A 112761-nucleotide genomic window follows, 5' to 3' on the forward strand; every position below is an offset into this window, starting at 1 on the left:
TCCGCGAACGACCACCCCGCCCGCCACAACGTCTCGATCCGGACCCGTTCCTCCCGGGTCAACCGCGCACCAGCCATGATCCACACTTCCCCTGATCACCTGGTTGCAACCACCGGTTGAGCCCGCCATCATCTTCGGGAGCGACCATCTCCCCTTGATCGCCGCGGAAACCCCCCGGGGAAGCCACCGCCTGGCGGCGCCGCGCGCCGATCGGGGCAGGCCCCTGGCCTGCCCGCGAAGCCTGCCCGTAGGGGCTGCGAGGGGCGGCCCCGCAGAATGCGCGGCGTCGCCAAGACGCCGCCCAGCAGGGATGTCCGCCGGCCGAACCGCCGAGGAGACCCTGGTCACGCAGCGCGTCGCGGTGGCCGTCCGGTCGGCGGGCGCCGGTCCCGTGCTCCTAGAGTCGCAACCATGGCAACTCACGTCGATGTCGTGGTCCTCGGGGCGGGTCCGGGTGGGTACGTGGCGGCGATCCGCGCGGCCCAGCTCGGCCGCAGCGTCGCGGTGGTGGAGGAGAAGTACTGGGGCGGGGTGTGCCTGAACGTCGGCTGCATCCCGTCCAAGGCGCTCCTGCGCAACGCCGAGCTCGCCCACATCGTCACCTCGGAGGCGAAGACCTTCGGCATCTCGGGCGACGTCTCGTTCGACTTCGGCGCCGCCTTCGACCGCAGCCGCACCGTGGCCGAGGGCCGGGTCAAGGGCGTGCACTACCTCATGAAGAAGAACAAGATCACCGAGGTGGACGGCTGGGGCTCGTTCGTCGACGCCCACACGATCGAGGTGAAGCGCAGTGACGGCGGCACCGAGCAGATCACGTTCGACAACGCCATCATCGCCGCGGGCGCGGAGACGAAGCTGCTGCCGGGCACGTCGCTGTCCGAGCGCGTGGTGACCTACGAGGAGCAGATCCTCACCCGCGACCTGCCGCGCAGCATCATCATCGCCGGTGCGGGCGCCATCGGCGTCGAGTTCGCCTACGTCCTGCGCAACTACGGCGTCGAGGTCACGATCGTCGAGTTCCTGGACCGGCTGCTGCCGCTCGAGGACGCCGACGTGTCCAAGGAGCTGGCCAAGCGCTACCGCAAGCTGGGCGTGCAGGTACTCACGTCCACGCGGGTGGAGTCGATCGACGACTCCGGCGACCAGGTCACGGTCACCGTCACGGGCAAGGACGGGAAGACCACGCAGCTGCAGGCCGACAAGGTGATGCAGGCGATCGGCTTCACCCCGCGGGTGAAGGGCTACGGCCTGGAGAACACCGGTGTGGAGCTCACCGAACGCGGCGCGATCGCCGTCGACGACTTCATGCGCACCAACGTGCCGCACATCTACGCGATCGGCGACGTCACGGCCAAGCTGATGCTCGCCCACGTGGGCGAGGCGCAGGGCGTGGTGGCGGCCGAGACGATCGCGGACGCCGAGACCATGCCCCTGGACTACGTGATGATGCCGCGGGCCACCTTCTGCAACCCGCAGGTCGCGAGCTTCGGCTACACCGAGGCGCAGGCTCGCGAGCTGGCCGACGAGAAGGGCTGGAAGGTCACCGTCGCCCAGTTCCCGTTCACCGCCAACGGCAAGGCGCAGGGCCTGGGCGAGCCGGGCGGGTTCGTCAAGCTGATCGCCGACGAGACCTACGGCGAGCTCCTGGGCGGGCACCTCATCGGCCCGGAGGTCACCGAGCTGCTGCCCGAGCTCACCCTGGCGCAGAAGTGGGACCTCACCGCCCACGAGCTGGCCCGCAACGTGCACGCCCACCCCACCCTCTCCGAGGGGCTCCAGGAGGCGTTCCACGGGCTCACCGGGCACATGATCAACCTCTGAGGGTCCGTACGAACGGCACTCCCGTCCGATAGAGCGGGACGAGGGTGCCGTTCGTACGAGCTACGCGATGTCGTGCACGACCTGCACAGTGACCGTCAGCTCCTGGCTCCCGGGCTGGACGGGCACAGCGCGCTGGGCGAGGTCGGCCTCGGCGCGGTAGGGCACCGGCGGCTGGCCGCCGATCACCTCCTCGATGGAGCGCACCGCCCCCAGGTCGACGCCCGCGGCGTCGGCGAGCTGGCGCGCCTGGTCGAGCGCGCGGCGCACCGCGTCGGCGCGCGCCTCGGAGAGGGCGGCGCTCTCGTCGGCGATGGAGAACCGGATCGACTCCACGCGGATCGCGTCGCCCGCGGCCGCGGCGGCCTGGTCGATCAGCGTGCCGGCCGCGCCGACGTCGTGCAGGGTGGCCGTGACCTGGTTGTTCACCTCGTAGCCGGTGATCCGGCCGCTCTGCGGCTCGGTGGTGGGGGAGACGTCGAGGTTGCTGGTGCGGATGTCGGCCGGCGCGACGCCGGCCCCCTGCAGCACGCCGATCACGGCGTCGGCGCGTTCGGAGTTGGCGGAGAGCGCCGCGGTGGCGCTCTCGTCGCGGGTCTGCACCCCCAGCACGACGGTGGCGGTGTCGGGCGTGGCGACCACGCTGCCGGTGGCGCGGGCGGTGATCGCGGGCGGTGCGGTGCCCGCCGGGGCGGCCGCCGCCGACGAGCAGCCGGCGAGGGCGAGCGTGGCGAGGGCGAGCAGCGGGAGTGCGGCGCGGTGCATGTCCCCAGGACGGAACGGCGCCGGGATCGGTTGCACGGGCCAGTAGGTTCGCCGGAATGGGTGTTCCGTTCGCCTCCTACGGCGCCGAGATCTACCTGCAGGGACTCGCAGGCGAGCGTCCCGCGCTCCCGACCGACCCGTCCCGGCTCGAGGAGGCCGCGCGCGCCGTGCTGGCCGACGGGCCGTTCGGCTACGTCGCGGGCGGTGCGGGCTCGGGCGCCACGATGCGTGCCAACCGGGCCGCGTTCGACCGGTACGCGCTGGTGCCGCGGATGCTGCGCGACACCACCGAACGCGACTGGTCCACCACGCTGCTCGACACGCCGATGCCGGCCCCGCTGCTGGTGGCCCCGATCGGGGTGATGTCGATCGTGCACCCCGACGGCGAGCTCGCGGTGGCGCGGGCGGCCGCCGAGCTGGGCGTGCCGATGGTGCTGTCGACGGCGTCGTCGCACACGATCGAGGAGGTGGCGGCCGCATCGGGCGACGCGCCGCGCTGGTTCCAGCTGTACTGGCCCACCGAGGATGCGGTCAGCGTGAGCATCCTCGAGCGGGCGCGGGCCGCAGGCCACCGGGTGCTGGTGGTCACGCTGGACACGTGGACGTTGGGCTGGCGCCCGCACGACCTGGACCTGTCCTACCTGCCGTTCCTGCGCGGCGTCGGCACCGCGATCCCGTTCTCCGACCCGGCGTTCCGGGCCGGGCTCGCCGCGTCGCCGGAGGACGACCTGATGGCCGCGGTGGGCCGGTGGGTACCGATGTTCACCGGCACGGCGGTGCGCTGGGACCGGCTCGACCTGCTGCGCGAGCACTGGGACGGCCCGATCGTGCTCAAGGGCGTGCAGCACGTCGACGACGCCCTGCACGCGCTCGACGTGGGGATGGACGGGATCGTCGTGTCCAACCACGGCGGCCGCCAGGTCGACCGCGCCATCGGCTCGCTGGCCGCGCTGCCGGGCATCGTGGCCGCCGTCGACGGACGCGCGCCGGTGCTGTTCGACTCGGGGATCCGGACCGGCGCCGACGCCGCCGTCGCGCTCGCCCTCGGCGCCGACGCGGTGCTGCTCGGCCGCCCGTTCGTGTACGGGCTCGCGCTCGGCGGCCAGGACGGGGTCCGGCACGTGCTGCGCTCGGTGCTGGCCGAGCTCGACCTCACCCTCGCGTTGTCCGGCTTCGCCGACCTCGCCCAGTTCAGGGACGCGCCGGACGCCGTGCGCCCCGTCGCCTACACCGGCGCGTGACCCGGTGGTGCCATAGTGGGTGCCGAGATCCCCCGGCGGGCCGCCGCGGGGCCGAGGGGAAGGGGAGCACGGCGTGGACGCGCTCACCGCGCTCGTCGCCGGTCTGGTGGCCGGCCTGCGCACCGCGCTGGCCGCCGACGTCTGTCCAGGCGGGTGGCCGTGGGCGGTCACCGCGCTGGGCATCGGGGTGGGGTTGCTGCCCACGGCGGGCGCCGTGATGGTGGCCGTGCTCCGCAAGCGGATCGGGTCGCGGTACGGGGCCGGGGAGTCCGTGCTGTTCGCCCTCGCCGGGCTGGTCGGCGCGGGCCTGCTACCGCTCGCGCTCTTCACCGCCACCGGGCGGGTGTTCAGCGCCGCCGCGGCGGGCCGTGACGTCGACGGGCTCACCGCCGCTCAGCTGGACGACCTCGGCACCACGATGTGCTTCTTCCCGCAGTCGACCTACCTCGGTGGCTACACCGTGGGTTCCGCGTTCGACCCGGCCGATCCGGTGCGGTTCGGTCTCGCCGTCGTGCTGCTGCTCGGGTTCCCGCTGGTGGCCACGCTGTGCGTGGCAGCGCAGGCGCGCCTGGCGCTGCGGCGCGGGCCCCGCTGGCCCGCGAAGTTCTTCTGGGCGCCGTTGCTGGCGCTCACGCTGCTCACGGCGCGCACGCCGGCCGGGTCGTCGGGCCACCTGTGGATCGGCGTCACCATCGGCGCGTTCCTCGGCATCGCGGTGGTGCTCGCCGTCGGCGCTCCGCCGCGGGAGGTGGTGCGCCGCTCGCTCGCCCCGCCCGCCCCGGCGCCGCGCAGGCCCCCGCGTATGGAGTCGATCCGCCCGCAGCCCTCGCAGCGCCGCGCTCCGGTGCCCTCCCCGCAGGCACGCCCCTCGCTGGCCGACCGGATGGCCCAGCGGTTCGCGGCGCGGCGGCCCGAACCGCCGATCGTGCAGGCGCCGCGGCGCCTCGCCACGCTGCCGCAGCAGCGGCCCCCGCGCGGGCCGGGGGGCCCGCGGCCCACGCTCGTCGCCCCGGCGGGTGCGATCCCGCCCCCCACGCCGGCCCGGTTCCAGCTGATCCGCAGGCTGGGCTCCGGCGGCTTCGGCCGGGTGTGGCTCGCCCACGACGCCCGCCTCGGCCACCCGGTGGCCCTGAAGGCGGCGCACGCCCCCGACCCGGAGACCGAGGAGCGGATCCGCCGCGAGGCGCGCGCCCTGGTGGCCGTCCGCCATCCGCACTGCGTGCGCATCCACGACCTGCTGCCCGCCTCGAGCGACCCCGGCCTGCGCGAGCTCGACGGTCTCGTCATCGTCATGGAGTACGTGGAGGGCTCGTCGCTGGGCGACCTGGTGCGCGCCCGTGGCCCGCTCGACGACGTCACCGCCGCCCGGGTGTGGATCGGCCTCGCCGGTGCGCTCGACGCGGCACACCAGCGCGGCGTGATGCACCGCGACGTCAAGCCGGGCAACGTCGTGGTCGACCAGGCGGGGCTCGCGCACCTCATCGACTTCGGGATCGCCCGCAAGACCGGCGACTCCACGATGACGATGGCCGGCTTCGTGCTGGGCACGCCGGACTTCCTCGCCCCCGAGGTGGCCTGCGGCGAGCGCGCCACGCCGGCCTCGGACGCCTGGCAGCTCGCCGCCACCATCTCCTACGCGCTCACCGGGCACCCGCCGCGCGGCGGGCACCCCGATGCCGTGTCCGGGTTGCGAGCGGCCGCCTCGGGGGCGCGGCTCAGCCATCTCCCGGCCCGGTCGGCCCACCTCGCGCTGCTGCGCGCGGCGATGGACAACGACCCGCGCCGCAGGCCCCCGCTGCGCGTCGTGCAGAGCACGCTCGAGGAGTGGCTGCGCCGGGCCGACGGCCCGGTCGGAGCCGGGGTGCCGGCGCGGTGACCCACGCCCGGCCCGCTGGGCTCGGGCGGGGACGCATCGTCGGCGTCGACGCGGCACGCGCGGTGGCGCTGGTCGGGATGTTCGCCACGCACATCCTCCCGCTGCGGGCCGACCGCGAGCCCACGCTCACCGGGCTCGTCGCGTCCGGGCGGGCGTCGGCGCTGTTCGCGGTGCTGGCGGGGGTGGGGATCGCGCTCGCCACCGGTGGCCCGCGACCGCCCGAGGGGGCGCAGACCCACCTCGCCGCGGGCACCGCCCTCGTGGTGCGGGGCGCGCTGGTGGCGGCGGTCGGGCTCACCCTGGTGGCCACCGAGGCGCCGGTGGCGATCATCCTGACCTACTACGGCCTGCTGTTCGTGGTGGCGGCCTTCCTGCTGCGCGCGCCGCGCGTCCTGCTCGCGGCCGGCGCGGTGCTCGCGTGCGTCCTCACGCCGGTGCTGAGCCAGCTGCTGCGCTCCGGGCTCCCGGACGGCCCCGGCGAGCAGGTCGGGTGGCCGGCGCTGGCGACGCCCGGCGACGCGCTGCTCACCCTCGCGCTCACCGGCTACTACCCGGTGCTGACGTGGACGACCTACCTGCTCACCGGGATGGCGGTCGGCCGGCTGGACCTGCAGCGCCCCGGGGTGGCCACCGGCCTCCTCACGGGCGGGCTCGGCCTCGCGCTGGCCGCCCACACGGCGTCCGGGCTGCTGCTCGGGCCGGGCGACGGCGTGTGGGTGCTCGGCGCGCAGGCGTCGGTGCGCCGCTACGGCACCACCCCCACCGGGAGCTGGTGGTGGCTCGCGGCGGACAGCCCGCACTCGGGCAGCATCCTCGACCTGGCTGCCACCACCGGCTCCGCGCTCGCCGTGCTGGGCGCGATGCTGCTGCTGGCCCACTGGTCACGGCGGCTCGTGCTCGTGCCGGCCGCGCTCGGCTCGGCGCCGCTCACCCTCTACACGCTGCACGTCGTGGCGCTCGCCGTGTACGCCGGGCAGGGCTCCGACGACGTGGCCCTGTGGCTGGGACACGTGCTGGTGGCCACCCTGATCGGCGTGGGCCTGCTGCTCGCGGGGCTGCGCGGGCCGCTGGAGGCGGTGGTGGCCGCGGCCGGCCGGGCGACCCGACAAGGTGTGACCGCACTCACAGCCAGACCTGTCGATCCGAGCACGGCCGGGCCGCCGGGAGGGTAGGGCGCCGACCGGCGGCGCCCGCACCCCACGTGCGGAGGAGAACATGCGCACCCTGTTGGTCACGATGTTCGTGTCCCTGGACGGCGTCGTACAGGCCCCGGGCGGGCCCGACGAGGACCGCGACGGCGGGTTCGCCCACGGCGGCTGGGCGGCGCCGTACATCGACGACGACATCCTCTCCCGGGCGATCGGCGGCGCCGCGCAGGCCGACGCCCTCCTGCTCGGCCGCCGTACGTACGAGGAGTTCGCCGAGCACTGGCCGCTCGCCGGTCCCGACGACCCGATCGGCTCGCGGTGGGCGGCCGTGCCCAAGTACGTCGCCTCCCGCACCCTCACGTCCGTGAGCTGGCAGAACTCGACCCTGCTCACCGGGGACACCGTGGCGGCGGTGATCGAGCTGAAGAAGTCCGACGGCGGCGAGATCCAGGTGCACGGCAGCGGGCACCTCGTGCAGACGCTGCTCGAGCACGACCTGGTGGACGAGCTGCAGCTGATGGTGATCCCGGTGGTCCTCGGGTCCGGGAAGCGGCTGTTCGGAGGTGGCGCCGTGCCGGCCCGCTTCGCGCTGGTGGGGTCGGCGACCACCCGGTCGGGCGTCGTCGTCGTGCGGTACGTGCGCGCCGGCGCCGTCGAATACGGTGCGGTCGGACCCGAGACAGGAAACTGGTGACGTGGCGATGCCCCAGTACGCGGTGCTCATCTACGAGAAGGAGCTGCCCGGCGGGGTGGCCGACATCCCGCCGGAGGTCATGGAGGCGAACGTCGCCGCGAGCGACAAGATCGCAGCCATGGGCGTGCGGGTCGTCCACGAGCAGGGCCTCCAACCGGCCGCGGCGGCGCGCACGATCCACAAGGACGGCCTCGTGACCGACGGCCCGTTCCTGGAGACCAAGGAGGTCCTCGCCGGGTTCTTCGTGGTGGAGGCCCCCGACCTCGACACCGCGCTCGCGGTGGGCAAGCTCCTCCCGATCATGGACGGCGCGGTCGAGGTGCGGCCGCTGCTGTGACCGGCGAGGACGTCCGGCGCGCGGTCGCCGACGCGCACCACCACGAGTGGGCCGCCGTGCTCGCCGCGGCGGTGCGCGTCACCCGCGACCTGGACCTCGCCGAGGAGTGCGCCCAGGACGCCTACGCCGCCGCGCTCGAGGCGTGGGAGCGCGGCGGTGTCCCGGACCGGCCGGGCGCCTGGCTCACCACGGCGGCCCGGCACAACGCCCTCGACGTCGTACGCCGTGCAGGCACCCGGCGGGCGAAGCTGCACCTGCTGGTGGAACCGGCCGGCGAGCCCGCACCCGACGACCGGCTACGCCTGGTCTTCCTGTGCTGCCACCCCGCGCTGGCGCTCGCATCGCAGGTCGCGCTGACGCTGCGGCTGGTCTGCGGCGTGCCGACCCCGGACGTCGCCCAGGCCTTCCTGGTGCCGGAGGCCACGATGGCGGCCCGCATCACCCGGGCCAAGAAGAAGATCGCGGCGAGCGGCATCCCGTTCCGCATGCCGGGTCCGGCCGAGTTGCCCGGCCGGCTCGACGCCGTCCTCACCGTGATCCACCTGCTGTTCACCACGGGCCACACCGCGCCTGCCGGTCCCGCGCTCACCTGCGACGACCTCGCCGACCACGCCCTGCACCTGGCCCGCGTGCTGCACGCCCAGCTGCCCCGGGAGCGGGAGGTGAGCGGGCTGCTCGCGCTGCTCCTGGCCCACCACTCCCGCCGGGCCACCCGCACCGCCCCCGACGGCAGGCTCCTGCTGCTCGAGGAGCAGGACCGCACGGCGTGGGACCGCGAGACCATCGCCGAGGCCGACCGGCTGGTGGTGCGCGCGCTGCGCGGCGGCGACCCGGGCCGGTTCGCGCTGCAGGCCGCCATCGCCACGCTGCACGCCGTCGCCCCCTCCGCGGAGGAGACCGACTGGCCGCAGATCCTCGTGCTCTACGACGAGCTGCTGCGGCGCTGGCCGTCGCCGGTGGTGGCACTCAACCGGGCCGTGGCGGTCGCGATGGTGCACGGGCCCGCCGCCGGCCTCGCCGAGGTCGAGGCGCTGGAGCAGGACCCGCGGCTGCGCGACTACCGCTACCTGCCCGCCGCCGAAGCCGACCTGCTGCGCCGTCTCGGCCGGGCAGGCGACGCCGCGGCGGCCTACGAACGGGCGATCGCCCTCACCGCCAACGAGGCCGAGCGTGCCTTCCTCGCCGGCCGGCTGGCGGAGTCGCGCTAGCCCCGCGGCCACCCTGCCCCCAATGCCAGCAAGGTGGCTTTGCTGGCGTATTGCGCCAGTAAGGCCACCTTGCTGGCATCTCCTTGCGTCGGGTTCACCGCGCCTCGGCGAGCAGCGCCCGGGCCCGCGCAGCCGCCGCCGCCGCGAGCCGGGGCAGGGCGTCCGCGGGCACGCCGGGCGGCGCCGGGAGCACCGGGGGCGTGGCCCGGGGCAGGTCCGCGGGCGGCGCGGGCCGGGTGGCGGGGGCCACGGCGTACGCCTCCACGGCCGGCACCGGCCGGTCGACGGCCCGGCCCGCCCCGGCCCCCTCCGGTTCGGCGCCCGTGGCCTCGGCGGGTTCCCGGGCGAGCAGGTCGAGCAGCTCGTCGGCGCCCCGGCCGCGCAGCAGGAGCAGTACGAACGGGTCCTCGTCGAGCAGCCACGCCACCTGGTAGCAAAGGCCGGCGGCATGCGGGCACGGGTCGCCGATGTGCGGGCAGTCGCAGTCGGACTCCAGGTCGCCGATCGTGGGCAGCAGCGCGACGTCCGCGGCGTCGGCCGAGCGCACGAGCGAGCGCGGCACCTCCCGGTCGAGCAGCGCTGCCAGGTGTCCCGCCTCGGCGCGGACCTGGTCGAGGAACCGGTCCCACTCCGCGTCGGAGAGCTCGGCGAGGTGCACCACCACGTCGAAGATCCCGTCGGGGTCCTCCACGGTGGCCGCGATCCGGCCCGGCGACACCGTGATCGGCCCGATCCGGCCGCTGCCCGCGAAGCGGCGCCCGGTCTTGAGCAGCGTGGCGTCGAGTGCCGTGTCCTCCATCGCGGAGACGAACGCGCGCGCCCACCAGGAGCGGCCGCGCCGGCCCGGGCGCGGCGGGAACGCGGGGAACCCCCGCGCCGCGGTCATCGCTCACCCCGCAGCGCGACGAGGTCGGCGAGCTCGGCATCGGTGAGCTCGGTGAGGCCGGCCTCGCCGCCCGCGAGCACGGAGTCGGCGAGGGCGCGTTTGGTCTGCAGCAGTGCGGCGATGCGGTCCTCCACGGTTCCTTCGCTGATCAGCCGGTGCACCTGCACCGGGCGGGTCTGGCCGATCCGGTAGGCCCGGTCGGTGGCCTGGTCCTCGACGGCCGGGTTCCACCAGCGGTCGACGTGCACGACGTGGTCGGCGCGGGTGAGGTTGAGCCCGGTGCCCGCCGCGCGCAGCGACAGCAGGAACACCCCCACCTCGCCGCGCTGGAACCGCTCGACCATCGCCTCGCGCTCCGGCACCGGGGTGCCGCCGTGCAGGAACTGGACGGTCGCGCCGCGGGCCCGCAGGTGCCGTTCCAGCAGCCGTCCCATCGCGACGTACTGGGTGAAGACGAGCGCCGCGCCGTCCTCGGCGAGGATGGTGTCGAGCAGCTCGTCGAGCAGCTCCAGCTTGCCGGAGCGGCCCGCGAGCACCGGGTCGGGCTCCTTGGCGTACAGCGCGGGGTGGTCGCAGATCTGCTTGAGCGCGGTGAGCAGCCCGAGCACCAGGCCGCGGCGCTCCATGCCGTCGGCGCGGGCGATCCGCTCCATCGTCTCGGCCACCACCGCCTCGTACAGCCCGGCCTGCTCAGGGGTGAGGCCGACGGGGCGGTCGGTCTCGGTCTTGGGTGGCAGCTCGGGTGCGATGCCCGGGTCGGACTTGCGCCGCCGCAGCAGGAACGGCGCGATCAGCCGGGCGAACCGGTCGGCGAGGGCCGGGTCGCCCTCGGCGATCGGGTCGGCCCAGCGGGCCCGGAACTCGGCGAGGGTGCCCAGCAACCCCGGCGTGGTCCAGTCGAGGATCGACCACAGCTCGGTGAGGTCGTTCTCCACCGGGGTGCCGGTGAGTGCCACCCGCGCCGCCGAGGGAAGGCGGCGCAGCGCCTGCGCGGTGCCCGACGCCGGGTTCTTCACGTGCTGGGCCTCGTCGGCCACCACCAGGCCCCACCGGTGGGCGGCCAGCGCGTCGGCGTCGAGGCGCATCGTGGCGTAGGTGGTGAGGACGAACCCGTCGTGATCGGGCAGCGCGCGCCCGGCTCCGTGGTAGCGGTCGACCGGCACGCCGGGCGCGAACCGCCGCACCTCCCGCTCCCAGTTGCCCAGCAGCGACGCCGGGCAGACCACCAGCGTGGGGCCGGCGGCCCGCTCCCGGCGGCGCAGGTGCAGGGCGATCAGCGTGATCGTCTTGCCGAGCCCCATGTCGTCGGCGAGGCACGCGCCGAGCCCGAGCGAGGTCATCCGGTCCAGCCAGCCCAGGCCGCGCAGCTGGTAGTCGCGCAGCACGGCGGTGAGCCCGTCCGGCGGCGCGGGCGGGGCCGGTGGGGCGGCGATGCGGTCGCGCAGCTCCTGCAGCCACCCCGTGGCCACGACCGGCACCGCGGCGCCTGCGTCCTCCACCTGCCCGGTGAGCGCCGCGCCCAGGGCGGTGATCGCGCTGACCGGGCCGAGCGTGCGGGTCCGGGCCCGCTCCCGCGTGGCCGGGTCGACGAGCACCCACTCGTCGCGCAGCCGCACCACGGGCCGGTGGGCGGTGGCCAGCTCGGCCATCTCGCCTGCCGTGAGCGCCTCGCCGCGCAGGGCGAGCTCCCAGTCGAGGTGCAGCGGCTCTGCACCCGCGCCGAACCCCGACGGCGGGCTCCCGCGCCCCGCGACCACCCGCGCGGAGAGCTCGGGACGCAGGTCTCGCGGCCAGTGCACCGCGATCCCGGCGGCGGCGAGCCGCGCGACGCCCTCGCCGACGAGGTCGGCCACGTCGCCGTCGTCGAGGTCGAGGACGTCGGGCACGGCCTGCCCGAGAAGCTGTTGCAGCGGGTCCCAGAAGCGCGCGGCCCGGCGCACGGCGAGCAGCGCGTCCACCCGGGCGCGTGGCCCGAACCCGACCGCCGCCCCGCTCCACACGGCCGACAGATCGGCGACCCGGGTGGGGTCGTCGAGCGCGTGCAGCTGCACGACGGCGCGGAACCGGGTGGCGTCCGCGTCGGCCTCGACGCGCAGCGACAGCCGCACCCCGGCGTCGACGCCCGCGGCGACCTCGTCGGCCCAGTCCCGCAGGTGCACGGCCTCCTGGGCCGCGGCGGCGGCGAACAGCGGCGTGCCGGCCTCCTCGGCGGCGTCCTCCGTGCGGGGCAGCACGTCGGCCACCGCGTCGAGGAACGCCCGCAGCAGCGGGGCCGCCGCCGGCAGGACCGGTGGCTCCACGCCGGCCACGGGCACGGCGCGCGCCGTGGGCGGCATCGCGGCGGCCAGTGCGTGCTGCCGGTCGGCGTCCTCGGGGTCGAGCGGGCCCACCCGCCAGGCGTCGGCACCGGACGGCGAGACGCCCGGCAGCAACCTGCCCCGCCCCACCAGGTGCAGCGCGAACCGGGCCGCCGCGGCCCAGTACGCGTACGCGCCCGGCGCGTGCGGGTCGGCGGCCAGCAGCGCGGGCAGCGCGTCGGCCACCGGCACGGCGCGCACCGGCACGGCCTTGACGACCTCGCCGGGCGGGAGGACGGCCTCCACGGCGTCCGGTCCGTCGTCGGCGGGCAACAGCAACCTGCCGGCTCGGGGCGGATCGGCCGGGGTGAAGATCACCATTTCCCCGGTCGAGTCGGCGTCGGACGTCGGTGCGGTGCGGGTCTGGGTCATCGAGCTCCCGGGTCGGGGGTGGAACGCAGGACTACCGGCCGGCCACCGGCGATCGCAACTTGACGATCCATGCCTTGTGAGCGGGCTCACCCGGCCGCGGCGGAGGCGAGGTGCCGGGCGAGGTGCTCGCCGGTGAACGAGCCGGGTGCCCGGACCAGCTCGTGCGGCGTCCCGGTGAACGCGTCGGGGTGGCCGAGCTCGGGCAGGAAGCCTGTCCGCTTCGCGTCACGCGGCCTCGATGCGAAACACGGCGCAGCGGCCCGCCACCGCCTCGAAGGCCTCCGGGGTGACGGCCTCCACCACCCCCGCATCGGCCATGATCTTCGCCCCGTCGGCGATGCGGACCGGCCACAGCCGCAGCACCGGCAGCGCCTCCTGGGGGTCCAGCTCGACCAGGCGCACCTGCTCGGTGCGCCTGCCGGTGCTGAGGGTGGCGCGGCCGTCCGCGGCGCGGACGTTGCGCGCCCAGTCGGCGCCGGGGAAGCCCTCCAGGAGGTAGCGCCGCCCCTCGTGCTCCAGGATCGACAGCGGCGTGCTGCGCGGCTTGCCGCTCTTGCGGCCCGGCACGGTGAGCACGGGTAGCTCCTTCATCCCGATCCCGAGGCGGCGCAGGGCGAGGAAGACCTTGTTCATCGGCTTGAGCCAGCGGGGCGGGGTGGGGTTCTTCGTGGTCATCGGCTCATCTCCCGGTAGCGGTGGACGGACAGCGGCCCGAAGACCGCGATGATCAGCAGTGGCCAGACGACGGCCATCAGGACGGGGTGCTGGGCCACCCACGACTCGCCGCCCCACCCGGGGTTGCCGAACAGCTCCCGGGTGGCCGCCGCGGTGGAGGAGATGGGGTTCCACTCCGCCACCGCCGACACCACGGCCGGCATCGACGCGGGCGCGACGAACAGTCCGGACAGGAACGCGAACGGCCACTCGAACACCTGCACGGCGGTGACCGCGCCCGGCGTGCGCACCAACAGGCCGAGGTAGATCCCGACCCACAGCAGCGCCAACCGCAGCAGCAGGAGCAGCCCGATCGCGGCCACGACCGCGCCCGCCCCACCGTCGGCCCGCCAGCCCACCGCGAGGGCGACGAGCAGCAGCACGCCGAGGGCGATCGCCGAGACCACCAGGTCGGCGACGGCCCGCCCGATCAGGACCGCGCCGTGCGCCATCGGCATCGAGCGGAACCGGTCGGTGATGCCCCGCTGCGCGTCCGTGACCACCGCGATCATCGTGGTGGACAGGCCGAACAGCATCGTCAACGTGAACAGGCCGGGCAGCAGCGCCTGCCGGTAGTCACCCCCGCCGGGCACGGTCATCATCCCGCCGAGCAGGAAGGCGAACATCAGCACCATCAGGATCGGGAAGCCGATCGCGTTGGCGATCTCCGCAGGCTGGTGGCGCAGGTGGGTGAGGTAGCGGCGGGCGAGCGTGGCGCTGTCGGCCGCCAGCCAGCCCAGGCCCGACCCGGCGCCCGGCCGCGCGATGGAGCTGGTCATGCCGTCACCCCCGTTCCGGTGAGCTGCAGGAACACCTCGTCGAGCGTCGGACGGCGCACGGTGAGGTCCTCCGCGTCGATCCCCTCCTGCGCCAGCCCGTGCACGAGCGTGGTGAGCGCCTGCATCCGGTCCCGCACCGGCGCCCCGACCCGGCGCGTGGCCGCGTCGACCTCGGCGGTGGTGCCGGTGACCCGTTCCAGGAGCGCCGCCGCCCGGGGCAGGTCCGCGGTGTGGTGCACCACGAGGTCGATGCGGTCGCCGCCGACCAGCCCCCGCAGCTCGTCCGGCGTGCCCTCGGCGATCACCCGCCCGCCGCACCCGGGTGGCGCCGCGAGCACCGAGATCCGGTCGGCCAGCTGGTCGGCCTCGTCCAGGTACTGCGTGGTGAGCAGCACGGTGGTGCCCGCGGCGACCAGGCCGCGCACGGCGTCCCAGACCTCGGCGCGGGCGCGCGGGTCGAGCCCGGTGGTGGGTTCGTCGAGGAACAGGACCGCGGGGGCGAGGATCATGCCGACGGCGAGGTCGAGCCGCCTGCGCATGCCCCCGGAGTACGCCGACACGGGCCGGCGTCCGGTGTCGGCGAGGCCGAACCGCGCGAGCAGCTCGTCGGCCCGCCGGTGGGCGTCGGTGCGGGACAGGTGGAACAGCCTCCCGAACATCACGAGGTTGCTGCGGCCGTCGAGGATCTCGTCGACCGCCGCGTACTGGCCGACGAGACCGACCCGCCGACGCACGGCGGCCGCCTGGCTGGCCACGTCGTACCCGTCGATGGCGGCGCGCCCGCCGTCGGCGCGCAGCAGGGTGGTGAGGATGCGGACGGCGGTGGTCTTGCCCGCCCCGTTCGGACCGAGCAGGCCGTGCACCGTGCCGGGTGGCACGGTCAGGTCGAACCCGTCCAGCGCGGTGGCGCCGGATCCGGGGTAACGCTTGCCGAGCGCCTCGGCGCTCACCGCGGGAACCATGACCCTCCCGTTGCTCAAACTTGAACTCCGAGCCGCCGAGGATGCCCGACGGGAACGGGGTATGCAAACTTGAATCGCCAGGAACCCGGCAGGCGTTACACCGGAACTACCGCGGCGGGTACGGCGGGAACTTGAGCGACTCCCAGCTCCCGGGCTTGCCGGGCGACCCCGGCTCGCCCGCCATCGGGTACGCGCCGCCCTCGAGCCGGGCGATCAGCCCGCGCGTCCACTCGGCGCCACCGGCGGCCTGGCTCTCCCAGAGCCCGAACAGCTCCCGCACGTGCGGCGGGTCGACGAGCGCATCCACCTGCGCCTGCGCCTTCTCACGCTGCTCCTCGAGCGCCTCGAGCCGCTGCCGCAGCAGCGCGATCGCCTCCGCGCGGGGGAGCGAGGGCAGCATCGCCAACGCCGCCCCGAGGAAGTCGGGGCGCGGCTGCGGGCGCCGCAGGGCCTCGCGCAGCAGCTTCATGTACTCGGCCTCACCGCGCTCGGTGAGCTCGTACTCGGTGCGGCCCGCCACCTCGTTGTGATCGCGCAGGAGCCCGCGCTCGGTGAGCGTGTGCAGCGCGTGGTAGATCGAGCCCCACTTCACGTTCGCCCACTCGTCGGCACCCCACGACAGCAGGTCGTTGCCGATCCGGTAGCCGTGGGCACGCCCGTACCCGCGGACGATCCCCAGCACCAGCAAGCGCGTCGCCGACATCACGCAGAGCCTATGCCGTCCGCCCACCACCCGATCGGTGGTATCGCGCAACGCGCCCGCCCACCGCGCGTCTGACCGGGTGGAGCGGTGCAGGGGAGCGCCGCGGGAGTGGGGGAGTCGAGATGAGCGCTGTCTGGTACAGAATCGTGGTGATCGCCGCCGTGCTGGTCGGCCTGGCGGCCTGCGGGTCGGCACCGCCGCACCCGGCGACTACGCCCGCGTCCATGGGAGCGGTGCCTGCGGCGGCGCCACCCGGCACGACGCCGCGCACCGCCACCCCGGCGGCCGCGGCCACCCACGCGATCGAGCCCGGCGAACCGGCCGACGCGGCGGACCTGCCGCGCTGCACCTCCGGCGAGCTGGCTGCCACGCTCGGCGAGGGCGGCGCGGCAGCGGGATCGGTGTACCGGCCGCTCGTGTTCACCAACACCGGCAGCCGCACCTGCGAGCTGCGCGGTTTCCCCGGCGTCTCGTACGTGGCGGGCGACGACGGCCACCAGGTCGGGCCCGCGGCCGCGATGACGGGGGAGCGCGGCGGCCAGGTGCCCATCCCGCCGGGCGGCACCGCGCAGGCCCAGCTGCGGCTCGCGAACGTGCAGAACTTCGACCCGGCCGACTGTGCGCCCGTGCCGGTCCGCGGCCTGCGCGTCTACCCGCCCGGCGACACGGCGTCGCTGTTCGTGCCTGCCGAGGGCACGGGCTGCAGCGCGCCGCCCCCGGGCGACCAGCTGTCGATCGGGACGATCACGCCGTAGCGGAGGCGAGCTCACCGAAGAACTCGATCGTGCGGGCCCGCTCCGCCGCCGGACCCACCGCGCAGAGCTGCACCTCGGTCGCGCCCGCGTCGGCGAAGCGCCGCACGGCCTTCTCCAGCTCCGCCTCGGTGCCGGCGAGGATCGTGTCCTCCGGGCCGGCCAGACCCGCCTGGTCGAGCGAGCGGCGGTAGCTCGGCAGGTCGCCCGCTACGCCGAACGCCGACGCGACGTGGGCACGGGCCGCCTCGGGGTCGTGCGTGACCGTTGCGATCACGCCGACGACGACCTGGGGGTCGGGCCGGCCCGCAGCGGCCGCCCGCACGGCGGGCACCACGTGCGCGGCCACACCGCGGGCATCCGTCCACGTGGTGATCACGCCGTCGGCCTTCTCCCCGGCCAGCCGCAGCATGCGCGGACCGTGCGCGGCGAGCAACAGCGGCGGCGCCGGTGCGCCGGGCGCGGTCAGGCCGCCCACCGCTGTGACCGTCTCCCCGTGCACCTCGACGGGCTCCCCACCCAGGGCGGGCCGCAGCACGTCGACGTGCTCCTCGACGTGGCGCCCCGGCCGGTGCCAGGGCAGGCCGAACCGGCCCTCGACGATCGGCTGGTGGCTCGGCCCGATGCCGAGCGTGAGCCGGCCCCGCACCGCGGCCTGCGCGGTGAGCGCCTCAGCGGCCAGCGTGAGCGGGTGGCGCGACCAGGTCACCACCACCGCCGTCCCCAGCCCGATCCGCGGTGCGCGATCACCCACCGCGGCGATCGCCGTCAACGGCTCCCAGCCGGTCCGCTGCCCGAACCACGCGCGGGCGAACCCCCGGCGCTCCGCGTCCACGACCTCCTCGACCACCTCCGGCAGCGGCTTCTCGTCGTCGATCCACAACCCGATCTGCATGCACCCAGTCCAGCCGCCGCGCCGGGATGGATCAAGGAGCGATCCGCGCGCCCACCGATAAGAGCGCGTGATGGATCCGGGTGGTAGAGAAGGGGAGTGGAGGTACGCCAGCTGCGCTACTTCGTGGCCGTCGCCGAGGAGCTGCACTTCGGGCGCGCCGCCGAGCGCCTGCACGTCGCGCAGCCCGCCGTGAGCCAGCAGATCGGCCGGCTCGAACGCGAACTCGGCGTGCGGCTGCTCGCCCGCACCTCCCGGCGCGTCACCCTCACCGGCGACGGGCAGCGGCTGCTCGAGGAGGCGCGCGCCGCCCTCGCCGCCGTCGACCGCGTGCGCGCCGTTGCGGCCGCACTCGGCGCCGGACACTCGGCGGTGCTGCGCGTGGGCACCACGCCGGGGGTGGGGCCGCGCCTGTCGCGGGCCGCGGCGGCGTTGCGCGCGGACGTCCCGGACCTCTCCCTCGCCCTCGTGGACGGCACGGTCACCGCACACCTCGCGGCCCTGCGTTCCGGCGAGCTGGACATCGCGCTCGTCCGCGGCACCGTCGCGGCCCGCGACCTGCAGGTCACCCAGGTGTGGCACGAGCCGCTGCAGGTGCTCCTGCCCGCGTCGCACCCGGCCGCCGCCGGCCCCACTTTGCCGATCAGCGCGCTCGCCGACCTCACGCTCCGCCTCCCCGACCCGGCCACCGACCCCGCGCTGCACGACGCCGTGCGGGTGGCCTGCGCCGCCGCGGGCGTCGCCGTGCACACCGGCCGCGAGGTGCGCTCGCTCGAGGACGCGGCCGTCGAGATCGGCATGAGCAGCCAGGACGCCACGGTCGTCTGCGGGTGCACGGACGCCGCGCCGATCCCGGGGGTCACCCTGCGGACGCTGGAGCCGCGCGTGGAGGTGCCGGGCACGTTGCTCACGCCACCCACCGCCCCCGCCTGCCTGGACGCGCTCGTGACCGCGCTCCGGTGATCTCTGCGGTGATCGCTACGGTGGCGCGATGGTGATCACCCGGGACCTGCGGCTGCCGGACGGGCGCGACCTGCGCGTGCACGACACCGGCGACGGGGACACCACGATCGTCTGGCACCACGGCACGCCGCAGACCGGCGCGCTGTACGAGCCGCTGCTCGCGATGGCCCGGGAACGCCGGGTGCGCCTCGTGTCCTACGCCCGCCCGGGATACGGCGGGTCCACGCCGCAGCCGGGCCGCAGCGTGGGGTCCACCGCTGCCGACCTGGTGCAGGTGGCCGAGGCCCTCCTGCTCGACGGCTTCGCCGTGATGGGCAGCTCGAGCGGCGGGTCGCACGCCCTCGCCTGCGCCGCCCTCCTGCCCGAGAGGGTGACCGGCGTGGCGTGCCTCGCCGCGGTGGCCCCCTTCACCGGCGACGAGTCCTGGTTCGCCGGCATGGCCGACGACGCCGCGCTGCGGGCCGCCACGCGGGGGAGGACCGCCCGGATGCGGCACGCCGAGCGCCGCGAGTTCGACCGCGCCACGTTCACCACCGCCGACCACGCGGCGCTGGCGGGCACCTGGGCGGCGCTGGGCGACGACGCGGGCACGGCCGGGCGGGCCGGGCCCGACGGGCAGGTGGACGACGACGTCGCGCTCGTGACCCCGTGGCACGCCGACCTGGCCGTGGTGGAGGCCCCGGTGCTGCTCGTGCAGGGGGAGGGGGACCGGGTGGTGCCCCCGGCGCACGCACTGCAGCTCGCCCACGAGCTCCCGCAGTCGGAGCTGTGGTTCCGGCCCGACGACGGGCACATCTCGGTGCTCGACGCCTGCGCCGGCGCGATGGACTGGCTGCTGCGCGTGGCGGACTCGAGGGCTCCCAGCCCATGATCGGCGAACCGGCGCGTTTCCCGACGGGGTGCGTCGGGTTTCGCGCCGGAACGACGATCATGCTCCCGGGCGGGCGGCCGGTGCCGCGTGCGATCAGCGCGGGCCGCACACCGGGGCTGTCACAGCCGCCGTGAGGTCCTTCTCGGGCGGGTTGGTCGAACCGGGAAGCACGTCCCAGCGCGCACAGCGACAGCCTCTGGGATCGCTCGTCTAGACCTCGACCGGCTGCCCGTCGGCGTCGAGCTGCAGGGGCAGGCCCCACATCGGGAAGAGCGTGTCGACGTCGAGGAACGCCGTGTAGCCCGCGATGAGGCCATCCCTGATGGCGAGCACCTGCAGCGCCCAGGCGTAGTAGCCGTCGCCCTCCGGCTTGGGCCGCCACTGCGCGAAACCTGGCATCCCGTTGGCCGTGACCGGCTTCATCTTCGAGCCCCGGCACGGCGCACCCGGCCCGATCCACCACTTCAGGATCTCCTCGGGGCCCTGCAGCCAGATGTCGAACGGCGGCATGTTGAGGATGGCGTCCTGGTGCAGGAGGCTGACCAGCTCTCCCACGTCGTAGCGCTCGAACGCGTCGGCGTAGCGGGCGAGCAGCTCCTGGTGGTCGGCGTCGAGGTCGCCGTCGAGGGCGGCGTTGTTGGCCGGCTGGGCGAGCGCCTGCTCGGAGAGGGTGGCGCGGGCGCGCTGCAGCGCACTGTTGACCGAGGCGACGGTGGTGCCGAGCAGCTCGGCCACCTCGGACGCCTTCCACTGCAGCACCTCGCGCAGGATCAGCACCGCCCGCTGGCGCGCGGGCAGGTGCTGCAGCGCCGCGACGAACGCCAGCCGCACCGACTCCTTCGCCACGGCGAGCTCGGCCGGGTCGGCCGCCGCGGGCAGCACCCGCGCGTCGGGGATCGGCTCGAGCCAGGAGATCTCGGGCTTCGGCGTGGGCGCCGGGTCGTCGGTGTGGGCGGCGGGGCCGAAGTCCATCGGCGTGGCCCGCCGGTTGCGGCTGTCGAGCATCGTGAGGCAGACGTTCGTGGCGATCTTGTACAGCCACGAGCGCAGCGACGACCGGCCCTCGAACTTGTCGTAGGAGCGCCAGGCCCGCACCATCGTGTCCTGCACGGCGTCCTCGGCGTCGGCGCTCGAGCCGAGCATCCGGTAGCAGTAGGCCGTGAGCTCGACGCGGTGCTGCTCCCACGCACCGGATGGCGCATCGGCGGTGACGGTCATCGGTTCCCCTCTCTCGCGCGACGCAGCCTAGAACGGGCGACCGACAATACCGAGCGGGTGGCGCGAAACCGGCGGGAAAGGTGCGAATTTCAGGCTGCGGTCTCAGGCAGCGGCGCGACCCACGTGCCGGTCCCGCCCGGCGAGCACCCCCGCCACGCCCTGCGCCACGAGCAGCACCGAGAGCACGAGCAGCGGCACCGTCCAGCCCCCGGTCAGGTCGCGCAGCGCACCGACGGCGAACGGACCCGCGGCGGCGAGCACGTACCCGGCGCTCTGCGCCATGCCGGACAGCTGGGCGGCGTGGGCCGCGTCGGGCGCGCGCAACGCGACGAGGGTGAGCGCGAGGCCCAGCGCGGCGCTCTGGGCGAAGCCCAGCAGGACCATGGCCACCACCTCGACGCCGATCGGCACCAGCACCCCCAGCAGCCCGACCGCGGCGATGGCCGTGGTGACGGCCACGACGCCGCGCTGGCGCGGGCCGCGGGTGGCGAGGACCGGAGCGACCATCGCGCCCGCGACACCGGACACCGTGGCGAGCGAGAGCAGCCAGCCGGCCACCACCGGGTCGTACCCGCGCTCGATGAGCATCGCGGGCAGCCAGGCCGTCACCGCGAAGTAGGCCAGCGACTGCAGCCCCATGTAGAGCGTGACCTGCCAGGCCAGCGCGTCGCGCCACAGCCCCCCGACGCGCACCGCCCCCACCCGGGTCGGGCGGCCCGCGCGGCGCACGTGCGGCAGCCAGCACAGCAGGGCGGCCACCGCGAACAGCACCCACGACGCGAGCGCGCCCCGCCACCCGAGCCCCGCGACCTGCGCGATCGGCATCGTGAGGCCCGCGGCGACGGTGCCACCGCAGGCGATCGCCATCGTGTAGAGGCCGGTCATCATCCCGGTGCGGTGCGAGAAGTCGCGCTTGATCAGGCTCGGGAGCAGCACGTTGCACACGGCGATCGCCGCGCCGAGCAGCACCGTGCCCGCGTAGAGCGCCGGGAGCGGGCCGCTGGAGCGCACCAGGAACCCGACGATCAGCAGCACCAGCGCCACCAGCAGCGCCCGCTCGATCCCGAGCCGGCGGGCCAGCGGCGGGGCCACCGGGGCGAGCAGGCCGAAGCACAGCACGGGCAGGGCGCTGAGCACGCCGGCCGCGGTGGCGGACAGCTGCTCGGCAGCCTGGATGTCTGCCAGCAGCGGCGCCACCCCGACGACCCCGGTGCGCAGGTTCGCCGCGGCCAGCACGATCGCCGCGCCCATCCACACCGCCGACGAGGGCGCGAGCCGCGAGGCCCGCGTGGCGGTGGCCTCGACGCTCACGAGCCGCTCCGCTCGCTGCGGGCCATGATCGTGCGGGCGGCCTCGAGGTAACGGTCGGCCGCCGCGCGCGCCGCGTCCGGGTCGCCCGCGACGATCGCCTCGGCGAGCTCCTCGTGGCCGGGGAAGGCGGCGGGGTCGTCGTCGTGCTCGTCGATCTCGCTCACGGTGTGCTGCAGCGCCTCCGAGAGGCCCGCGTACAGGTCGATGAGGACCGGGTTGCCGGTGGCCGCGACCACCGCCCGGTGGAAGGCCACATCGGCCGCGGCGAACGCCGACCGGTCCGTCCCGGCGCAAGCGGCCCGCCGGGCCTCCAGGGCAGCACGGATCGCGACGACATCGGCGTCGGTGCGGTGCAGCGCCGCGGCGGCTGCGGCGTCGCGCTCCAGGCTGGTGCGCACCGCCAGGACGTGCTCCACCCGGGTGCGCCGAGCGCGGCGCAGGATCGCGGCGCCGAGATCGCTGGTGGCGCGCACGTACGTGCCGTCGCCGCGGCGCGGCTCGAGCAGACCGGCGTGCTCCAGGGCGCGCACGGCCTCGCGCACCGTGTTACGCCCGACGCCCAACGCGGCCACCAGCTCCGGCTCGGGCGGGATCTTGGTGCCCACCGCCCACTCGCCGGAGGCGATCAGCGCCTCGAACTGCGCCACCACCTCGTCGTACAGCCTGCCGGGCCGGACCGCCGTCAATCCCACCAAAACAACCTAACATCCCATGTTTCACGGCCGCGTAGCGTGACGCCGTGGCGATCATCCACCGAGCGTCCATCACGCCGACGAAGGCCGAGCTCATCGCGGCCTGGCTGCCCACGCGGGCCTGGTCGGGCGGCGCGGGCACCGTCGACCTGCTGGGCGCGTACCGCTTCGACGACCCGGCGGGGGAGGTGGGCATCGAGGCCCACCTGGCCCGCACCGAGCGGGGAGACGTCCTCCACATCCCGCTGACCTACCGGGCAGCCCCGCTCGACGGCGCCGACCGCCACCTCGTCGGCACCATGGTGCACAGCCACCTCGGCCGCCGCTGGGTGTACGACGGCTGCGCCGACCCGGTGTGCGTGGCGGCGCTCGTCACGGCCATCCGCACCGGTGGCCGCGAGGCCGAGGAGTGGGTCCACGCCGACGGTGCACCGGTGCGGCGCGAGTCCACGGCGTACGTGACCGGCTCGGGCGCTCCGGGCGCCGAGGTGCCCGACGTCGGCGTCGTGGCACCGATCGACGGCCCGGCGGCCACGGACGTCGGCGACCTCGTCGTGCTGCGCGTCATCGGGAAGGGTTCGGGCGCGGTCGACGGCGAGACGCTCACCGGCACGTGGGTGGGGCAGGACGAACCGGTGATCCTCGCGCACCTGGGTGGGGGCGCCGGACAGCGAGAGCGGTAACGGACACCTCTCGACGGACCCGAGTGGGGTTCGGCGCGCCGCACACACGGGGTGGAGTGGGCACACAGCGCCTGCGATGTGTGCTGTCCCGACTCGATGTGTGCGGTGCCCTTCCGACCTCAGGCCTTGCGGCGACGTGCGGAGGCGTGGTCGAACCCCGCGGCCTCAGTACCCCTGACCGGGGCGGACTGCCGCTGCAGCCGCGGGAGCAGGCGGGCGACGTCCTCCAGCAGGAGGTCGACCATCTCGCGGCCGGTGCCGTTGCGCACCACCACGCGCAAAGCGGCGAGGTCCTCGAGGCCAGGACCTCATCCCTGGCGGGCGAGGTGCACGTCCCGTCATCGCGCGACCGTGCAGCCACCGTTCACCGGCATTCGTCGGCGCGGCGGAGGTGTCCGAGATGTCCCACGTCCAGGGCCGAGAAGCGGCGGCCGGCGAGGCTCGGCCGACGCTGACCGTCGACGAGCGCGCCGAGCTCGAACGGCTGCGGCAGGAGAACCAAGCGTTGCGTGCGCGGCCGACGCCGCCCACGCGGCGGCGGGTCAGGTGGCGGTCGGTGGTGGCCGCCGTGCTGCTCGTCCTCGGTTGCGCGCTGGCGCCGGTGGCGCTCGTCGCGGTGTGGACCCGCAGCCAGCTCTCCGACACCGAGCGTTTCGTGGCGACCGTCGAACCGCTCGCCCATGACCCCGAGGTGCAGCAGGCCGTGACGAACCGCGTGACGGCGACGATCTTCGAGCACGTCGACGTGCAGAGCCTGGCGAACGAGGCGATCACCGCGCTCGGGGCGCAGGGCCTGCCGCCGCCACTGGTCGACCGGCTGCACGGCTTCGCCCCGACGATCTCGGCTGCGACCACGAACTTCGTCCGGGACAAGGTCGGTGAGCTGGTGGCGAGCCCGCAGTTCGCGGCGGCGTGGGACCAGGCCGTCCGGGTGGCCCACCAGCGGGCCGTGACCGTGCTGTCGGGCGAGGGGCAGGCCGTCGTTCGGGGCGACACGGTGTACCTGGACCTCGGTCCGATCATCGACGTGGCCAAGCAGCGGCTGAGCGCCGAGGGCCTGACCGTCGTCGACCGGATCCCCGAGGTGCACCCGACGATCCCGCTCTTCCCGGCCGACAACCTGGTGCGCGCGCAGACGGCCTACGCCGCACTGGGCACCTTCGCCACCGTGCTGCCGTGGATCGTCCTGCTGCTCCTCGCGGTCGGCGTGTACCTCGCGAAGGCGCGGATGCGGGCGGTGGTCGCGGCCGGGCTGGGCGTCGCGCTGGCGCTGCTGGTGTTGGCCGCAGGGCTCCTCGTAGCGCGCAGCCTGTTCGTGGGCGCCGTCCCCCCGGCCGGTGCGCCGGCCGCCGCATCCGCATTCGACATCATCGTGAGCTCCCTGCGCACCGCCGGGCGGTCGCTGCTCGTTCTCGCGCTGGTCGTGGCGCTGCTCGCGTTCCTGGCCGGCTCGTCGCCGACCGCGGTCGGCATCCGCCGGTGGGCCACCGGACTGTTGCACCGGATCCGGCTCGGCTCGTCGTCCGGCCCGGTCGGACCCTGGGTGGGCGCGCACCTGCGAGGCCTGCGCATCGCGGCGGTCGCTCTGGCCGCGCTGTGGTTCGTGCTCCTCGACCATCCGACGGGGGTCACGATCGTGATCATCGCCGCGGTGTTGCTCGTCGTTCTCGGGCTGATCGAGGTCTTGGGCCGTGCGGGCGCGGCGGGGGAGCCCGTCACCGGAGTCGACGCGAACGGGTGACCGCTGTCGAGGAGTGCCATCCGGCGCCACTCGGGGAGGGGCCGATCGATCGAGTCGCTACAGCTCGTCGTCCCAGTCGTCGTCCGTGTCGACCGGCGGGAACACCTGCTGGTCGCCGATGCTGATGTCCAGCGGCACCTGGTCGTCGATCAGCCGGGAGTCGGGGATCCCGTCGATGTCGACCCGGACGTGGAACCGGCCGTCATCGTCCCACCACGCCGACACGACACCCCCGCCGGTCTCGATCCTGGGTATCCGTCCCATCGCGCTCAACCCCGCTCCGCTCACCGCTCCAGCTCCTCGCTCCGCCGCCCATCGGGTTCGACGAGCATCGGGAGGCGATGCGCGGCGGTCGTCATGCGCGATGGGTGAATGCCGTCACTCGTCGCGGCCGTCCTGGTCGTCGGGCGACGACGCGAACAGGAGCAGATGCAGCTCACTCCCGTTCAACTGTCATAACTTCGATTATCGGCTCAACGAGGCGTTATGCGTCCTGCGCGGTCAGGCAGTCAGTTCGTGCCGCGCGCCCACACACCGACTCTGGTGCTCGCACACCGACTGCAACCGGTGTGTCAGCAACACAACCGGTGTGCGAACCCCGGACACCCGTGATCTGCGAACCTCAGCAGCCTCTGGGAACCGACATCGCGAGCACCCGGCGCCACCAGGCGGCGACGCCCTCCAGTCGTCCAGTCGTCCCGGCAGGTCCGGAACTGTCATAACGTCTTCCTCACAGGTCGAGCACGAGCCGCTCGGAGCTGGCCCGGGACACGCACGGCAGGATCCGGTCCCCCGCCGCGCGCTCCTCGTCGGTGAGCACGGAGTCGCGGTGGTCCGGGGTGCCTGCGAGGACGGCGAGCTCACAGGTGCCGCAGGTGCCTTCCTCGCAGGAGGTGAGGATGTCCGCCCCCGCCTCCACGAGCACGTCGACGATCGACCGGCCGGCGGGCACCACCAGCTCCTCGCCACTCGCGGCGAGCGCCACGACGAACGCGGTGTCGACGGCGTCGGCGATCTCCCTGGGGCTGAACCGCTCCGTGCGAAGTGCCAGTCCGCGGGCCGCGCACGCGACCTCCGCGGCGGCGATGAGCGGCTCGGGCCCGCAGCAGTAGATGGCCGTTTCGGGCGGTGCCGGGTCGAGCGCGGCGGAGAGGTCGATCAGGCCGTACTCGTCCTGGGGAACCAGGTTGACACAGTCCCCGCCGAGGTCGTCGACGTCGGTGAGCTCGGCGAGGTAGGCCATCGACGCGCGGGTGCGGCCGCCGTAGTGCAGCGTCCACGCCGCGCCGGAGGCCGCCACCCGGCGGACCATCGGCAACAGCGGGGTGATCCCGATGCCGCCTGCGAGGAACACGTAGCTCCCGGCGGGCTCGAGTGGGAAGTGGTTGCGCGGCCCGCGCAGCGCGATCTCCTCTCCCACCTCCAGGCGGTCGTGCAGCCACGCCGAACCGCCGCGGCCGTCGGCCTGCCGCAGCACCGCGATCCGGTAGGTGGTGCGGTCGGCCGGGTCGCCGCACAGCGAGTACTGGCGCACCATCCCGCTCCCCAGCACGACGTCGACGTGTGCCCCGGGCTCCCACGCGGGCAGCTCGCCCCCGGCGACCGGGTGCAGAGCGAACTCGACCACGTCCTCGGCGGGCGCCGAGCGCCGGCCGACGACGGCGCGCACCTCGGTGCCGGTCACGGGGCACGCTCGGGGGTGAACGCCACCGGCAGGGAGTGGTGGGTCATCAGCGAGCCGCCGACGAGGCCGCTCTCGACCGGGTCGCCGGCCGGCCGCAGGTCCGGAAGGCGGTCGAGGAGCCGGCCCAGCGCGATCCGCAGCTCGGCGCGGGCGAGGTGCTGGCCCTGGCAGACGTGCGTCCCGGCGCCGAAGGCGACGTGCCGGTTGCGGGTGCGGCCGCGGTCGAACGCCTCCGGGGCGGGGAACTCCCGCGGGTCGCGGTTGGCCGCGGCGAGGTCGAGCAGCACGCGTCCGCCCTCGGGGAGGTCCCGGTCGCCGACCCGCACGGGGCAACGCAGGGTCCGGGCGAACAGCTGCAGCGGGGTGGTGAGCCGCAGGCTCTCCTCGATCACCCGGGCCAGGCCGCGCCGGTCGGCGCGCAGCTCGTCCTGCAGGCCGGGCTCGGTGAGGACGTGCCGGATGAGCCCGCCCAGCGCGGACCCGGTGGAGTGGTGACCGCCCACGATGTAGGCGAGCAGCAGACCGGTGGCACCGGCCTCGTCGATCACCTTGCCCTGCACGACGCCGGTCGCCATCTCGGTGAGGAGGTCCGCGCGCGGGCGCTCCTGCCGGTCGGCCAGCCAGCGCTGGGTGGTGGTGTGGAACTCGGCGTACCGCGCGGGGAACTCGACGGAACCCATCGCGGCGTAGAGCGCGGCCGCGATCCCGCGCGCCCGGACGGCTTCGTACTGGTCGAGCCCGATCATCCGCCCGATCACGATCGCGGGCAGCGGTTCGGCCAGCTGACCGACGAGGTCTGCCTCGCCCGCGCAGGCGAACTCGTCGATCAGCAGGTCGACGACCTCGGTGATCACCGGCTCGAACGCCTTCACCGCGCGCGGCGTCAGCGGACCGTCGAGCACGCGGCGCCACTCCGCGTGCTCCGGATCGTCGAACTCCAGCGCCGGGACGGGTGGGAGCGTATTGGAGGGGATCTTCACGCCGTCGGCGGAGGAGAAGGACGCCGGGTCGGTCAGCGCGCCTCGGACGTCCGCGTAGCGGGTGAGGTAGTCGAACCCGCCGTGCCGGTCGCTGTGGACGATCGGGCAGGCCTCGCGCATCTCGGCGTGGGCCCGGCGGACCTCGGCGGCGGAGAGGGTGCCGTCGAGGTGGTCGAAGGCCTGGTCGGTGGTGGTCACGGGCGACTCCTTCGTCTGCGCTCGCGGGTCCACCCAGCGTCACGCCCGCCGCGTGGGGGATCTATCCACCTCGCGCAGCGCTGTCCGCGGCGCGCGACGCGCGCAGGGTGGTGGAGGGGCTGGTGCCGTAGCGGCGCCGGTAGTCGCGGGCGAACCGGCCCAAGTGGGGGAACCCGCACGCCAGGGCCACGTCGGCCACGGTGCCCGCGGCGTCCGCGGCGTCCGGGGCGGACAGGGCCCGGTGGGCACGCTCGAGCCGCAGGTCGCGCTGGTAGCCCGTGAGGGAGGTGCCGAACCGGCTGCGGAAGCCCTCCTGCAGCGTGCGCAGCGAGACCCCCGCGTGCCGGGCGAGCTCCTCGGGCCGCAGCGGCGGCACGGGATCGTCGGCCAGCGCGTCCGCGGCGACGCCGGCCGCCCGGTAGCCGCGGGCGCCGCCGCCGCGCACCATCGCCTCCGCGCGGTCGTGCGGCTGGGCCAGCAGCAGCGCCGTGACCAGCATCCGTTCGAGTTCGAACCCGGTGCCGGCGGGCAGGAACCCGCTGTCGAAGCGGTCCACCGCCGACACCGCCAGGCGCAGGGCGGCGATCCAGGCCGCGTCGTCCGGCGCGGTCAGCGCGAAGACCGGTCCGGGCGCGGGTTCGGCGCCGAGCCGGGTCCAGGCCCGTTCGACGACCGTGCGGGGCAGCTTCGCCGCCACCTGCGCCGTGCCGGGTGCGAAACGCAGCCGCAGCCGCTCCCCCGGCGAGATCACGCAGGCTCGCCCCGCCCGGACCCGCGCGGTGCCCGCCGCCTCGACGTCCATGCCGCCGCTGAGGACGAGCAGCAGCGTGTAGTACTCCATCGGGACGCGGGCGGTGACGTCGGCCGCGCCGTCGTAGAGCGCGGAGAGCAGCGTGGAATCGCCGATCCCGACGGCGTGCAGCCGGGAGCCGAACTCGTGGGGCCGGCCGGCCCGCAGGCGGTGGGCCGACATCACTTGCCCGGCCGCCTCCTGCGCCTCGTCGAGCGCGGTGGTCTGCAGGCGGACGTGCCGGCGCAACGGCAGCACCGTCATCGCGGTTCGGGGCCCAGCCCCTCGGCGAGTTCGCGCAGCCGGCGGCGGTCGATCTTGCCGACCTGGCTGACCCGCGGCATCTCCGCCAGCACGACGAGCCGTTCCGGCCACTTGTACTTGGCGACCTCGAGCCGTTCGAGGTGCACGCGGACAGCGGCGAGGTCCAGCGGCGCACCGTCCCTGGTGACGACGAACGCGCAGGCCCGCTCGCCCAGCCGCGGGTCCGGCATCGCGACGAGCGCCGCGTCCGCGACGACGGGGTGGGACGCCAGGAGCAGCTCCACCTCCTCGGTGTTGATCTTCTCGCCGCCTCGGCTGATCATGTGCTTGATCCGGCCCTCGACGGTGTAGCAGCGGGCACCGCCGATGACGCGCTCCGCCATCAGGTCGCCCGTCCGGTAGAACCCGTCGGCGGTGAAGGCGCGGCGGTTGTGCTCGGCGGCGTCGTAGTAGCCGCGCAGGGTGTAGGGGCCGCGGGTGCACAGCTCCCCCACCTCCCCCGGTGCGACCTCTTCCTCGGTGCCGGGCTCGTAGAGGCGGATCTCGTCGGCGTCCGAGATCGGCACCCCGACGCTCCCGGCGCGGGCGTCGAGGGGGTGGTCGAGCGGGGTGGTCAGGCACAGGCCCTCACTCATCCCGAAGATCTGGCCCGCCCAGACCCCACGCGACTCCAGCACGTCGACGTGGCGCCGTGGCACCTTCTTCCCGCTGAACAGCACCCGCCGCAGCGTCGGCGCGGCGGCGAGCCCGTCGTCGAGCGCGACGTCGTAGGCGAAGGGGCCGAGCAGGATGTCGGTCGCGCCGTGGCGCGCGACGAGCTCGATCGCGGCGTTCGCGTCCGGCGTGCCGAGGACGAGGGTGGCGCCGACGCTGTGCGGGCCCTGCAGGCCGATGATCACGCCCGCGTTGTGCACGATCGGCATCAGGAACGCGATGCGGTCACCCGGGCCCCAGCCCATGGCGCGGGCCAGGCTCACGCCGTAGAGCCAGTACGGCGCCTGCAGGCACGGGATCACCTTGGGCACGCCCGTGGTGCCGCCGGAGAGCTGGAACGCCACCGGTGACTGCATCTCGAGGCCGGCCTGGACGCCCTCGACGAGGCGGCGGGCCTCGGCGGGGTCGATGTCGTCGCCGAGCCGGTCGAGCTCGACGGCCCGGGGGTCGGTGGCGGGCCCGTCCGAAACCAGGACGGTGCGCTGCGTGCCCTCCGCCTGCTCGAAGGCGAAGGCGACCAGGTCGAAGCGGGGGTCGGCGGCCGCGACGAGGTGCGCGACCGGGTTCGTCTGCCGGGCGATCTCGGAGATCTCGTGGCCGCGGTGCAGCGGGAGCGTGCACACCGGGACGAGGCCGGCCTTGAGCAGCGCGTACCAGGCCACCACGGTGTGGAGGGTGTTGTGCACCTGCAGCAGCACTGCGCCGCCCGGCGCGAGGTCGAGCCGGTTGAGGCCCGCGGCGCGCAGGTCGGTGACGCGGTCCAGCTCGGCGAACGTGAGGCGGTCGGAGCCGCAGACCACGGCGTCGCGGTGCGGGTGGCGCTGTGCGATCGCGTGCAGGTGCTGGGCGATCGTCACGGGTTCCCACAGGCCCTCGCGGACGTACCGGGCCTCGACCTCGGGTGGATAGCGGACGACCTTCGTGTCGGAAGCGAGCGTCATCGCACGTCTCTCTCGTCGGGGGGTCAGCGCAGGTCGCGCTCGTAGCCGAGCACCACGTCGCGGTTGTGTCTGCGGAACTCCCGGTAGGAGACGCGGCCGGTGCGCATGAGGTACTCGATGGCGAACTTCGTGGGGTGGGTGATCGTGCGGCCGGGCAGGCCCTCGTACCAGTCGATGCTGCGCTTGGCCGCGGCCTGGAAGGCGTCCGCGACGGGCTTGCGGGTGCGTTCGAACTCCTTGAGCCCGACCTCGACGTCCCAGCCCGAGCCCGCCAGCGCCTCGGTCAGGTACACCGCGTCCCGCATGGCGAACCGGGTGCCGGAGCCGATGGAGGGGTGGACGGTGTGCAGCGCGTCGCCGATGAGGACGAGGTTGCGGTGGGTCCAGTGCGCGCACCTCAGGAACGTGGTGCGGAACCACGGCGAGTGGTTGCTCCTCAGCGGGGCACCGTCGAGGTCCTCCGCGAACAGCTCCTCGCACAGCGCGCGGGACTCGTCCTCGGTCATGCCGGCGAACCCGAGCCGGTCGAACGTCTCCTGGCCGACCTCGACGGTGAAGTTGCTCATCGCGTCGGAGAACTGCGAGGCGTGGCTCATCAGCAGGCCGTGGTCGCTGTTGCGCAGGATGATCGAGGGTGGGAACGGCTTCGGGGTGCCGTACCAGGCCAGCCAGTTGGTTCCCGGCTCCTCGTGGGGGGCGAGGTGCTCGGCGAAGCGCTTGCGGGTGCGGCTGTTCACCCCGTCGGCGCCGACCACCAGGTCCCACTCGTCCAGCTCTTCCTCGGTCGGCTCGGCGGCGGTGGCGTGCTCGACGTCCACGCCGGCCTCCCGGGCGATCCGCTCGAGCGAGGCCAGCAGGGACCACCGGGCGTTCAGGTGGCTGCGCCCGACGTTCACCGGCACGCCGGTGCCGTCGAGGCCCAGCACCATCTGTTCGTGGCTCATCCCCGCGGTGAGGGCGTCGACGACGTCGGGCGCGGCGGGGCGCAGCGCGGCGGCGGCGCTCTCGCTGAACGCCACCCCCCAGCCGTAGGTCACGCCCGGCGGGTTCTGCTCCCGGACGTGCACCGTGGCGGACGGCACGGCCCGCTGCGCGAGCAGGGAGAAGAACAGGCCGGCCGGTCCCCCGCCGACCACCAGGATCCGCATGCTCACCGTCCGCCTCCCCGCCAGAGCGCGGCCTGTCGCGCCACGCGCTCGCCGAGCGCGGCAGCGGTGCGCAGATCGCTGTCCTGCATGCCTTCCAGCCCCTGGTCGGAGTTGGACTGGGCCATCGCACCCGCGTACGCGCCGAGGCGGTTGAGCGCCGCGTCGGAACCGGTGCTGCGCCCGTTGCCGTCCAGCAGCCCGAGGCCGATCCAGGCCATCCCGTGCTGCATCGCGAACAACCAGAGCTGGGTCAGGGTGTTGAGCTTGTCGCCGGAGTGGCCGCTGGAGTTGGTGAAACCCGCGGCGATCTTGCCCTTCCAGCCCTGCTCCAGCCAGATCGTGGAGCTGGCCTCCATGAACGTCTTGAACACGGCCGACCCGCTACCCATGTACGTCGGCGTGCCGAAGATCAGCGCGTCGCAGTGGTCGAGTTGCCGGGGGTCGCCCGCGACCTCCTCGGCGAAGCGGAGGGCGACGTCGGCGCCGGGGACCGAGGCCGCGCCCTCCCCCACGGCCCGCGCCTGGGCCGCGGTGTGGCCGAAGCCGCTGTCGTAGACGATGGCGATGGTGGTCATGCGGGTCACCTCGTTCCGTGTGGTGGCGCGGTGTCGAACCGGTCGGCGATCCACGGGGCGACGTGCGCCGAGGCGGCGGCGTACCCGGTCGGCTCGCCCGCGGCCACGGGCTGGCCGAAGTGCTGGCCGCGCACGACGTGCCGGGTGGTGTCGGTGGTGGCGAGCGCGGCGGCCATCCGCTCGCCTGCCTGGGGCCGCGCGGCCTGGTCCCCGCTGAACTCGAGGTACAGGGTCGGGACGTGCACACCCGCCGCGCAGCGCACGAAGTCGGCGTTGGTGTGGTTCGCCGACCAGGTCGACAGCCACGAGTCCGGCGTGGTCAGCCTGCCGAAGCCGACCAGCCCGTAGTTGATCAGGTCGGGGCGGTGGCCGAACAGCGATCCGTAGTGCCGGTCGTTCGGGTCGATCGACGGGTCGACGTAGGCCGGATCGGCGTCGGTCCGGTACGTCGTGATGATCCGCGGGGCGAGCGCCGCGCGGCGGTCTGCCGGGTCGTGGCTGCGGCTGAACCGGGCCCTGGCCCGCGCGGCGTCCGCAGCCAGCTCGATCGCCCGCGCGTCGATGCGGGCGATCCGCTCGGCCTGCGCCGCCCGGTAGGTCGCGAGGAAGTCCGCGGAGTACCGGCTGGGCTCGGGCGGCGGCGCGAACCCGTTGCGCGCCGCGTACATGTCGAGGTCGGGGTCCACCGACATCGGGTCCAGCTCGTCGGTGACCGACGGGTCGATGCACTGCCGCAGCACCTGCCCCTGCCCCGGGTGCGGGGCCAGGAAGATCGCGCCGTCCGGGAGCGGCATCCGGGTGCCGGGCAGCGGCACCGGGCGGCCGGCCGGGGTGACGTCGATCCGGGTCTCCGGTTCGAGGGCGGCCTGTTCGATGTAGAACGCCGCCAGGGTGCCGCCGCCGGAGTGGCCGAAGACCAGTACGGAGGCGAACCCGCGCTCCCGCAGGAACACGTGGCCCGCCGCGGCGTCGAGCAACGCCTGCTCGTGGACGAGCGCGATGTCGTTGTTCGGAGATCGGGCGCCCTGCGTCCACACCGACACCCCGGCCGCCAGGAACAGCGGGATCATCGGGTGGTGGGTCATCGACTGCCGCGGGTGCATGACCGTGACCACGGTGTTGGCCCCGTCGAGGGCGTGCAGCACACCCTCGACCTTCGCGCCGTCCGCGGTGGTGAGCTGGTGGGTGCTGGTGGTGGCACCAGCGGGAACGGCGGCGGTGTCGACGTCGCGTCCCGCCCCCAGCCGGTCCACGGCGATCGGGCTCACGGCCGGTCCCCCGGGGTCGGCTCGACCACGAGCTCGGCCTTGTCCCAGCGCACGACCCGGCCGCCCTCGACCGCCGCCACCGAGCTGTACCAGACCGCGTTGCGGCACCCGGTGGCCCCGCGCTCGATCCGGATCTCGTCGGCGGCCTCGACCTCGAGGTACGGGCCGCGGCGGCGCACCGTGGTGTCGGGGTCCTTGCTCGCCACCTCGGCGAGCGGGCGGAAGTCCTCGACGTCGAGGACGTAGAGGGTGGTCACGCGAACGTCACCAGCTCGGCCTCGCCCGCGTACCGCTCCGCGATCAGCGCCGCCTTGCGGGCGAAGAACTTCTCCAGCGTCGGGTCCTCCTCCCCCGCCACGGCCATCAGCGCCTCGACGCTGACGTTGGCGTCGATGTCGTCCTCGGGCGTGATCGCCCGCAGCGGGCGGGTGATCTCCATCAGGTAGCCGTTGGGGTCGGTGACGTAGATCGACTCGACGGTCTCGTGGCGCACCTGCAGCTCACAGGGCCAGTCGCTGGCATCGAGCCGGCGCCGGTACTCCAGCAGGTGCTCCTCGGAGTCGACGTGGATCGCGAGGTGGCGGGCCCGGTGGAGCAGCTCCGGGATCGCGGTGTCCCGGTAGGGCTCGACGCCGAAGTAGTAGAAGAACGCGAGCCGATCACCGTTGCCGATGTCGAAGAAGAAGTGGATGAAGTCGGGGTGGTCGCCGGGCCCCCAGCCGAGCGCGCAGGTCGCGTGGACCACCGGGAACCCCAGCACGTCGCGGTAGAAGGTGATCGTGGCGCGCGGGTCGAACGTCGGGTACGCGGCGTGGTCGACCCCGCGGACCGTGTGCGCGAGCGGGTCCCGCTCCGGGGATGGCTGGGCGGACATCGGGCTGCTCCTCCTCGTGACGAACCGTGCCGGAACCGTATGCCGGTTCTGGCGCACTCGTCAAGTTTCTGACGGAGCAGTATCGGTTGGGGCGGTATCGCCTACGTCGCGTCCGCCTCGCCCCGCAGGAGCCGGACCAGGTAGTCGAGGTCCTGCTGCAACAGCGCGGCCGCGCCGAGCGGGGTGGGCGCGTCCGGGGTCCGCCCCTCGGGCCGGGCCACCATGGCGAGGGCGTTCTCCGCGATCTGGTCGGCCACCGGCTCGGCCGGGTGTGCGGGCGAAGGGTGGAACCACCACGCCACCCAGTTGCACATGCCGATCACCGACAGCGCGGTGACCCGGGTGTCGACCGGCCGGAACAGCCCGGCGGTGACCCCGTCGTCGAGCACGGCCGTGATTTCGGCCAGGACGGCGCGGCGGGCGTCCAGGTGACGTTCGGCGATCTCCGCGGGGAGCGACTGCTCGCTGCGGTCCAACGTGCGGAACCGGGCGGGATGTGCGGCGCGCTGCAGCACGAGGATCCGCACGAGCGTGCGCAGCTTCTCGGCGGGGTCCAGGTCGGTGCGCTCGCGCACCGCGCGCAACGTGGCCGCCGCCTCCTGGCTCGTCGCTTCGACCATGGCGACGAGCAGCTCCTCCTTGCTGCGGACGTAGTTGTAGAGATTGGGCCTGCTCAGCCCGACCGCGTCCGCCACGTCCTGCAGGGTGGTCCCGTCGTAGCCGCGCTCCGCGAACAGCTCCATCGCCTGCTCGAGGATCTCGCTCATCACCAGCTTGCGGCGCGGCCTGCCGTCTCGCCGGGCCGCCTTGGCCTGCTCCGTCACCCGGCCACCGTAGACAGCCGGGCGTTGCGCGTCCGGCGGCGTGCCGCGGACCGTCTTTGCGGAAACAGCAAGACTATGTGCGCAGGGTGCAACGCCACCATAGCGTCGCAGACATGACCCAGTCTCCCACTCCCGAGTTCGACGACCTCCCCACGTCGGCGCCGGATGCCCCGATCGACGCCGTGGTGATCGGCGGCGGGGCGGCCGGCCTGAACGGGGCCCTGATGCTCGCCCGCTCCCGCCGTTCGGTCGTGGTGGTCGACGCCGGCACCCCGCGCAACGCGCCCGCCGAGGGGGTGCACGGCCTGCTCGGCGCCGACGGCGTGCCGCCCGCGGAGCTGCTGCGCACCGGCCGGGCCGAGGTGCGCCGCTACGGCGGCCGCGTCGTGGCGGGCGTCGTCGCCTCCGCCGCGCCGGCCCCGGCGGTGGACGGCGACCTGCGCTTCACCGTCACGCTGGCCGACGGGCGCACCCTGCACGCGCGGCGGCTGCTGGTCGCCACCGGCCTGCGCGACGAGCTGCCCGACGTGCCCGGCCTGGCCGAGCACTGGGGCCACGCGGTGGTGCACTGCCCGTACTGCCACGGCTGGGAGGTGCGCGACGAGCCGATCGGGGTGCTGGCGACGGGTGCCGCGTCGGTGCACCACGCGCTGCTGTTCCGGCAGCTGACCGACGACCTGGTCTACTTCACGCGCGACACCGAGCTCGACGCGGACACCCGCGCCCGGTTCGCCGCCCGCGGCATCCGCGTGGTGGACACCCCGGTGGCGGCGATCGTGTCGGCCGGCGAGGCGATCACCGGGGTCAGGCTGGCCGACGGCGAGGTGGTGCCGCGCCGGATCGTCGCAGTGGCCACCACCGTGGTGGCCCGGACCGACGGTCTCGACGGCCTGGGGCTGCCACTGGAGGACCTGCCGAACGGGATGGGCCGCCACGTCGCGACGGGCCCCGCGGGCGCCACCACCGTGCCCGGGGTGTGGGTGGCGGGCAACGTCGCCGATCCGACGGCGCAGGTCGGCGCGTCGGCGGCCGCGGGGGCGCTGGCGGGGGCGCGCATCAATGCCGACCTCGTCACCGCCGACGCCGACGCCGCCCTCGCCGCCCGGCGGGACACCGCCCTGGTGTCGTGAGCGAGCCGCTCAGCCGGGCGTGGGCGGCTGGTCGACGAGCTGGGCGTGGTAGAGCTGCTCGCCGAGGCGGTCGATCAGCTCGAGGTTGGTCTCGAGGTAGTCGATGTGGTGCTCCTCGTCGGCGAGGATCTCCTCGAACAGCCGGGCCGTGGTGATGTCGCCCTTCTCCCGGCACAGCTGGATGCCGGGCTTCAGCCGGTCGACGACCTCGAGCTCGATGGCGAGGTCGGACTGGAGCTGCTCGCGGACGGTCTGGCCGATGCGCAGCGAGAACAACCGCTGGTAGTTCGGCAGGCCTTCGAGGAACAGGATGCGGTCGGTGATCAGCTCCGCGTGCCGCATCTCGTCCATCGACTCGTTGCGGGTGTACGCGGCGAGCTTGGTCAGACCCCAGTTCTGCTGCATCTTGGCGTGCAGGAAGTACTGGTTGATCGCCGTGAGCTCGCTCGTGAGTTGCTCGTTGAGCAGTGCGATGATCTCGTCGTCGCCACGCATCGGAGTCCTCGCTTCGTCGGCGTGAATGGGCCAGCGGAATGCTGCAGCGAGGCTAGCCGCACGGGTTGCCGAGCGCAGGACTCAGGATCACCTTTTCGCAGGTCAGGCGAACCTCAAGCGATGCGAGGCGGGCCTTGGCCTATGCCGACCGGGACAGTGCTGCGACGTCCGGCTGAGCGTGCGCGGCGGCGAGGAAGACGTCGATGTGGTCGTGGCACGAACCGCATCCCGTGCCCGCTCCGCACGCGTCGCCGACCTCGTCGACGGTGCGTGCTCCGCGCGCGATGCAGGACTTGATCTCGCCGTCCGGCACCGCGTAGCAGATGCACACGTACACAGGCACTCCTTCACATAAGCAAGGCTTGCCTATCGTCACATCCGCTCGGCGGTGGACGCAAGAACTAGCCTGACCCGGTGCCCCTCGACGAGTACCGCCGCAAGCGCGACGCGCGGCGCACGCCGGAGCCGGTGCCCGTGGCCGATCCGGTGGCGGAGGGGCCAGGCCACCGGTTCGTCATCCAGGAGCACCACGCGCGGCGGCTGCACTGGGACGTGCGGCTGGAGCGCGACGGCGTGCTGGCGTCGTGGGCGGTGCCGAAGGGCCTGCCGACCGACCCCGACACGGTCCGGCTGGCCGTGCGCACCGAGGACCATCCCATCGAGTACCTGGACTTCTCGGGCGAGATCCCGGCAGGCGAGTACGGCGGCGGCCGGATGACGATCTGGGACACGGGCACGTACGAGACCGAGAAGTGGAACCCCCGCGAAGTGATCGTCCGGCTGCGGGGCGAGCGCGCGAACGGCCGGTTCGTGTTCATCCGCACCGACCGGGAGCGGGGGAAGGACAACTGGCTGCTGCGCCGCTCCGACCGCGACGGCGCCCGGGCACCCCTCCCCCACGACGCGCGCCCGATGCTCGCCACCCCCGGGGAGCTCCCGGAGGGGGACGGGTGGTGGCTGCAGGTCGGGTTCGGCGGGCGCCGGGTGACCGTGCGGGTGGACGGGGGCCGGGCCACGGTCACCGACGCCGACGGTGCCGAGGTCGCCGCGCCGAGCCTGCGCGAGCTGGGGCCCTCGCTGGGCTCCACCCAGGTGATGCTGGACGCCGAGCTGGTGGGCGGCGCGGAGGGCGCCTACCTGTGGATCGGCGACCTGCTGCACGTCGACGGGCGCGACACGTGCCCGCTGCCGCTGCGGGAGCGCCGGGCGTTGCTGGAGGAGCTGCCCCTGGAGGGGCCCCGGTGGCGGCTCGCGCCGGTGTTCCCCGGGGCCGGACGGGAGGTGCTGGAGGCGGCCGCGCAGCAGAAGCTGCCCTTCGTGGTGGCGAAGGACCCGGACTCCCCCTACGAACCGGGCACCACGAGCTCGCGATGGGTGCAGGTCCCGACGGGGATCGACACACCGGAGCCCGAGCCGCAGCGCCCGGGCCGCCGGTCCGCGGGGTTCGGCCGGGCCACGCTGACCAACCCGCGCAAGGTCATCTACCCGCTCACGGGCACCACGAAGGCCGACGTGCTCGCCCACTACCTCGCGGTGGCCGAGGTGATGCTGCCGCACCTGCGCGATCGCCCCGTCACGCTCGTGCGGTGGCCGGACGGGGTGGAGCGCGGGTCGTTCTTCGAGAAGGACGTCTCCCGCCACGCCCCGCGCTGGTTGCGCACCGCGCGCGTGGGCACGCCCGGCGGGCGGTCGGAGACCGCGGACTTCCCGCTGATCGACGATGCCGAGGGGCTGGCGTGGGCCGCGAACCTGGCCGCGTTGGAGCTGCACGTGCCGCAGTGGCGGGTGGGCCCGGACGGCGAGCGGCAGCTGCCGGACCTGGTGGTGTTCGATCTCGACCCGGGCGAGGGCACCACGGTGGTCGACTGTGCCCGGGTGGCGGTGCGGATCGCCGACCGCCTCGCCGCCGACGACCTGGTGGCCTACCCCCGCACCAGCGGCGGGAAGGGGATGCAGCTCTACCTGCCGGTGACCGTGACGCGGGCGGAGGAGACCTCGGAGTTCGCGAAGGCGCTGGCCGAGGAGCTCGCCCGGGAGACGCCGCAGACGGTCACCGCGGTGATGGCCAAGGCGCGGCGGCGCGGCAAGGTGTTCGTCGACTGGAGCCAGAACAACCCCTACAAGACCACGATCGCGAGCTACTCGCTGCGCGGCCGGGCACGGCCCACCGTCGCCACCCCGGTGACGTGGGACGAGGTGCGGGCCTGCCGCCGTCCGGACGACCTCGTGTTCACGGCCGCGGACCTGCCGGCGCGCATCGCCGAGCACGGCGACCTGCTCGCCCCGTTGTTGTTCACCGGGCGGCAACACCTACCCGCTCGCGCCTGATCCCGCGCGGCTGCAAGGCTTCGGCCGTGCCCCGGCACCCCTACCTCGACGGCCCCTACCCGCGCGCCTACGCCCACCGCGGCTGGCACATCGGGGACCTCCGCGGCTTCGAGAACACCCTCGCGGCGTTCCGCCGGGCGGTCGCGGAGGGCTTCGGCTACCTGGAGCTGGACGTGCACGCGAGCGCCGACGGCGTGCCGGTCGTCCACCACGACGCCACCCTCGACCGCACCACCGACGGACGGGGGCCGATCCGGGCGCTGCGCGCCGCGGAGCTGGCCCCGGTGCGGGTGCGCGGCCGTGAACCGCTGCCGCTGCTCGAGCAGGTGCTGACGGAGCTGCCGGACACCCGGATGACGGTGGAGCTGAAGTCCGGTGCCGCGGTGGAGCCGGTGCTCGAGGTGCTCGAGCGCACCGGCAGCTGGCACCGGGTCTGCCTCGGCAGCTACCACGACGGGTGGCTGCGCCGGGCCCGGGAGGCCGCCGGGCCGCAGCTGTGCAGCTCGATGGCACAGGGCGCGGCGTTCGGCCTCCGCACGAGGGCGTGGCTGGACCGGCTGCCCGCCCCGTTGCGGCACCTGCCCGCTCCGGCGTCGCCGGGTGACTTCGCGCAGCTCCCGCGCAGGCTCGGCCCCCTCACCGTGGTGGACGCGGCGCTGCTGCGGGCGGCGCACGGCAGCGGGCGCGAGGTGCACGTCTGGACCGTCGACACGGCCGCCGAGATGACGGCGCTGCTCGACCTGGGCGTCGACGGCCTGCTGTCGGACCGCCCCGACGTCCTGCGGGATGTGCTGCACGCGCGCGGCGTGTGGCAGGACGCCCGGCCGGGTGCCGGGTAGCGCTGGATAACCTCTGCGGGTGCGACCGTCGACCCCGTCCGTCGACCGCGGCCGGGTGCTGGCGTGGGCGTTGTGGGACTGGGCGTCGGCGGCCTACCACGCCGTGATCCTCACGTTCGTGTTCTCGGTGTACCTCACCGACGGGGTCGGTGACGGCACCCCCGCGGCGAGTGCGGCCCTGGGCTACGCGATGGGTGCGGCCGGGCTCGTCATCGCGCTGCTGGCCCCGGTGATCGGGCAGCGCGCCGACGCGGAGGGGCGGCGCAAGTTCTCCACCGGCCTGTGGACCGCGTGCGCGATCGTGGCCACCGCCTCGCTCGTCACCGTCCGCGACGACCCGGCGTACCTGTGGCCGGGTCTCGTACTGCTGGCCGCGGGTTCGGTGGTGGCCGAGCTCGCCCAGGTGTCCTACAACGCCATGCTGGCCCAGGTGTCGAGCCCGGCGACGGTGGGGCGGGTGTCCGGGTTCGGCTGGGCGATGGGCTACCTGGGCGGCATCGTGCTGCTGCTGCTCGTCTACTACGGGTTCGTGGCGGGCGACGGCCCGACCGCGGGGTTCCTCGGCCTGAGCCGCGAGGACGGGTGGAATGTGCGGGTGGTGGCGCTCGCCGCCGCCGTGTGGTTCCTGGTGTTCGCGCTCCCGCTGTTCCTGCGCGTGCCGGAGACCCCGCCCGTTGAGCCAGGCGCCGCCCGCCGCGGTCTCGTGGGCTCCTACCGGGCGCTGGCCGCCGACCTGGTGGCGCTGTACCGGGAGGACCGGCGCACCGTCTACTTCCTGGGTGCAAGCGCGCTCTTCCGCGACGGGCTCGCCGCCATCTTCACGGTGGGATCGGTGCTCGCGGTGGGCGTGTACGGCATCCGGCCCGGGGACGTGCTGCTGTTCGGGGTGGCGGCGAACGTGGTGGCGGCGGCCGGCGCGCTCGCCGGGGGCCGGGTGGAGGACCGGGTGGGCCCGAAGCCCGTGATCATGGTGTCGCTGGGGGCGATGATCGCGGTGGCGTGCGTGCTGCTCGTCGCGTCCGGACCGGCACTGTTCTGGGCGTTCGGGCTGGTGCTGGTGTTCTTCGTGGGGCCTGCGCAGTCGTCGTCGCGCACGTTCCTCGCCCGGCTGGCGCCCCCGGGTCGCGAGGGCGAGCTCTTCGGCCTCTACGCCACCACCGGCCGGGCGGTGTCGTTCCTCGCGCCGAGCCTGTTCGGACTTTTCGTCTGGATCTTCGACGCGCAGCGGGCCGGCATCGTGGGGATCGTCCTCGTGTTGCTCGCGGGACTGCTCGCGCTGCTGCCGGTGCGTCCACCCAGTGAGATCCCCGGAGCGGCTCCCACGGGGTAACGGAAGGGCTGCGACGCTGTGAACAGCACGTCAGGCGGCTGTGACATAAGTCACATCTGGCTGACAGGTCACAACCACGTGTGTAGCGCCCGCGGATCGTGGACACTCGAGTACCAGGGCGGTGGACGTCCGGTGTGGCCGCATGGAATGGCCACAGCCGGGTCGGATTCCGCCCCTGTGGCGGGAATGGACGGCTGTTCTGCAGACGTTACACCCGGTGGCGATGGTCGAGGGAGGCTCCCTCGGCCCCGGTAGGGAGGATGACGCATGGCCGACCGCGTGCTCCGTGGCAGCCGGCTCGGGGCTGTCAGCTACGAGACGGACCGCAACCACGACCTCGCGCCGCGGCAGTCGATGCGCTACGCGTGCCCGCGCGGTCACGAGTTCGAGGTGCCCTTCGCGGGCGACGCCGAGGCCCCGGCCACCTGGGAGTGCCGCCTCCACGGCAGCATCTCCCGACTGGTCGACGGCGCCGAGCCCGAGCAGAAGAAGGCCAAGCCGCCGCGCACCCACTGGGACATGCTCCTGGAGCGCCGCTCGGTGGCCGAGCTGGAGGTGCTGCTCAACGAGCGCCTCGAGCTGCTGGCCGAGCGCAGGCGCGAGATCGCCTGATCAGAACGTCGAGAGCCGGGCTGCCCGCGGGCGGCCCGGCTCTCGCACGTTCAGGGCTCTCGCACGGTCAGGCGTCGAGCACCTGCTCGGCGCGCTCGACCACGGGCGGCAGCGTGGACCAGGGGAAGTTGATCCACCGGTCGGTGCGCCGCCACACGTACTCGCACTGCACGCTGCTGTGCGGCTTCTCGTACACCACCGCGCAGCGCACGTCGGCCACGTGGCCCGCGCAGAAGTCGCGCACCAGCTTGAGCGTGGCGCCGGTGTCGGCGACGTCGTCGGCCACCAGCACGCGCGCACCGGACAGGTCCACCACGTTGGGCACCGGCGGCAGCATGATCGGCACCGGCAGGCGCTCGTCGACCCCCGTGTAGAACTCGACGTTGGCCACGTGCAGGTTCTTGACGTCGAGGGCGTAGCCGAGCGCGCCGGCCACGAACAGACCGCCCCGGGCGATCGACAGGATGATGTCGGCGTCGTAGCCGTCGCCCGCGATCTGCTCGGCCAGCTCACGTGAAGCCTGGCCGAAGAGCTCCCAGGTGAGCTCCTCGCGCGGCTCGGCGCTCACGTGCGCACCGGCCCGTCGCTGACGGCCTCGTCGCCCGCCTGGCCGCTCGGGCCCTCAGCAGTGGGAGGTGGGGCGGCGGAAGGCCGGTCGGCGCGCAGCACCACCGGGGTGCGCCGCACGAGCCGGCCCGCGCCCCAGCACGCCACGCGCCAGAACGCCTCCACCACGATCGAGGTGTCCATCTTCGACGCCCCGCGCTCGCGCTCGGTGAAGGTGATCGGCACCTCGCGCACCCGGAAACCGCCGAGCACCGCCCGCCACGCCATGTCGATCTGGAAGCAGTAGCCCTGCGAGGCGACCTGGTCGAGGTCGAGCTCCTCCAGCACCTGCCGGCGGAACACGCGGAAGCCCGCGGTGATGTCCTTGATCGGCACCCCGAGCGCCAGCCGCGAGTACAGGTTGCCCGCGCGCGAGATCAGCTGGCGGCGCGCGGGCCAGTTCCGCACGATGCCGCCGGGCACGTAGCGCGACCCGAGCACCACGTCGGCATCGTCGAGCGCCGCGATGAGCGCCGGCAGGTCCTCCGGCGGGTGCGAGCCGTCGGCGTCCATCTCGACGACCACCTGGTAGTCGCCCTCGAGCGCCGTGGCGAACCCCGCCAGGTACGCCGCGCCCAGGCCCGACTTGCCCTCGCGGTGCAGGACCTTGACGCGGGGATCGGCCGCCGCCATCTCGTCGGCGAGCTCGCCGGTGCCGTCAGGGCTCGCGTCGTCGACCACGAGGACGTCGGCCTCCGGCACCGCGGCGTGCAGCCTCGCCACGACCGGACCCAGGTTGTCCCGCTCCTGGTAGGTGGGGACCACCACCAGTACCCGGCCCCTCGGCTCAGCCATCCTCGTCCCTTCCCGCACGCCTCACCGCGCGACGCCTGGTCACGATCCCCGCGCCGACCGCGAGCACCCCCAGCGCGACCAGCACCCATTCGGGCGCAGACCGCCATCGGGTGGCCAGAGTAGTGGTGTGCCGCAGCTCGGTCCGATCGACCAGGACATCCGGCGTGAACTGGCGCGTGCTCGCGGTGACCGCGCCGTCCCGGGTGATCGTGGCGCTCACCCCGCTGGTGGTGGCCACGATCACCGGGCGGTCGTGCTCGACCGCCCGGATCCGCGACATCGCCAGCTGCTGGTAGGTCATCTCGGACAGGCCGAACGTGGCGTTGTTGCTGGGCACGGCGAGCACCTCGGCGCCCGCGGCCACGCTGTCGGCCACCAGGTCGTCGAACGCGACCTCCCAGCAGATCGCGATGCCGACCCGCACCCCCGCCATGTCGACGGCGCCCGCGCCCTGGCCCGGCACGAAGTAGCCCGCCCGGTCGACGTACGAGGAGAACAGGCGGAAGAACTCCCGCCACGGCATGTACTCGCCGAAGGGCTGCACGCGGCGCTTGTCGTTGCGCTCCACGACCCCCGTGCCGCCTTCCCAGACCAGGGAGGAGTTGGAGGTCGTTCGGCCGTCCGGGTTGCGCAGCACCGTCCCGACCAGCACCGGCACCCCCACCGCGCGGGCGGCCCGGTCGATCTGGGCGGCGGCGTCGGGGTTGCGCAGCGGGTCGATGTCGCTCGAGTTCTCCGGCCAGATCACCAGGTCGGGGCGCGGCACGCGGCCGGCCGCCGCGTCGGCGGCGAGCTGCTCGGTGGCCCGGACGTGGTTGTCCAGCACGGCGCGGCGCTGAGCGTTGAAGTCGAGCCCGAGGCGGGGCACGTTGCCCTGCACGGCCGCGATCGTGACGGTGCGGTCCTCTCCCCCGTTCGGCGTGGCCGGCACGAGCGCGGCCAGCGGCCCGGCCGCCATCGCGAGCACCGCGACGAGCGCCGGTGCCACCAGCAGGCGCGGGCCCTGCCTGAGCACGAGCCTGCGCACGAGATCACCGACGGCGAGGCCCGCGAGCACGGCCGCGAACGACAGCAGCGGCTCCCCGCCGATCGCCGCGAGCGGCAGCAGCGGGCCGTCCGGCTGGCCGAAGCCCACCCGGCCCCACGGCAGGCCGCCGAACGGCACCCGGCCCCGCAGCGCCTCGCCCGCGATCCACACCGCGGCGGCCCAGACCGGCGCTGCGGGCATCCGGGACACCACTGCGATCCCGGCGCCCGCGGCCCCGATGAACATCGCCTCGAACGCGCTCAGCACCACCCACGGCAGCGAGCCGACGAACGTGCCGGTCCAGGCGAGCAGCGGCAGCAGGAACCCGAGCCCGAACAGGAAGCCGTAGCCGAACCCGGCGCGGGCCCGCCGCCCGTGCAGGACGATGCCCAACAGGGCGAACGCCGGGAACACCAGCCACCACAGCGTGCGCGGCGGGAAGCTGAGGTAGAGCAGCGCGCCGCCGCCCACGGCGCCGAGCACCCTGGCTGCCACGGCGGGGCGCCACCGGCGGTGATCGGCCGCGGACGCCGGCGGCCCGGTGCCCGGATCGGGCGCCACAGGTTCTGCGGTCGGTGCGGCCACGGCGTGGAGCCTACGTGTCGCGTGTGTGAACCCGGTGATCGCGCCCGCGGTGCCTGCGGCTCAGGCGAGCACGGGGGCCAGGAGGTGCGCGTTGCCGAGGGCGTCCAGCGGGCCGGGCGCGCCGCTGCGCGTGTACCACTCGTAGCCGTAGGCGTCGGAGAACCCGTCCACGGGTACGTCGGCGTCGGCGATCTGGCTCTCGTGGGCCACCATCGCGGCGCGCTTGTCGCGCAGGTGCGCCTCGGTGCCGGTGACGGCCAGCCCGATCTCCGCGGTGACCCGCCCGAACGGCACGTCCGCCGCCCGCGCGGCGCCGTGCACCAGGTGCCGGTCCCGCGCGGACACGTGCAGGTGCTCCCGGTCGACGGTGACGCGGTACCCGGTGAGGCCGAGCATGTCCGCCGCCGTGGCGCCGATCCGGAACGCAGCGCGGTGGTCGGGGTGGCCGTAGATCCCGTGCTCGTCGTCGTGGACCACCGCGCCCGCGCCCTCGTCGTCGGCGATCTCCGCGACGGCCCGGGCCAGCTGCAGCGGGTCGGCGCCGGCGAGAGCCCGCTCGTGCTGGGCGTCCGCCCACCCGGGCAGGCCCGAGTCGCGCCTGCCCAGCAGCGCCAGCCGCGACACCCCGAGCAGCTCGGCCGCCCGCTCGAGCTCGGCGAGCCTGCGCTCGGGGATCGTCTCCCCCGCCCGCAGCGGCACCCGTGAGCCGCCCAGCTCGCCCGCCGTGGCGACGACGAGGATCGTGCGCGCGCCCGCGTCGGCCAGGCGGCGCAGCGTGATCCCGGTGAAGATCGCCTCGTCGTCGGGGTGGGCGTGCAGGACGAGGACGGTGTGCCCGCGCAGGTCGGGGGTGCTGATCATCGTGGGGTTCGCAGACGTGCGGGGCCGCGCGCGGCGGCCGGGACGGACGGGGACCGGGGGTCAGCTGCGACAGCAGCGACAACACCGACAGCACCCCGGACAGCACGCGGCGAGCCCGAAGGCGGTGCCCACGCGGTACGTCCGGTCCGTCACGGCGCAGATACTGCCAGAGCGGGTCCGCCGCGCACCACGGGACCGACCCGGTCGCGACGAAGGGCACACCTACCGGGTGATCGGCCCGATGGTGGCAGCGAGGGCGTCGTGGAGCACGGCGCCGCGGTGCACCAGGCGCAGGCAACGCGGATCCGTGCCACTCCCGTCGAGGGGGCCCGCGCCGTCCCAGATCGCGTAGCTCGCCGCCGCCCCGGGCAGCAGGCGGCCGGCCAGCGGCGCCCGGTCCCCCGCCGCCCGGTGGCCGCCCACCGTGTGCGCGGCGAGCGCCTGCGCCGCGGTGATCGCCGACGCCGGCGTGCGGTGCGCCATCGCCGCCCGGATCGCCGCCCACGGGCCCACCGGCGTGACCGGGGCGTCCGAGCCGAGCGCGAGCTCCACCCCGGCCGCGAGCAGGCCGGCGAAGGGGTTCATGTCGCGGGCACGATCAGTGCCCAGGCGCGTGGCGTACATGCCGTGCGGGCCGCCCCAGAAGGCGTCGAACAGCGGCTGCACGCTCGCCACGACGCCGAGCTCGGCCAGCCGCCGGACCTGCACGGGCTCCACCATCTCGAGGTGCTCCACCCGGTGCCCCGCCGCGCGCACGGCCTCCGCCGAGGTCGCCACCACCGCGGCCTCCAGCCCGGCGAGCAGCGCGTCGGCGCCCGCGTCGCCGATCACGTGGAACCCGGCCTGGACCCCGGCGCCGGTGCAGGCGCTGACGTGCGCGCCGATCGCGGTCGCGTCGAGGTAGCGGTTGCCGGTGCAGCCCGGCGCGTCGGCGTAGGGCGCACGCAGCGCCGCGGTGCGCGAGCCGATCGAGCCGTCGACGAACAGATCACCCGCGAGCCCGTGCGCCCCGGTGGCCGCGAGCAGCTCCTCGGCCTCCGCCGCGGTGCCCACGGCCTCGCCCCAGTAGCCGACGACCTCCGGCCCCGGGCGGGTGCGCAGCGCGGCCAGGTCCTCCGCCGACGAGATGTCGGGGCCCGCGCACTCGTGCACCACCGCGACCCCGCGGGCGGCGGCGTCGGTGAGGAACGCGGTCTGCGCGGCGTCCCGGGTGGCGGTGTCGACGGCGGCGAGCGCCGCCCGGCGGACGCGGTGGTGGGCGTCGGCGGACAGCGCCGTCTGCGACCAGCCGACGGCGCCGCTCACACCGGGCGCCCGGTCGAGCAGGGTGGACGAGGCGAGCGCGGAGTGGACGTCGATCCGGCTCAGGTACACCGGGGCGCCGGACGCTGCGCGGTCGAGCGCCGCGCGTGACGGGAGCTCGTCGGGCCACAGCTGGTCCTGCCAGCCGTGGCCCCACACGAGCGCGCCGGGGCGCTGCGCCACGCGCGCGGCCACCGCGTCGAGCAGGTGCCGCGCCGAGCCGCACCCGGTGAGGTCGAGCCCGTCGGCGAGCAGGCCGGCCGCGGTGGCGTGGACGTGGGCGTCGACGAACGCGGGCGTGACGACGGCGCCGTCGAGCTCCAGGACGGTGGCTCCCGGGCGCCGCTCCCCGGCGGCGTCGGGATCGCCGGCCCAGGTGATCAGCCCGTCCTCCACCTCGAGCGCCGCGGCGCCCGACCCGATCGGTCCGGCGTCGAGCAGCCGGGCGCCGAGGAGCAGGGTGCGAGCCACCCCGCGATGTCTACCGGATCAGTACTCGCGCTTGGGCATGAGGATCCACAGCACGATGTAGAGCACGAACTGCGGGCCCGGCAGCAGGCAGGACAGCAGGAACAGCAGCCGGACCACGAACGGGCTCATCCCGAACCGGTCCGCCAGGCCCGCGCACACGCCGGCGATGACCTTGCCGTGTCGCGGGCGGGTCAGGGTCGATGCCACTCTGGCTCCTTCTTCACGTCGCGGCGCACCTCGCCGCTGGTTCCCAGTGTCGGCGTCGAACCGGCCCCGGGCCTCGGGAACCACCCGGAGGCGGCCCTGAGGTCGACCCCGGGATACCCCCGCACGGCCCATCGGACTCGCCGTCCGTGACCGCACGCTGCGCCTGATCGCTGGGCTCGGTGAAAGCCCTGGTCAGCGGTGGTCGAGCCGCATAGCGTCCATCCCGTGAGGCGATCACGCTCCCTGGCCGTGCTCGGCGCGACGCTCGGTGCCGTCGTGATGGCGCTGTTCGGCGCCCCGGCGGTGGCGGTGGCCCAGCCACCCACGGCCGTGGTGGTGCTGGGCGACAGCGCCGCGGCCGGTGACGGGGCGGGCGACTACGAGCCCGGCACCCGCGGGGAGGACGACAACTGGTGCCACCGCTCCGTGCACGCCTACGTCCACCGCACCGGCCTCGCCCCGGAGTCGGTCAACCTGGCGTGCTCGGGGGCGGAGGCCGCCCACGTCGCGTTCGGCGACGGCACCCACTACACCGAGCGGTCGCAGGCGCAGCGGCTCGTGGAGGTCGCCGGGCGGTACCGGGTCCACACCGTGGTGGTGCAGGTCGGCGCCAACGACGACGCGGCGTTGTTCGGCACCGGCGTGGCCTGCATCCGCGCGTTCCTCGATCCGCGCGAACCCCCGTGCCGGGAGACGCTCGGGCCGCTGGTGGCCGAGCGCATGGCGGCCACCGCGGGCAAGGTGGAGGCGGCGGTGCGCGACGTGCGGTCGGCCCTGCGGCAGGCCGGGTACGCCACGGCGGACTACACGCTCGTGCTGGCCTCCTACGCCTCCCCCGTCACCGAGCACATGGTGCCGCTGCAGGCGCTCGCGGGCTGCCCGTACAGCAAGCCGGACGCGGCCTGGGGCCGCACCGTGCTGTTCCCCGCGCTGTCGGAGGCGCTGCACGGCGTGGCCGAGCGCACCGGGGCGCGGTTCCTCGACATGGCCCGCGCCACCGAGGGCCACGAGGCGTGCACCAAGCCGCTGCAGGCGCAGGAGTGGCAGCGGCGCATCACCGTCGACCCGGAGGCCCTGGTGCACGGCGGGCTCGACGCCATCGGCTTCCACCTCGCCCAGGAGTCGTTCCACCCCACGGCCGCCGCGCACGCGCAGATGGGCCGCTGCCTCGGCGACTTCGTGCGCTCCGGGTCCAGCGCCGCGGCCTGCGTGGCCGGGGCCGACGGCACCGCCCACCTGGAACCGGCGCCGCAGGAGGCACCGGCTGCCTGACCGGGCGCCGTCAGAAGGTTCAGAAGGTGGCGATCGGGTTGACCGGGCTGCCGGACGTGCCGGCGAACCGGACGGGCGCGACGGCGAGCTGGAAATCCCACTGGCCGAGCTCGGCGGCGGTGGCCGCGCAGGCCTCGAGGTCGCAGTTGTCGACCAGCCACAGCCCCATCGCGACGAGGCCCACGGCGTGCACCGGCATCAGCACGGCGTCGTACCCCGAGGGCTGGACCTCCTGCGGGGTGTCGGCCCCGATCAGCGCCACGCCGCGCTCGTGCAGCCACGGCAGGCAGGACGCGTGCCAGCCGGCCTGCGTGATGCCGTGCGTCGCGCCCTCCTCGTGGCGGGCACGTCCGCGGCCGGTGCGCAGGAGCACCGCGTCGCCCGGTTGCACGCGCACGCCCTGGCGTCGCTCGGCGTCCTCGAGGTCGTCGGGGAACACGCCCTCGCCCGGCTCCAGCCACCGCACGCCGCGAGCCGCCGCGACGTCCAGCAGCACACCGCGCGTGACGATCCCGTTCGCCGCGGCCGTGACGGCCGCCCACCCCGAGCCGGTCTCCGGGTCCACCAGCTCGTGCGAGCGCCCGTTGTACATCGCGCCGTCCCAGAAGAGGTGGCACGGCGAGTCGAGGTGGGTGACGGTGTTGCCGTGGAAGGTGAACCCCAGCCGCTCGGTGGAGAAGCCCCAGCGCCGGTCGGCGTGGAAGTGGGCGGGCATGTTCTCGGCGCCCGGCATCTCGGCGGCGCACGGGCACGCCGTGGTCGAGCGCTCCATCTCCCCCGGCACTGCCACCTCCCACGCGCACGACACGCTCCGGCCGTGGCGCACGGCCTGCGCTGCCGCCAGCCGGACGTCGTCGGTGACGAGGTTCAGGGTGCCGCGCTCGTCGTCCGCACCCCACCGACCCCAGTTCGACAGCGTGTCGAAGTAGCCGAGGACCTCCTCCTGCGCAGGCACCGTCCGCCCTGCCGCCATCACCGCACCGCCCCTCGTCGCACGGACCCGATCGCCTCGCGGGGACACTAGCGTCAGGGCCGTGACGATCGGTGAGAACACGACCACCCGCCTGTCCGCCGTCGAGCTCGCCCGGCTGACCCGCTCCGGGGAGCTGGGCGCCGCCGAGGTGGTGCAGGCGCACATCGCCGAGATCGAGCGGCTCAACCCCGCCGTCAACGCGATCGTGGACCTCCGTCCCGAGCGGGCGCTCGCCGCCGCCCGCGAGCTCGACCGCACGTTCCGCTCGGACGCCCCGCACGGCCCGCTGTACGGGCTGCCCGTGGCGCACAAGGACCTCGTGCCCGCCGCCGGGTTCCGCTTCACGCAGGGCAGCCCGATCTTCGCCGAGCGGGTGGCCGACCAGGACCACCTGGTGGTGGAGCGGATGGCCGCGGCCGGGGCGATCACGGTCGGCAAGACCAACGTGCCCGAGTTCGGGCTCGGCTCGCAGACCTTCAACGACGTCTACGGCGTCACCCGCAACCCGCACGCGCTCGACCGCACCGCAGGCGGCAGCAGCGGTGGCGCGGCCGCCGCCCTCGCCGCGCGGATGCTCCCGCTCGCCGACGGGAGCGACACCGGCGGGTCGCTGCGCAACCCGGCGTCGTTCTGCGGGGTGGTGGGGTTCCGGCCGTCGCCGGGGCGGGTGCCCTCGTGGCCCGACGCCGACCCGTTCGGTCGACTGGCGGTGGTCGGCCCGATGGCCCGCACGGTCGACGACCTCGCGCTGCTGCTGAGCGTGCTCGCGGGACCGGACCCGCGGGCGGGCTGGTCGGCGCCACCCGCGCCGCAGCCCTACTTCCCGGTGCCCGACGCCGGCCGCCCGATCCGGCTGGCCTGGTCGCCCGACGTGGACGGGCGGGTGGTGGTGGCCCGGGAGGTCCGCGCCGCGCTCGAACCGGTGGTCGCGGCCCTGGAGGGGCAGGGCTGGCAGGTCGAGCTCGCCACCCCCGATCTCGGCGACGCCATCGAGGCGTTCCGCGTGCTGCGGGCGCTCAAGATGCAGCTCTCCCTGGCCCCGGTGCTGGCCGAGCACCCGGGCCGGCTCAAGAGCGACGCGGTGTGGAACATCGAGGAGGGCGGCAAGCTCGACGGGCCCACCATCGCGCGGGCCGAGCGCACCGCCGTGCGGATCTTCCACGAGATGCGGGAGTTCTTCGGCACCTTCGACGTGCTGGCCACCCCGACCTGCCAGGTGGCGCCGTTCGGCATCGGCACCCGCTACCCCCGGGAGATCGACGGCACCCCGATGCGCGACTACCTGGAGTGGATGGGCGTGCCTGCGGCGATCACGATGACCGGCTGCCCGGCGATCTCGCTCCCGGCTGCCACCACACCGGACGGGCTGCCGGTGGGCATCCAGCTGGTGGGCCCGCACCTGCGGGAGGACCGCCTGCTGGCCGTGGCGCGCGCGTTCGAGTCGGCGATCGGCACGGGGCCCGCACCCGAGGTGGACCCGACGCCCCGGCCGGCGTTCGTGGCCGTGGACTGACTCACCCCGGACGTTCCAGCCACTCCACCAGCAGGGCGCGCTCGGCGGGCGAGAGCATCGGCAGCGTCGGGGCCACCGCCCGCAGGGTCAGCGCGTCGGGCACCGCGCCGTTCGCAGCAGGACGGGCCGGCGGGTCGGTGAGGATCACGGCCGCGATCGCGTCGTACATCGCGTCGGCGAGCGCCGGCTCGCGGTCCTGCGGCGGACGCGACAGCAGGGTGAGCACCGCACCGCTGCCGCCGGCGTGCAGGAGTTCGACGGCGCGCTCCTCGGGCACGCGCAACCTGCCTGCGGCGGCCACCCGGCCCACCAGGCCGCGCAGCACGTCCAGCCCGGCGGCCACCGCGGCCGAGCGGGTGCCGCGCGCGGGGTCGGCGAGCAGGCCGAACAGCGGGGCGTTGGCGAGGCCGAACGCGATGTGCGCCTCCCACCCCGCCCGCAGGTCCGCCACCGGGTCGGCGCCGAGCTCGGTGCGGGCCTTGCCGGTGACGTACGTGGCGAACACGTGCTCGGCCACCGCGTCGAGCAGCGCGTCCTTGTCCTCGAAGAACCGGTAGAGGGTGGGCGCCTGCACGCCCGCGGCCTGCGCGACGGCGCGGGTGGTGACCGCCCCGGCGCCGCGTTCGCGCAGCAACTGCGCCGCGACCTCCACGATCCGCTCGCGCGTCTGCTGCCTGCTCGCCTCCGCCATGTTACCGATGATAACGCTCCTTGCTAACCCGGTTGCTATCGGTGCTACTGTCGTTGATAACACGAGGAGGACGACATGATCATCATCACCGGTGGCACCGGCGAACTCGGCTCGCGGATCGTCGACCAGCTGCTCGAACGCGTTCCCGCGGATCGGGTCGGCGTCAGCGTCCGCGACCCCGAGCGCGCCGCGGGCCTCGCCGCGCGGGGCGTGCGCGTGCGGCGCGGCGACTACACCGACCCCGCCTCCCTCCCCCACGCCTTCGAGGGCGCGAGCCGCGTGCTCCTCGTCTCGACGAACCAGGCGGGCGAGGCGGCCGTCGAGCAGCACGTCGCGGCCGTCGACGCCGCCCGGGCCGCAGGCGCGCGCCGGGTGCTGTACACGAGCCACCAGGCCGCGGACGCCGGGTCGCTCTTCGCGCCCATGCGCGACCACGCCGCCACCGAGCGCCACCTCGCCGCGACCGGCGCCCCGTTCACGTCGCTGCGCAACGGGTTCTACGCCGCCACCGTGCCGCTCATGCTCGGCCGCGCGCTCGAGACCGGGGAGCTCGTCGCGCCCGCCGACGGCCCCGTCTCCTGGACCGCGCACGCCGACCTCGCCGAGGCGGCCGCGATCCTCCTCGCCGGGGACGACCGGTTCGACGGCCCGACCCCGCCGCTCACCGCGCCCGACGTCCTGGACCTGGACGACGTCGCCCACATCCTCACCGACCTGTACGGACGCACGATCCGCCGCGTCGTGGCCGACGACGCGGAGTGGGCGGCCGGGCTCGTGTCCCACGGCGTGCCCGAGGAGCGGGCGACGCTGCTCCTCGGGATGTTCCACGCGGCGCGGCGCGGCGAGTTCGCCACCGCGGGCCCCGACCTGGAGAAGCTCCTCCAGCGCCCGGCCACGCCGCTGCGCACGGCACTGGAGGCCGTCCTGGCGCGGGTCGGCACGCCCTGAGACGGCGAATGCCGGCAAGGTGGCTTTCCTGGCCCATTACGCCAGTAAGGCCACCTTGCCGGCATCGGGGCCGTGCGTCAGAGGACCACCAGGTCCCGGGGGCGGTTGTTGAGCCGCTCGCAGCCGTCCCCGGTGACCACCACGATGTCCTCGATGCGGGCGCCCCACTCGCCGTCGAAGTACACGCCCGGCTCCACGCTGAACGCCATGCCGGGCTCCAGCGGGAGCACGTTGCCCCCCACGATGTAGGGCTCCTCGTGCACCTCGAGGCCGATGCCGTGGCCGGTGCGGTGCACGAACCGCTCGCCCATCCCCGCCGCCGTGATCGGCTCGCGGGCCGCGGCGTCCACCAGCTCGGCGGCCAGGCCCGGCGACACCGCGCGCACGGCGCGCTCCTGGGCGTCCTGCAGCACGGCGTACGCCTCGCGCACGGCCGCGGGCGGCTCGCCGCCCACCGCGTAGGTGCGGGTGCAGTCGGAGTTGTAGCCACTGGGCAACGGCCCCCCGATGTCGATCACGACGACCTCGCCGCTCTCGATCACCCGGTCCGACATGTCGTGGTGCGGGCTCGCGCCGTTCGGCCCCGACCCGACCACCACGAACGCGGCCTCGACGTGCCCCTCCTCGATGATCGCCGCCGTGATGTCGGCGCCGACCTGGGCCTCCGTGCGCCCCGGCTTGAGGAACTCGCCCATGCGGGCGTGGACGCGGTCGATCGCCTCGCCCGCTGCGCGCAGCTCCGCCACCTCCGCGGCGTCCTTGCGCATCCGCAGCTCGCGCATCACCGGCCCGGCGAGCGCCTGCTCCACGTCCGGGAACGCCGCGCGCAACGGCAGCACGTGGGCCGCGGGCATCGCGTCGGCGAGCGCCACCCGGCTCGGCCCGCCACCCAGGTCGCTGACGAGCAGGTGGGGGTCCTCCCCGTCGCGCCACGTGACCACCTCGATCCCCAGCTCGTCGAGCGGGAGGTCGGCGTACCCCGGCGCCTCCAGCCGCGGTACCACCAACGCAGGCGGGGCGCGGTGACCCGCGGCGGGCAGCACGAGGCAGGTGAGCCGCTCGTGGGACTCACCGGACACGCCGAGCAGGTACCGCAGATCCGGTCCCGGCGTGACGAGGAGAAGATCGAAGTCCTGGGTGGCAGCCACCTCACCTGCGCGGCGGATGCGGTCGGCGAGCATCGCGGTCGGAACGGCCGGTGTCATGGGAGGGAGGGTATTCCGGCAAGCTGTGGCCTGTGACCCCGCCCGCACCGCCCGCGCAGTCGCTGATGCTGCTCGACGCCGCCAGCCTCTACTTCCGCGCCTTCTACGGCGTGCCCGAGTCGATCACCGGGCCGGACGGCACCCCGGTCAACGCGATCCGCGGGTTCACCGACATGGTCGCCCGGCTCGTCACCGACCGGCGCCCCACCCGCCTGGTCGCCTGCCTCGACCTCGACTGGCGCCCCGCCTTCCGGGTGCAGGCCCTGCCCTCGTACAAGGCCCACCGCGTGCCCGGCGAGCCCGAGGTGGCGCCCGCCGGGCTGCCCGAGATCGTGCCCGACACGCTGGAACCGCAGATCCCGGTGCTGCTGGAGGTGCTCGCCGCGGCGGGGATCGCCACCGCGGGCGCCGAGGGCTACGAGGCCGACGACGTGATCGGTACCCTCGCCGCCGCCGAGCGCACCGACCCCGTGATCGCGGTGAGCGGCGACCGCGACCTCATGCAGATCGTGCGCGACGAACCGGTGCCGGTGCGCCTGCTCTACGTCGGGCGCGGGCTGGCCAAGGCCGAGCACCTCGGCCCGGCCGAGGTGGCTGTGAAGTACGGCGTGCCCGTCGAGCGGGCGGGCGAGGCCTACGCCGAGATGGCGATGCTGCGCGGCGACCCCTCCGACGGGCTGCCCGGCGTGCCCGGGATCGGCGCCAAGACCGCCGCCACCCTGGTGGGGCGCTTCGACACGTGGGCCGAGCTGCGGGCCGCCGTGGCCGACGTGTCCGACACCCGGCTGAGCCCGCCGGTGCGCACCAAGCTCGCCGCGGCCGCGCCGTACCTGGCCGTCGTCGAACCGGTGGTGCGCGTCGCGCTCGACGCTCCCGTGGAGCTCGACCGCCCCGACGTGTTGCCCACCGAGCCCGCCGACCTGGAACGGCTCGCCGCGCTCGGCGAGCGCTGGGGCATCGGGAGCTCCATCGAACGCCTCTGCACGGCGCTCGTGCGCAACGGCCGCGACCGATAGACGCCCGCCCCGGCCGGGCCACGCCCCGCCGCCCGTGTGCCAGCAAGGTGGCCATACTGGCGCATTACGCCAGTAAAGCCACCTTGCTGGCACACCGTGGGCCTGGCTGCCGGCTCAGAAGTACGTGCCGCACCAGGGGGCGGCGGGGGTGGCGAACGCCGCGTCGGCCCGGGGCACGGCGGCCGGGTCCGGCGCGCTCCACCACCCCGTCGCCACCAGCTCGGACGGGCGCCGGTCGCCGAGGTAGGCCATCGCCAGCCCGGCCGCCGTGCACTCCAGCTCCGGGCGCACCGGGCCGTCCAGCGGGCCGACCCGCTCCGACGCCCCGTCCGCGATCCGGTACACACCTGCGTTCGCCTCGAGCACCGGGTCGTGCACGCCGAGCAGCACCGGCTCGGCCGCCCCGTAGCCGCGGGCCGCGAGCGCGGCGGGAACGTCCACGATCCGAAGCCAGGTCTCGTCCTCGTGGCCGCGGACGGCGCACGCGCGCGGGTCGGAGAGCAGCAGTTCGAGCGGCTCGTCCAGCGGGCGCAGGTTCCCCTGGACGGACTCGACGAGGTCGACGCCGAGCAGGAACCGCCACAGCGCCGCCGTGGCGGGCAGGTCGGCCGCGTGCAGGTCGAACAGCTCGAGGGCGCGCTCGGGGAACTCCGGGCCCTCCCCGCGGTAGGCGATGGCGAACCCGTCGTCGCCGTCCGGCCCGGTGTGGACGGCGGCGAGCACGTGGGCGCGCTCCACCTCCACCCGGCGGGCCACCGCCATGGACCACCAGCCGTCGGTGCGGGTGATCCCCCCGGGCCGCCGCAGCGCGATCCGGGCGTGCACGTCCCGCAGTACCGGGACGATCTCGTCGCGGGCCAGGAGCCGCACGGTGCCGCCGCGGGGTGCCTCGGGCCGCAGCAGCGTGGCGTCGGCGCGCACCCGCACGGTGCGACCGCGGGTGGCGAGCCCGTAGCCGAAACGCCCGTAGATGCGGGCCTCGCTGGCGCGCAGCGACGTGAACGGCTCACCGCGCTCCGCCGCGTCGGCCAGCTGGGCACGCATGAGCGCGGTGAGGATGCCGCGCCGCGTGTGGTCGGCCCGTACCCCGACCCGGGTGACCGCGCCCATCGGGAGCGACGCCCCTCCCGGCACCGCGAGCTCGCTCGGGAACGACGTGGCAGTGCCAACCAGCGCCCCGTCCACGCGCGCCCCGAACGTGCGGCCCGGGCTGTAGAGCTGCGACGTCCGGGCCCAGCCGGCGTCGTCGGCCGGCCCGCGGTGGATCGCGGCCGAGAACAGCGTGTGGGCTGCGCGCAGCTCGTCGGATCCGAGTGGTTCGACGACGTGCGCCACCGTCAAGCCGGCCGCCCGACCTCGTAGTTGCCGTCAGCGCTCGTGATCTTGACCGGGACCGCCACCTCGTCGCCGTCGACCATCGCCGTGCACTGGAACGTGGCGTCCGGCACGACCTGCTGCCCGTCCGGGCACGTGACGGACTCGACCTCCAGGCCGTAGTCCTGCGAGAGCACCTGCTCCACGCCGGTCTGCACCGCGGCGGCGTCGAGCACGCGCGTGGTGAAGAACCCGGGGCTCACGAAGCCGAGCACCCCGACCACGAGGAGCACGACCACCGCCACGCCTGCCCCGATGATCAGCGGCATCTTGCTCTTCGCGCCATCCGCCGCCGGTGCGTCCTGCGAGGCCGGGAACCCGGGCTGCCACTGCTGCTGCGCGTCCGGGCGGCCGCCGCCCCACTGCGGGGCCTGCGGCTGGGCGCCGGGCTGCCCCCAGCCGCCCTGCTGCGGCGGCGCCCACGGCGACTGCTGGCCCGCCTGCTGCTGGCCGAACGGCGCCTGCCCGTAGGGCTGCTGGCCCGGCTGTCCGTACGGCGACTGCCCGAACGGCTGCGGCGCCTGTCCCGGCTGGGGCTGGCCCGCCTGGCCGGGCTGACCAGGCGCCGGTTGCCCCGGCTGGGCCTGGGGCTGTCCTGGCTGGCCCTGGCTGGACTGGGCCTGCCCCTGCTGGGGCTGTTGCCCGAACTGCGGCTGACCGAACACCTGCGTGGGCTGCTGGCCGTACGCCTGCCCCGGGGCGCCGTAGGGCTGCCCCTGGGGCGGCTGGCCGTACGCTGGCGGTTGCGCCGCCCCGTACGGGCCCTGCTGGGCGGCATAGGGCTGCTGCCCCGGCTGGGCGTACGGCGAGCCCTGCTGGCCGGGCTGCGCCTGCTGGGGCTGGGTGTGCTGGACCGGCTGGCCCGGGTACTGCTGGCCGGGCTGCTCCGGTCCCGGCTGCCCAGGCTGTCCCTGCTGACTCGGCTGGGCCGGCTGTCCCTGCCCGGGCTGGGCGGGCTGCTGCTGCTGCGACTGCGGTGCCTGGGCGGGCATGCCCGGATGGCTCGACTGGCCGGACGGGCCGGCCTGGCCCGGCTGGCCGGGTTGGCTCGACTGCCCCGGCTGACCGGGCTGACCCGGCTGGGCGCCGTAGTGCTGCTCGGGCGACACGTACGGCGGCGCGGCCTGGGTCTGGTCGGCGGCCCCCCAGAGGGACTGCTGGTTGAGCTGCGGAGCCGGCTGCTGCGCAGGTGCCTGGGCGGGTTCGTCCTGCGCCGCGCTCTGGGTGGGGACGAGTGTGGTGGCGGGCTCCGCGGGGTCGTCGTCCACCTGCTGCTGCTCCGGCGCAGCGTCCTCGGGCCCGGGCTCCTGCCTCGAATCTGGCCGGGACTCGGGCTCGGGCTGCTCCGGTCCGCGTTCGGAGGCGGGCGCCGAACCGGACCCCGAACCGGACTCCGACTTGGGCGTGAACAGGTCGACCCCGCCGTCGGCCTGGGCCGGCGGCTCCGGCGAGCCGGAGGGCTCCTGCCGGGGCACCTCGCTCGTTTCGGGCGAGTTCCACCCGTGCTGCGGGACGGCGCGGGTCTCCTCGCCAGGCCGCTGCTGCCCCTCCGGCGGGGCCCCCCACCCGCCGTTCGGCTGCTGCGGCGCCCCGTGCGGCGGCTGCGGTCCCTGTGGCGTACTCATCGCGGGCCTTCCCCCTGGAGACGTGCGGTCGGGCGATCAAAGCACAGGGTCGAAAACGCGCACAGAGCCGGTCGCCCCTCGGGGCCGGTCATTCCGTACCCACCGCGACCACGCCACGACGGATCGTCGCGATCGCCGAGGCAGCGGCCCTGCCGACGCCGCTGTCGCGGCCGGCGACGCCCACCACCTGGTCGAGCAGGTCGAGGACCTGGCGGCACCAGCGCACGAAGTCGCCGGCCGAGAGCTCCACGCCGTTCTGCTCGGCGGCGGTGAGCACGGCCGCGAGCGACTCGCCGCGCGCCCAGCGGTGCATCGGCCACGCGAAGCCCAGGTCGGGCTCGCGGGTGCGCTCGACCCGGTGCCTGCGCTCGTCGCCCTCGAGCTCCGCCCACAGCTGCACCGTGGCGGCGAGCGCGTCGGACACAGCGCCGGACGGCACGCGCGGCATCGGGCCGTGGTCGCGGCGCGACTCGTAGACCAGGGCCGACACGACGGCGGCCAACTCGGCCGGCTCGAGGCCCTCCCACGCGCCGTGGCGCAGGCACTCGGCGGTGAGCAGGTCCGACTCGCCCCACAGCCGCGCGAGGCGCTCGCCGTGCTCGGTGACCTGCTCCCCGTCGAGGTAGCCGCGCTCGCCGAGCAGCGCCCGGATCCGGTCGAACGCGCGGGCGAGGGAGTGGGTGGTGGCCCGCACCTTCTGTCGCAGCTGCTCGGTGTCGCGCTCCAGCCGGGCGTACCGGTCGGCCCAGCGGGCGTGCGCCTCCCGGTCGCTGCAGCCGTGGCAGGGGTGGGCGCGCAAGGCCCGGCGCAGCGTGGCGAGCTCCGGGTCGTCGACGGCGCCGCCGCGGGAGCGGCGCCGCTCGGTGGGGGGCGCGACGATGCCGGTGTTGCGCAGCGAGGAGGCGAGGTCGCGCCGCACCCGGGGGACGCGGTGGTCCACGCGCTTGGGCAGTCGCATGCGGCCCAGCGGCTCGACGGGCGCGGGGAAGTCGGCGGCCGAGAGCCGCCCCGCCCAGCGGTCCTCGTTGAGCACGAGCGGGCGCGGGTCGCCGTCGGAGCCGATGCCGGGGTCGAGCACCACGGCGAGGCCGGCGCGGCGCCCGCCGGGCACGGCGATGACGTCCCCGGGGCGCAGCGCGCGCAGCGAGTCGGCGGCGGCCTCGCGCCGCTCGGCCACACCTTGGCGCGACAGCGCCTTCTCGCGCTCGGTCACGCGCCTGCGCAGGGCGGCGTACTCGCGGAAGTCGCCGAGGTGGCACGCGAGGGACTTCTCGTACCCGGCGAGCGCCTCGACGTTGCGCTCGATCCGGCGGGCGAGGCCCACCACCGAACGGTCGGCCTGGAACTGCCCGAACGACAGCTCGAGCAGCTCGCGCGCGGCGTCGGTGCCGAGCCTGCCGACGAGGTTGACGGCCATGTTGTAGCCGGGCCGGAACGAGCTGCGCAGCGGGTAGGTGCGGGTGGAGGCGAGCCCGGCGACCTGCTCGGGGTCCACCCCGGGCTGCCAGACGACCACCGCGTGGCCCTCGACGTCGATGCCGCGCCGCCCGGCCCGGCCCGTCAGCTGGGTGTACTCGCCGGGCGTGAGCTCGGCGTGGGACTCCCCGTTGAACTTGACCAGCCGCTCCAGCACGACGGTGCGGGCCGGCATGTTGATGCCCAGCGCAAGGGTCTCCGTGGCGAACACCGCGCGCACCAGCCCACGGACGAACAGCTCCTCGACCGTCTCCTTGAACGCGGGCAGCATCCCGGCGTGGTGGGCGGCGATGCCGCGTTCGAGGGCCTCGCGCCACTCCCAGTAGCCCAGCACGCCCAGGTCGGCCTGGGGCAACTCGGCGGTGCGCCGGTCGACCGTGCGGCGGATCTCGGCGGCCTCGTCCTCGGTGGTGAGCCGCAGCCCGGACCGCACGCACTGGCCGACGGCGGCGTCGCAGCCCGCGCGGCTGAACACGAAGGTGATGGCCGGGAGCAGGCCGGCGCGGTCGAGCCGGTCGATCACGGTGGTGCGCGACGGCGGGCGGAAGCCGCTGCGCCGCGGCGGGCCGGTGCGCCCGCGCCCGCGGCCGCCGCGGTCCCACTGGGTCATGGAGCTCTGCCGGTCGAGCTCGCGGGTGTGGCGGACGAGGTCGGGGTCGACCTGCAGCTCGCCCTCCGCGGTCTCCCCGCCGAACAGGTCGAGCAGCCGGTTGCCCACCATCATGTGCTGCCACAGCGGCACCGGGCGGTGCTCGTCGACCACCACGGTGGTGTCGCCGCGCACGGTGACCAGCCAGTCGCCGAACTCCTCGGCGTTGCTCACGGTGGCCGACAGGCTCACCAGCGAGACGTGGTCGGGCAGCTGGAGGATGACCTCCTCCCACACCGCGCCGCGGAACCGGTCGGCGAGGTAGTGCACCTCGTCCATCACCACGTAGCCGAGGTGCTCGAGCTGCCGGGACTCCGCGTAGATCATGTTGCGCAGCACCTCGGTGGTCATCACGACCACCTGCGCGTCGCCGTTGATCGCCTGGTCGCCGGTGAGCAGGCCCACGGCCGCGGCGCCGTGCCGCTCGACCAGGTCGCCGTACTTCTGGTTCGACAGCGCCTTGATCGGCGTCGTGTAGAAGCACTTCAGGCCCTGCGCGAGCGCGAGGTGCACGGCGAACTCGCCCACCACGGTCTTGCCCGCGCCCGTCGGGGCGCAGACGAGCACCCCGTGGCCGTCCTCCAGGGCGGCACAGGCGGTGTGCTGGAAACCGTCGAGCTCGAACGGGAGCGTCTGCACGAACTCGGTGAGCCGGGGACGTGCGGCGCGGCTCCGGGCGGCGGCGTACGCCTCCGCCGGAGCAGGCTGGCTGCTTGCCACGATCTCCAGGTTTCCACATGCCCGCCGGGGGGACCCGCGGTGGCCGCCCCGGGGTGTCACGATTCACCGATGAGTGCCTCGTTGTCCGATACCGCCCCGGCCTTCGTGGAGATCGCGCACCGCATCGTCTGGGCCACCGTCGCCACCGTCGACGCGCAGGGCCGCCCCTGGACCCGCGTGTTGCACCCCGTGTGGGAGTGGGACGGTGAGCGCCTCACCGGGTGGGTCGCACCAGCCCGACCCCGACGAAGCGGGCGCACCTCGCCGCGCACCCGTACGTCTCGGTGACCTACTGGGACGCCTCGCACGACACGGTCTCGGCGCACTGCCACGCGTCCCTGCACACCGACGACGACACCTGCACCGAGCTCTGGGAGCGCTTCGCCGCCGCCCCCGAGCCCGTCGGCTACGACCCGGCGATCATCCACGCCTGGAAGGACGGGCCGCGCAGCCCCGCTTTCGCCGCGCTGCGGCTGGACCCGTGGCGGGTGCGGGTCCAGCCGGCGCCGGTGCTGCTGGCGGGCAAGGTCGAGCTGGTGCTCGACTGGCGCCCCTGACGGCGATTCAGGCATAGGTGGGTTCCAGCGCCACCCCCAGCTGCATGTGGGTCTGCGCCTGCGGGTGACGGCCCAGGCGTTGCAGGGTGCGGCCGAGCAGCACGTGGGCGTACGCGTCGGTGGGATGGCCGGCCACGAGCTCCTCGAGCGCGATGCGGGCCCGTTCCAGCTGGGCGGAGGCGTACCAGGCGCGGGCGGCCAGCATGCGCACCGCGTGGTCGTCGCCGTGCTCGGCGAGCAACGGCCCCAGCAGTTCGAGCGCACCGAGCGGGTCGCGCTGCTCGAGCAGCGACTCGGCCCACCGGTAGCGCTCGACCTCGGCGGGCACGGGACGCCGCGCGTCGCCTCCGGCGAGGAAGTCGCGGATCACCTCCGGCGGCTGGGCGCCCGCCAGTGCCCGATCGCCGGCGACGAGGGTGGGCGAGGTCCGGATGCCGCGCGCCCGGCCCTCCAGCAGGAGCTCGCGCACCCGCTGCTCGCCCGCCGGCCCGGCGAGCAGCGCGGGGCCCTCGGGGAAGACGTCCCCGACGGCACCGGCGAGCACCTCCCGGTCGCTGATGTCCACGGCGTCGACGAAGTGGGCCCGCAGCAGCGCCTCCACCACCGCGTCCTGCACGCCCGCCGGTTCGGCGAGCGCGATCAGGCGGTGCGCGTCGTGGCTGCTCGCGCGCCAGGCGGCACCCCACGGCGGGCCGAGACCCTCGCGCGCGGCGATCCCGGCGACCCGCAGCCGGTTCTGCGCCGGCGTGAGGTCGGGTGCGCAGACGCGCAGGGCGTCCTCGACGAGCGGGTCGCTCAGCGCTCCCGCCAGCGGCTCGGCGGGCACGGGCGCGGCCGGGTCGATCCGGTAGGGCCGCCACCGGACCTCGACCGGCTCCCCGAGCGCGGCCACCGCGCGCTCGAGCCTGCGCTTCCCGATGTACGCCCAGGGGCACACGACATCGGCCCAGACCTCGATTCGCATGCCGGCCACGTTACACAACACATGTCGTCTAAACGACACATGTCGTAGAGTGCGTGCATGCCTGCCGACGACCCTCGGGCCCGCCGCACCCGCGCGAGCCTGCGCGCCGCCGCGCTCGCACTGGCCGGCGAAGGCGAGCCGGCCACGCTCACGCTGTCGGCCGTCGCCCAACGGGCCGGGGTCAACCGGGCCACCGTCTACCTGCACTACCCCGACCTCGACGCGCTGTTCGCCGACGCCATGGAGGACGCCGTGGCCACCGTGGCGGGAGCAGCGGCCCTGTGCCCGCTCGACGCACCCCGCGGCGGTGCGCCCGCTCCGCTGGTCGACCTGTTCGAGCACGTGTGCGCCCACGCCGACCTCTACCGCCGGATGCTCGGGCCGCAGGGCAGCGCGCGGTTCGCCACCCGCCTGCGGGAGGCTCTCACCGAGGCGCTGGTGGAGCGCTTCTCCGCGGGCGCCCGCCCATCCGCGGACGGCATCCCCCTCCCCGTGCACGCCGCGTACCTCGCGGGCGCGCTGGCGGGCGTGATCGCACACTGCGCGGCCGACGGCACCCGGTCGGCCGCGTCCACCGCCACGGCCACGTGGCACCTGCTCACCGCCACCCCCGGAACGCCCTGAGCAGCGGCGGTGCCGCGAACCCGCCATGCTCGGCGCACTCCGGTGGGGAGGTGCCATGGCGGAACCCGGTGTCCTCGACCTGGTCCTCCTCGGCGCCGCCGTTCTCGTCGGCGCGGGCACCCAGCGGATCAGCGGGCTGGGCTTCTCCCTGGTCAGCGCCCCGTTTCTGGTGCTGCTCCTCGGCCCGTTCACCGGTGTGCTGCTCGCCAACACGCTGAGCCTCGCCACCAACGTGATCGTGCTGGGGCAGACCTGGCGGGCGGTCGACGTGCGCAAGGCCGTGCTGCTGGCCCTGCCCGCGGTGGTGGCCGTCGTGCCCGGGGCCTGGGTGGTGCGGGCCCTGCCCGCCCCGCTGCTCGCGCTCACGACGGGTGGGCTCGTGCTCGTGGCGCTCCTCGCGGTGCTCGCCACCGAGCGCGCCCGGGTGCTGCACGGCACCGCCGGCGCGGTCGTCGCGGGCGCCGCGTCCGGCTTCATGAACGTGACCGCGGGCGTCGGCGGCCCGGCCATCGGCCTCTACGGCCTGTCGACGGCCTGGACGGGGCGCTCGTTCGTCGCCACGCTCCAGCTCTACTTCCTGCTGCTCAACGGCGCGTCGGTGGCGGCGAAGGGCTGGCCCGCGCTCACCCCGGCCACGTGGGTGGTGGCCGTCGGCTCGCTCGCCGCGGGTGCGGTGTCCGGGCACCACCTCGCCCGCCACGTGTCCGCCGAGCGCGCCCGCGTGCTCGTGGCGGGCCTGGCCGTGCTGGGCTCCGCGGCGATCGTGGCCCAGGCGCTCGTCGAGCTGTTCGGCCCCGGGTGACCGGGCGGGTCAGGTCACGTCGTCGAGGCGGCGGCTGTCGCCCTGGGCGGGCGTCGGGTCGAGCGCGCCGGGGGTGGTGTCGATCGCGCTGGGAGCGGTGTCGATGGCGCTCGGGCTGGTGTCGATCGGGCTCGGGGCGTCGGGGTCCCAGTCGTCCCAGCCCTCGGCGGCGCGGCGGCGTGCCCGGCGCCGGTCGTTGACGCGCGTGATCTGGATGGCCAGCTCGAACAGCAGCACCAGCGCGATGGCGAGGGCGATCATCGAGATCGGGTCCTGGCCGGGGGTGGCGATCGCGGCGAACACGAACAGCCCGAAGACCAGCCCGCGCCGCCAGGCCTTGAGCTGGTCGTAGCTGACGACGCCCGCGACGTTGAGCATCACGACGAGCAACGGGAGCTCGAAGCTGACCCCGAAGATCAGCAACAGGGCGATGACGAACGAGAAGTACTGGTCGCCCGACAGCGCGGTGGTCTGGATCTCCGAGCCGATCGTGAGCAGGAAGGCCAGGCCCTGGGTGATCACCGCGTAGGCCAGCACGGCGCCCGCCACGAACAGCACCGAGGCCACGGACACGAACGACAGCGCGTGGCGCCGCTCGTGTGCGTGCAGCCCCGGCACGATGAACGCCCAGACCTGGTAGAGCCACACCGGGCAGGCGAGCACCACACCCGCGGTGGCGCCGACCTTGAGGCGGAGTGCGAACTGGTCGAACGGACCGGTGCCCAGCAGCGTGCACGACCCGTCGGCCGTGAAGACCGCGCGCGACGAGTCCGGCAGGGCGCAGTAGGGCGCCTTCAGCACGTCACCGAGGCTCGGCAGGCCGAAGAACGGCACGGCGAACCAGATGTAGCCGAAGATCGTGGTGATGACGATCGCGATCAGCGCGATCGTGAGCCGGTTGCGCAGCTCGTACAGGTGCTCGACGAGGGACATCGTCCCGTCGGGGTTCTGCGCGCGCTTGCGCTTCCAGGGTGGGGAGAGTCTTGCCACCGCAGCGAACTACTTGGCGCCGCTGCTCGGGGGGGTCGTTCGGGTGCCGTTGGTGGCTCCCTGGGCACCCTGCGGGGCGTCGGCGACCGGCGGCAGCGCCGCGGGAGCGTCGTCGGCCTTGTCGGTCTGCCCCGACGCCTGCTCGTCGGCCTTGCCCGCCTTGCCGGCCTCCTCGTCGCTCTTGAGGCCCTTCATCTCGCCCTTGAACACTCGGGCCGACTGACCGATGGACCGCGCCATGTCAGGAAGCCGCTTCGCGCCGAAGAGGAGCAGCAGCACGGCTATGATGATCAGCCATTCCCAGCCACCCGGCACCATGAATCCGTCCTTCCGCTGACGTCAGGTCGCACGCAGTCTACGCGCTCGGGTGACGGGCCCGTCCGGCCCGCGCCGCCACTTCGCCGCGCAGGTCCCGCAGGGTGGCCGCCCGCTCCTGCACGGCCGCGCGCAGCGCCGACCGCGCCTTCGCGAACCGGCGCACGCGGGACAGCAGCCAGGCACCCACGAGCACCAGCAGCACCACCCCGACCCCGACGACGACCAGCGCGATCACCCGAACCCCTCCCTGCTCGCTGCGGACCGTACCGCCCCCCGAGCCGGAAGAACTCTTCCTCGACCCCCGGCGCGCCGGTGGGCACCGTCGTGCCCGCGAGTGGACGTGCCGGGCGGCCAGGTCGACCGGCACCCGAGGAGGGAGACCGGGAATGACACGCACGACGCGCCGCGCCCGCACCACCGCGGTGACCGCACCGTTGACTGCCCTGGCGACCGCGCTGGTGTCGGCCGCGATCTCGGTGGCGGTCGCGCCTGCGGCACATGCCGCCCCCACTGCCGGGCCGGTTCCTGCGCAGGAGGGCAGGCGCTGCTTCGAGGCCTCGGGCACCCACCACGCGAAGACCCTGGTGGGGAACACCTTCTACAAGTTCACGCACAGCCTCTCGTGGTGCACCGACGGCACCCACGTGGTGAGCGTCGACGACCGCGAGCACCGGTTCACCGAGGCCTCCGCATTCGCCACCTTCGAGTCCGTGATCGAGGACTCGGTCAGCCGCACCCCGGCCCGCGAGGTCACCAGCATCAAGAAGGCCAGGGTCGACAACTGCGTGCCCGGCCAGGGCTGCATCAGCTCCAAGTACCCCTTCGTGCGGCTGACGCTGCGCGCGGACGGCACGGCGGTGCCCACGACCGGCGAGTCGGAGTCGTAGACCGGCGGCCCGTCACACGTCCCCGGCGGCCAGCGCCTCCTGCGCCCGCCGGGCGACGGCGGCCACCAGCTCCGGCGGCTCGAGCAGCCGCACCCCGCCACCGAGGCCCAGCACCAGCCGCACCAGCCAGGCCGGGTCGGCGTAGCGCAGCCGCACCCGCAGCCGCTCGTCGCCGAGCTCCACGACCTCGTCCACCGGGTAGTACTCGGCCACCCAGCGGGCCTCGCGCTCCAGCTGCAGCACCGCGGAGCGGTGTTCCGCGCTCGGGCGGAACAGGCCCTCCGACACGTCCGTGGGCTCGGCATCGGGCGGCGGCGCCGCGGGCTCGTCGAGCACGGCGACGTCCTCGACCCGGTCGAGCCGGAACAGCCGCACCCCCTCGGCGCGGCGGCACCACGCCTCCAGGTAGGCGCGGCCGTCGACGATGAGCAGGCGCATCGGGTCGATCGTGCGCTGGGAGACCGCGTCGCGCCCGGCCGTGTAGTAGACGATCCGCAGGGCCCGCCCGCCCGCGAGCGCCTCGCGCACCGCAGCGGTGGTGGCCGCCTCCTCCCGTGAAGGAGCGTCCATCGCCACGCCCGCGAGCCCCGCGTCACCCACCGCGCGCTCCACCTTCGCCGCCGCGCGCCGCACCGCCTCGGTGTCGGCAACGCCCGGCACGTCCGCGAGCGTGCGCAGCGCCATCAGCAGCGCCGTCGCCTCCGCGGTGGTGAGCCGCAACGGGCGGCGCATCCCGGCGTCGTGGGTGACGGTGACCGTGTCGCCGGAGAACGACAGGTCCACCAGGTCGCCGGGCCCGTAGCCGGGCAGCCCGCACATCCACAGCAGCTCCAGGTCGCGGCGCAGCTGCTTCTCCGAGATCCCGAAGTCGGCCGCCGCCTCCGCCACCGGGACGCCCGGTCGCGCCAGCAGGTAGGGCACGAGCGACAGGAGCCGCGGCAGCCGCTCGGTGGCGCCGCCGGCGCTCACACCGCCCCCGACGGGGACGCCGCCCGCGCGGCCTCCGAGGTGGCGTGCGCCGCCGACGACGCCGCCCACGTGGCACGCACGGCGGCGGCGAGCCGCGGCGGGCCGAGCACGGCGACGTCCGGACCGTGCCCGGCCACCCAGCGGGCCAGGGTCTCCACGGTGCGCAGCTCCAGCTCGATCTCGTCGCCGTCCCGTCCGCCGTGGACGTGCCTGCCGACGACCCGGCCGAGGCGGCGCAGGCCGTGGGCGCGGCCGTCGGCCACCCAGACGCGGGCGGTGTCGGTGGCGGGCGGCGGGTCGACGCCCTGGCGGACCATGCCCATCAGGTCGACGTCCGCGGGCACCTGCACGGCACCGGCCGGCCCGATCGGGGTGACGGGCTCCAGGATGCGCGAGACGCGGAAGCAGCGGGGCGCGGCGCGGTCGCGGTCGTAGCAGCACAGGTACCAGCGCCCCCGCCAGGACACGACGCCCCAGGGCTCCACGGTGCGCCGCTGGATCGGGCCGCCCACCCCGCCGCGGCGGTAGTCGAACGTGACGGCCCGCCCGGCCTGCACGGCGGCGAGCAGCGGCGCGAACGCCGGGTCGGGGGCGCGCACCCGCGGCTGCACCCGCCCCTGCTCCTCGTCGACCTCGACGCCCGCGGCCCGCAGCTTGACCAGCGCGCCGTGGGCGGGCATGGCGAGCTCGGGCGAGTCCCACAGCCGCGCCGCCAGCGCGACGGCCGCGGCCTCATCGGGTTCGAGGTCGATGTCGCCGAGCTCGTAGTCCTGGCGGGCGATGCGGTAGCCGTCGACGGTGTCGAAGCTCGACAGCCTGCCCGTCTCCAGCGGCACGCCGAGCTCGCGCAGCTCGGCCTTGTCACGCTCGAACATCCGGAAGAAGGCCTCGTCGCCCCGGGCGTCGGCGTACCCGGGCACGATCTGGCGGATCCGCTCCGCCGTGAGGTACTGCCGGGTGGACAGCAGGCAGAGAACCAGGTTCACCAGCCGCTCGGCCCGGGCAGAGGACACCTCGGCATCGTACGACCGGCGGGCGGTTCGCCGTGGCCGACCGGCCGGACCCGTCCCCGTGAGTGGATACGAGTGCTCCAGCACTCGTATCCACTCACGGGGGGCGAAGCCCCTAGAGCGAGGCGATCAGACGCTCCACCCGCTCGTCGACGGCCCGGAACGGGTCCTTGCACAGCACGGTGCGTTGGGCCTGGTCGTTGAGCTTGAGGTGCACCCAGTCGACGGTGAAGTCGCGGCCCGCGGCCTGGGCGGCGGCGATGAAGTCGCCGCGCAGCTTCGCCCGGGTGGTCTGGGGCGGGGTGTCCTTGGCGGCCTCGATCTCGCCGTCGTCGGTGACGCGGTCGACCATGCCCTTGCGCTGCAGCAGGTCGAACAGGCCACGGCCGCGGCGGATGTCGTGGTAGGCGAGGTCGAGCTGTGCGACCCGGGGGCTGGCGAGGTCGAGGTCGTTGCGCTCCCGGTACCGCTCGACGAGCCGGTGCTTGATGGCCCAGTCGATCTCGCGGTCGATGAGCGAGAGGTTCTGGCTCTCGACGGCGTCGAGCGCGCGGCCCCACAGGTCGAGCACGCGCGCGATCGTGGGGTCGGCGCTGCCGCGCGTGCGGACGTGCTCCACGGCCTTGGCGTGGTACTCGCGCTGGATGTCCAGCGCACTCGCCTCGCGCCCGCCCGCGAGGCGCACGGTGCGCCTGCCGGTGAGGTCGTGGCTGATCTCGCGGATGGCGCGGATCGGGTTGTCGAGGGTGAAGTCGCGGAACTGCACGCCCGCCTCGATCATCTCCAGCACGAGCGTGGCCGACCCGACCTTGAGCAGGGTGGTGACCTCGGACATGTTGGAGTCGCCCACGATGACGTGCAGGCGGCGGTAGCGCTCGGCGTCGGCGTGCGGCTCGTCGCGGGTGTTGATGATGGGCCGCGACCGGGTGGTGGCGCTGGAGACGCCCTCCCAGATGTGCTCCGCACGCTGCGAGAGGCAGTAGACGGCGCCCCGCGGGGTCTGCAGCACCTTGCCCGCCCCGCAGATCAGCTGGCGGGTGACGAGGAAGGGCAGCAGCACGTCGGCGATCCGCGAGAACTCCCCTGCCCGGGCGACCAGGTAGTTCTCGTGGCAGCCGTAGGAGTTGCCCGCCGAGTCGGTGTTGTTCTTGAACAGGTAGATGTCGCCGCCGATGCCCTCGTCGACCAGCCGGCGTTCGGCGTCGACGAGGAGGTCCTCGAGGATCCGCTCCCCCGCCTTGTCGTGCGACACGAGCTGGGCGAGCGAATCGCACTCGGCCGTGGCGTACTCGGGGTGGCTGCCCACGTCGAGGTAGAGGCGGGCGCCGTTGCGCAGGAACACGTTCGAGGAACGGCCCCACGAGACGACCCTGCGAAACAGGTAACGCGCAACTTCGTCGGGCGACAGGCGCCGCTGCCCGTGGAAGGTGCACGTGACCCCGAACTCGGTCTCGACGCCGTAGATCCGCCGCTGCATCCGGCAAGCGTAAGCGGAGAGAGGCGACTCGTGTTACGACTGCGACCGACTGGTTCGTCTCGTGTCGTTCCTGCGGGGGCCACGGCTGGGCCGGGTGCGTAGGGTCGGCGCGTGCTCCAGTGGATCCTGCGCGCCGCCGACAGGACGGTCGACGTCGATCGCGCCGTGACGCGCAGGGTGTCGGCGCTGGCGCCGAGCCCGTTCGACACCGCGATGAAGACGGCCTCGACCACCGCCAACCACAGCATCGTGTGGTTCGTCATCGCGGCCGTGCTCGCGGCCCGCCGCGGCGCGGGCCGCAAGGGTGCCGCGCGCGGTGTGCTGGCCATCGCCGCCGCGAGCGCCACCGCCAACGGCGTGCTCAAACCGCTGCTGCCGCGCCGGCGTCCCCCCGCGGCCGAGCTGCCCGCCTACCAGACCCTGTCCAACCCGCCGACCTCGTCGTCCTTCCCGTCCGGGCACGCCGCGTCCGCTGCCGCGTTCGCCACGGCCGTGGCGATGGAGAGCCCGAAGCTCGGGTTGTCCCTCGCGCCGCTGGCGGCGTCGGTGGCCTACTCGCGGGTGCACGTCGGCGTGCACTGGGCCTCCGACGTGGCGGCGGGCGCCGCGGTCGGCAGCGCGATCGCGCTCGCCACCCACCGCTGGTGGCCCGTCCGGCGCTCCGACGAGGCGCGGGCGCGTCCGCTGGGCGCCGTGCCCGCGCTGCCCGACGGCGAGGGCCTGGTGCTGGTGTCCAACCAGCGCTCCGGCGACCCGGGCTACGACCCGGCGGCCGACTTGGAGAAGGCGCTGCCGAAGGCCGTGGTGCTGCGCTCCGAGCCCGACGTCGACATCGACGACCAGCTCGAGGCCGCCGTCGCCGAGCGCGACGGGTGGGTGCGTGCGATCGGCGTCGCGGGCGGTGACGGGTCGGTGGCCGCGGCCGCCACCGTGGCGGGCCGGCGGGGCCTGCCGCTCGTGGTGGTGCCCACCGGCACGCTCAACCACTTCGCCCGCGACGTGGGCGTGTACGACATGCAGGAGGCGGTGGACGCCACCGGCGCCGGCGAGGCAGTGGCCGTCGACCTGGGGGTGGTGGACGTCCACCCGGGCCACGGCGGCGACCCGAAGAGCCCCGCGGTGATGCGGCAGCGCTACTTCCTCAACACCGCGAGCCTCGGCTCCTACCCCGACCTGGTGCGGCTGCGGGAGAAGTGGGAGGGCCGGTTCGGGAAGTGGCCCGCGTTCGCCGCCGCGCTGGTGGTGGTGCTGCGCCGCGCCGAGCCGGTGCGGATCCGGGTGGACGGGCGCTGGCTCTCGGTCTGGCTCCTGTTCGTGGGCAACGGGCCCTACCACCCGCGCGGCATGGTGCCCGCGTGGCGGCCGTCGCTGGACTCCGGTCTCCTCGACGTCCGGTGGCTGCGCGCCGACGTCCGGTTCTCCCGGCTGCGGGCGGTGGCCGCGCTCGTGCTGGGCGCGCTCGGCCACAGCCGCGTCTACCACCAGCGCGAGGTCGGCGAGCTCGACGTCGAGCTGGCCGTGCCGGGCATGCTCGCCACCGACGGTGAGGTCGTCGAAGAGGCCGGGCGCTTCACCTTCCGGGTGGCCGAGCGGCCGGTGCCGGTCTACCGCAGGCACGAGGACAACTGGCGGGGCCGCGACCGCCCCTACCTGGGATGAGGACCGCAGCGATGATGAGGAGCGCGGGGCTGATCGCACTGGTGATCGCGCCGCTGACCATCTCGATTTCCGCGCCGGTGTCGGTCGCCGCCGTCCCCGAGACCGCTGCCGAGCCCTCGGCCGCGACGGTGGCCGAGGTCGTGCAGGCACGCGTCGGGGCCACCCGGCTGCCCGGGGTGGCCGTGGCCGTGGTGCACGACGGCCGGGTGGTGCACGTCGCCGGGTACGGGCACGGCCCGGGCGGCGAGCCGGTGGACGAGAACACCCCGATGCGGCTCGGCGGGGCGTCGGAGTCGTTCACCGCCACCGCGCTGGCGCAGCTCGCCGGGCCCGGCTTCGTCCCGCTGGACGATCCCGTGGTCGCGCACCTGCCCGAGTTCACCACGGCCGACCCGCGGTCCGCGCGGATCACGGTGCGCCAGCTGCTGGACCACACCTCCGGCCTGCCCGCCACCGTCCCCGCCGGGGAGCCGAGGTCGCTGGAGGAGGCCGTCGCCGGGCTGCGCGACGTCACGCTCGTGGCGGAGCCCGGGGAGCGGCGCGTGCGCAGCGAGGCCGGCTACCAGGTGGCCGCCCGGCTGCTGGAGGTGCGCACGAAGCGGCCGTTCGCCGAGTCCCTCCACGACCGCGTGCTGTTCCAGACCGGCATGCTCGACACCGCCGCGACCGCGGGCACCCGCGACCCGGTGCCGGGCCTCGTCGACGGGCACGACCGGTTCCTGGGCCTCAGCCGTGCCCAGCAGGAGCCCGACCGGTTCGTGAACGGGTCGGGCGGCATCGTCGCCCCGGCGCAGGACGTGGCCACCTGGCTGGGGTTCAACGCCGGGTACGGCCTGCGCACCGTGCTGGCGGGCGACGGGCTGCGCGAGGTGCAGCGGCTGGGGTGGGAGGACCGCTCCGGCGGCGCGGGCCCGCCCGAGCTGTGGTTGCGCGGGCGCACGGCCACGTCGTCGGCCACGCTCGTGCTCCTGCCCGACACCCGCTACGGCGTGGCGGTGCTCGCCAACAGCCGCGAGCCCCTCGACGCCGGCACCGGGGCCGGCCCGAGCGAGGTCGACGCCCTGGCCGCCGACCTGGTGGCCCTCACCCGGGGCGACACGCCCGCCGCACCGGGCCCGCCGATCGCGTTCCTCGCCGAGCTGCTCCTCGTGGCGGTCGCGATGACCGCGATGCTCGTGGCCGCCGTGGCGCTGCTGCGGTCCGGGAGGTGGGCGCGCAGGTTCGCGGGCGGCGGGCTCACGCCACCGCTGCTGCGGCTCCTGCCGTACCTGCTCCCGCTGGTGCTGCTGGCGTTCCTGCCGCGCCTCGCTGCTCCGCTCGTCGGTGGTGGCACGTTCGCCGACCTCGCCGAGGTCTGGCTGACGGCGCTCGTCGCCGCGGAGGTGGTGGCGGCATGCGGGCTGGTGGTGGCGGCCGCCCGTCTGCGCGCGCTCGTGCGTGTCAGCCCCCGTACGGCACGGTGAGCACCTCGAGGTTGTGCCCCTCCGGCGAGTCGAAGTAGAGCCCGCGACCGCCGTCGTTGGTGTTGAAGCCGGGCGTGCGCCGCCCGGGATCGGCCCAGGTCGGCAGCCCGCGCTCGCGCAGCCGCGCCGCGACGGCGTCGAACTCGGCCTCGCTGATCAGGAACGCGTAGTGCTGCGCGGCCACCTCCCCCTCGACCTCGAGGAAGTCGAGGCTCACCCCGTTGGCCAGCTCGACCACCGCGAACGGGCCGAAGGTCCCCGGCTCGGGCAGGCCGAGCACGTCGGCGACGAACCGGGCCTCGGCCTGCTTGTCGTGGGTGGAGACGATGGTGTGGTTCAGCTCGACGGACATGCGCCCAGCATGGAACCTCGAGCCCGCTTCAGGTCAAGAGCCGGATTCGCCGTTCACCGCGCCGCTGCCGGCCGGGGCGTCGTCGCCGCCCTTCTCCTCCCGCGGCCCACCGCTCACGGCCCGGTTGGCCTCCGGGAGCAGGTCGCGCAGCACGGTGCCGGTGATGCGGCGGAAGGTGCGGCGCGGCCGGTTGCGGTCGAGCACCGCCACCTCCAGCGCGCCCACCCCGAGCACCTCGTGGGCACCCCCGTTGGACGCGGTGCCCGACTGCAGCGCCTCCACGGCGATCGCGATGGCCTCGCCCAGCTCGAGCCCGCTGCGGTAGGTCTCCTTGAGCTTGGCGCTGATCGGCTCGGTGGTGCCGCCCATCACCACGAACTGCGGCTCGTCGGTGATGGAGCCGTCGTAGGTGATGCGGTACAGCTGGTCGGTGCCCGGGTCGGTGCCGACCTCGGCCAGGCACAGCTCCACCTCGTAGGGCTTCTGCTGCTCCACGAACGAGGTGCCCAGCAGCTGGGCGTAGCCGTTGGCGAGCCCGCGCCCGGTGACGTCGCGGCGGTCGTAGGTGTAGCCGCGCAGGTCGGCGTGCCGGATGCCCGCGGTGCGCAGGTTGTCGAACTCGTTGTAGCGGCCCACCGCGGCGAACCCGATGCGGTCGTAGATCTCCGAGACCTTGTGCAGCGCCGTGGAGCGGTTCTCCGCGACGAACAGCACGCCGCCGGTGTAGGTGAGCACGACGACGCTGCGGCCGCGGGCGATGCCCTTGCGCGCCAGCTCCGAGCGGTCGCGCAGGAGCTGGTCGACCGACGAGTAGAACGGCATCGTCACGGGAGGAACTCCTGGTGGGTGGAGGGGGAGCGGGTCACGGGGCCGACGTCGGTCATCCGCCGGGGTTCTCGGTGCGGGCCGCGACCACGTCACGCACGACCGCCTCGATCTCCTCCTCGGGCCGGCGCACGGCACCGTCCGCGCCGGTGATGCTGACGACCACGGGGAAGATCCGCCGCGTGAGGTCGGGGCCGCCGGTGGCCGTGTCGTCGTCGGCGGCGTCGTAGAGCGCCTCCACGGCGGTGCGCACGGCCCCGGGGAGGTCGGCGCCCGGGTCGTGGCGCTTCTTCAGCGCCGACTTCGCGAACACCGAGCCCGAGCCGATCGCGTGGTAGCCCAGCAGCTCGTCGTAGCGGCCGCCCGCGGCGTCGTAGGTGACGATGCGGCCCGCCTTCGCCGGCTCGGCGTCGGTGTCGTAGCCGACGAGGATCGGGATCACCACGAACCCCTGCATGGCCGCGGCGAGGTTGGCCTGGACCATCCCCGCGAGCTTGTTGGCCTTGCCGTCCAGCGACAGCGGCACGCCCTCGGTCTTCTCGTAGTGCTCCAGGTCGACCGAGTACAGGCGCACCATCTGCAGGCCGTTGCCCGCCGTGCCGGCGAACCCGACCGCCGAGTACGAGTCGGTGATGAACACCTTCTCGATGTCGCGCTGCGCGATCACGTTGCCCTGGGTGGCCCGCCGGTCACCGGCGATCACCACGCCCTCGGAGAACGTGAGCGCGACGATCGTGGTGCCGTGCGGCACGTCGAGACCGCCCGCCGACGCCGGTGCCGCCGCCTGAGCGCCCGGCGGCACCCGGCCGGGCAACAGGTGGGGCGCGGTGGCGGCGACGAAGTCGGTGAACGACGTGGCGCCGGGGGCGAGGTACGCGCCCAGGCCGGTAGGCACGCCCAGGGGCGGACGCTCGGGGAACGTCATGGTCGGGTGAAGGCCTCTCTCCGGTGCGTGCGGGTGGGGGTGCCTGGGCGCAGGGTGCGGCTACTCGCCGCCCTTCTGCACGTAGGCCCGGACGAAGTCCTCGGCGTTCTCCTCGAGCACGTCGTCGATCTCGTCGAGGATCGTGTCCACGTCCTCGCCGAGCTTCTCACGCCGCTCCTGGCCTGCCGCAGCGGCGTCGGCGCCCTCGTCGTCGTCGCCTCCGCCACCGCCCTGGCGCTTGGTCTGCTCCTGAGACATGCGATCCTCCTCGCGCCCTGATGGGTGTAGGTGAACACTACCCAGCAGATCGGCGACACGCCCGGGATTGTGGCCGGGCCGGTGGGCGCGTCACCGTCGTGCCGCACTCAGCCGCGGGTGAGCTCCTCCACGAGCTCCTCGGCGGTGCGGGATCGATCAAGCAGCTCCCCGACGTGGCGGCGGGTGCCCCGCAGGGGCTCCAGCGTGGGGATCCGCACCAGCGACTCGCGGCCCAGGTCGAAGATGACCGAGTCCCACGACGCGGCCGCCACCTCGGACGGGTAGCGCTCCAGGCAGCGCCCGCGGAAGTAGGCCCGGGTGTCGTCCGGCGGCCGGTGCATCGCCGCCACCACGTCGTCCTCGGACACCAGCCGCTTCAGCGACCCGCGGGTGACGAGCCGGTTGTACAGGCCCTTGGCCAGGCGCACGTCGCTGTACTGCAGGTCGACCAGCGCGAGGCGACCGGAGTTCCAGTTCAGCCCGTCGCGCTCGCGGTAGCCCTCGAGCAGCCGCAGCTTCGCGGTCCAGTCGAGCCGGTCGGCCGTGCTCATCGGGTCGCGCGCGAGGTCGTCGAGGACCTCGCCCCACAGCGTGAGCACCTCGGCGGTGGCCTCGTCGACGTCGGCGCCCATGGTGTTCTCGACGTGCTTGCGCGCCTTCTCGAAGTAGGCGCGCTGCACGTCGAGGGCGGTCAGCTTCCGCCCGTCGGTGAGCTCCACCAGCGTCTTGAGCGAGGGGTCGTGGCTGATGCGGTGCACCGAGCGCACCGGCTCCGCGAGGCGCAGCTCGTCGAACCGCACCCCGGACTCGATCATGTCCAGAACGAGCGCCGTGGTGCCCGTCTTGAGCAGAGTGGAGTACTCGCTCATGTTGGCGTCGCCGATGATGACGTGCAGCCTGCGGTACTTGTCGGCGTCGGCGTGCGGCTCGTCGCGGGTGTTGATGATGCCGCGCTTGAGCGTGGTCTCCAGCCCGACCTCGACCTCGATGTAGTCGCTGCGCTGGGCGATCTGGTAGCCGGCCTCGTCGCCGGTGGCCCCCAGCCCGACCCGCCCCGCACCGCAGATGACCTGGCGCGTGACGAAGAACGGCACCAGCCCGGCCACGATCGACGGGAACGTGGTCTGGCGCGACATCAGGTAGTTCTCGTGCGAGCCGTAGCTCGCACCCTTGCCGTCGACGTTGTTCTTGTACAGCTGGATGCGCGGCGCCCCGGGCACGGTGGCGGCCCGCTCCGCGGCCTCCTCCATCACCCGCTCCCCCGCCTTGTCCCAGATCACCACGTCACGCGGGGTGGTGACCTCCGGCGTGGAGAACTCCGGGTGGGCGTGGTCGACGTAGAGCCTGGCCCCGTTGGTGAGGATGACGTTGGCGGCGCCCAGGTCGTCCAGTTCGGACTCGGCCGGGTTGTGCATCGTGGGCGCCGACAGGTCGAAGCCGCGGGCGTCCCGCAGCGGCGACTCCACCTCGTAGTCCCAGCGGGCCCGCCGGGAACGCGGGATGTCGGCGGCCGCCGCGTAGGCGAGCACCACCTGCGTGGAGGTGATCACGGGGTTCGCGGTGGGGTCGCCCGGGACCGAGATCCCGTACTCGACCTCCGTGCCCATGATGCGGCGGGCGGTCACGAGACGGCCTCGACGACGTGCGGACTCATGCCCCGAGCCTAGCCGTCGGAGAACGGTGGCAGTGTCGGGTGGACGACCCGTGCACCCGCGATGATGTGCCCGTGCAGGACGCCGACGAACCGGTCGCCCGCTACGACGCGGCCGGCAACGAGATCGGGGTGGCGCCGCGCGGCGTCGTCTACCGGGACGGGCTGTGGCACGCGAGCACCGGTGTGCTGGTGCGCAGCGGGGACGGCGAGCGCGTCTACCTGCACCGCCGTTCCCCCGACAAGCTGATCTTCCCGGGGTGCTACGACTGCTGGGCCGGCGGCGTGCTCGGGCCCGGCGAGACGCCCGACGCCGCCGCGGCCCGCGAGCTCGAGGAGGAGTTGGGCGTGCGCGGGGTCGCACCGACCCCGATCGACCGCTTCGCCTACGACGACGGATCCGTGCGCTACCACGTGTTCCTCTACGAGGTGCGCTGGGACGGGCCGCTGCGCCACCAGCCCGAGGAGGTCGTGTGGGGCGACTGGGTGACGCTGCCGCAACTGCGGGAGGTTCTCGAGAACCCGGACCGCCCGTTCACCCCGGACGGCAGGATGGCGATCGAACGCTGGTTCACGAGACGAGGGGGAACGGGAGAGTGAACGAGTCCGAGCTCGCGTACGGCAGCGCCGGAGAGCTGGTCGACGCACTGGAGGCACGCACGGTGTCGGCGGTGGAGCTCGCGCAAGCCGCCATCGGCCGGATCGAGCGGCACGACGCCACGATCAACGCGATGTGCGTGCGCGACTTCGACCGGGCGCTCGAGGCCGCGCGCGCCGCCGACGCCGCCCGCGCGCAGGGGCACACCGCACCGCTGCTCGGCGTGCCGATCACGGTCAAGGAGTCGTTCCACGTGGCCGGCCTGCCCACCACGTGGGGCTGGCCGGAGCACGCCGGCTTCGTCCCGGACGAGGACGCACTGGCCGTCCAGCGGGTGAAGGCGGCGGGCGCCGTCGTGCTGGGGAAGACGAACGTGCCGCTCGCCCTGGGCGACTTCCAGAACTACAACGACGTCTACGGCACCACCGTCAACCCGTGGGACCCGACGCGCACCCCGGGCGGCTCGTCCGGCGGGTCCGCCGCGGCCCTCGCCGCGGGCTACGGCGCGCTCTCCATCGGCTCCGACATCGGCGGCTCCCTGCGCAACCCCGCCCACTACTGCGGCGTCCACGCGCACAAGCCCACGCTCGGCCTGCTGCCACACCGCGGCCACACCCCGCCCGGACTCCCCGTGCTGCCCATCGAGAGCGACGACCTCGCGGTGACCGGCCCCATGGCCCGGTCGGCAGCCGACCTCGCGCTCCTGCTCGACGTCCTCGCAGGCCCCGACGAGCGCGGCAGCGGCGTGGCCTACCGCCTCGAGCTCCCCGCACCCCGGCACACCGACCTCGCCGACCACCGCGTGCTCGTCCTCGACACCCACCCGCTGATGCCCACGTCGGCCGCTGTGCGCGCCGCGATCGAGGCGTTCGCCGAACGGCTCGCCAAGGCGGGCGCCCGGGTGGAACGGGAGAGCCCGCTGCTGCCCGACCAGGCCGAGGCAGCCCGCACCTACATGCGCCTGCTCCTGTCCACGCTCGGCGCCAACTACCCAGAGGCGGTCTACGAGCACGCGCGGGCAGCCGCGGCGCAGCTGGATCCCGGCGACCGGAGCCTCGCCGCCGAACGCGCCCGCGGCACGGCGCTCAGCCACCGCGACTGGTTCGCCGCCGACAAGGCGCGCCACGTGCTGCGCCACCGCTGGAGCGAGCTGTTCACCGAGTTCGACGTCGTGATCCACCCCGTGATGCCCACGCCGGCCTTCCCGCACGACCACGGCCCCGTGCAGTCGCGCCGCATCGACATCGACGGCACCGCCCACGACTACCTCGACCAACTCGTGCACGCGGGCGTGGCCACGCTGCCCGGCCTCCCGGCCACCGCGCTGCCCGTCGGCAGCTCCGAGGACGGCCTCCCGATCGGCGTGCAGGCCATCGGCCCGATGTGGGGCGACCGCACCACCATCCGCTTCGCGGAGCTGGTGGAACGCGAGTTCGGCGGGTTCACCCCGCCGCCGCTGGACCGGTAGCCGCCGACGCGGCCCGGAATGCGGGAGCCGGCGCGGCGTTGGGAGTGGCATGGCTCTCACCCGCGCCGACGGCCCGCTGTCCGCGGCCGCGCCCGCCACCGTCAACTACCGGATCGACGGCCCCGCCCACAAGCTGCTCATGCACCCGTTCCCGCGCCGCGTGCGCGCCGAGTTCGCCGGCCGCACCGTGCTCGACACCCGCGCAGGCGTGCTCGTCCACGAGACCGCGCTCCTTCCGCGCCTGTACGTGCCCGAGGAGGACATCGACCAGTCCCTGTTCGTGCCCAGCGACCACACCACGCACTGCCCGTTCAAGGGCGACGCCACCTACCGCACCCTCCGCGTCGGCGACCGCGAGGTGGCCGACGCGCTCTGGGCCTACCCCGACCCGCTCCCGGACGCGAAGTGGCTGGCCGGGTACGCATCGCTGTACTGGGAGGCGGCCGACGCGTGGTTCGACGAGGACGAGCAGGTGTTCGCACACCTCACCGACCCGTACACCCGCGTGGACGTGCGGCCCACCAGCCGGCACGTGCAGGTGCTCGCCGGTGACACCGTGGTCGCGGAGTCCCACAACCCGCTCGTGCTGAACGAGACCGGCCTCCCGGCGCGCTGGTACCTCACCCGCGAGGACGTCCGGGTGCCCCTGCACCCCACCGCCACCCGCACCCGCTGCCCGTACAAGGGCGAGGCGAGCTACTGGTCCGTCCAACTCCCGGACGGCCGGGAGCTCACCGACGCGGCATGGGCCTACCCGGATCCGCTCCCGGAATCCCTGCGGATCGCCGGCCGCCTCAGCTTCCTGCACGACGACCTCACGACCCTGGTCGACGGGGAGCCGGCGTAGCGGGCGCGCGCTCGGGGCGAGCCGCACACCTCGGTCGTGCCGAGAGCAGTGGCGTACGGCTCGGGCTGATCGTCACGAATGAGCAGCACGCCAGGGTCGTGCCGCCGCGCTGGCGTGCTGCTCGGCGCCCGGGCGCGGGTCATCGGTGACTCAGCTCGCCCCAAGGCTGATCACCAGCACACCAGCGCGGGCCTCGCGGCCGCCCCCGGAAGGCGAGGTCGGTCCGAGCCGCACACCGTGGTCGCGCACGAGCTTTGATGTGCGACTCGGGCTGTTCATCGCGAATGAGCAGCACGTCAGGGTCGCGGCTGACAACGCTGGTGTGCTCCTGGCTGCAGGAGCGCGTGCGTGGGAGCCCCGTTGACGCCTCAGCGACGTCGAGCAGCACCCCGGGCCGGCTCGGGCAGCCGCATCATCAGCACATCAGCGCGGCCTTCCCGCGCCGCCCGGAGGCATGGGGGGTGCGAGTCGCACATCATGGTCGCGCGAGAGCCGTGGTGTGCGGCTCGAGCTGGCCAACGCGAGTGAGCAGCACCTGAGGGTGGTGTCGGGCGCACGGGTGTGCTTCTCGGGAGCGTTCCGCGGGACGCAGCCCGTCCTCAGGACCACGTCGGACGCCGGGCCGGCCGGCACACCAGCGCGGCCCGCCCGGACCTCGCGACCTGCTGATCACCCGCCCACGCGCACCCGCCGGCGCGAGCCGTACGTCATGGTTGTGTCGACAGCTCTGATGCACGGGTCGGGCTGATCACCACAGATGAGCAGCACTTCACGGTGGCGCTGACTGCACTGGTGTGCGTCTCGGACCGATCACCGCGGACGGGCGGCGTCAGTCGTCGTCCACCAGGAGCGCTTCGAGGGCCGGGAGGGCGTCGACGATCCGCCGGCGCTCCTCCGCGTCGAGGCGGGCGAGCCGCCGGGCCACGAGCGCCGTGCGGTGGCTGCGGACCTCCCGCAGCACCTCGGCCCCGGCGTCCGAGAGCACGATCTGCACACCGCGGGCGTCGTTCGGGTCGGGGGTGCGGATCACCAGGCCCTGCTCGTCGAGCGAGGCGAGCACGCGGCTCATCGTGGGCGCGGTGACGGCCTCGCGGCGGGCGAGCTCGGACAGGCGCAACGGCCCGTGTTCCTCGACGGTGACCAGTGCGGACAGCTGCAGCGGCGGTATCGACTCCCGACCGTCGATGCGGATGCGGCGGTGCAGGCGCCCGACCACCAGCCGCAGCCGGGCTGCGAGCGCGGTCTGCTCCTCGGTCGCCACAGCGGTGTCCACGTCGTCGGGGGCCACGGACCCGGTCGTCATCGGCACATGGTGCCAGGTGCCGTCGGGGCGCGTGCTCACACCTTGCGCAGGCGGATCCCGGTGACGTCGTGCTTGGGGCCCTTGCGCAGCACGAGGGTGGCGCGCCCGCGGGTCGGGAGGATGTTGCGCTCCAGGTTCGGGCCGTTGATCTCCTCCCAGATGCTCTCCGCGCGGGCGATCGCGCCGGCCTCGTCGAGCGCGGCGTAGCGGCGGAAGTACGACTCGGGGTCGCGGAAGGCGGTCTCGCGCAGCCGCAGGAACCGCTCGACGTACCAGCGGCGGATGTCCTCGGTGGCGGCGTCGACGTACACCGAGAAGTCGATGAAGTCGCTCACCGCGAGCGCCGGTCCGCCCTCGCGGGAGGGCTGGGCGGGCTGCAGCACGTTGAGGCCCTCGAGCAGGAGGATGTCGGGGCGGTGCACGGTGGAGCGCGCCCCGGGCACGATGTCGTAGGTCAGGTGGGAGTACACCGGCGCCGACACCTCGGCCCGGCCCGCCTTCACGTCGGTGACGAACCGCAGCAGCGCCCGCCGGTCGTAGGACTCCGGGAAGCCCTTGCGGCCCATCAGCCCGCGCCGTTCCAGCTCGGCGTTGGGGTGCAGGAACCCGTCGGTGGTGACGAGCGCGACCCGCGGGTGCTGGGGCCAGCGGGCGAGCAGCAGCCGCATGAGGCGCGCGGTGGTCGACTTGCCCACCGACACCGAGCCACCGATTCCGATCACGAACGGGGTGCGCGCGGTGGTGGCGCCGAGGAACGTGCGGTAGGCGCGGTAGAGCCGCCCACCCTCCTGCACGTGCAGGGTGAGCAGCCGCGACAGCGGGAGGTAGACCTCGCGGACCTCGTCGAGGTCGACCTCGTCGCCGAGGCTGCGGACCTGGTCCAGTTCCTGCGCGGTGAGCGGGAGGGGGGTGTTGGCCCCCAGACGCGCCCACGACTCCCGGTCGAAGTCGACGAACGGCGAGGCGTCCTCCGACGTGGGGTCCCACATGTCGGCCGGTGGGGCCCACGCGTCGGGCAGCGCGGTGTCGGGCAGCGCACCGGTGCGAATGCCGCTCATGACCGGTCACGCTAGATCCCGGGCGGCCGGATCGCCCCTCATCGTGACCGGCGCGACTCCCGCGAGAAGCCACGTGCGTCCGGCCATACACTGGGGCCTCCGCTCCAGGAGGAACACGTCGTGCCCACCGAACCGGGCTGCAGTAGTCGGCCGGGTCCCACCCGGCGCTCTCTCATCTGCCCTGCGCACCCCCCGGGTGTTCCCCGCCGAGGTCGTGCATGACCGTCCTGTTCTCCGTTCTCGGGTTGCTCGCCGTCGCGGCGCTCACGCTCGGCACCGCCATCTCCGTGGCGTCCGAGTTCGCGCTCACGGCGCTGGAACGCAGCCAGGTGGACGCCCACGTCGCCGAGGTGGGCGACCGGCGCGCCCGGGCGGTGCAGCGGGCGCACCGCAACCTGTCGTTCCAGCTGTCGGGCAGCCAGCTCGGCATCACGGCCACCACGCTGGTCACCGGGTACATCGCCGAGCCCGCCATCGCCACCCTGTTCCGCCCCGGCCTGGAGGCCATCGGCCTGTCCCCCGGGCTCGCCGGGGGCACGGCCACCGTGCTGTCGCTGCTGCTCGCCACGGCCCTGTCGATGGTGTTCGGCGAGCTCGTGCCGAAGAACCTCGCGATCGCCGACCCGCTGCGCACCGCCCGCGCCGTGGTCTGGCTGCAGAGCGGGTTCGCCCACGCCTTCCGGTGGTTGATCAACGGGCTGAACACCGCCGCCAACTCGGTGGTGCGCAGGCTCGGCGTCGAGCCCGCAGAGGAGCTGCGGTCGGCGCGGTCGGCCCGTGAGCTCAGCTCGCTGGTGCGCAGCAGCGCGCAGCACGGCACGCTCGACGCGGGCACGGCCACGCTGCTCGACCGGTCGCTGCGGTTCACCGACCGGGTGGCGGAGGACCTCATGACGCCCCGGGTGCGGGTGGAGTCGCTCGCCTCCGACGCCACCGTCGCCGACATGGTGGCGCTGGCCCGCCGCACCGGCATCTCCCGGTTCCCGGTGCACAACAGCGACCCGGACTCGGTGCTCGGCGTGGTGCACGTGAAGCAGGCTTTTGGCATCGAGCCCGAGCGCAGGAACTGCGTCCACGTCGGCGAGCTGGTGCAGGAGGTGCCCACCGTGCCCGAGTCGCTCGACGGCGACGAGCTGCTCACGCGGTTGCGCAGCTCGGGTCTGCAGCTCGCCGTGGTGGTCGACGAGTACGGGGGCACGGCGGGCATCGTCACGCTCGAGGACCTCGTCGAGGAGATCGTCGGCGACGTCCGCGACGAGCACGACCGCGCCGAGCAGGCCACGGTCCGCCCGCTCGGCCGCGGCAGCTGGCTGGTGTCGGGGCTGCTGCGCGGCGACGAGGTGGCCGAGGCCACCGGGTTCCCGATGCCTGATGGCACCTACGAGACGCTCGCCGGCCTCGTGGTCACCCGGCTCGGGCGGATCCCCGACGTCGGTGACGAGGTCACGGTCGACGGGTGGCGGCTCACCGTGGTGCGCCGCGACCGCAACCGGGTGGCCGAGCTGCGGCTGGCCCGCCCCGGCTCCGAGGAGCAGTCGTGACCTCGGACCTGCTGGCCCTGCTCGCCGCCGTCGCGCTGCTGGGCGCCAACGCGTTCTTCGTCGGCGCCGAGTTCTCGCTGATCTCCGCCCGCCGCGACCGGCTCGAGGCGCTCGCTGACGCCGGCACCGGGGCCGCGGCCACCGTGCTGCGCGCCCACGCCGACCTGTCCCGGATGCTCGCGGCGTCCCAGCTGGGCATCACCATCAGCTCCCTGCTGCTCGGCCGCCTCGGCGAGCCCGCGGTGGCCCACCTCGTGGAACAGCCGATGGGGTGGCTCGGCATCCCCGAGGCCCTGCTGCACCCGATCGCCTTCACGATCTCCCTCGCGATCGTGGTCGTCGCGCACATCCTGCTCGGCGAGATGGTGCCCAAGAACATCGCCATCGCCGGGCCGGAACGCACCGCGATCCTGCTGGTCCCGCCGTTCCTGGTGTTCACCACGGTGATGCGGCCGCTGATCGAGCTGTTCAACATCACCGCCAACGGCGTGCTGCGGCTGTTGGGGGTGGAGCCGCGCGACGAGCTGGAGGCGTCGTTCACCTCCGGCGAGCTCGCCGACCTCATCGCCGAGTCCGGCCGCGAGGGCCTGCTCGACGACGACGAGTCCCGCCGGCTCACCCGCACCCTCCGCTCGGCCGAGACCACCGTGGCCGACGTGCTCGTGCCCGTCTCCGAGGCCGTGATGCTCCCGGCCGGACCCACCGTCGACGACGTCGCGCGCGCCGTGGCCGACACCGGGTTCTCCCGGTTCCCGGTCCGGGCGGCGAGCGGCGGTCTCGCGGGGTACCTGCACGTCAAGGACATCCTCGACCTGCTCGAGGACCCGGGCGCCGCCGTGCCGGACGGTCGCGTGCGCACGTTGCCCGAGGTGCCGGTGGACATGCGGCTGGACGAAGCGCTCGCCGTTCTGCGTCGCGCCCGCGCCCACCTCGGGCGGGTCGTCGGGGCGGACGGTGAGACCGCGGGGCTCGTGGCGATGGAGGACCTCGTCGAGCGGTACGTCGGCGAGGTCCGCGACGCCACCCACGCCCGCGAGCAGCGCGGCTGACGCAGCACTCCCCTGTCCCGGCGGTCGTCGCCGTGCGAGATCGTCAATCTGTGATTGACGATCTGTGGGCGTCAATGATTCGTTGACAGTGAATGGAGGTGCCGTGATCGCCCTGGACCGCGACGATGCGTGCTGTGTTCCTCCCTGGACTGCAGCTCTCCCGCGCCTTCTACACCGAGGCCGTCCGCCCGCTCCTGGACGACGTCCCGCACTCCGCCGCCCGCATCGGCGCGGGCTCCGAGGTGCTCGGCTTCGACACGCCCCGCTCGGCCGACCACGAGTGGGGGCCGCGGCTGGAGGTCTTCGTCCCGCCCGATGCGGCCGGCCGCGTCCCCGAGCTGCACCGCCGTCTCGCCGAGCGGCTCCCACGCACCTTCCGCGGCTTCCCCACGCACTTCGAGTCCGTCGAGGGCGACCACATCGGGCGCATGACCTCCACCGACGGGCCGGTGCGCCACCGCGTCGACCTCGGCACCGTCGGGCAGTGGTGGACCAGCCGGCTCGGCGTCGATCCCCGCGCGGGCCTGCGCCCCCTCGACTGGCTCACCCTGCCAACTCAGAGCCTCGCCGAGGTCACCGCAGGCGCCGTCTTCCACGACGGCCTCGGCGAGCTCGAGCCGCTGCGCGCGCACCTCGCCTGGTACCCGCCCGACGTCTGGCGCTACGTGCTGGCCTGCCAGTGGCGGCGCATCGCGCAGGAGGAGGCGTTCGTCGGCCGCGCGGGCGAGGTCGGCGACGAGCTCGGCTCGGCCGTCGTCGCCGCCCGCCTCGTCCGTGACCTCGTGCGGCTGGCACTGCTGCTGCACCGGCGCTACCCGCCCTACTCCAAGTGGCTGGGCAGCGCCTTCGCCACGCTCCCCGTGGCCACTGCCCTCGACCCCGTCCTGCGGGGCGCGCTCGCCGCCACCTCCTGGCGCGACCGCGAACGCCACCTCGCGGCCGCGTACACGACCCTCGCCGCCGTGCAGAACGACACCGGCCTCACCACCCCGGTCGACCCCGGCACCCGGCCCTACTTCAGCCGCCCGTTCGAGGTGCTCGCGGCCGACCGCGTCGTCGACGCCCTCCTCGCCGCCGTCACCGACGCCGAGATCGCCGCGCTCCCCCGCGTCGGCGCGCTCGACCAGTACGCCGACCACACCGATCTGCTCACCGACCCGGCCCGCAGGCGCGCGGTGGCGCTCGCGGCCCTCTGCCCCGCCTGAGTTCTGGTGCAGTGTCATCGATCGGTTGGCGATCGGATGGCGTCAATGATTCGTTGACAGATTGATCGCGATCGTGCGTATCAGCGCACCGGATTCCGCCCTCTCCCTCCTGGACGGGTGGGGCGGAGGGGACCCGCCCGTCCACTGCACCCCGCCGGCTGCGGAGCGCGGCCACGGGTGGGAGGGTGCCCGGCGATGTCGAGCTCCCCCACCACCGTCCCCCAGACCGGCTTCTTCGGCCATCCGCGCGGCCTCGCGACGCTGTTCGGCACCGAGATGTGGGAGCGCTTCTCCTACTACGGGATGCGCGCGACCCTGCTGTACTACATGTACGACCAGGTCAGCGCGGGTGGTCTGGGGATGCCGCAGCCGCTCGCGGCCGCGCTGGTCTCCGTGTACGGGGCGTCGATCTACCTGTCCGCGATCGCGGGCGGCTGGGTGGCCGACCGGCTGCTCGGGCCCCGCCACACCGTCCTGTACGGCGGGGTCCTGATCATGTGCGGCCACGTCAGCCTCACGTTGCCGCTGGGCAGGCCCGCCCTGTACGCGTCCATGGCGTTCCTCGTGGTGGGCGCCGGCCTGCTCAAGCCGAACATCTCCCAGTCCGTCGGCGCCCTCTACCCCGAAGGTGACCGGCGCCGCGACGCCGGCTACAGCATCTTCTACATGGGCATCAGCGTCGGGGCGGTGCTCGCGCCGTTCGTCGTGGGCACGCTGGGCCAGCGCGTCGGCTACCACGTGGGGTTCGGTGTGGCCGCGGTCGGCATGCTCGCCGGACTGCTGCAGTACGTGCGCGGCTGGAAGCACCTGGGCGACGTCGGCCTCCGCCCGGCCAATGCGATCCGCGAGGACCCGGCCGGGCGCCGCCACCTCACGCTGATCGGCGCCGCCCTGGCCGTCGTGGTGCTGACCGTGATCGGGCTGGCGCTGAGCGGTGGGCTCTCGGTGGCGGGCGTGGTCGACGCCCTGAGCGTCCTCGCGGTCGTCGTGCCGCTGGCCTACTTCGTGACGATGCTGCGCAGCCGGAAGGTCAGCGTGCTCGAGCGGGCCCGGGTGTGGGCGTTCGTGCCGCTGTTCGTGGCGTCGGCCTGCTTCTGGCTGGTGCAGGAGCAGGGCTACAGCGTGCTCGCCACCTACGCCGACACCCGCGTCGCGCTGGACGCGTTCGGGTTCCCACTCGCGTCCTCGTGGTTCCAGTCGGTCGGCTCGTTCGTGCTGATCGTGCTCACCCCGGCGTTCGCGGTGCTGTGGACCCGCTTGGGCAACCGCGTGTCCACCCCGCAGGAGTTCGCCGCCGGACTCACCCTCGCCGGCCTGTCCTACCTGCTGCTCGTGGTGCCCGCCCTCACCTGGGGACCCTCCGTGCCGGTCGGCCCGCTGTGGCTTGTCGCGAGCCTCGCCGTCGTGACGGTCGGCGAGATGTGCCTGTCCCCCATCGGCATGTCCGCCACCACCCGCCACGCGCCGGCGGCGTTCCGGAACCAGACCATGGGGCTCTGGCTCGCGTCGAACGCCGCCGGGCAGGGCATCAGCGCGCAGGTCGTGCAGCTCTACCGGCCCGACACCGAGGCCGCCTACTTCAGCCTCGTCGGCCTCGCGGCCGTGGTGCTCGCCGCCGTGCTGCTCGCCGTCGCGCCGCTGTTCGCCCGCCTCGTGCGGCGGGCGGAGGCGAGCACCGCTCAGGACGAGAACGCCGACACCGGTGGGCAGCTGCAGACCAGGTTCCGGTCGCCGTAGGCGCCCTCGATCCGGCGCACCGGCGGCCAGACCTTCCGGTCGTGCACCCCCGGCACCCCACCCCTCGGGTAGGCCGCGATCTCGCGCGAGTACGGGTGGTCCCACTTCTCGGCGATGCAGGCCGCGGTGTGCGGAGCGCCGCGCAGCGGGTTGTCGGTGACGGGCCACTCCCCCGCGGCCACCCGCTCGATCTCGGCCCTGATGCCGATCATGGCGTCGACGAAGCGGTCGATCTCGGCGAGATCCTCGCTCTCCGTGGGCTCGACCATCAGCGTGCCGGCCACCGGGAACGACATCGTGGGCGCGTGGATGCCGTAGTCGGCGAGCCGCTTCGCCACGTCGTCGACGGTGACACCGGACTCCTTCGAGATCGCGCGCAGGTCGAGGATGCACTCGTGGGCCACGTGGCCGTCTGCGCCCGCGTACAGCACCGGGTAGTGCTCACGCAGCCGCGCCGCCACGTAGTTGGCCGCCGCCACCGCCGTGAGCGTGGCCCGTCGCAGCCCGTCCAGGCCCATCAGCCGCAGGTACGCCCACGAGATCGGCAGCACGCCGGGGCTGCCGTGCGGCGCCGCCGACACGGCCCCCACCTCGCCCCGCCCGGGCAGGAACGGCACCAGGTGCTCGGCCACGGCCACCGGCCCGACACCGGGCCCGCCGCCGCCGTGCGGGATGCAGAAGGTCTTGTGCAGGTTCAGGTGACTGACGTCGCCGCCGAACGCACCCGGCCGGGCGAGCCCGACCAGCGCGTTGAGGTTGGCCCCGTCGACGTAGACCTGCCCGCCCGCCGCGTGCACCGCGTCGCACACCTCGCGCACACGGGCCTCGTACACGCCGTGCGTGGACGGATAGGTGATCATCAACGCGGCCAGCGACGACCGGTGCTCCTCGATCTTGGCGTGCAGGTCGTCGAGGTCGACGTCGCCGGTGGGTGCGGTGGCCACCACGACCACGCGCATCCCGGCCATCACCGCGGACGCCGCGTTGGTGCCGTGCGCGCTGGCGGGGATCAGGCAGACGTCGCGGTGGGACTCGCCGCGGCTGCGGTGGTAGGCCGCGATCGCCAGCAGGCCGGCGAACTCGCCCTGGCTGCCCGCGTTGGGCTGCAGCGACACCGCCGCGTAGCCGGTGAGCTCGGCGAGCCAGCGCTCCAGGTCGGCGATCAGCTCGAGCGTGCCCGCTGCGTCGGCCTCGGGCGCGAACGGGTGCAGGTTCGCGAACTCCGGCCAGGTGATCGGCTCCATCTCGACGGCCGCGTTCAGCTTCATCGTGCAGGAGCCGAGCGGGATCATCGTGCGGTCGAGCGCGAGGTCGGCGTCGGCGAGACGGCGAAGCCAGCGCATCAGCGAGGTCTCCGAGCGGTGCTCGTGGAAGACGGGGTGCGTGAGGTACTCGCTGGTGCGCGCCAGGTCGGCGGGCAGCGCGTCGGGCGTGGCGGCGTCGAGCGCCCCGGCGTCGGCCTGCACCCCGAACGCCGTCCACACCGCCTCCAGGTGCGCCACCGTGGTGACCTCCGAGCAGGCGATGCCCACCGTGTCGGCGTCGACGCGGCGCAGCGCGATGCCGGCCGTGTGGGCGGCGTCGGCCACGGCGTCGGCCCGGCCCGGCACGCGCGCCAGCACGGTGTCGAAGAACTCGCCGTGCACGACCTCCACCCCGCCGGCCCGCAGCCCGGCCGCCAGCACGGCGGCCATGCGGTGGGCGCGCTGCGCGATCCGCCGCAGCCCGTCCGGGCCGTGGTGCACCGCGTAGCAGGCCGCGACCACGGCGAGCAGCACCTGCGCGGTGCAGATGTTCGAGGTGGCCTTCTCCCGGCGGATGTGCTGCTCGCGGGTCTGCAGCGCCAGCCGCAGGGCCGGGTGGCCGTCGGCGTCGCGCGACAGGCCCACCAGCCGGCCGGGCAGCTGCCGGGCGTGCTTCTCGTGCACCGACAGGTAGCCGGCGTGCGGGCCGCCGAACCCCAGCGGCACGCCGAAGCGCTGGGTGGTGCCGACCGCGGCGTCCGCGCCCAGCTCACCGGGCGAGGTGAGCAGCGTGAGCGCCAGCAGGTCGGCGGCCACGGCCACCAGCGCGTCGCGCTCGTGGGCGGCCTCGATGAGCGCCGCCGGGTTGCGGACGGCCCCGGACGCGCCCGGGTAGCTCAGCAGGAGCCCGAACAGCTCACCCTCGGGCAACCCCTCCGCCAGGTCGGCGACGACCAACTCGATGCCCAGCGGCTCGGCGCGGGTGCGCAGCACGTCGAGGGTCTGCGGGAGCGTGTCGGCGTCCACCACGAACCGCGGCGAGCGCGCCTTGCCCGCCCGGCGCAGCAGCGTCATCGCCTCCGCGGCCGCGGTGGCCTCGTCCAGCAGCGACGCCCCGGCCACCGGGAGCCCGGTGAGGTCGGCCACCATCGTCTGGAACGTCAGCAGCGCCTCGAGGCGGCCCTGGCTGATCTCGGGCTGGTAGGGCGTGTAGGCGGTGTACCAGGCCGGGTTCTCCAGCACGTGCCTGCGGATCACCGCCGGGGTGACCGTGCCCGCGTACCCGAGGCCGATCATCGGGACGGTCACCGTGTTGCGCGCCGCGAGGGCCCGCAGCTGCGCCAGCACCTCGGTCTCGGACGCCGCGGGCGGCAGCGTGGACGCGACCGGCTCCTGGTCGCGGATGCCGGCGGGCACGGCCGCGGCGGCGAGCTCGTCGAGCGAGGACACGCCGATGGCCGCGAGCATCGTGTCGAGCTCGTGTGGGCGGGGCCCGATGTGGCGCTCGGCGAACGGGGTGCCCCGCTCCAGATCGGCGAGTGCGGGTCGGTCGGACACGAGATCCTCCAGGCGGAGCGGGCGGCGGGCCAGGGTGGAACCACCCTCCCCCTCTGTCCCCGCCCGCGACGCGGGCGCCTGAGAGATTCGCCCCGGCACACCAGGACTTTCCCCGTCGGCGGACGGGCACGCCCGTCGCTTTCCAGAGGCGTCTCGCCCGCACGGTCCTGGTGCCTGAGAGGTTCCGGGGAGGAGTTGCTCCTTCGGCGCCCGGCCTGGACCGGGACTCTCCCGCGCGGGTTCGGCGACTACCCGCCCGATGTTACCGCCGCGCCCCCTCCCCCACGCCCGCGGCACGCGCGAGTACGCGCGCGGCGTTCTCGTCGGAGAAGTACTCCGCGGGCGAGGTCACCCCCGCCGCCACCCGCGCGAACCCGTCCATCGCCTCCTGGTCGGTGCTCGCCGCCGCGAGCAGCCGCTGCACCTCGGGTGGCGGCGGCTCCAGGGACGCGATGCCGGCGGTGAACTCGTACATCGCCCGGACGTGCGCGTCGCGGTCGGACTGGTAGTCGCGCAGCGCGTCGTCGAACGAACGGGCCCCGGTGAGCGCCTCGTCCAGCGCGGCCGCGCACCGCTGCGCGTCCCGGAACGCGTCCTGGATCCCCTGGCCGGTGACGAAGTCCGTGTTGTACCCGGCGTCGCCGACCAGCGCCCAGCCCGGCCCGTAGGGCTTGCGGAAGTAGTTCGGCACGGCCGTGCCCACGAGGCGCGTCTCCCGCCGGGCCGCGCGCAGCCGCTCGGCGAACTCCGGCACCGTGCCGATGGTGGCGAGGTAGTTGCCTTCCAGGTCCACGCGGTTCGCCGCGAGCTCGCGGTAGGGCCAGCCGGTGATGACGACCGTGAGGTCGTCGTTCGTCGGCCACGCGGCGAACGCCCGCTCCTGGCGGTCGTAGGTCTCGAACCGCCCGGCCATGGGCAGGCCGCTCCAGTAGGCGTAGTAGCCGCACAGCAGCCGCGGCTTCTCGTGGTACTGCTCCGGGCGCACCGTGCGGGCCACCAGCGAGTGCAGGCCGTCGGCCCCGACCACCACACGCGCCCGCTCGACGACCTCCCGCCCGTCGCTCCCCCGGCCGCGCACGCCGACCAGCCGGCCCTCCTCGACGAGGAGCTCCGACACCGTGAACCGCTCCCGCACCTGCGCACCCGCAGCCGCGGCCGCCTCGACGAGCACGGTGTCCAGCACCGTGCGGCGCGGGGCGTACGCGGTGCCGGGCCGCCCGGTGATCGTGAACGGGCCGAAGTCGAACGCGTACTCCTCGATCGGCGGGCAGCCCGCCACGGCCCGCTCGAGCAGACCCCACCGGCGCAGGGCGGCCACCCCCGGCGCGTGCACGATGTGCGTCGAGAGCGTGTCGCTGGGGAAGCTCGCCCGGTCCACCACCAGCACGCGGTGCCCCGCCCGGGCCAGGAGCATGGCGGTGGGCGACCCGGCGCAGCGCGCCCCCACCACGATCACGTCGTGGCCGCTCATCGGATCGCCCCCGCCTGCACCGCGCCGAGTGCGTCCTCCAGGGTGGCGACGAACGCGGCCGGCCGGTCGAGCGCCGGGTCGTCGCCCGCGTCCTCGACGACGTGCAGCGGCCACCCGTACCGCGCGCTCGCCGTCTCCGCCACGGACAACCGGGTGACGAGGTCGTGCCTGCCCCAGATCAGGGTGGTGGGCACGTCGATCCCCGCGAGCTGCGCGGGCGGTATCGGCGCGGCGAACTGGCCGATCAGGCTGCCGAACGCGGCCTGCACGTGGTCGTCCCCGGCCACCTCCACCGCGTACGCCGTGAAGGCGTCCCAGCGCTCCCCCATGTCCGCGCGGACCCGCTCGAGGTCGAAGGCGCAGAAATCCATGAGGCGCTCGTAGGACCGCGGCGTCGGGGCGCCGAGGAAGCGCTGGACGGCCATCGCGAACCGCGGGTCGGGGTCGAACGCGGTGAGCCCGAGCGTGTCGACCAGCACCACGGCGGCGATGCGGCGGTGGTCCCCGGCGGCGTAGCGGGCCGCGACGGCACCGCCGATCGTCTTGCCGACCAGCACCGGCGGCACCGGGCACACCTCTTCGACGAGCTCGTCGAGCCAGCCCAGCACGCGTGCGGCGTCGAGCGGGCCCTCCTCCACCCGCGACTCGCCGTGGCCGGGCAGATCCGGCACCACCAGGTGGTGGGTCCGCGCGAGGCGGCGCACCACCGGCAGCCACGTGGCCCCGAACTCCCCCGGGCCGTGCAACAGGACCATCGGCGGCCCGTCACCGCCCTCGAGCACCGCGGTCGACACCCCGGCCAGCTGCCGGCGCCGCTCCCGCACCGGGAGCCCGGCCAGCAGGGTCTCCCGTGCGCGCTGCCTCACGTCCATGACGACCTCCCACGTGTCGGGCGTCCGACGCTAGGAAGTGGGGCAGTCCGGTCTCATCGGGCGAAGCACCCACGCGGGTGGATGGGCAGATCTGTGTAGGCCCCGGCACGCGACCCCCGGAGTTCAGGAAAGCCACATTCAAGGCCTCTGCGGCCCTGAATGTGGCTTTCCTGAACCGCGGCGGCGGGGGGCCTGCTCCTGCACGAGCCCGTGCTCGTAGGCGTAGGCCGTGGCCGCGGCGCGGGAGGAGACGCCTAGCTTGGTGAAGACGTTGCTCACGTGCCGGGCCACGGTCTTCTCGCTGAGGAACAGCTCCGCGGCCACTGCGCGGTTGGTCATCCCCGTGGCCACCAGGCGCAGCACCTGCACCTCGCGGCCGGTGAGCGGGCCGGCTCCGGCCGCCCTCGACAGGGCGCGCACCCGGTCGGCGTCGGGCACGGCGCCGAGCTGCTCGAAGACGAGGCGCGCGGCGTCGAACTCCATCTCGGCGGAGTCCGGGTCGCCGAGCTGCCGGCAGGCGAGCCCCATCAGCACGCGGACGCGGGCGGCCTCGTAGGGCGCGTCGAGGTCGCGCCAGGCCCGCCACGCCCGGCGCAGCACCTCCACCGCGCCGGGGTCCTTCTCGGCGACGCGGACGGCGCCCGCGGCGTGCAGCGCCATCACCTCCAGCAGCGGCGCCCCCAGGCGGTCGGCGAGCGCCTGTAGCTCGTCCGCGCCCGCACGGGCGGCGGCGAGGTCACCAGTGGCGATCATCACCTCGACGGCGGCGGCGAGGAGTCGGGCCCGGGCCGCGGGCGGCGGCACGGGCTCGACGTCGACGGCCCGCCGCAGCGCCGTGAAGTCGGCCGCCCCCTCGAGCGCGCGGCGCAGCATCGCGGCGGCCGCGTCCACCTGGCCCTGGGCGGTCCGCAGCAGCGCGAGGCCGGGCTGCGGTTCCGGGATCCACCGGCTCGCCTGCCGGTAGGCCTCCTCGGCCCGGGCGAACTCGCCGCACAGCCGGTGGACCTCGGCGAGCTGGTAGTAGGCCGCGCCGGCAGCCGGGTGGCCGCCCAGGCCCGCGCAGGCCGACCGCGCCTCGGCGAGCGCATCGGACCACGCCCCGTGCTGCAGCATGATCTCCGACCGGTGCACGAGGCACTGGCCCCGGTAGGGCACCAGGTCCGGCTGCGCCTCGCACCACCGGGTCAGCGCGAGCGTCCACTCCCGGGCCCGGCGCAGGTCGAACGCCTCCTGGCAGGTCTCGATCACGGCGCAGTAGAGGATGCCGGCGAAGATCGGGGAGACCTCGCCGGAGGTCACCGCGACCATCACCTCGTCCAGCAGCGTCAGCGCGGGCCCGGTGCGGCCCGCCGCCACGAGTGCCTGCCCCACGCCGAGCCGGCCCAGGGCCAGCAGGTCGGGGTCGCCGAAACGCTCGCCGAGTGCGGCCGCCTCGGCGGACGCGGCCTGCGCCGCGGCCGGGTCGCCCTCGACCAGGTGCTCCACCGCTGTCGGGACGAGGAGGTACCCGCGCTCCGCGCACTCCCGGCCCCACTCGTCGAGCAGGCGGCGCGCGCGGGCGAGCCAGCCGCTGCTGCGCGCCACCTCACCCCGCAGCAGCAGGAGGATGGCCAGTCGGGTCGCGTGCCACGCGGCCCGGGCCGGGTCGGTGGCCGCACACTCCCGGCACGCCCGTGCGGACAGGTCGTCGCCGGTGTCGTCGCGGCCGATCAGGTACGCCGCGGTGACCCACAGCTCGAGGTCGTCGGGCGGGAGCGGCGACTCCTGGTCGGCCGCGGCCAGCAGCGCGAACGCGCCGGCCCATTCCCGGAGCCGGTACGCGTCGCGTGCCCGCTCCCGTAGGTCCGCGCCACCGGCCACGAACCCGGGGAGGTCAGCTGATGGCGCGCCGCGCCCGGCGGCGGGACAGCTCGTCCTCCGGGGCGTCGTCGACGCTGCCGCCGTCGGCCCGCTCCACCGGGAAGTCCTTGATGGAGCCGCTGATCTCCTTCATGGCGCCGCCGACAGCGATGCCGAACACGCCCTGGCCGCCGCGCAGCAGGTCGACGACCTCCTCGGGCGAGGCGCACTCGTAGACCGTGGTGCCGTCGCTGAACAGCGTGATGCCCGCGAGGTCGCGGATGCCGCGGCGGCGCAGGTGCTCGACGGCCACGCGGATGTTCTGCAGCGACACCCCGGCGTCCAGGAGCCGCTTGACGACCTTGAGGACGAGCACGTCCTTGAAGGAGTACAGCCGCTGCGACCCGGAGCCCGCGGCGCCGCGGATCGACGGGACGACCAGGCCGGTGCGCGCCCAGTAGTCGAGCTGGCGGTAGGTGATCCCCACCACCTGGCACGCGGTCGGCCCGCGAAAACCGACGAGCTGGTCGGGCAGGCCGTCGAGCCCGTCTCCGAGAAGCGGGTCGGGGAAGAGCTCGCCCTGCTCGGGCGCGCCGGACGGCGGCTGCTCCACCGAACTCCTTCCGCCGGAGCCCGGCTCCGCCACCGGGAGGTCTGGCGGAGCCGACGGGCTTGAGAGAATCCGACGATATGAGTGCGGGAGCGCGCGGTCAACGCGGCGCGCCGCCGGAGCCGCGCCGGGGCCGCCGTTGACTACGGCTGGGCGCCGCGGAAGTCCTCGGGAGAGATCGAGTCGAGGAACTCGCGGAACTTCTCGACCTCGTCCTCCTGCTCGTCCGGGATGATCAGGCCGGCCTCGGCGAGCACGCTCTCCTCGGCGTGGATCGGCACCCCGATCCGCAGCGCCAGCGCCACCGAGTCGCTCGGGCGCGCCGACACCGTGATCCCACCGTCGAACACGAGCTCCGCGTAGAAGGTGCCTTCCTGCAGGTCGGTGATCCGCACCTGCTCGAGGCGCCGCCCCAGCGCGTTGATCACGTCCTTCAGCAGGTCGTGGGTGAGGGGGCGGGCGGGCTTGACGCCCTGCTGCTCCAGAGCGATCGCCGTGGCTTCCACCGAGCCGATCCAGATCGGCAGGTAGCGGTCGCCACTCGTCTCACGCAGCAGGAGGATCGGCTGGTTGGCGGGCAGTTCGACCCTTACCCCCACGACGCGCATTTCGCTCATCGCTCTCCTCCTCGCGATCCTGCGGTTCCGACGCTACACGGCGCACCCCGCCCGCGCCCGACTCCGGACGGGTCCCGGCGTGGGTACGGCGGGTGATCCGTCAGGGTCAGCCCCGGCCCCCGGACTCGCGCGGGCCGGTGAGGAACACCAGCCGGAACTTCCCGATCTGCACCTCGTCGCCGTTGGCGAGCACGGCGGTGTCGACCGGCTCCCGGTTGACGTAGGTGCCGTTGAGGCTTCCGACGTCCACGACGACGAACTCGCCCGCGTCGCTGCGGAACTCCGCGTGGCGACGTGAGACGGTGACGTCGTCGAGGAAGATGTCGCTGTCGGGGTGGCGCCCGGCGCTCGTGGACGCGCGGTCGAGCAGGAAGCGCGAGCCCGCGTTGGGGCCGCGCTTGACCACCAGCAGCGCGGAGCCGGCCGGCAGCGACTCGACGCCGGAGACCGGCTGGTCCTGGGCCGTGGGCTCGGCTTCGGAGAGGAAGTCCGCGCGGAAGACCGATGTGGTCTCCGGGGATCGCTCCGGGGGCACGCCGGGCCCGTCGTTCGTGGTCACCTCGGGGTCTCCTCCTGGTGGTGGGCGGTGTGCTGCCCTGCGGTGGGTCAAGTGTGACGGCGTCCGGGCGTCTTCGCGCGCCGGCGCCGGATCCCGCAAACCTACCGCGCGGCGGCGGTGGCGGGAGGGCCGGTCAGTCCCCGGTCAACTCGCGGTACGCGGCCGCGTCGAGCAGGTTGTCGGGCACCTCGCCGGCGAGCCGGACCTCGAACATCCAGCCCGCCTCGTACGGGCCGGAGTTGACCAGCTCGGGGTTGGCGTCGAGCGCGTCGTTGACGGCCGAGACGGTGCCGGTGACCGGGGAGTAGATGTCCGAGACCGACTTGGTGGACTCGACCTCGCCCACGCTGGCCCCGGCGGTGATCTCGTCGCCGACGGCCGGCAACTGCACGAAGACGACGTCGCCGAGCTGGGACTGGGCGTGGTCGGTGATGCCGACGCGGACGACCCCGTCCCCCAGGTCGCGCACCCATTCGTGGGCTTCGGTGTATCGGAGGTCCTCGGGGATCACGCGATGAGCCTAGTCCTCGCGGAGAACGCCTCCGGCGACCCCTGCCCGTGGGGCCGGGGTGCGCAACGCACGGACGAACTGGGCCAGGTAGAGGGCACCCGTGTAGAGGTAGAGCACCGTGCCCCACACCGCGAACGCGTAGGCGAACGGCCGGGCGAGATCGGCGAACCAGCCCTGCGCCTGGGCGGCCAGCAGCAGGGGGAAGGCGTAGAGCAGCAGGAACGTGGCGCCCTTGCCGAGGTAGGTGACCTGGTAGGGGCCGTAGCCGCGGGAGCGCAGCACCGGCAGGGTGGCGGCGAGCACGAGGTCGCGCGCGACGAGTGCGGCCACCGCCCACCAGGGCACGACGTCGCGCACGCCCAGCGCCACCAGCGCCGCGAGGATGTAGAGCCGGTCCACGGCGGGGTCCAGGAGCGCCCCGAGCGCGCTGTACTGGTCGAGCAGGCGGGCGAGCTTGCCGTCGAGCCAGTCGGTGATGCCGCCCACAGCCAGCACGACGACCGCCCACACGTCGGCGCCCCAGGCGGCGCCGCCGGGCACCAGCAGCAGGTAGAGGAACAGCGGGACCCCGGCCAGGCGCAGCACGCTCAGCAGGTTGGGCACCGTGAGCACCCGGTCGCCGCGGACCTCTGCCACCAGGCTGCGCAGCGTCGGTTCCGGCACGCGCCGAGCGTACTGACCCACCACCGTCGTCGCGTCCCGCGCCGGGCCGAGGCACGATGCAGCGATGGACGCCACGACGCTGCGCAATCTCCAGACCCCGCTGAAGGCCCAGTACCGGGAGGACCCGGGCTCCGCGCTCATCACCCTCGAGGCCGACGGCGAGCTGGACGGCACCGGGGTGGCCTGCCGCGTGCGCACCGCCACGGCGCTGGCCGAGGCAGGCCTGCACCCGGCCACCGGGGGCGACGGCACCCAGCTGTGCTCGGGCGACATGCTGCTGGAGGCGCTCGTGGCCTGCGCAGGGGTCACGCTGCGGGCCGTGGCCACCTCCCTCGGTCTCGAGGCGAGCGGCACCGTGCACGCCGAGGGCGACCTGGACTTCCGGGGCACGCTCGGCGTCGACAAGGAGGCGCCGGTCGGGTTCCGCGAGATCCGGCTGCGGTTCGACCTCGACACCACCGCGAGCGAGGAGGAGGTCGCCACCCTGATCAAGCTGACCGAGCGCTACTGCGTGGTGCTGCAGACACTGCGGTCGGCGCCCACCACCTCGGTGAGCGTGAGCGCGTGACGGGCGCCCCCGGCTCCCCCGGCAACGGGGCGGGTGCGCTGCTGCGCTCCCTGCTCGCCTCGGGCGTGGACACCTGCTTCGCCAACCCGGGCACCTCCGAGATGCACTTCGTCGCCGCGCTGGACGGGGTGCCGCAGATCCGGGCGGTGCTCGCCCTGTTCGAGGGCGTGGCCACCGGGGCCGCCGACGGGTACGCCCGGATGGCGGAGCGGCCCGCGGCCACCCTGCTCCACCTGGGCCCGGGGCTCGGCAACGGCTTCGCGAACCTGCACAACGCCCGCCGGGCCGGCACGCCCGTGGTCAACGTGGTGGGCGACCACGCCACCACGCACGCGAAGTACGACGCGCCCCTGCAGTCCGACATCCCCGCGATCGCGGGCGCGGTGTCGGGGTGGGTGCGGGAGAGCACGTCACCGGCCGACGTCGCCGCGGACGCCGCCGCGGCGGTGGCGGCGGCGCGCGAGGGGCAGGTGGCCACGCTGGTGCTGCCCGCCGACGTGAGCTGGGACCCGATCGACGAGCCGGACGCCGACGCCGTGCTGCTCGCGCCCGCGGCCGCGCCGCACCCGCCGCCGCACCCCGCCGCGCTGCGCGCCGCCGCCGCCGCGTTCACCTCCGGCGAGCCGTGCGTGCTGCTCGTGGGCGGCGACGCCACCCGGGCCGCCGGGCTCGCCGCGGCCCACCGGCTCGCCGCCGCCACCGGGGCGCGCGTGCTCGCCGAGACCTTCCCCACCCGCCTCGAGCGCGGCGCGGGCGTGGCACCGGTCGACCGGCTCGCCTACCACGTCGACCTCGCCGTCGCCCAGCTCGCGGGCACCCGCCACCTCGTGCTGGCCGGCGCCCGCTCGCCGGTGTCGTTCTTCGCCTACCCGGGCAAGGCGTCCGACCTCGTGCCGGAGGGCTGCGACGTCCACGCGGTGGCGCCGCGCGAGGGGTCGATCACCACCGGCATCGCCACGGCCGCGCTCGAGGAGCTGGCCGACCTCGTCGCACCCGGCACCGTGGCGCGCACGGCGCCGCTCGCCCGGCCGCCGCTGCCCACCGGGCCGCTCACCGTGGACAGCGCCGCCGCCGTGGTCGGCGCCCTCCTCCCGGAGGGCGCGATCGTGGTGGACGAGTCGGTGACGTCGGGTCTCGGGCTGCCCGCCACCACCGCGGGCGCGCCCCGCCACGACTGGCTCACCCTCACCGGCGGTTCGATCGGCTACGGGCTCCCCGCGGCCACCGGCGCGGCCGTGGCCTGCCCCGACCGGCCCGTGTGGTGCCTGCAGGCCGACGGGAGCGCCATGTACACGATCTCGGCGCTGTGGACCCACGCCCGCGAGGGGCTGGACATCACCACGGTCGTCTACCACAACGACGCCTACGCGATCCTGCGCCTCGAGCTGGAGCAGACGGGTGCGGCCGCGCGCCTGGCGGGCGATGGCGCGCGCGCCAGGGCGCTGCTCGACCTCGGCGGGCCGCAGCTGGACTTCGTGGCGCTCGCCACCGGGATGGGCGTGCCCGCGGAGCGCGTGGACACCGCGGAGGGGCTCGCGGCGGCGCTGCGGCGGGCGGCGGCCGAGCCGGGGCCGCACCTCGTGGAGGCGATGGTGCCGCCGCTCCTGCCCTGACCAGCCGCGACCCCGGCCCGCCCGGTCGGATCGGCGGCCGCTCACCGCGTCGATCACGCGGTTCGGCGTGAACCCCGGACCGGCCGATTCCACCCCCCGCGGGGCGACGTAGAGTGTGCCGCGCGTGACGCTGCGTCGGCCCGGGTCCGCCGGGCCGGCGCGGCGGGGCGCTCTCGATGGCCCGATGCTCTGCCACACGTCCCGGGATGCGTGATGACGACAACGGTCGAGGACTGCGGGGCCGTCGACCATGCCGTCGCCGTGACGGTGAGCGACGAGCAGCTCTGGCAGATCTGCGCCGAGTTCCTCGCCCACGGGCTCGCCCGCGGCGAGCACGTGGTCTACCTCGACGACGGCACGGCCGACCGGGTCCTCGAGCGGATGACCGACGACGGCGTCGAGGTGGCCGCGCCGCTGCGCGAAGGCCGCTTCGCCCTCGTCCCGGGCGAGCGCCACCGCTCACCCCGCGAGGTCGCCGAGGCGGTGCGCGCCGCGGTCGACGCCGGGCTCGCGGCGGGGTTCCCCGCCGTGCGCCTCACCGGCCGCCTCACCTCCATGGTGGGCGACGGCGCCCACGCCCTCACCGCCTACGACCGGGCCGTCGAGGACGTCGTGCGCGCCCGGCCGGCCCACGTGCTGTGCGTCTACGACCGCGCCCGCTGCCCCGACGAGCTCGTGGAGACGATCCGGGGCGCCCATCGCACCGAGGTCGTCGCGCCCGCCATCTACGACGACGGCCTGCTGCGGATCACCTCCCTCGGCCCGGGCGCCGCGCGCGTGGCGGGCGAGGTCGACCACAGCAACCGGCCGCGCATCCGCAGCTTCCTCGAATCCGCGCTCGACCGGGCGCTGCGCCTGCCCGACGCCCCCACCGACATAGCGCTCGACCTGTCGTCGCTGCGCTTCCTCGACGTCGCGGGCGCCGTCGGGCTGGTCCACGCCGCCGAGGAGTTCCCCGACCACCACCGGCTGGTGCTCACCGGCGTCCGACCTCGCGTGCAGCGCGTGCTCGACCGGTGCGGCGCGCCGTTCGCCACCCAGCTGGAGGTGCGCACCCGCACCGACCAGCCGCCGGTCGAGCAGCCCCCGGCCACGCGCATCCGCATCCACGCAGACCCCGACCAGGCGCGTCCCGACGAACCGCAGCACACGGACGCACAGCCCGAAGACGCAGCACCCAGCGAGCAGGCATCGGCATGAGGATCGAGACCACCCGTTCCACCAACGCGGTCCGGCTGGAGCACGCCGCGGGCTTCCACGGCTCCTCCGGCCACCTGCTCGACCAGCTCGTCCCGCTCGCCACGCAGGCGCTGCAGCGCGACGAGCCGGTCGCCACCGCGCTGCAGCCCGCCACGGAGCAGGCGCTCGACGAGCGGCTCGACGGTGCCGGGGGCCGGCTGGTCCGCCTGCACCCGCCCGAGGGCGGCCCGGCCGGCGCGTCGGCACAGACCGTCGCCGCGCGCTGGGCGCTCGAGCTGCGCGCGCTCGGTGTGTCGAAGGGCCGCCCGGTCACCGTGCTCAGCGAGCACGCCCCCGCGCTGGACGGCGCCGACGGCCGGTTCTGGACCGAGCTGGACGCGGCGCTCAACGTCGCGCTCGCCGACCTGCCGGTGCGCATCACCTGCTTCTACCCGGAGCTCCCGCTGCACCTGGAGATCCTCGACGGCGCCCGGCGCAACCACCCGCTGCTGCTCGACGAGGGCGAGCTGCGCCACAACCCGGCCCACCACGACCCGCGGGCCGTGCTCACCGAGCGGCCCGCCGCGCAGCCGCCGCTGCTCGGTCCCCCCGACGAGCGGCTCACGTTCAGCGCGTGGCAGCTGCACGAGGTGCGCACCACCGTCGAGCGGGCGCTCGCGGGCCACGGCTACGAGCGCGAGCGCGTCGAGGACATCGTGCTGGCCGTCAACGAGCTGGCCACCAACGCGGTGGAGCACGGCGCCCCGGAGGCGCGGATGTCGCTGTGGACGGGGCGCCACGGGCTGCTGTGCGAGATCGACGACGGCGGCACTCTGCGTGACCCCCTGCCCGGGCTGCAGGCCCCCCACCCGGCCGAGCCCCGGGGGCGCGGGGTGTGGATCGCCCGGCAGCTCTGCGACTCGCTGCACGTGTGGAGCGACGGTGCGGGTACCCACGTTCGGGTACACGCCACCCCGTGAGTAAGATGGCGGCTGACTCGCAGGTCACCCGGACGGCCGCAGTGCAGCCGGAAGTGTGACGAACATGCCCCTTGGCAACGCGGTCGCTCGGGAGAACACTCTGTCGCGGACTCGGGCGCCGTCGTGCCGCCGACGGGTCCCCGCGAGCACCAGCCCGGCACTCTTCCACACATGGGACGATCATGTCTGACGATCAGCGACGATCTCGTACGACGCAGGCACACCCGGGGCCGCGCCACCGGGTCGCCGGGCACGAGGTCGCCGGGCACCGCGTCACGGTGCTGGGATCGTTCACGCTCGTCTCCCACGGTGCCGCGGTCCCGCTCGGGGTCGACTCGCGCCGGCTCGTCGCCTACCTGGCGGTGCACCCCCGTCCGCAGGAGCACGCGGCCCTGGCCGCCGACCTGTGGCCCGGAGTTCCCGCAGCCGCGGCGCAGCGCCTCCTCACCGAGGCCGCCGCCGCGGTCGGCATCCCCGAGCTCTTCAGCGACGGCGACCTCGCCGGCCCGCTCTCGCTCGCCGCCGACGTGCAGGTCGACCTGGCCGACGCGCTCGGTCTCGTGCGGGCGCTCCCCGACATCCCGGCGGTCGACAGCCCCGACATCGGCCTGCTGTCGGCCGACATCCTGCCCGGCTGGACCGCGGCGTGGATCGCGGTGGAGCGCGAGCGGTTCCGCCAGCTGCGGTTGCACGCGCTCGAAGAGCGCAGCCTGCGGCTGTCCGCCGCCGGCCGCCACGAGGCCGCCGTGTCCCTCGCCGAGATGGCCGTGCACGCCGCACCCAGCCGCGAGAGCGCCCGCCGGGCCCTCATCGAGGCGCACCTCGCGCAGGGCAACATCGCCGCTGCCGTGGCCGAGTACGACGCCTACGAGGAGCTGCTGCGCTCCAGCCTCGGTGGTCCTGCCTCCAGCGGCCTCGACGCGCTCTTCCCGCCCTCGCCGGTGTGGCCGGTGCTGCGCGCGCGGCGCCCGATGCCGCGTTCGGCCGTCCAGCTGCCGGCGCTGCGTGCCGTCCGCGGTGCCACCGGTGGCACCCGCAGGCTGGTCTCGGGCGGCGGGGCCTCGCGCCCGTACTGATTCGTCTTTCTCCGGTGTTCCACCCGCGTGATCGGGTACCCGCAGTTCATGCACGGGAATTCTGATCTCGCGGGGGTGTGACGTATGCCGGGCAAGGACGCGATGCCGAGCACCGTGGAGCGTTCGGGCGAGAAGGCCCAGCGCACCTGGGTGGAATCCTACGACTCGGCGATGGAGACCTACGGCGACGAGGGCGGCCGGGCCCGCCGGGTGGCGTTCGCCGCGCTCAAGCACACGCACGAGAAGGTCGGCGACCACTGGGAGCCGAAGGGCCGCAAGGGCCCGTCGGACAAGCAGGCGTCGAAGGCCGGCCGCCGCAGCGACAAGCCCACCGCGGGCGGGGTCGACGCGAACGCCTCGAAGTCGCACCTGATGGACGTGGCGAAGAAGCTCGACATCCGAGGGCGCTCGTCGATGAAGAAGGACGAGCTGGTGGACGCGATCCAGAAGGTCAATTCCCGCAAGACCGCGAAGGCCCGCGACAAGAAGTGACCCGTGAGTGGATACGAGTGCGGGAGCACTCGTATCCACTCACGGCCGGTCAGGATCAGCTGAGGGCGCGCAGGCGCGGGAGCACGTCCTCGGCGAACTGCGCCAGGAAGCGCTCCTGGTCGTGCCCGGGGCCGTGGAACACGAGGTGGTTGAGCCCGGCGTCGACATAGGGCTTGATCTGGGCCACCGCCTCGTCGGGGTCCGAGGCCACGATCCAGCGCTTCGCCACCTGCTCGATCGGCAGCTCGTCGGCCAGGCGTTCCATCTCCACCGCCGAGTCGACGCTGTGCTTCTGCTCGGCCGAGAGCGACAGCGGCGCCCAGAACCGGGTGTTGGCCAGCGCCTGTTCCGGGTCGCGGTCGTAGGAGAGCTTGATCTCGATCATGCGGTCGACGTCGGCCGCGTCGCGCCCGGCCGCGGCGGCCCCCTCCTCGACGGCCGGGATGAGCTTGTCGGTGTAGAGCTCCATCCCCTTGCCGGACGTGCAGATGAAGCCGTCGCCCGCGCGCCCGGCGTACTTCGCGACCACCGGCCCGCCCGCGGCGACGTACACCGGCACCGGCTGCTCGGGCCGGTCGTAGATGGTGGCGCCCACGGTGCGGTAGTACTCGCCCTCGAAGCTGACCTCGCCCTCGGTCCACAGCGCCCGCATCAGCCGGATCGCCTCACGCAGGCGGGCGAAGCGCTCCTTGAACTCCGGCCACTCCCGCCCGGACACCGCGATCTCGTTGAGCGCCTCCCCGGTGCCCACGCCGAGCATCACGCGCCCCGGGTACAGCAGGCCCAGCGTGGCGAAGGTCTGGGCGAGCACCGCCGGGTTGTACCGGAACGTCGGCGTGAGCACCGACGTGCCGATCAGCACGCGCGAGGTGCGCTCCCCCACCGCCGCGAACCACGCGAGCGACGCGGGCGCGTGCCCGCCCTCGTGGCGCCACGGCAGGAAGTGGTCCGACGTGACGACGCTGTCGAGCCCCACCTCCTCGGCCCGCACCGCGTACTCGACGAGCTCCCGCGGCGCGAACTGCTCCGCCGAGGCCTTGTACCCGATCCTCAGTTCCCGCTGGCCTGACGCCACGATCCCGTCCTTCCGGTCCGATCACCTTGCTGCTGCCAGCCTGCCACTCCGGCGCGCCGCCTCGCGCCGGCGGCCCGACGGGGTCTCCTCAGGTCTCGGCGACCACTCGGTTCGTCAGGGCGCCCAGCCCCTCCACCTCGACGGTCATCGTGTTGCCCCGCTCCACCGGGCGCACCCCCTCCGGCGTGCCGGTGAGGATCACGTCGCCGGGTTCGAGGGTGGTGAACCGGGTGATGTACTCGATCAGGAACGGGATCGGGAAGATCAGGTCCTTCGTGCGCCCGTCCTGGCGGCGCTCGCCGTCCACCGTGCAGGAGACGCCGACGTCGGCCGGGTCGAACTCGGTGTCCACCCACGGCCCGAGCGGGCAGAACGTGTCGAAGCCCTTGCCACGGGTCCACTGGCCGTCGGCCTTCTGGATGTCGCGCGCGGTGACGTCGTTGCCGCAGGTGTAGCCGCCGATCACCGACCACGCGTCGGCGGCGGCCACGTTGCGAGCGGTGCGCCCGATCACGAGCACGAGCTCGGCCTCGGGGTCGACGCGCTGCGAGAGCTCCGGGTACACCACGTCGGCCCCCGGCCCCACGACGGCCGAGGACGGCTTCAGGAACAGCAGCGGCTCCTGCGGCACCGCGTTGCCGAACTCCTCGGCGTGGGAGCGGTAGTTGCGCCCGACGCACATCACGGTGCGCGGGGTGACCGGGGCGAGCAGCGCGACGTCGTCGAGCGGGCCGACCTCCCGCGCCGTGGGGCGCAGGCCGGCGAAGGGCGTGCCCTCGGCGGCCAGCACGACCCCGTCGTCCAGCACACCCCACGCGGGCGCGCCACCCGCCTCGTAACGAACGATCTTCACCGGTTGTCCTTCCTCGGGCGGCACCTGCTCACGGCCGCGCCGAGACTACGTCCCGGCGCCGCGGCGGCGCGCGTGCACATACCCTGGGCGGATGGCCGCAGAGCTGCTCGGGCGCGCACCCGCGCTGGAACGCCGGGGTGGCGCGCCGGCGCACGCCCAGATCGAGCGATGGCTCATGGAGGAGATCACCGCGGGTGTCCTCTCGGCGGGCGACCGGCTGCCCGGCGAGCGCGAGCTGGCGGCGGCGCTGCAGGTCAGCCGCATGACGCTGCGCCAGGCGCTCGACGGGCTCGCGCGCCGCGGCGTGCTCATCCGCACGCCGGGCCGGTCCGGTGGCGCGTTCGTCGCCGAGCCCCGGATCGACTGCGACCTCACCGGGGTCGCCGGGTTCACCGAGCAGATGCGCCGGGCCCACCGCCGGGCCGGCGCGGAGATCCTCGCCGCGCACACGGTGGAGGCGGAGACCGCGGTGGCCCGGGCGCTGCGGCTCACCCCGGGCGCCCCGGTCTACGAGCTGGTGCGCGTGCGCTCCGCCGACGGCGCCGCGCTGGCCCTGGAGCGCTCGTGGCTGCCCGCCGACCGGCTGCCCGGCCTGCTCACCCACTCTCTGACGGGGTCGATCTACGAGCTGCTCGCCGACGAGTACGGGCTCGCGCCGCACACCGCGATCGAGTACCTCGAGCCGGTGAGCGCCGACCCCGCCGAGGCCGCCGCGCTCGGCGTGGTCCGCGGCACCGCGCTCATGGGCGTGGAGCGCACGGCGCTCTCCGTTGGCGCACTGCCGGTCGAGTACGCCCGCGACCTCTACCGCGCCGACCGGGTGCGGCTCATGGTCCGCACCGAGGTCCGCCGCTGAGATCCGGCGCCTGCAACCCTCCCGCAACAGGTGCGCGGGGCGGGCCCCGGTCCATAAGATCCCCCCGACCGCTCCCACCCGCGACGCGAAGGCACACCAGCACAGTGGACCTGCAGATCGACCGTGCCCACGGGGCGCGGATCTACGACTACCTCCTGGGGGGCAAGGACCACTTCGCCGTCGACCGTGCGGCCGCGGAGGCGTCGCTGCGGCTGTGGCCGGCGTTGCGGGCGCACATGCTGGAGAACCGCAGCTTCATGCACCGCGTGGTGCGCCACCTCGCCGAACGGGGGGTGCGGCAGTTCCTCGACATCGGCACCGGCATCCCGACCTCGCCGAACCTCCACGAGGTGGTGCAGGCGGTGATCCCGGACGCCCGGATCGTCTACGTCGACAACGACCCCACGGTCCTCGCGCACGCCAGGGCGCGCATGACCAGCACGCCCGAGGGGCGCACCGCGTACGTCTGCGCCGACGCGCGCGAGCCGGACGCGCTGCTGTCCGCCCCGCAGCTGCGCGCCACGCTCGACCTCGACGAGCCCGTCGCGCTCACCCTCATCGGCATGCTGCACTTCCTCACCGAGGACGACCTCGCCCACGAGGTGGTCCGGCGGCTGCTCGACGCGCTCGCGCCCGGCAGCCACCTGGCGGCCTCGATCGGCACGAGCGAGTTCGCCCCGATCCCGCTCGCCGAGGTCCAGCGGGTGTACGAGGCCTACGGCGAGAGTGTCCGGTTCCGTACCAAGGCCGAGGCCGAGCTGTTCTTCGCCGGGCTGGAGGTGCTCGAGCCCGGACTCGTGCAGATCCACAAGTGGCGCCCGGAGCCCGGGGCCGCCCCCGTCCCCGACGTGGACATCGCGATGTACGGGGCGGTGGGCCGCAAGCCCTGACGGCCGGGGGATGCCGTCGGGGGGTGGCCCTACGATCGCCGGGTGTCCGATGCCCCGACCGCAGATCGCCCCGTCGCGCCGGCACCTCTCGACGTCCTGCGCCGCGTCTTCGGGTACGAGTCGTTCCGCGGGCAGCAGGCGGAGATCATCGACCACGTCTGCGCGGGCGGCGACGCGCTGGTCCTGATGCCCACCGGCGGCGGCAAGTCGCTGTGCTACCAGATTCCCGCGCTGGTGCGCCCGGGCGTCGGCGTGGTGGTCTCACCGCTGATCGCCCTGATGCAGGACCAGGTCGACGCGCTGCGCGCGCTCGGTGTGCGGGCTGGCTTCCTCAACTCCACGCAGACGTTCGAGGAGCGCCGCGACACCGAGCGCGCTTTCCTCGACGGTGAGCTCGACCTGCTCTACCTCGCCCCGGAGCGGCTGCGCGTGCCGTCCACCACGAGCCTGCTCGACCGCGGCCGGATCGCGCTCTTCGCGATCGACGAGGCCCACTGCGTGGCGCAGTGGGGCCACGACTTCCGGCCCGACTACCTGGCGCTGTCCGAGCTGCACGAGCGCTGGCCCGACGTGCCGCGCATCGCGCTCACGGCCACCGCCACCGAGGCCACCCACGAGGAGATCGCGCAGCGCCTCGACCTGCGCCCGGGCGAGCGGGCCCGCCATTTCGTCGCCAGCTTCGACCGGCCCAACATCCAGTACCGGATCGCGCCGAAGGACGAGCCGCGCCGCCAGCTGCTCGACCTCATCCGCACCGAGCACGCCGGTGAGGCCGGCATCGTCTACTGCCTCTCGCGCAACTCGGTGGAGCGCACCGCCGAGTTCCTGGTGGCCCAGGGCATCCCCGCGCTGCCCTACCACGCCGGGCTCGACGCGGCCACGCGCTCGGCCAACCAGTCCCGGTTCCTGCGCGAGGACGGCGTGATCGTCGTGGCCACGATCGCGTTCGGCATGGGCATCGACAAGCCCGACGTGCGGTTCGTGGCCCACCTCGACCTGCCCAAGTCCGTGGAGGGCTACTACCAGGAGACCGGGCGCGCGGGCCGCGACGGGCTGCCGTCCACCGCGTGGCTCGCCTACGGGCTCGCCGACGTCGTGCAGCAGCGCAAGATGATCGAGGAGTCCGACGGCGACCGCGAGCACCGCCGCAAGCTCGCCCAGCACCTCGACGCGATGCTGGCGCTCTGCGAGACCGTGGAGTGCCGCCGCACGCAGCTCCTCGCCTACTTCGGCCAGCGCGGCGCGCCGCCGTGCGGCAACTGCGACACCTGCCTGGTGCCGCCGGAGTCGTGGGACGGCACGGTGGCCGCGCAGAAGGTGCTCTCCACGGTGTTCCGGCTCGACCGCGAACGGCGGCAGAAGTTCGGCGCCGGGCAGATCATCGACATCCTGCTGGGGCGCCGCACCGCCAAGGTCGAGCAGTTCGACCACCACTCGCTCACGGTCTTCGGGGTCGGCACCGAGCTGGGCGAGGGCGAGTGGCGCACGGTGCTGCGCCAGCTCGTGGCTCGCGGGATGCTCGCGGTGGAGCCGCGGCACCAGACGTTCGTGCTCACCGAGGAGAGCCGGCCCGTGCTGCGCGGCGAGCGCGAGGTGATGCTGCGGCGTGACCCGAAGCGCCAGGCCCGCCGGTCCCGCGCGTCCGGTGCGCGGGCGGCAGCGCCCGACCTCGGCCCCGAGGCGGCCCCGCTGTTCGAGCGCCTGCGCGCGTGGCGCGGCGCCGCTGCCAAGGAGCAGGGCGTGCCCGCGTACGTGATCTTCCACGACGCCACGCTGCGCGAGATCGCCTCCCGGCGCCCCGCCTCGCTCGCCGAGCTGGGCACCGTCAACGGCGTGGGCGAGACCAAGCTGGCCCGCTACGGCGAGCAGGTGCTCGAGGCGCTGGCCGGCTGATCGCCACCGGCCACGCCCCGCTCACCGCCGCGCGGAACGCGGGAACCGCACCACGTTGGACCGGTCGAGCGCGTGCTCGACGAGCCGGATGATCGTGGACAGGCACGAGGACCGCGCCCGCGCGTCCATCGGCATCACCGGCACGTCGGCCCGCAGCCGCAGCGCATGGTGCACGTCCCCCGGCGTGAACCGCTCCGTGCCGGGGAACGCGTTCATCGCCACCACGAACGGGACGTCGCGGCTCTCGAAGAAGTCGACGGCGGCGAAGGACTCGGCGATCCGCCGCACGTCGACGAGCACCACGCCACCGACGGCACCGCGCACGAGCTCGTCCCACATGAACCAGAAGCGGTCCTGTCCCGGCGTGCCGAACAGGTAGAGCACGAGGGAGTCGCCGACGCCGATCCGGCCGAAGTCGAGCGCGACGGTGGTCATCGTCTTGTCCGGCACCGCGCGCAGGTCGTCCACCCCGACGGATGCGATGGTGACCGGCTCCTCGGTGTGCAGCGACGCGATCTCCGAGACCGATCGCACCAGCGTGGACTTCCCGGCCCCGAACCCGCCGGCGATCAGAATCTTCAGGGGGACGGGACCGGGGTCGGTACCGATGTCACCGGGCACGCAGACCCTCCAGCAGTTGTGTGAGCACGGCCGGGCTCGGGCCCGCGTCGGCGAACGCGGGCGGCGGGGCGTGCACGTCGAGCAGCCCGGCCTCCACGAGGTCGCCGACGAGCACGCGCACCACCGCCACCGGTACGCCGAGGCCTGCGCCGACCTCCACCAGGGACACCGGCTTGCGCGCCACCTCGATGATCGTGCGGTATTCGTCCTCCAGGTCGTGGGCCCAGCGCACGCGCTCGGTGACCGTGACGAGCGACTCCATCGGCAGCTCGCTCCCGCCCGGCCGGGTGCGCCCGCCGGTGAGGACGTACACGGGTACGAGCCGGCGCGGCAAGCGGTCGCGCGCGCGGTGCCGGGGACGACGCCCGGTGCTCATCGCGCCGTTCCCGGGCCGGCCTGCGCGTCGGGCGGGGGCGGCACGGACGGTTCGAACCAGGCGCCACCCGGTGGGTCGGCGTCCGGTGCCGCCTGCTCGCCCACGTCCTGGTGCGCGGCCCGCCTGCCGGCGTGGAACCGGGACAGGGCCTGCGCCGCACCGGTGACGTGGGCGGGCGGGAGCGCAGGACGGCCCGCCCCCGCCGGGCCGTCGGAGCGCAGCTGCGGCACCAGGTGCGCCTGCGGCACGCGGCGGCGCAGCCCGATGTACTGCGCGGCGTCCTCCCCGAACCAGGCGGGACCGGAGCGCTGCACGGGCAGTGCGAGTTCGGGGTGGACGTCGCGGGGATCGATGGCGGGTGCCTCGGGAGGCGCGAGCACCGCCGTGGACGCCGGGGGCAGGGGCTGCGCCGCCGGGAGCGCCACCGGGTACGCGCCGCCATCGGCGCCCGCCCCCTGGCGGCTCGGCTCGAACAGGTCCGGGGGCAGCGCGACCACCGCGGTGGTGCCGGAACCGGGGGTGCGCGACAGCGAGACCCGGACACCGTGGCGGGCGCTCAACCGGGACACGACGTGGAACCCGAGGCGCTGCGCCACCGCGAGGTCGACGTCGACGGGTGCGGCGAGGATCTCGTTGGCCGCCCTGAGGTGCTCCGGCGGCATGCCGACGCCCCAGTCCTCGACCACGAGCAGCTGCCCGCCCGGCTGCGTCCGGTCGGGGCGCATGCGGATCCGCACCAGGGTGTCGGGCGGGGAGAAGCGCACGGCGTTCTCGATGAGCTCGGCCAGCAGGTGGGTGAGGTCGGTGACGCTGTGGCCCACGACGGCGGGCCGCTCGTCGATCAGCACGGAGACCCGCGCGAAGTCCTCGGTCTCCGCGATCGCCGCCCGCACCACCTCGCGCAGCGCCACCGGCTCACCCCACACCCGGGCCGGTTGCTCACCGGAGAGCACGAGCAGGCTCTCGGCGTTGCGCTGCACCCGGGTGGCGAGGTGGTCGAGGGTGAACAGCACGGCGAGCGCGTCGGGGTCCTGCTCCTCCTCCTCGAGCTCGTTGATGATCTCCAGCTGCCGGTAGACCATGCTCTGGTTGCGCCGGGCGAGGTTCACCAGGAGCTCCGAGGTGAACCGCCTGCGATTGAGCTCGGCGTCGGCCAGCTCCCGCCGCAGCGCGTCCTTCTCCCGCTGGGAGTCCTCGGTGATCCGCCAGAACAGGGCCATCCCCACGCTCGCCACCAGCACCGCGACGCCGTGGATCAGCGACCACAGCCACGGGTTGGCCTGCCCGGGCCCGTGGTTGAAGATCAGCGTCTGCTGCCAGGCCGAGCCGATGCCGTGGCTCACCACGGTGAACAGCACGTTGAACAGGAACGGCACCCAGTCCTGGTACAGGGCGATGAACCCGATGATCACGAAGAAGTGGAAGTGGGCCTCGATCGTGCCGCCGGTGAGCCCGACCAGCGCCGCCGAGCTGTAGACGAGCCCGCCGGTGACCGCCACCGACGCCACCCGGCGGTGGCGGCGCAGCAGCGCGCCGACCAGCAGGCACGCGGCGGGCACCACCACCGCCAGCAGCACGGCGTCGGGCGGGCGCCCCAGGCCGACCCCGAACGCGGCGAGTCCGGGGACGTGCAGCGCGAGCACGGCCAGCAGCAACCGGTGCCGGCGCTGCCAATCGGCCTCACCGAGGCCGTAACCGTGCGGGATCAGGTCGACGACGGAGTTCCAGGCAGAGCGACGCATCCGCATCTCCACGACTGAACTGACGGGGGAGCGGAACGCACCGGGTCGGGGTCCGGGACCAGCCCCGAGTCGACGGCGGCACAGTGGGTGACCGTGCGAGACGAACTCGGGCAGGCGCGCTCACTAACAGCGCAGTGGTAGTCGACGCAGCGCTGTCATTCGTTACACCGGGTACTCCGGATCTCGACGGTTAGTACACGCGGGTGATGCGCGTTCAGGCGCGGATGCGCGCCCCCGACGGGTCGTGCAGCGGGCTCGCGGCCACTGCCGCGCGCTCCCATGTGCCGTCCACCTGCACGTCGAGCTCGGTGCCCTCGGCGGTGCCCGCAGGCAGGTACGCATAGGCGATGGAGCGCGCCACCGTGTAGCCGTAGCCGCCGGAGGTCACCTGTCCCACCACCTCGCCGGCCAGGCGCACCGGCTCGCCGCCCAGCGCCACCGCGCGCGGGTCGTCGAGCAGGAGGCAGCGCAGCGTGCGGGCCGGGCCGCGCTCGCGGGCGGCCAGCAGCGCCGCGCGCCCGACGAACTCCCCGTCGCGGCGCACGGCGAAGCCGAGCCCGGCCTCGTCGGGCGTGGTCTCGGGGCCGATGTCGCTGCCCCACGCCCGGTAGCCCTTCTCCAGCCGCAGGCTCTCGATCGCCCGGTAGCCGCACGGCCGCACCCCGGTGCCGGCGAGCGTGCGCCAGAGCGCGGCGCCGTACTCGGTGGGGCAGTACAGCTCCCAGCCCAGCTCGCCCACGTACGTCACGCGCGCCGCGCGCACCGGCACGTCGC

At 74.5% G+C, this 112761-nt stretch carries 109 protein-coding genes and 1 riboswitch (1 of these 110 only partly in view); of the genes, 43 read left to right on the forward strand and 66 right to left on the reverse strand.

The genetic code is table 11. The annotated features are described in order from the left end of the window. Nucleotides 1–411 precede the first annotated feature (411 nt). Nucleotides 412–1821, forward strand: coding sequence for a dihydrolipoyl dehydrogenase (gene lpdA, locus ACFPL3_RS32725; protein ID WP_343945529.1), 1410 nt, complete (start codon nt 412–414; stop codon nt 1819–1821). Nucleotides 1822–1881: 60 nt separating this feature from the next. On the opposite strand, the gene ACFPL3_RS32730 is transcribed toward lpdA, so the two are convergent. Next, nucleotides 1882–2583: an SIMPL domain-containing protein gene (locus ACFPL3_RS32730; protein ID WP_343945528.1), complete on the reverse strand. Its 702-nt coding sequence runs from the start codon at nt 2581–2583 to the stop codon at nt 1882–1884. Nucleotides 2584–2639: 56 nt separating this feature from the next. Between ACFPL3_RS32730 and ACFPL3_RS32735 the strand changes: the two genes are divergently transcribed. The 6 genes from ACFPL3_RS32735 (at nt 2640) to ACFPL3_RS32760 (ending at nt 9087) form a co-directional block, all read left to right on the forward strand. After that, on the forward strand, nt 2640–3824 hold the full coding sequence (locus ACFPL3_RS32735; RefSeq protein ID WP_343945527.1) for a lactate 2-monooxygenase: 1185 nt from the start codon (nt 2640–2642) through the stop codon (nt 3822–3824). 73 nt (nt 3825–3897) lie between these two features. Next, entirely contained in the window at nt 3898–5700 is a 1803-nt protein-coding gene (locus tag ACFPL3_RS32740; protein WP_379590046.1) for a serine/threonine-protein kinase, read from the forward strand. Continuing rightward, entirely contained in the window at nt 5697–6872 is a 1176-nt protein-coding gene (locus ACFPL3_RS32745) for a heparan-alpha-glucosaminide N-acetyltransferase domain-containing protein (RefSeq protein WP_343946472.1), read from the forward strand. Before ACFPL3_RS32740 ends, ACFPL3_RS32745 begins: the two co-directional genes overlap by 4 nt. Before the next feature lie 43 nt (nt 6873–6915). Beyond that, entirely contained in the window at nt 6916–7542 is a 627-nt protein-coding gene (locus ACFPL3_RS32750; RefSeq protein ID WP_343946474.1) for a dihydrofolate reductase family protein, read from the forward strand. Nucleotides 7543–7549: 7 nt separating this feature from the next. Continuing rightward, complete coding sequence (locus tag ACFPL3_RS32755) at nt 7550–7879, forward strand: YciI family protein (RefSeq protein WP_343946476.1); 330 nt, start codon at nt 7550–7552, stop codon at nt 7877–7879. Beyond that, nucleotides 7876–9087 (forward strand): RNA polymerase sigma factor, encoded by a 1212-nt coding sequence (locus ACFPL3_RS32760; RefSeq protein ID WP_343946475.1) that lies wholly within the window; start codon nt 7876–7878, stop codon nt 9085–9087. Before ACFPL3_RS32755 ends, ACFPL3_RS32760 begins: the two co-directional genes overlap by 4 nt. Nucleotides 9088–9181: 94 nt before the next feature. On the opposite strand, the gene ACFPL3_RS32765 is transcribed toward ACFPL3_RS32760, so the two are convergent. From ACFPL3_RS32765 to ACFPL3_RS32790, 6 genes are all read right to left on the reverse strand, one after another. After that, complete coding sequence (locus tag ACFPL3_RS32765; RefSeq protein WP_379590049.1) at nt 9182–9973, reverse strand: SWIM zinc finger family protein; 792 nt, start codon at nt 9971–9973, stop codon at nt 9182–9184. Beyond that, on the reverse strand, nt 9970–12702 hold the full coding sequence (locus tag ACFPL3_RS32770; protein WP_343943424.1) for a DEAD/DEAH box helicase: 2733 nt from the start codon (nt 12700–12702) through the stop codon (nt 9970–9972). The genes ACFPL3_RS32765 and ACFPL3_RS32770 overlap by 4 nt, the downstream gene beginning before the upstream one ends. Before the next feature lie 225 nt (nt 12703–12927). Further along, nucleotides 12928–13377 carry a nitroreductase/quinone reductase family protein gene (locus ACFPL3_RS32775; RefSeq protein WP_343943423.1) on the reverse strand — a complete coding sequence of 150 codons (450 nt, stop codon included), beginning with the start codon at nt 13375–13377 and terminating at the stop codon, nt 12928–12930. Further along, nucleotides 13374–14195, reverse strand: a complete 822-nt coding sequence (locus ACFPL3_RS32780; RefSeq protein ID WP_343943422.1) for an ABC transporter permease — start codon at nt 14193–14195, stop codon at nt 13374–13376. Before ACFPL3_RS32780 ends, ACFPL3_RS32775 begins: the two co-directional genes overlap by 4 nt. Then, nucleotides 14192–15157, reverse strand: a complete 966-nt coding sequence (locus ACFPL3_RS32785) for an ATP-binding cassette domain-containing protein (RefSeq protein WP_343943421.1) — start codon at nt 15155–15157, stop codon at nt 14192–14194. Before ACFPL3_RS32785 ends, ACFPL3_RS32780 begins: the two co-directional genes overlap by 4 nt. A gap of 106 nt (nt 15158–15263) precedes the next feature. Next, nucleotides 15264–15860: a PadR family transcriptional regulator gene (locus ACFPL3_RS32790; RefSeq protein ID WP_343943420.1), complete on the reverse strand. Its 597-nt coding sequence runs from the start codon at nt 15858–15860 to the stop codon at nt 15264–15266. 122 nt (nt 15861–15982) lie between these two features. On the opposite strand from ACFPL3_RS32790, the gene ACFPL3_RS32795 reads away from it, so the two are divergent. Next, a complete protein-coding gene (locus tag ACFPL3_RS32795; protein WP_343943419.1) occupies nt 15983–16615 on the forward strand; it encodes a DUF4232 domain-containing protein in 633 nt (210 codons plus the stop codon). On the opposite strand, the gene ACFPL3_RS32800 is transcribed toward ACFPL3_RS32795, so the two are convergent. Beyond that, nucleotides 16605–17507 (reverse strand): TIGR03564 family F420-dependent LLM class oxidoreductase, encoded by a 903-nt coding sequence (locus ACFPL3_RS32800; RefSeq protein WP_379590054.1) that lies wholly within the window; start codon nt 17505–17507, stop codon nt 16605–16607. The genes ACFPL3_RS32795 and ACFPL3_RS32800 overlap by 11 nt on opposite strands. Before the next feature lie 96 nt (nt 17508–17603). Here ACFPL3_RS32800 and ACFPL3_RS32805 point away from each other — a divergent pair, with 96 nt between their 5' ends. After that, complete coding sequence (locus ACFPL3_RS32805) at nt 17604–18467, forward strand: LysR family transcriptional regulator (RefSeq protein WP_343943418.1); 864 nt, start codon at nt 17604–17606, stop codon at nt 18465–18467. Nucleotides 18468–18495: 28 nt separating this feature from the next. Beyond that, entirely contained in the window at nt 18496–19338 is an 843-nt protein-coding gene (locus ACFPL3_RS32810) for an alpha/beta fold hydrolase (RefSeq protein ID WP_343943417.1), read from the forward strand. Nucleotides 19339–19548: 210 nt separating this feature from the next. On the opposite strand, the gene ACFPL3_RS32815 is transcribed toward ACFPL3_RS32810, so the two are convergent. From ACFPL3_RS32815 to ACFPL3_RS32825, 3 genes are all read right to left on the reverse strand, one after another. Then, entirely contained in the window at nt 19549–20556 is a 1008-nt protein-coding gene (locus ACFPL3_RS32815; RefSeq protein ID WP_343943416.1) for a sigma-70 family RNA polymerase sigma factor, read from the reverse strand. A gap of 102 nt (nt 20557–20658) precedes the next feature. After that, nucleotides 20659–21867 (reverse strand): CynX/NimT family MFS transporter, encoded by a 1209-nt coding sequence (locus ACFPL3_RS32820; RefSeq protein WP_343943415.1) that lies wholly within the window; start codon nt 21865–21867, stop codon nt 20659–20661. Then, complete coding sequence (locus tag ACFPL3_RS32825) at nt 21864–22559, reverse strand: FadR/GntR family transcriptional regulator (protein WP_343943414.1); 696 nt, start codon at nt 22557–22559, stop codon at nt 21864–21866. The genes ACFPL3_RS32820 and ACFPL3_RS32825 overlap by 4 nt, the downstream gene beginning before the upstream one ends. 47 nt (nt 22560–22606) lie before the next feature. On the opposite strand from ACFPL3_RS32825, the gene ACFPL3_RS32830 reads away from it, so the two are divergent. Then, nucleotides 22607–23242 carry a CG0192-related protein gene (locus ACFPL3_RS32830; RefSeq protein ID WP_343943413.1) on the forward strand — a complete coding sequence of 212 codons (636 nt, stop codon included), beginning with the start codon at nt 22607–22609 and terminating at the stop codon, nt 23240–23242. A 119-nt stretch (nt 23243–23361) separates the two neighbouring features. Here the strand turns inward: ACFPL3_RS32830 and ACFPL3_RS32835 are convergent, their stop codons facing one another. Next, nucleotides 23362–23523: a hypothetical protein gene (locus ACFPL3_RS32835; RefSeq protein ID WP_379590058.1), complete on the reverse strand. Its 162-nt coding sequence runs from the start codon at nt 23521–23523 to the stop codon at nt 23362–23364. A 119-nt stretch (nt 23524–23642) separates the two neighbouring features. Between ACFPL3_RS32835 and ACFPL3_RS32840 the strand changes: the two genes are divergently transcribed. Then, complete coding sequence (locus ACFPL3_RS32840) at nt 23643–24983, forward strand: hypothetical protein (RefSeq protein ID WP_343943411.1); 1341 nt, start codon at nt 23643–23645, stop codon at nt 24981–24983. Nucleotides 24984–25040: 57 nt separating this feature from the next. Here ACFPL3_RS32840 and ACFPL3_RS32845 read toward each other — a convergent pair whose 3' ends face one another. From ACFPL3_RS32845 to ACFPL3_RS32895, 11 genes are all read right to left on the reverse strand, one after another. Continuing rightward, nucleotides 25041–25247 (reverse strand): hypothetical protein, encoded by a 207-nt coding sequence (locus ACFPL3_RS32845; protein ID WP_343943410.1) that lies wholly within the window; start codon nt 25245–25247, stop codon nt 25041–25043. Between the two features lie 466 nt (nt 25248–25713). After that, entirely contained in the window at nt 25714–26667 is a 954-nt protein-coding gene (locus ACFPL3_RS32850) for a PDR/VanB family oxidoreductase (protein WP_343943409.1), read from the reverse strand. Then, the gene (locus ACFPL3_RS32855; RefSeq protein WP_343943408.1) at nt 26664–27845 is read right to left on the reverse strand and encodes a cytochrome P450; all 1182 of its coding nucleotides are present in this window, start codon (nt 27843–27845) and stop codon (nt 26664–26666) included. The genes ACFPL3_RS32850 and ACFPL3_RS32855 overlap by 4 nt, the downstream gene beginning before the upstream one ends. Before the next feature lie 61 nt (nt 27846–27906). Next, entirely contained in the window at nt 27907–28899 is a 993-nt protein-coding gene (locus ACFPL3_RS32860) for an AraC family transcriptional regulator (protein WP_379590061.1), read from the reverse strand. Then, entirely contained in the window at nt 28896–30554 is a 1659-nt protein-coding gene (locus tag ACFPL3_RS32865; protein WP_343943405.1) for an AMP-binding protein, read from the reverse strand. The genes ACFPL3_RS32860 and ACFPL3_RS32865 overlap by 4 nt, the downstream gene beginning before the upstream one ends. A 23-nt stretch (nt 30555–30577) precedes the next feature. Next, nucleotides 30578–31702 (reverse strand): FAD-dependent monooxygenase, encoded by a 1125-nt coding sequence (locus ACFPL3_RS32870; protein ID WP_343943426.1) that lies wholly within the window; start codon nt 31700–31702, stop codon nt 30578–30580. A gap of 2 nt (nt 31703–31704) precedes the next feature. Next, a complete protein-coding gene (locus tag ACFPL3_RS32875) occupies nt 31705–32277 on the reverse strand; it encodes a flavodoxin family protein (protein ID WP_343943404.1) in 573 nt (190 codons plus the stop codon). Nucleotides 32278–32282: 5 nt separating this feature from the next. Then, nucleotides 32283–33545 (reverse strand): alpha/beta hydrolase, encoded by a 1263-nt coding sequence (locus ACFPL3_RS32880; RefSeq protein WP_343943403.1) that lies wholly within the window; start codon nt 33543–33545, stop codon nt 32283–32285. Continuing rightward, on the reverse strand, nt 33542–33802 hold the full coding sequence (locus tag ACFPL3_RS32885; protein WP_343943402.1) for a hypothetical protein: 261 nt from the start codon (nt 33800–33802) through the stop codon (nt 33542–33544). The genes ACFPL3_RS32880 and ACFPL3_RS32885 overlap by 4 nt, the downstream gene beginning before the upstream one ends. Continuing rightward, the gene (locus tag ACFPL3_RS32890) at nt 33799–34419 is read right to left on the reverse strand and encodes a VOC family protein (RefSeq protein ID WP_343943401.1); all 621 of its coding nucleotides are present in this window, start codon (nt 34417–34419) and stop codon (nt 33799–33801) included. Before ACFPL3_RS32890 ends, ACFPL3_RS32885 begins: the two co-directional genes overlap by 4 nt. 101 nt (nt 34420–34520) lie before the next feature. After that, nucleotides 34521–35243 carry a TetR/AcrR family transcriptional regulator gene (locus ACFPL3_RS32895; protein ID WP_343943400.1) on the reverse strand — a complete coding sequence of 241 codons (723 nt, stop codon included), beginning with the start codon at nt 35241–35243 and terminating at the stop codon, nt 34521–34523. 113 nt (nt 35244–35356) lie between these two features. Here ACFPL3_RS32895 and ACFPL3_RS32900 point away from each other — a divergent pair, with 113 nt between their 5' ends. Further along, nucleotides 35357–36373 carry an NAD(P)/FAD-dependent oxidoreductase gene (locus ACFPL3_RS32900; protein ID WP_343943399.1) on the forward strand — a complete coding sequence of 339 codons (1017 nt, stop codon included), beginning with the start codon at nt 35357–35359 and terminating at the stop codon, nt 36371–36373. Nucleotides 36374–36382: 9 nt separating this feature from the next. Here ACFPL3_RS32900 and bfr read toward each other — a convergent pair whose 3' ends face one another. Both bfr and ACFPL3_RS32910 read right to left on the reverse strand, forming a co-directional pair. After that, the gene (gene bfr, locus ACFPL3_RS32905) at nt 36383–36868 is read right to left on the reverse strand and encodes a bacterioferritin (protein WP_343943398.1); all 486 of its coding nucleotides are present in this window, start codon (nt 36866–36868) and stop codon (nt 36383–36385) included. Between the two features lie 139 nt (nt 36869–37007). Further along, entirely contained in the window at nt 37008–37205 is a 198-nt protein-coding gene (locus tag ACFPL3_RS32910; RefSeq protein WP_343943397.1) for a (2Fe-2S)-binding protein, read from the reverse strand. A gap of 77 nt (nt 37206–37282) precedes the next feature. Here ACFPL3_RS32910 and ligD point away from each other — a divergent pair, with 77 nt between their 5' ends. The 4 genes from ligD (at nt 37283) to ACFPL3_RS32930 (ending at nt 41977) form a co-directional block, all read left to right on the forward strand. Continuing rightward, nucleotides 37283–39196: a non-homologous end-joining DNA ligase gene (gene ligD / locus ACFPL3_RS32915; protein WP_343943396.1), complete on the forward strand. Its 1914-nt coding sequence runs from the start codon at nt 37283–37285 to the stop codon at nt 39194–39196. Nucleotides 39197–39222: 26 nt separating this feature from the next. Continuing rightward, nucleotides 39223–40035, forward strand: a complete 813-nt coding sequence (locus ACFPL3_RS32920) for a glycerophosphodiester phosphodiesterase family protein (protein WP_343943395.1) — start codon at nt 39223–39225, stop codon at nt 40033–40035. A 19-nt stretch (nt 40036–40054) separates the two neighbouring features. Further along, complete coding sequence (locus ACFPL3_RS32925; protein ID WP_343943394.1) at nt 40055–41365, forward strand: MFS transporter; 1311 nt, start codon at nt 40055–40057, stop codon at nt 41363–41365. A 267-nt stretch (nt 41366–41632) separates the two neighbouring features. Next, a complete protein-coding gene (locus tag ACFPL3_RS32930) occupies nt 41633–41977 on the forward strand; it encodes an RNA polymerase-binding protein RbpA (protein WP_142101180.1) in 345 nt (114 codons plus the stop codon). A gap of 67 nt (nt 41978–42044) precedes the next feature. Here ACFPL3_RS32930 and ACFPL3_RS32935 read toward each other — a convergent pair whose 3' ends face one another. The 6 genes from ACFPL3_RS32935 to ACFPL3_RS32960 form a co-directional block, all read right to left on the reverse strand. After that, the gene (locus tag ACFPL3_RS32935) at nt 42045–42545 is read right to left on the reverse strand and encodes a phosphoribosyltransferase (protein WP_343943393.1); all 501 of its coding nucleotides are present in this window, start codon (nt 42543–42545) and stop codon (nt 42045–42047) included. Beyond that, nucleotides 42542–43378: a polyprenol monophosphomannose synthase gene (locus ACFPL3_RS32940; protein WP_343943392.1), complete on the reverse strand. Its 837-nt coding sequence runs from the start codon at nt 43376–43378 to the stop codon at nt 42542–42544. The genes ACFPL3_RS32935 and ACFPL3_RS32940 overlap by 4 nt, the downstream gene beginning before the upstream one ends. Further along, nucleotides 43371–44990: an apolipoprotein N-acyltransferase gene (gene lnt / locus ACFPL3_RS32945; protein ID WP_343943391.1), complete on the reverse strand. Its 1620-nt coding sequence runs from the start codon at nt 44988–44990 to the stop codon at nt 43371–43373. The genes ACFPL3_RS32940 and lnt overlap by 8 nt, the downstream gene beginning before the upstream one ends. Nucleotides 44991–45050: 60 nt before the next feature. After that, nucleotides 45051–45851, reverse strand: coding sequence for a PIG-L deacetylase family protein (locus tag ACFPL3_RS32950; RefSeq protein ID WP_343943390.1), 801 nt, complete (start codon nt 45849–45851; stop codon nt 45051–45053). A 222-nt stretch (nt 45852–46073) separates the two neighbouring features. Further along, nucleotides 46074–47624 carry an amidohydrolase gene (locus tag ACFPL3_RS32955; RefSeq protein WP_379590074.1) on the reverse strand — a complete coding sequence of 517 codons (1551 nt, stop codon included), beginning with the start codon at nt 47622–47624 and terminating at the stop codon, nt 46074–46076. 18 nt (nt 47625–47642) lie between these two features. After that, nucleotides 47643–47831: a PspC domain-containing protein gene (locus tag ACFPL3_RS32960; protein ID WP_343942731.1), complete on the reverse strand. Its 189-nt coding sequence runs from the start codon at nt 47829–47831 to the stop codon at nt 47643–47645. 225 nt (nt 47832–48056) lie between these two features. Between ACFPL3_RS32960 and ACFPL3_RS32965 the strand changes: the two genes are divergently transcribed. Then, nucleotides 48057–49103, forward strand: coding sequence for a GDSL-type esterase/lipase family protein (locus ACFPL3_RS32965; protein ID WP_343942732.1), 1047 nt, complete (start codon nt 48057–48059; stop codon nt 49101–49103). 19 nt (nt 49104–49122) lie between these two features. Here the strand turns inward: ACFPL3_RS32965 and ACFPL3_RS32970 are convergent, their stop codons facing one another. Next, a complete protein-coding gene (locus tag ACFPL3_RS32970; RefSeq protein ID WP_343942733.1) occupies nt 49123–50076 on the reverse strand; it encodes a cyclase family protein in 954 nt (317 codons plus the stop codon). Nucleotides 50077–50137: 61 nt separating this feature from the next. Between ACFPL3_RS32970 and ACFPL3_RS32975 the strand changes: the two genes are divergently transcribed. Then, the gene (locus tag ACFPL3_RS32975; RefSeq protein ID WP_343942734.1) at nt 50138–51589 is read left to right on the forward strand and encodes an amidase; all 1452 of its coding nucleotides are present in this window, start codon (nt 50138–50140) and stop codon (nt 51587–51589) included. Between the two features lies 1 nt (nt 51590). On the opposite strand, the gene ACFPL3_RS32980 is transcribed toward ACFPL3_RS32975, so the two are convergent. Beyond that, nucleotides 51591–52280 (reverse strand): TetR/AcrR family transcriptional regulator, encoded by a 690-nt coding sequence (locus ACFPL3_RS32980; RefSeq protein WP_343942735.1) that lies wholly within the window; start codon nt 52278–52280, stop codon nt 51591–51593. 75 nt (nt 52281–52355) lie between these two features. On the opposite strand from ACFPL3_RS32980, the gene ACFPL3_RS32985 reads away from it, so the two are divergent. After that, the gene (locus ACFPL3_RS32985; protein ID WP_343942736.1) at nt 52356–53228 is read left to right on the forward strand and encodes an NAD(P)H-binding protein; all 873 of its coding nucleotides are present in this window, start codon (nt 52356–52358) and stop codon (nt 53226–53228) included. 77 nt (nt 53229–53305) lie between these two features. Here ACFPL3_RS32985 and ACFPL3_RS32990 read toward each other — a convergent pair whose 3' ends face one another. Next, entirely contained in the window at nt 53306–54433 is a 1128-nt protein-coding gene (locus ACFPL3_RS32990; RefSeq protein WP_379590078.1) for a M24 family metallopeptidase, read from the reverse strand. A gap of 65 nt (nt 54434–54498) precedes the next feature. Here ACFPL3_RS32990 and ACFPL3_RS32995 point away from each other — a divergent pair, with 65 nt between their 5' ends. After that, nucleotides 54499–55449, forward strand: a complete 951-nt coding sequence (locus ACFPL3_RS32995; protein ID WP_343942773.1) for a 5'-3' exonuclease — start codon at nt 54499–54501, stop codon at nt 55447–55449. Nucleotides 55450–55563: 114 nt separating this feature from the next. Here ACFPL3_RS32995 and ACFPL3_RS33000 read toward each other — a convergent pair whose 3' ends face one another. The 3 genes from ACFPL3_RS33000 to ACFPL3_RS33010 all read right to left on the reverse strand — a co-directional run bounded on the left by ACFPL3_RS33000 (nt 55564) and on the right by ACFPL3_RS33010 (nt 61296). After that, nucleotides 55564–56784, reverse strand: a complete 1221-nt coding sequence (locus tag ACFPL3_RS33000; RefSeq protein ID WP_343942774.1) for a GNAT family N-acetyltransferase — start codon at nt 56782–56784, stop codon at nt 55564–55566. A gap of 2 nt (nt 56785–56786) precedes the next feature. After that, a complete protein-coding gene (locus ACFPL3_RS33005; protein WP_343942737.1) occupies nt 56787–58448 on the reverse strand; it encodes a DUF4333 domain-containing protein in 1662 nt (553 codons plus the stop codon). Nucleotides 58449–58536: 88 nt separating this feature from the next. Continuing rightward, complete coding sequence (locus tag ACFPL3_RS33010) at nt 58537–61296, reverse strand: DEAD/DEAH box helicase (RefSeq protein ID WP_343942775.1); 2760 nt, start codon at nt 61294–61296, stop codon at nt 58537–58539. Between the two features lie 218 nt (nt 61297–61514). Here ACFPL3_RS33010 and ACFPL3_RS33015 point away from each other — a divergent pair, with 218 nt between their 5' ends. Further along, nucleotides 61515–61850, forward strand: coding sequence for a pyridoxamine 5'-phosphate oxidase family protein (locus tag ACFPL3_RS33015; RefSeq protein ID WP_343942738.1), 336 nt, complete (start codon nt 61515–61517; stop codon nt 61848–61850). 7 nt (nt 61851–61857) lie between these two features. Here ACFPL3_RS33015 and ACFPL3_RS33020 read toward each other — a convergent pair whose 3' ends face one another. After that, the gene (locus tag ACFPL3_RS33020; protein WP_343942739.1) at nt 61858–62814 is read right to left on the reverse strand and encodes a DsbA family oxidoreductase; all 957 of its coding nucleotides are present in this window, start codon (nt 62812–62814) and stop codon (nt 61858–61860) included. A gap of 57 nt (nt 62815–62871) precedes the next feature. Here ACFPL3_RS33020 and ACFPL3_RS33025 point away from each other — a divergent pair, with 57 nt between their 5' ends. Both ACFPL3_RS33025 and ACFPL3_RS33030 read left to right on the forward strand, forming a co-directional pair. Beyond that, nucleotides 62872–63438: a TetR/AcrR family transcriptional regulator gene (locus tag ACFPL3_RS33025; protein WP_343942740.1), complete on the forward strand. Its 567-nt coding sequence runs from the start codon at nt 62872–62874 to the stop codon at nt 63436–63438. A 55-nt stretch (nt 63439–63493) separates the two neighbouring features. Then, a complete protein-coding gene (locus ACFPL3_RS33030) occupies nt 63494–64240 on the forward strand; it encodes a TSUP family transporter (protein WP_343942741.1) in 747 nt (248 codons plus the stop codon). A 9-nt stretch (nt 64241–64249) separates the two neighbouring features. Here the strand turns inward: ACFPL3_RS33030 and tatC are convergent, their stop codons facing one another. Genes tatC through ACFPL3_RS33045 form a run of 3 tightly spaced genes read right to left on the reverse strand, consistent with a single transcriptional unit; the run spans nt 64250 to nt 65783 of the window. Next, nucleotides 64250–65230: a twin-arginine translocase subunit TatC gene (gene tatC / locus ACFPL3_RS33035; protein ID WP_343942742.1), complete on the reverse strand. Its 981-nt coding sequence runs from the start codon at nt 65228–65230 to the stop codon at nt 64250–64252. Nucleotides 65231–65239: 9 nt separating this feature from the next. Continuing rightward, nucleotides 65240–65548, reverse strand: a complete 309-nt coding sequence (gene tatA, locus ACFPL3_RS33040; protein WP_343942743.1) for a Sec-independent protein translocase subunit TatA — start codon at nt 65546–65548, stop codon at nt 65240–65242. 37 nt (nt 65549–65585) lie between these two features. Further along, complete coding sequence (locus tag ACFPL3_RS33045) at nt 65586–65783, reverse strand: hypothetical protein (RefSeq protein ID WP_343942744.1); 198 nt, start codon at nt 65781–65783, stop codon at nt 65586–65588. Nucleotides 65784–65934: 151 nt separating this feature from the next. Here ACFPL3_RS33045 and ACFPL3_RS33050 point away from each other — a divergent pair, with 151 nt between their 5' ends. Beyond that, a complete protein-coding gene (locus ACFPL3_RS33050; protein ID WP_343942745.1) occupies nt 65935–66435 on the forward strand; it encodes a hypothetical protein in 501 nt (166 codons plus the stop codon). A gap of 12 nt (nt 66436–66447) precedes the next feature. Here ACFPL3_RS33050 and ACFPL3_RS33055 read toward each other — a convergent pair whose 3' ends face one another. The 3 genes from ACFPL3_RS33055 to pafA form a co-directional block, all read right to left on the reverse strand. Next, nucleotides 66448–67404, reverse strand: a complete 957-nt coding sequence (locus ACFPL3_RS33055) for a helix-turn-helix transcriptional regulator (RefSeq protein WP_379590083.1) — start codon at nt 67402–67404, stop codon at nt 66448–66450. Next, complete coding sequence (locus tag ACFPL3_RS33060; RefSeq protein WP_379590085.1) at nt 67401–68417, reverse strand: helix-turn-helix transcriptional regulator; 1017 nt, start codon at nt 68415–68417, stop codon at nt 67401–67403. The genes ACFPL3_RS33055 and ACFPL3_RS33060 overlap by 4 nt, the downstream gene beginning before the upstream one ends. A gap of 112 nt (nt 68418–68529) precedes the next feature. Continuing rightward, entirely contained in the window at nt 68530–69891 is a 1362-nt protein-coding gene (pafA, locus tag ACFPL3_RS33065; protein ID WP_343942748.1) for a Pup--protein ligase, read from the reverse strand. 111 nt (nt 69892–70002) lie between these two features. Between pafA and ACFPL3_RS33070 the strand changes: the two genes are divergently transcribed. Beyond that, nucleotides 70003–71550 (forward strand): bifunctional phosphatase PAP2/diacylglycerol kinase family protein, encoded by a 1548-nt coding sequence (locus ACFPL3_RS33070; RefSeq protein WP_379590087.1) that lies wholly within the window; start codon nt 70003–70005, stop codon nt 71548–71550. Nucleotides 71551–71561: 11 nt separating this feature from the next. After that, nucleotides 71562–73013: a serine hydrolase domain-containing protein gene (locus tag ACFPL3_RS33075; protein WP_343942751.1), complete on the forward strand. Its 1452-nt coding sequence runs from the start codon at nt 71562–71564 to the stop codon at nt 73011–73013. On the opposite strand, the gene ACFPL3_RS33080 is transcribed toward ACFPL3_RS33075, so the two are convergent. From ACFPL3_RS33080 to dop, 5 genes are all read right to left on the reverse strand, one after another. Then, nucleotides 72991–73365, reverse strand: a complete 375-nt coding sequence (locus ACFPL3_RS33080) for a VOC family protein (protein WP_343942752.1) — start codon at nt 73363–73365, stop codon at nt 72991–72993. The genes ACFPL3_RS33075 and ACFPL3_RS33080 overlap by 23 nt on opposite strands. Nucleotides 73366–73398: 33 nt before the next feature. Then, nucleotides 73399–74193 (reverse strand): proteasome subunit alpha, encoded by a 795-nt coding sequence (prcA, locus tag ACFPL3_RS33085; RefSeq protein WP_343942753.1) that lies wholly within the window; start codon nt 74191–74193, stop codon nt 73399–73401. 52 nt (nt 74194–74245) lie between these two features. Next, nucleotides 74246–75115, reverse strand: coding sequence for a proteasome subunit beta (prcB, locus tag ACFPL3_RS33090; RefSeq protein ID WP_343942754.1), 870 nt, complete (start codon nt 75113–75115; stop codon nt 74246–74248). 60 nt (nt 75116–75175) lie between these two features. Next, a complete protein-coding gene (locus tag ACFPL3_RS33095) occupies nt 75176–75373 on the reverse strand; it encodes a ubiquitin-like protein Pup (protein ID WP_141276402.1) in 198 nt (65 codons plus the stop codon). A gap of 107 nt (nt 75374–75480) precedes the next feature. Further along, nucleotides 75481–76980 (reverse strand): depupylase/deamidase Dop, encoded by a 1500-nt coding sequence (gene dop, locus ACFPL3_RS33100; RefSeq protein ID WP_343942776.1) that lies wholly within the window; start codon nt 76978–76980, stop codon nt 75481–75483. A 119-nt stretch (nt 76981–77099) separates the two neighbouring features. Here dop and ACFPL3_RS33105 point away from each other — a divergent pair, with 119 nt between their 5' ends. The 3 genes from ACFPL3_RS33105 to ACFPL3_RS33115 are packed head-to-tail and all read left to right on the forward strand — an operon-like array spanning nt 77100 to nt 79937. Further along, nucleotides 77100–77624, forward strand: a complete 525-nt coding sequence (locus ACFPL3_RS33105; protein WP_343942755.1) for an NUDIX domain-containing protein — start codon at nt 77100–77102, stop codon at nt 77622–77624. Beyond that, entirely contained in the window at nt 77621–79090 is a 1470-nt protein-coding gene (locus ACFPL3_RS33110) for an amidase (RefSeq protein ID WP_343942756.1), read from the forward strand. Before ACFPL3_RS33105 ends, ACFPL3_RS33110 begins: the two co-directional genes overlap by 4 nt. A 49-nt stretch (nt 79091–79139) precedes the next feature. Then, on the forward strand, nt 79140–79937 hold the full coding sequence (locus ACFPL3_RS33115; protein WP_343942757.1) for a DUF427 domain-containing protein: 798 nt from the start codon (nt 79140–79142) through the stop codon (nt 79935–79937). Between the two features lie 829 nt (nt 79938–80766). Here the strand turns inward: ACFPL3_RS33115 and ACFPL3_RS33120 are convergent. Together ACFPL3_RS33120 and coaA are read right to left on the reverse strand one after the other, a co-directional pair. Then, nucleotides 80767–81240 carry a MarR family winged helix-turn-helix transcriptional regulator gene (locus tag ACFPL3_RS33120; RefSeq protein WP_343942758.1) on the reverse strand — a complete coding sequence of 158 codons (474 nt, stop codon included), beginning with the start codon at nt 81238–81240 and terminating at the stop codon, nt 80767–80769. 35 nt (nt 81241–81275) lie between these two features. Continuing rightward, entirely contained in the window at nt 81276–82229 is a 954-nt protein-coding gene (coaA, locus tag ACFPL3_RS33125; RefSeq protein ID WP_343942777.1) for a type I pantothenate kinase, read from the reverse strand. 287 nt (nt 82230–82516) lie between these two features. Between coaA and ACFPL3_RS33130 the strand changes: the two genes are divergently transcribed. The 4 genes from ACFPL3_RS33130 (at nt 82517) to ACFPL3_RS33145 (ending at nt 87830) form a co-directional block, all read left to right on the forward strand. Further along, entirely contained in the window at nt 82517–83839 is a 1323-nt protein-coding gene (locus ACFPL3_RS33130) for a hemolysin family protein (protein ID WP_343942759.1), read from the forward strand. Then, nucleotides 83836–84888 carry a hemolysin family protein gene (locus ACFPL3_RS33135; RefSeq protein ID WP_343942760.1) on the forward strand — a complete coding sequence of 351 codons (1053 nt, stop codon included), beginning with the start codon at nt 83836–83838 and terminating at the stop codon, nt 84886–84888. Before ACFPL3_RS33130 ends, ACFPL3_RS33135 begins: the two co-directional genes overlap by 4 nt. 134 nt (nt 84889–85022) lie before the next feature. Beyond that, on the forward strand, nt 85023–86093 hold the full coding sequence (locus tag ACFPL3_RS33140; RefSeq protein WP_343942761.1) for a DUF4037 domain-containing protein: 1071 nt from the start codon (nt 85023–85025) through the stop codon (nt 86091–86093). A 195-nt stretch (nt 86094–86288) separates the two neighbouring features. Next, nucleotides 86289–87830 carry a peptide MFS transporter gene (locus tag ACFPL3_RS33145; RefSeq protein ID WP_343942762.1) on the forward strand — a complete coding sequence of 514 codons (1542 nt, stop codon included), beginning with the start codon at nt 86289–86291 and terminating at the stop codon, nt 87828–87830. Here the strand turns inward: ACFPL3_RS33145 and gcvP are convergent. The 9 genes from gcvP to ACFPL3_RS33190 form a co-directional block, all read right to left on the reverse strand. Then, on the reverse strand, nt 87773–90631 hold the full coding sequence (gcvP, locus tag ACFPL3_RS33150) for an aminomethyl-transferring glycine dehydrogenase (RefSeq protein ID WP_379590093.1): 2859 nt from the start codon (nt 90629–90631) through the stop codon (nt 87773–87775). The two genes, ACFPL3_RS33145 and gcvP, sit on opposite strands and share 58 nt — an antisense overlap. 152 nt (nt 90632–90783) lie before the next feature. Continuing rightward, a riboswitch (glycine riboswitch) is annotated at nt 90784–90875 on the reverse strand. Between the two features lie 18 nt (nt 90876–90893). Then, nucleotides 90894–92102 (reverse strand): NAD(P)/FAD-dependent oxidoreductase, encoded by a 1209-nt coding sequence (locus ACFPL3_RS33155; protein ID WP_343942763.1) that lies wholly within the window; start codon nt 92100–92102, stop codon nt 90894–90896. After that, nucleotides 92099–92974 (reverse strand): alpha/beta fold hydrolase, encoded by an 876-nt coding sequence (locus tag ACFPL3_RS33160; RefSeq protein WP_343942764.1) that lies wholly within the window; start codon nt 92972–92974, stop codon nt 92099–92101. The genes ACFPL3_RS33155 and ACFPL3_RS33160 overlap by 4 nt, the downstream gene beginning before the upstream one ends. A gap of 138 nt (nt 92975–93112) precedes the next feature. Further along, nucleotides 93113–94834 carry a LuxR C-terminal-related transcriptional regulator gene (locus tag ACFPL3_RS33165; RefSeq protein WP_379590096.1) on the reverse strand — a complete coding sequence of 574 codons (1722 nt, stop codon included), beginning with the start codon at nt 94832–94834 and terminating at the stop codon, nt 93113–93115. 13 nt (nt 94835–94847) lie between these two features. Further along, on the reverse strand, nt 94848–95459 hold the full coding sequence (locus ACFPL3_RS33170; RefSeq protein ID WP_379590098.1) for a MerR family transcriptional regulator: 612 nt from the start codon (nt 95457–95459) through the stop codon (nt 94848–94850). Nucleotides 95460–95566: 107 nt separating this feature from the next. After that, nucleotides 95567–96040 (reverse strand): bifunctional nuclease family protein, encoded by a 474-nt coding sequence (locus ACFPL3_RS33175; protein WP_220254041.1) that lies wholly within the window; start codon nt 96038–96040, stop codon nt 95567–95569. A gap of 106 nt (nt 96041–96146) precedes the next feature. Beyond that, nucleotides 96147–96599: a glycogen accumulation regulator GarA gene (garA, locus tag ACFPL3_RS33180; RefSeq protein ID WP_343942767.1), complete on the reverse strand. Its 453-nt coding sequence runs from the start codon at nt 96597–96599 to the stop codon at nt 96147–96149. A gap of 133 nt (nt 96600–96732) precedes the next feature. Then, complete coding sequence (gcvH, locus tag ACFPL3_RS33185; protein ID WP_343942768.1) at nt 96733–97110, reverse strand: glycine cleavage system protein GcvH; 378 nt, start codon at nt 97108–97110, stop codon at nt 96733–96735. Between the two features lie 9 nt (nt 97111–97119). Continuing rightward, nucleotides 97120–97773, reverse strand: coding sequence for a CDP-alcohol phosphatidyltransferase family protein (locus ACFPL3_RS33190; RefSeq protein WP_343942769.1), 654 nt, complete (start codon nt 97771–97773; stop codon nt 97120–97122). Between the two features lie 64 nt (nt 97774–97837). Here ACFPL3_RS33190 and ACFPL3_RS33195 point away from each other — a divergent pair, with 64 nt between their 5' ends. The 6 genes from ACFPL3_RS33195 to ACFPL3_RS33220 all read left to right on the forward strand — a co-directional run bounded on the left by ACFPL3_RS33195 (nt 97838) and on the right by ACFPL3_RS33220 (nt 103681). Next, complete coding sequence (locus ACFPL3_RS33195; protein WP_343942770.1) at nt 97838–98341, forward strand: OsmC family protein; 504 nt, start codon at nt 97838–97840, stop codon at nt 98339–98341. Then, nucleotides 98338–99954, forward strand: a complete 1617-nt coding sequence (locus ACFPL3_RS33200; RefSeq protein WP_379590102.1) for an acetolactate synthase large subunit — start codon at nt 98338–98340, stop codon at nt 99952–99954. The genes ACFPL3_RS33195 and ACFPL3_RS33200 overlap by 4 nt, the downstream gene beginning before the upstream one ends. A 213-nt stretch (nt 99955–100167) precedes the next feature. Continuing rightward, nucleotides 100168–101154: an MEDS domain-containing protein gene (locus ACFPL3_RS33205; protein WP_343939139.1), complete on the forward strand. Its 987-nt coding sequence runs from the start codon at nt 100168–100170 to the stop codon at nt 101152–101154. Next, a complete protein-coding gene (locus tag ACFPL3_RS33210) occupies nt 101151–102113 on the forward strand; it encodes an ATP-binding protein (protein ID WP_343939137.1) in 963 nt (320 codons plus the stop codon). The genes ACFPL3_RS33205 and ACFPL3_RS33210 overlap by 4 nt, the downstream gene beginning before the upstream one ends. Before the next feature lie 182 nt (nt 102114–102295). Continuing rightward, a complete protein-coding gene (locus tag ACFPL3_RS33215; protein ID WP_343939135.1) occupies nt 102296–103189 on the forward strand; it encodes an AfsR/SARP family transcriptional regulator in 894 nt (297 codons plus the stop codon). Between the two features lie 84 nt (nt 103190–103273). Beyond that, a complete protein-coding gene (locus ACFPL3_RS33220; RefSeq protein WP_343939133.1) occupies nt 103274–103681 on the forward strand; it encodes a ChaB family protein in 408 nt (135 codons plus the stop codon). 55 nt (nt 103682–103736) lie between these two features. On the opposite strand, the gene fgd is transcribed toward ACFPL3_RS33220, so the two are convergent. Then, nucleotides 103737–104756 (reverse strand): glucose-6-phosphate dehydrogenase (coenzyme-F420), encoded by a 1020-nt coding sequence (fgd, locus tag ACFPL3_RS33225; protein ID WP_343939131.1) that lies wholly within the window; start codon nt 104754–104756, stop codon nt 103737–103739. Between the two features lie 88 nt (nt 104757–104844). Continuing rightward, nucleotides 104845–105609: a fumarylacetoacetate hydrolase family protein gene (locus ACFPL3_RS33230; RefSeq protein WP_343939129.1), complete on the reverse strand. Its 765-nt coding sequence runs from the start codon at nt 105607–105609 to the stop codon at nt 104845–104847. A 91-nt stretch (nt 105610–105700) separates the two neighbouring features. Between ACFPL3_RS33230 and ACFPL3_RS33235 the strand changes: the two genes are divergently transcribed. From ACFPL3_RS33235 to recQ, 3 genes are all read left to right on the forward strand, one after another. Beyond that, a complete protein-coding gene (locus ACFPL3_RS33235; RefSeq protein ID WP_343939127.1) occupies nt 105701–106465 on the forward strand; it encodes a GntR family transcriptional regulator in 765 nt (254 codons plus the stop codon). A 104-nt stretch (nt 106466–106569) separates the two neighbouring features. Next, nucleotides 106570–107355 carry an SAM-dependent methyltransferase gene (locus ACFPL3_RS33240; protein WP_343939125.1) on the forward strand — a complete coding sequence of 262 codons (786 nt, stop codon included), beginning with the start codon at nt 106570–106572 and terminating at the stop codon, nt 107353–107355. A gap of 42 nt (nt 107356–107397) precedes the next feature. Beyond that, complete coding sequence (gene recQ / locus ACFPL3_RS33245) at nt 107398–109248, forward strand: DNA helicase RecQ (protein WP_343939123.1); 1851 nt, start codon at nt 107398–107400, stop codon at nt 109246–109248. 21 nt (nt 109249–109269) lie between these two features. Here the strand turns inward: recQ and ACFPL3_RS33250 are convergent, their stop codons facing one another. The 4 genes from ACFPL3_RS33250 to ACFPL3_RS33265 all read right to left on the reverse strand — a co-directional run. After that, nucleotides 109270–109869 carry a GTP-binding protein gene (locus ACFPL3_RS33250; protein WP_343939122.1) on the reverse strand — a complete coding sequence of 200 codons (600 nt, stop codon included), beginning with the start codon at nt 109867–109869 and terminating at the stop codon, nt 109270–109272. After that, the gene (locus tag ACFPL3_RS33255; protein ID WP_343939121.1) at nt 109859–110245 is read right to left on the reverse strand and encodes a DUF742 domain-containing protein; all 387 of its coding nucleotides are present in this window, start codon (nt 110243–110245) and stop codon (nt 109859–109861) included. Before ACFPL3_RS33255 ends, ACFPL3_RS33250 begins: the two co-directional genes overlap by 11 nt. After that, a complete protein-coding gene (locus tag ACFPL3_RS33260) occupies nt 110242–111987 on the reverse strand; it encodes a sensor histidine kinase (RefSeq protein ID WP_343939119.1) in 1746 nt (581 codons plus the stop codon). The genes ACFPL3_RS33255 and ACFPL3_RS33260 overlap by 4 nt, the downstream gene beginning before the upstream one ends. A gap of 214 nt (nt 111988–112201) precedes the next feature. Further along, nucleotides 112202–112761 carry the end of a GcvT family protein gene (locus tag ACFPL3_RS33265; protein ID WP_343939117.1) on the reverse strand. 1894 nt of this gene lie beyond the right edge of the window, so 560 of the gene's 2454 nt are visible here — the last part of the coding sequence; its start codon lies off the right edge, out of view; the stop codon is at nt 112202–112204.

The organism is Pseudonocardia zijingensis (assembly GCF_042657305.1).
In the GTDB taxonomy this organism is placed as follows: domain Bacteria; phylum Actinomycetota; class Actinomycetes; order Mycobacteriales; family Pseudonocardiaceae; genus Pseudonocardia; species Pseudonocardia zijingensis.

Bases quoted from the DNA above. Each gene is read 5' to 3' on its own strand.
- lpdA (WP_343945529.1), top strand. From the start codon at position 412: ATGGCAACTCACGTCGATGTCGTGGTCCTCGGGGCGGGTCCGGGTGGG.
- ACFPL3_RS32730 (WP_343945528.1), bottom strand. From the start codon at position 2,583: ATGCACCGCGCCGCACTCCCGCTGCTCGCCCTCGCCACGCTCGCCCTC.
- ACFPL3_RS32735 (WP_343945527.1), top strand. From the start codon at position 2,640: ATGGGTGTTCCGTTCGCCTCCTACGGCGCCGAGATCTACCTGCAGGGA.
- ACFPL3_RS32750 (WP_343946474.1), top strand. From the start codon at position 6,916: ATGCGCACCCTGTTGGTCACGATGTTCGTGTCCCTGGACGGCGTCGTA.
- ACFPL3_RS32755 (WP_343946476.1), top strand. From the start codon at position 7,550: ATGCCCCAGTACGCGGTGCTCATCTACGAGAAGGAGCTGCCCGGCGGG.
- ACFPL3_RS32765 (WP_379590049.1), bottom strand. From the start codon at position 9,973: ATGACCGCGGCGCGGGGGTTCCCCGCGTTCCCGCCGCGCCCGGGCCGG.
- ACFPL3_RS32770 (WP_343943424.1), bottom strand. From the start codon at position 12,702: ATGACCCAGACCCGCACCGCACCGACGTCCGACGCCGACTCGACCGGG.
- ACFPL3_RS32775 (WP_343943423.1), bottom strand. From the start codon at position 13,377: ATGACCACGAAGAACCCCACCCCGCCCCGCTGGCTCAAGCCGATGAAC.
- ACFPL3_RS32780 (WP_343943422.1), bottom strand. From the start codon at position 14,195: ATGACCAGCTCCATCGCGCGGCCGGGCGCCGGGTCGGGCCTGGGCTGG.
- ACFPL3_RS32785 (WP_343943421.1), bottom strand. From the start codon at position 15,157: ATGGTTCCCGCGGTGAGCGCCGAGGCGCTCGGCAAGCGTTACCCCGGA.
- ACFPL3_RS32790 (WP_343943420.1), bottom strand. From the start codon at position 15,860: ATGTCGGCGACGCGCTTGCTGGTGCTGGGGATCGTCCGCGGGTACGGG.
- ACFPL3_RS32795 (WP_343943419.1), top strand. From the start codon at position 15,983: ATGAGCGCTGTCTGGTACAGAATCGTGGTGATCGCCGCCGTGCTGGTC.
- ACFPL3_RS32800 (WP_379590054.1), bottom strand. From the start codon at position 17,507: ATGCAGATCGGGTTGTGGATCGACGACGAGAAGCCGCTGCCGGAGGTG.
- ACFPL3_RS32810 (WP_343943417.1), top strand. From the start codon at position 18,496: ATGGTGATCACCCGGGACCTGCGGCTGCCGGACGGGCGCGACCTGCGC.
- ACFPL3_RS32815 (WP_343943416.1), bottom strand. From the start codon at position 20,556: ATGACCGTCACCGCCGATGCGCCATCCGGTGCGTGGGAGCAGCACCGC.
- ACFPL3_RS32840 (WP_343943411.1), top strand. From the start codon at position 23,643: ATGTCCCACGTCCAGGGCCGAGAAGCGGCGGCCGGCGAGGCTCGGCCG.
- ACFPL3_RS32845 (WP_343943410.1), bottom strand. From the start codon at position 25,247: ATGGGACGGATACCCAGGATCGAGACCGGCGGGGGTGTCGTGTCGGCG.
- ACFPL3_RS32860 (WP_379590061.1), bottom strand. From the start codon at position 28,899: ATGACGGTGCTGCCGTTGCGCCGGCACGTCCGCCTGCAGACCACCGCG.
- ACFPL3_RS32865 (WP_343943405.1), bottom strand. From the start codon at position 30,554: ATGACGCTCGCTTCCGACACGAAGGTCGTCCGCTATCCACCCGAGGTC.
- ACFPL3_RS32870 (WP_343943426.1), bottom strand. From the start codon at position 31,702: ATGCGGATCCTGGTGGTCGGCGGGGGACCGGCCGGCCTGTTCTTCTCC.
- ACFPL3_RS32875 (WP_343943404.1), bottom strand. From the start codon at position 32,277: ATGACCACCATCGCCATCGTCTACGACAGCGGCTTCGGCCACACCGCG.
- ACFPL3_RS32890 (WP_343943401.1), bottom strand. From the start codon at position 34,419: ATGTCCGCCCAGCCATCCCCGGAGCGGGACCCGCTCGCGCACACGGTC.
- ACFPL3_RS32900 (WP_343943399.1), top strand. From the start codon at position 35,357: ATGACCCAGTCTCCCACTCCCGAGTTCGACGACCTCCCCACGTCGGCG.
- bfr (WP_343943398.1), bottom strand. From the start codon at position 36,868: ATGCGTGGCGACGACGAGATCATCGCACTGCTCAACGAGCAACTCACG.
- ACFPL3_RS32930 (WP_142101180.1), top strand. From the start codon at position 41,633: ATGGCCGACCGCGTGCTCCGTGGCAGCCGGCTCGGGGCTGTCAGCTAC.
- ACFPL3_RS32940 (WP_343943392.1), bottom strand. From the start codon at position 43,378: ATGGCTGAGCCGAGGGGCCGGGTACTGGTGGTGGTCCCCACCTACCAG.
- ACFPL3_RS32950 (WP_343943390.1), bottom strand. From the start codon at position 45,851: ATGATCAGCACCCCCGACCTGCGCGGGCACACCGTCCTCGTCCTGCAC.
- ACFPL3_RS32970 (WP_343942733.1), bottom strand. From the start codon at position 50,076: ATGGCGGCAGGGCGGACGGTGCCTGCGCAGGAGGAGGTCCTCGGCTAC.
- ACFPL3_RS32980 (WP_343942735.1), bottom strand. From the start codon at position 52,280: ATGGCGGAGGCGAGCAGGCAGCAGACGCGCGAGCGGATCGTGGAGGTC.
- ACFPL3_RS32985 (WP_343942736.1), top strand. From the start codon at position 52,356: ATGATCATCATCACCGGTGGCACCGGCGAACTCGGCTCGCGGATCGTC.
- ACFPL3_RS32990 (WP_379590078.1), bottom strand. From the start codon at position 54,433: ATGACACCGGCCGTTCCGACCGCGATGCTCGCCGACCGCATCCGCCGC.
- ACFPL3_RS32995 (WP_343942773.1), top strand. From the start codon at position 54,499: ATGCTGCTCGACGCCGCCAGCCTCTACTTCCGCGCCTTCTACGGCGTG.
- ACFPL3_RS33005 (WP_343942737.1), bottom strand. From the start codon at position 58,448: ATGAGTACGCCACAGGGACCGCAGCCGCCGCACGGGGCGCCGCAGCAG.
- ACFPL3_RS33020 (WP_343942739.1), bottom strand. From the start codon at position 62,814: ATGCGAATCGAGGTCTGGGCCGATGTCGTGTGCCCCTGGGCGTACATC.
- ACFPL3_RS33025 (WP_343942740.1), top strand. From the start codon at position 62,872: ATGCCTGCCGACGACCCTCGGGCCCGCCGCACCCGCGCGAGCCTGCGC.
- ACFPL3_RS33030 (WP_343942741.1), top strand. From the start codon at position 63,494: ATGGCGGAACCCGGTGTCCTCGACCTGGTCCTCCTCGGCGCCGCCGTT.
- tatA (WP_343942743.1), bottom strand. From the start codon at position 65,548: ATGGTGCCGGGTGGCTGGGAATGGCTGATCATCATAGCCGTGCTGCTG.
- ACFPL3_RS33050 (WP_343942745.1), top strand. From the start codon at position 65,935: ATGACACGCACGACGCGCCGCGCCCGCACCACCGCGGTGACCGCACCG.
- pafA (WP_343942748.1), bottom strand. From the start codon at position 69,891: ATGCAGCGGCGGATCTACGGCGTCGAGACCGAGTTCGGGGTCACGTGC.
- ACFPL3_RS33075 (WP_343942751.1), top strand. From the start codon at position 71,562: ATGATGAGGAGCGCGGGGCTGATCGCACTGGTGATCGCGCCGCTGACC.
- ACFPL3_RS33080 (WP_343942752.1), bottom strand. From the start codon at position 73,365: ATGTCCGTCGAGCTGAACCACACCATCGTCTCCACCCACGACAAGCAG.
- prcB (WP_343942754.1), bottom strand. From the start codon at position 75,115: ATGACGTTCCCCGAGCGTCCGCCCCTGGGCGTGCCTACCGGCCTGGGC.
- ACFPL3_RS33095 (WP_141276402.1), bottom strand. From the start codon at position 75,373: ATGTCTCAGGAGCAGACCAAGCGCCAGGGCGGTGGCGGAGGCGACGAC.
- dop (WP_343942776.1), bottom strand. From the start codon at position 76,980: ATGGGCACGGAGGTCGAGTACGGGATCTCGGTCCCGGGCGACCCCACC.
- ACFPL3_RS33115 (WP_343942757.1), top strand. From the start codon at position 79,140: ATGGCTCTCACCCGCGCCGACGGCCCGCTGTCCGCGGCCGCGCCCGCC.
- ACFPL3_RS33120 (WP_343942758.1), bottom strand. From the start codon at position 81,240: ATGACGACCGGGTCCGTGGCCCCCGACGACGTGGACACCGCTGTGGCG.
- coaA (WP_343942777.1), bottom strand. From the start codon at position 82,229: ATGTGGGACCCCACGTCGGAGGACGCCTCGCCGTTCGTCGACTTCGAC.
- ACFPL3_RS33130 (WP_343942759.1), top strand. From the start codon at position 82,517: ATGACCGTCCTGTTCTCCGTTCTCGGGTTGCTCGCCGTCGCGGCGCTC.
- ACFPL3_RS33145 (WP_343942762.1), top strand. From the start codon at position 86,289: ATGTCGAGCTCCCCCACCACCGTCCCCCAGACCGGCTTCTTCGGCCAT.
- ACFPL3_RS33155 (WP_343942763.1), bottom strand. From the start codon at position 92,102: ATGAGCGGCCACGACGTGATCGTGGTGGGGGCGCGCTGCGCCGGGTCG.
- ACFPL3_RS33160 (WP_343942764.1), bottom strand. From the start codon at position 92,974: ATGGACGTGAGGCAGCGCGCACGGGAGACCCTGCTGGCCGGGCTCCCG.
- ACFPL3_RS33175 (WP_220254041.1), bottom strand. From the start codon at position 96,040: ATGAGCGAAATGCGCGTCGTGGGGGTAAGGGTCGAACTGCCCGCCAAC.
- ACFPL3_RS33195 (WP_343942770.1), top strand. From the start codon at position 97,838: ATGGACGCCACGACGCTGCGCAATCTCCAGACCCCGCTGAAGGCCCAG.
- ACFPL3_RS33205 (WP_343939139.1), top strand. From the start codon at position 100,168: ATGACGACAACGGTCGAGGACTGCGGGGCCGTCGACCATGCCGTCGCC.
- ACFPL3_RS33210 (WP_343939137.1), top strand. From the start codon at position 101,151: ATGAGGATCGAGACCACCCGTTCCACCAACGCGGTCCGGCTGGAGCAC.
- ACFPL3_RS33215 (WP_343939135.1), top strand. From the start codon at position 102,296: ATGTCTGACGATCAGCGACGATCTCGTACGACGCAGGCACACCCGGGG.
- ACFPL3_RS33220 (WP_343939133.1), top strand. From the start codon at position 103,274: ATGCCGGGCAAGGACGCGATGCCGAGCACCGTGGAGCGTTCGGGCGAG.
- ACFPL3_RS33235 (WP_343939127.1), top strand. From the start codon at position 105,701: ATGGCCGCAGAGCTGCTCGGGCGCGCACCCGCGCTGGAACGCCGGGGT.
- ACFPL3_RS33255 (WP_343939121.1), bottom strand. From the start codon at position 110,245: ATGAGCACCGGGCGTCGTCCCCGGCACCGCGCGCGCGACCGCTTGCCG.
- ACFPL3_RS33260 (WP_343939119.1), bottom strand. From the start codon at position 111,987: ATGCGTCGCTCTGCCTGGAACTCCGTCGTCGACCTGATCCCGCACGGT.